General features: G+C 43.5%; 95 protein-coding genes (2 of these 95 cut by a window edge). 36 read left to right on the top strand and 59 right to left on the bottom strand.

Going from position 1 to position 115,343, the window contains the following annotated elements:
• The 10 genes from Q4549_RS07850 to Q4549_RS07895 form a co-directional block, all read right to left on the bottom strand.
• On the bottom strand, nt 1-1,057 hold the 5' portion of the coding sequence (locus Q4549_RS07850; RefSeq protein WP_303550860.1) for a GNAT family N-acetyltransferase. It extends 86 nt beyond the left edge of the window; 1,057 of the gene's 1,143 nt are visible here — the first part of the coding sequence; the start codon lies at nt 1,055-1,057; the stop codon falls past the left edge of the window.
• 118 nt (nt 1,058-1,175) lie between these two features.
• On the bottom strand, nt 1,176-2,948 hold the full coding sequence (locus Q4549_RS07855; protein WP_303550858.1) for a M28 family metallopeptidase: 1,773 nt from the start codon (nt 2,946-2,948) through the stop codon (nt 1,176-1,178).
• Nucleotides 2,949-3,499: 551 nt separating this feature from the next.
• Nucleotides 3,500-5,137, bottom strand: coding sequence for a bifunctional diguanylate cyclase/phosphodiesterase (locus Q4549_RS07860; RefSeq protein WP_303550855.1), 1,638 nt, complete (start codon nt 5,135-5,137; stop codon nt 3,500-3,502).
• A 226-nt stretch (nt 5,138-5,363) separates the two neighbouring features.
• Nucleotides 5,364-5,837 (bottom strand): AAA family ATPase, encoded by a 474-nt coding sequence (locus tag Q4549_RS07865; protein ID WP_303550852.1) that lies wholly within the window; start codon nt 5,835-5,837, stop codon nt 5,364-5,366.
• Nucleotides 5,838-5,850: 13 nt separating this feature from the next.
• Entirely contained in the window at nt 5,851-9,057 is a 3,207-nt protein-coding gene (locus Q4549_RS07870; protein ID WP_303550849.1) for an Ig-like domain-containing protein, read from the bottom strand.
• Nucleotides 9,058-9,198: 141 nt separating this feature from the next.
• Nucleotides 9,199-9,969 carry an N-acetyltransferase gene (locus Q4549_RS07875; protein ID WP_303550846.1) on the bottom strand — a complete coding sequence of 257 codons (771 nt, stop codon included), beginning with the start codon at nt 9,967-9,969 and terminating at the stop codon, nt 9,199-9,201.
• 123 nt (nt 9,970-10,092) lie between these two features.
• The gene (locus tag Q4549_RS07880) at nt 10,093-10,707 is read right to left on the bottom strand and encodes a bifunctional 4-hydroxy-2-oxoglutarate aldolase/2-dehydro-3-deoxy-phosphogluconate aldolase (protein WP_303550844.1); all 615 of its coding nucleotides are present in this window, start codon (nt 10,705-10,707) and stop codon (nt 10,093-10,095) included.
• A 16-nt stretch (nt 10,708-10,723) separates the two neighbouring features.
• Complete coding sequence (locus Q4549_RS07885; protein WP_303512831.1) at nt 10,724-11,668, bottom strand: sugar kinase; 945 nt, start codon at nt 11,666-11,668, stop codon at nt 10,724-10,726.
• A 12-nt stretch (nt 11,669-11,680) separates the two neighbouring features.
• Nucleotides 11,681-12,016 (bottom strand): cupin domain-containing protein, encoded by a 336-nt coding sequence (locus tag Q4549_RS07890; protein ID WP_303512829.1) that lies wholly within the window; start codon nt 12,014-12,016, stop codon nt 11,681-11,683.
• 102 nt (nt 12,017-12,118) lie between these two features.
• Nucleotides 12,119-13,885, bottom strand: a complete 1,767-nt coding sequence (locus Q4549_RS07895) for a transporter (RefSeq protein ID WP_303550842.1) — start codon at nt 13,883-13,885, stop codon at nt 12,119-12,121.
• 319 nt (nt 13,886-14,204) lie between these two features.
• Here Q4549_RS07895 and Q4549_RS07900 point away from each other — a divergent pair, with 319 nt between their 5' ends.
• From Q4549_RS07900 to Q4549_RS07920, 5 genes are all read left to right on the top strand, one after another.
• The gene (locus Q4549_RS07900; RefSeq protein ID WP_303550839.1) at nt 14,205-16,343 is read left to right on the top strand and encodes a heparinase II/III family protein; all 2,139 of its coding nucleotides are present in this window, start codon (nt 14,205-14,207) and stop codon (nt 16,341-16,343) included.
• A gap of 2 nt (nt 16,344-16,345) precedes the next feature.
• On the top strand, nt 16,346-18,493 hold the full coding sequence (locus Q4549_RS07905; RefSeq protein ID WP_303550836.1) for a heparinase II/III family protein: 2,148 nt from the start codon (nt 16,346-16,348) through the stop codon (nt 18,491-18,493).
• A gap of 440 nt (nt 18,494-18,933) precedes the next feature.
• Complete coding sequence (locus tag Q4549_RS07910; protein WP_137674673.1) at nt 18,934-19,272, top strand: hypothetical protein; 339 nt, start codon at nt 18,934-18,936, stop codon at nt 19,270-19,272.
• A 220-nt stretch (nt 19,273-19,492) separates the two neighbouring features.
• Nucleotides 19,493-21,118, top strand: a complete 1,626-nt coding sequence (locus Q4549_RS07915) for a phospholipase A (RefSeq protein ID WP_303550831.1) — start codon at nt 19,493-19,495, stop codon at nt 21,116-21,118.
• A 318-nt stretch (nt 21,119-21,436) separates the two neighbouring features.
• A complete protein-coding gene (locus tag Q4549_RS07920) occupies nt 21,437-22,603 on the top strand; it encodes a sterol desaturase family protein (RefSeq protein ID WP_303550828.1) in 1,167 nt (388 codons plus the stop codon).
• A 12-nt stretch (nt 22,604-22,615) separates the two neighbouring features.
• On the opposite strand, the gene Q4549_RS07925 is transcribed toward Q4549_RS07920, so the two are convergent.
• The 6 genes from Q4549_RS07925 to Q4549_RS07950 all read right to left on the bottom strand — a co-directional run bounded on the left by Q4549_RS07925 (nt 22,616) and on the right by Q4549_RS07950 (nt 29,008).
• Entirely contained in the window at nt 22,616-23,317 is a 702-nt protein-coding gene (locus Q4549_RS07925) for a DUF4336 domain-containing protein (protein WP_303550826.1), read from the bottom strand.
• An 87-nt stretch (nt 23,318-23,404) separates the two neighbouring features.
• Nucleotides 23,405-23,611, bottom strand: coding sequence for a hypothetical protein (locus Q4549_RS07930; protein WP_303550823.1), 207 nt, complete (start codon nt 23,609-23,611; stop codon nt 23,405-23,407).
• Nucleotides 23,612-23,844: 233 nt separating this feature from the next.
• Nucleotides 23,845-24,567: a FadR/GntR family transcriptional regulator gene (locus Q4549_RS07935; protein WP_137674678.1), complete on the bottom strand. Its 723-nt coding sequence runs from the start codon at nt 24,565-24,567 to the stop codon at nt 23,845-23,847.
• 580 nt (nt 24,568-25,147) lie between these two features.
• Nucleotides 25,148-25,903 (bottom strand): SDR family NAD(P)-dependent oxidoreductase, encoded by a 756-nt coding sequence (locus tag Q4549_RS07940; protein WP_303550821.1) that lies wholly within the window; start codon nt 25,901-25,903, stop codon nt 25,148-25,150.
• 103 nt (nt 25,904-26,006) lie between these two features.
• Nucleotides 26,007-26,687 (bottom strand): oligogalacturonate-specific porin KdgM family protein, encoded by a 681-nt coding sequence (locus tag Q4549_RS07945; protein ID WP_303512800.1) that lies wholly within the window; start codon nt 26,685-26,687, stop codon nt 26,007-26,009.
• 467 nt (nt 26,688-27,154) lie between these two features.
• Entirely contained in the window at nt 27,155-29,008 is a 1,854-nt protein-coding gene (locus Q4549_RS07950; RefSeq protein ID WP_303550818.1) for a LamG-like jellyroll fold domain-containing protein, read from the bottom strand.
• 1,431 nt (nt 29,009-30,439) lie between these two features.
• Here Q4549_RS07950 and Q4549_RS07955 point away from each other — a divergent pair.
• Complete coding sequence (locus Q4549_RS07955) at nt 30,440-31,381, top strand: LysR family transcriptional regulator (protein ID WP_303550816.1); 942 nt, start codon at nt 30,440-30,442, stop codon at nt 31,379-31,381.
• Between the two features lie 64 nt (nt 31,382-31,445).
• Here Q4549_RS07955 and Q4549_RS07960 read toward each other — a convergent pair whose 3' ends face one another.
• Nucleotides 31,446-32,426 carry an MDR family oxidoreductase gene (locus tag Q4549_RS07960; RefSeq protein WP_303550813.1) on the bottom strand — a complete coding sequence of 327 codons (981 nt, stop codon included), beginning with the start codon at nt 32,424-32,426 and terminating at the stop codon, nt 31,446-31,448.
• A gap of 125 nt (nt 32,427-32,551) precedes the next feature.
• On the bottom strand, nt 32,552-32,746 hold the full coding sequence (locus tag Q4549_RS07965; protein WP_303512789.1) for a (2Fe-2S)-binding protein: 195 nt from the start codon (nt 32,744-32,746) through the stop codon (nt 32,552-32,554).
• A gap of 249 nt (nt 32,747-32,995) precedes the next feature.
• On the opposite strand from Q4549_RS07965, the gene Q4549_RS07970 reads away from it, so the two are divergent.
• The 4 genes from Q4549_RS07970 to Q4549_RS07985 all read left to right on the top strand — a co-directional run bounded on the left by Q4549_RS07970 (nt 32,996) and on the right by Q4549_RS07985 (nt 36,254).
• Complete coding sequence (locus tag Q4549_RS07970; RefSeq protein ID WP_303550810.1) at nt 32,996-34,228, top strand: carbohydrate porin; 1,233 nt, start codon at nt 32,996-32,998, stop codon at nt 34,226-34,228.
• Between the two features lie 146 nt (nt 34,229-34,374).
• The gene (locus tag Q4549_RS07975) at nt 34,375-35,172 is read left to right on the top strand and encodes an SDR family oxidoreductase (RefSeq protein ID WP_303550807.1); all 798 of its coding nucleotides are present in this window, start codon (nt 34,375-34,377) and stop codon (nt 35,170-35,172) included.
• Nucleotides 35,173-35,243: 71 nt separating this feature from the next.
• On the top strand, nt 35,244-35,375 hold the full coding sequence (locus Q4549_RS07980) for a hypothetical protein (RefSeq protein ID WP_303550804.1): 132 nt from the start codon (nt 35,244-35,246) through the stop codon (nt 35,373-35,375).
• On the top strand, nt 35,376-36,254 hold the full coding sequence (locus Q4549_RS07985) for an AraC family transcriptional regulator (protein ID WP_303551285.1): 879 nt from the start codon (nt 35,376-35,378) through the stop codon (nt 36,252-36,254). It begins immediately after the preceding gene.
• A gap of 20 nt (nt 36,255-36,274) precedes the next feature.
• Here Q4549_RS07985 and Q4549_RS07990 read toward each other — a convergent pair whose 3' ends face one another.
• The 3 genes from Q4549_RS07990 to pdsO all read right to left on the bottom strand — a co-directional run bounded on the left by Q4549_RS07990 (nt 36,275) and on the right by pdsO (nt 39,945).
• Nucleotides 36,275-36,895 carry a class GN sortase gene (locus Q4549_RS07990; protein WP_303550801.1) on the bottom strand — a complete coding sequence of 207 codons (621 nt, stop codon included), beginning with the start codon at nt 36,893-36,895 and terminating at the stop codon, nt 36,275-36,277.
• Between the two features lie 85 nt (nt 36,896-36,980).
• The gene (locus Q4549_RS07995) at nt 36,981-39,176 is read right to left on the bottom strand and encodes a marine proteobacterial sortase target protein (protein WP_303550798.1); all 2,196 of its coding nucleotides are present in this window, start codon (nt 39,174-39,176) and stop codon (nt 36,981-36,983) included.
• Between the two features lie 25 nt (nt 39,177-39,201).
• Nucleotides 39,202-39,945 carry a sortase-associated OmpA-like protein PdsO gene (gene pdsO / locus Q4549_RS08000; protein WP_303550797.1) on the bottom strand — a complete coding sequence of 248 codons (744 nt, stop codon included), beginning with the start codon at nt 39,943-39,945 and terminating at the stop codon, nt 39,202-39,204.
• Between the two features lie 229 nt (nt 39,946-40,174).
• Between pdsO and pdsR the strand changes: the two genes are divergently transcribed.
• From pdsR to Q4549_RS08015, 3 genes are all read left to right on the top strand, one after another.
• Nucleotides 40,175-40,867, top strand: coding sequence for a proteobacterial dedicated sortase system response regulator (gene pdsR / locus Q4549_RS08005; protein WP_137675424.1), 693 nt, complete (start codon nt 40,175-40,177; stop codon nt 40,865-40,867).
• The gene (gene pdsS / locus Q4549_RS08010) at nt 40,867-43,032 is read left to right on the top strand and encodes a proteobacterial dedicated sortase system histidine kinase (protein ID WP_303550794.1); all 2,166 of its coding nucleotides are present in this window, start codon (nt 40,867-40,869) and stop codon (nt 43,030-43,032) included. The genes pdsR and pdsS overlap by 1 nt, the downstream gene beginning before the upstream one ends.
• Nucleotides 43,033-43,128: 96 nt before the next feature.
• Entirely contained in the window at nt 43,129-43,881 is a 753-nt protein-coding gene (locus Q4549_RS08015; protein ID WP_303550791.1) for an ABC transporter substrate-binding protein, read from the top strand.
• A 1-nt stretch (nt 43,882) separates the two neighbouring features.
• On the opposite strand, the gene Q4549_RS08020 is transcribed toward Q4549_RS08015, so the two are convergent.
• Nucleotides 43,883-44,830, bottom strand: coding sequence for a DUF808 domain-containing protein (locus tag Q4549_RS08020; protein ID WP_303550788.1), 948 nt, complete (start codon nt 44,828-44,830; stop codon nt 43,883-43,885).
• 303 nt (nt 44,831-45,133) lie between these two features.
• Here Q4549_RS08020 and Q4549_RS08025 point away from each other — a divergent pair, with 303 nt between their 5' ends.
• Complete coding sequence (locus Q4549_RS08025; protein WP_303550785.1) at nt 45,134-47,911, top strand: EAL domain-containing protein; 2,778 nt, start codon at nt 45,134-45,136, stop codon at nt 47,909-47,911.
• 61 nt (nt 47,912-47,972) lie between these two features.
• On the opposite strand, the gene Q4549_RS08030 is transcribed toward Q4549_RS08025, so the two are convergent.
• From Q4549_RS08030 to pspA, 7 genes are all read right to left on the bottom strand, one after another.
• Nucleotides 47,973-49,052, bottom strand: a complete 1,080-nt coding sequence (locus tag Q4549_RS08030; RefSeq protein WP_303550782.1) for a DM13 domain-containing protein — start codon at nt 49,050-49,052, stop codon at nt 47,973-47,975.
• Between the two features lie 159 nt (nt 49,053-49,211).
• A complete protein-coding gene (locus Q4549_RS08035) occupies nt 49,212-50,390 on the bottom strand; it encodes a cystathionine beta-lyase (RefSeq protein ID WP_303551282.1) in 1,179 nt (392 codons plus the stop codon).
• A 67-nt stretch (nt 50,391-50,457) separates the two neighbouring features.
• Nucleotides 50,458-51,564, bottom strand: coding sequence for a 3-isopropylmalate dehydrogenase (gene leuB / locus Q4549_RS08040; protein WP_303512756.1), 1,107 nt, complete (start codon nt 51,562-51,564; stop codon nt 50,458-50,460).
• A gap of 110 nt (nt 51,565-51,674) precedes the next feature.
• Nucleotides 51,675-53,147 carry a TyrR/PhhR family helix-turn-helix DNA-binding protein gene (locus Q4549_RS08045; protein ID WP_137675231.1) on the bottom strand — a complete coding sequence of 491 codons (1,473 nt, stop codon included), beginning with the start codon at nt 53,145-53,147 and terminating at the stop codon, nt 51,675-51,677.
• Between the two features lie 250 nt (nt 53,148-53,397).
• Nucleotides 53,398-53,772: an envelope stress response membrane protein PspC gene (gene pspC / locus Q4549_RS08050; protein WP_303550779.1), complete on the bottom strand. Its 375-nt coding sequence runs from the start codon at nt 53,770-53,772 to the stop codon at nt 53,398-53,400.
• Nucleotides 53,772-53,996: an envelope stress response membrane protein PspB gene (gene pspB, locus Q4549_RS08055; RefSeq protein WP_303512750.1), complete on the bottom strand. Its 225-nt coding sequence runs from the start codon at nt 53,994-53,996 to the stop codon at nt 53,772-53,774. The genes pspC and pspB overlap by 1 nt, the downstream gene beginning before the upstream one ends.
• Before the next feature lie 8 nt (nt 53,997-54,004).
• Nucleotides 54,005-54,670, bottom strand: a complete 666-nt coding sequence (gene pspA, locus Q4549_RS08060; RefSeq protein WP_303512747.1) for a phage shock protein PspA — start codon at nt 54,668-54,670, stop codon at nt 54,005-54,007.
• A gap of 190 nt (nt 54,671-54,860) precedes the next feature.
• On the opposite strand from pspA, the gene pspF reads away from it, so the two are divergent.
• The 6 genes from pspF (at nt 54,861) to Q4549_RS08090 (ending at nt 61,134) form a co-directional block, all read left to right on the top strand.
• Nucleotides 54,861-55,841, top strand: a complete 981-nt coding sequence (pspF, locus tag Q4549_RS08065) for a phage shock protein operon transcriptional activator (protein WP_303550776.1) — start codon at nt 54,861-54,863, stop codon at nt 55,839-55,841.
• A gap of 72 nt (nt 55,842-55,913) precedes the next feature.
• Nucleotides 55,914-57,512, top strand: coding sequence for an ABC transporter substrate-binding protein (locus Q4549_RS08070; RefSeq protein ID WP_303550774.1), 1,599 nt, complete (start codon nt 55,914-55,916; stop codon nt 57,510-57,512).
• Between the two features lie 3 nt (nt 57,513-57,515).
• Nucleotides 57,516-58,481 (top strand): ABC transporter permease subunit, encoded by a 966-nt coding sequence (locus Q4549_RS08075; protein WP_137675225.1) that lies wholly within the window; start codon nt 57,516-57,518, stop codon nt 58,479-58,481.
• On the top strand, nt 58,468-59,355 hold the full coding sequence (locus Q4549_RS08080; RefSeq protein WP_303512739.1) for an ABC transporter permease subunit: 888 nt from the start codon (nt 58,468-58,470) through the stop codon (nt 59,353-59,355). Before Q4549_RS08075 ends, Q4549_RS08080 begins: the two co-directional genes overlap by 14 nt.
• Nucleotides 59,355-60,362 (top strand): oligopeptide/dipeptide ABC transporter ATP-binding protein, encoded by a 1,008-nt coding sequence (locus Q4549_RS08085; RefSeq protein ID WP_137675223.1) that lies wholly within the window; start codon nt 59,355-59,357, stop codon nt 60,360-60,362. Before Q4549_RS08080 ends, Q4549_RS08085 begins: the two co-directional genes overlap by 1 nt.
• Nucleotides 60,355-61,134, top strand: a complete 780-nt coding sequence (locus tag Q4549_RS08090; RefSeq protein ID WP_137675222.1) for an ATP-binding cassette domain-containing protein — start codon at nt 60,355-60,357, stop codon at nt 61,132-61,134. Before Q4549_RS08085 ends, Q4549_RS08090 begins: the two co-directional genes overlap by 8 nt.
• 13 nt (nt 61,135-61,147) lie before the next feature.
• On the opposite strand, the gene Q4549_RS08095 is transcribed toward Q4549_RS08090, so the two are convergent.
• Nucleotides 61,148-62,011: a PEP-CTERM/exosortase system-associated acyltransferase gene (locus Q4549_RS08095; RefSeq protein WP_303550771.1), complete on the bottom strand. Its 864-nt coding sequence runs from the start codon at nt 62,009-62,011 to the stop codon at nt 61,148-61,150.
• 358 nt (nt 62,012-62,369) lie between these two features.
• On the opposite strand from Q4549_RS08095, the gene fabV reads away from it, so the two are divergent.
• Complete coding sequence (gene fabV, locus Q4549_RS08100) at nt 62,370-63,572, top strand: enoyl-ACP reductase FabV (RefSeq protein ID WP_303550768.1); 1,203 nt, start codon at nt 62,370-62,372, stop codon at nt 63,570-63,572.
• A gap of 47 nt (nt 63,573-63,619) precedes the next feature.
• On the opposite strand, the gene Q4549_RS08105 is transcribed toward fabV, so the two are convergent.
• The 6 genes from Q4549_RS08105 to Q4549_RS08130 form a co-directional block, all read right to left on the bottom strand.
• A complete protein-coding gene (locus Q4549_RS08105) occupies nt 63,620-64,009 on the bottom strand; it encodes a DUF2850 domain-containing protein (protein ID WP_161985216.1) in 390 nt (129 codons plus the stop codon).
• Between the two features lie 68 nt (nt 64,010-64,077).
• Entirely contained in the window at nt 64,078-65,967 is a 1,890-nt protein-coding gene (locus Q4549_RS08110; protein ID WP_303550762.1) for a SurA N-terminal domain-containing protein, read from the bottom strand.
• Nucleotides 65,968-66,051: 84 nt separating this feature from the next.
• A complete protein-coding gene (gene hupB, locus Q4549_RS08115) occupies nt 66,052-66,324 on the bottom strand; it encodes a nucleoid-associated protein HU-beta (RefSeq protein ID WP_137675218.1) in 273 nt (90 codons plus the stop codon).
• A 213-nt stretch (nt 66,325-66,537) separates the two neighbouring features.
• Nucleotides 66,538-68,886 carry an endopeptidase La gene (gene lon / locus Q4549_RS08120; RefSeq protein ID WP_137675217.1) on the bottom strand — a complete coding sequence of 783 codons (2,349 nt, stop codon included), beginning with the start codon at nt 68,884-68,886 and terminating at the stop codon, nt 66,538-66,540.
• A 125-nt stretch (nt 68,887-69,011) separates the two neighbouring features.
• On the bottom strand, nt 69,012-69,533 hold the full coding sequence (gene ruvC, locus Q4549_RS08125) for a crossover junction endodeoxyribonuclease RuvC (RefSeq protein ID WP_303512719.1): 522 nt from the start codon (nt 69,531-69,533) through the stop codon (nt 69,012-69,014).
• A 6-nt stretch (nt 69,534-69,539) separates the two neighbouring features.
• The gene (locus Q4549_RS08130) at nt 69,540-70,283 is read right to left on the bottom strand and encodes a YebC/PmpR family DNA-binding transcriptional regulator (protein WP_303550757.1); all 744 of its coding nucleotides are present in this window, start codon (nt 70,281-70,283) and stop codon (nt 69,540-69,542) included.
• Between the two features lie 523 nt (nt 70,284-70,806).
• On the opposite strand from Q4549_RS08130, the gene Q4549_RS08135 reads away from it, so the two are divergent.
• The 3 genes from Q4549_RS08135 (at nt 70,807) to Q4549_RS08145 (ending at nt 74,869) form a co-directional block, all read left to right on the top strand.
• Nucleotides 70,807-71,169, top strand: a complete 363-nt coding sequence (locus tag Q4549_RS08135; RefSeq protein ID WP_303550755.1) for a substrate-binding domain-containing protein — start codon at nt 70,807-70,809, stop codon at nt 71,167-71,169.
• Nucleotides 71,138-72,319, top strand: coding sequence for a hypothetical protein (locus Q4549_RS08140; RefSeq protein ID WP_303550752.1), 1,182 nt, complete (start codon nt 71,138-71,140; stop codon nt 72,317-72,319). The genes Q4549_RS08135 and Q4549_RS08140 overlap by 32 nt, the downstream gene beginning before the upstream one ends.
• A gap of 75 nt (nt 72,320-72,394) precedes the next feature.
• Complete coding sequence (locus tag Q4549_RS08145; protein ID WP_303512710.1) at nt 72,395-74,869, top strand: bifunctional diguanylate cyclase/phosphodiesterase; 2,475 nt, start codon at nt 72,395-72,397, stop codon at nt 74,867-74,869.
• Between the two features lie 69 nt (nt 74,870-74,938).
• Here Q4549_RS08145 and aspS read toward each other — a convergent pair whose 3' ends face one another.
• Nucleotides 74,939-76,699: an aspartate--tRNA ligase gene (gene aspS / locus Q4549_RS08150; protein ID WP_303550749.1), complete on the bottom strand. Its 1,761-nt coding sequence runs from the start codon at nt 76,697-76,699 to the stop codon at nt 74,939-74,941.
• A 249-nt stretch (nt 76,700-76,948) separates the two neighbouring features.
• On the opposite strand from aspS, the gene cmoA reads away from it, so the two are divergent.
• On the top strand, nt 76,949-77,677 hold the full coding sequence (gene cmoA, locus Q4549_RS08155) for a carboxy-S-adenosyl-L-methionine synthase CmoA (RefSeq protein ID WP_303550748.1): 729 nt from the start codon (nt 76,949-76,951) through the stop codon (nt 77,675-77,677).
• Nucleotides 77,678-77,744: 67 nt separating this feature from the next.
• Here cmoA and Q4549_RS08160 read toward each other — a convergent pair whose 3' ends face one another.
• Together Q4549_RS08160 and Q4549_RS08165 are read right to left on the bottom strand one after the other, a co-directional pair.
• The gene (locus Q4549_RS08160) at nt 77,745-78,164 is read right to left on the bottom strand and encodes an HIT family protein (RefSeq protein WP_303550745.1); all 420 of its coding nucleotides are present in this window, start codon (nt 78,162-78,164) and stop codon (nt 77,745-77,747) included.
• A gap of 52 nt (nt 78,165-78,216) precedes the next feature.
• Nucleotides 78,217-79,683: a hypothetical protein gene (locus Q4549_RS08165; RefSeq protein WP_303550742.1), complete on the bottom strand. Its 1,467-nt coding sequence runs from the start codon at nt 79,681-79,683 to the stop codon at nt 78,217-78,219.
• 122 nt (nt 79,684-79,805) lie between these two features.
• Here Q4549_RS08165 and chrA point away from each other — a divergent pair, with 122 nt between their 5' ends.
• Nucleotides 79,806-80,975, top strand: coding sequence for a chromate efflux transporter (gene chrA / locus Q4549_RS08170; RefSeq protein ID WP_303550740.1), 1,170 nt, complete (start codon nt 79,806-79,808; stop codon nt 80,973-80,975).
• Between the two features lie 48 nt (nt 80,976-81,023).
• On the opposite strand, the gene Q4549_RS08175 is transcribed toward chrA, so the two are convergent.
• Nucleotides 81,024-82,880, bottom strand: coding sequence for a methyl-accepting chemotaxis protein (locus tag Q4549_RS08175; protein WP_303550737.1), 1,857 nt, complete (start codon nt 82,878-82,880; stop codon nt 81,024-81,026).
• Between the two features lie 117 nt (nt 82,881-82,997).
• Here Q4549_RS08175 and Q4549_RS08180 point away from each other — a divergent pair, with 117 nt between their 5' ends.
• From Q4549_RS08180 to Q4549_RS08200, 5 genes are all read left to right on the top strand, one after another.
• Nucleotides 82,998-83,720 carry a hypothetical protein gene (locus Q4549_RS08180; protein WP_303550734.1) on the top strand — a complete coding sequence of 241 codons (723 nt, stop codon included), beginning with the start codon at nt 82,998-83,000 and terminating at the stop codon, nt 83,718-83,720.
• A 121-nt stretch (nt 83,721-83,841) separates the two neighbouring features.
• The gene (gene cmoB, locus Q4549_RS08185; RefSeq protein ID WP_303512697.1) at nt 83,842-84,816 is read left to right on the top strand and encodes a tRNA 5-methoxyuridine(34)/uridine 5-oxyacetic acid(34) synthase CmoB; all 975 of its coding nucleotides are present in this window, start codon (nt 83,842-83,844) and stop codon (nt 84,814-84,816) included.
• A 72-nt stretch (nt 84,817-84,888) separates the two neighbouring features.
• Nucleotides 84,889-85,602, top strand: coding sequence for an ATP-dependent zinc protease (locus Q4549_RS08190; protein ID WP_303550731.1), 714 nt, complete (start codon nt 84,889-84,891; stop codon nt 85,600-85,602).
• A gap of 65 nt (nt 85,603-85,667) precedes the next feature.
• The gene (locus Q4549_RS08195) at nt 85,668-87,131 is read left to right on the top strand and encodes an inactive transglutaminase family protein (protein ID WP_137675203.1); all 1,464 of its coding nucleotides are present in this window, start codon (nt 85,668-85,670) and stop codon (nt 87,129-87,131) included.
• Complete coding sequence (locus tag Q4549_RS08200; protein WP_303512693.1) at nt 87,131-88,087, top strand: alpha-L-glutamate ligase-like protein; 957 nt, start codon at nt 87,131-87,133, stop codon at nt 88,085-88,087. Before Q4549_RS08195 ends, Q4549_RS08200 begins: the two co-directional genes overlap by 1 nt.
• Nucleotides 88,088-88,163: 76 nt before the next feature.
• Here Q4549_RS08200 and purF read toward each other — a convergent pair whose 3' ends face one another.
• The 10 genes from purF to fabB form a co-directional block, all read right to left on the bottom strand.
• Entirely contained in the window at nt 88,164-89,687 is a 1,524-nt protein-coding gene (gene purF / locus Q4549_RS08205) for an amidophosphoribosyltransferase (RefSeq protein ID WP_137675201.1), read from the bottom strand.
• Nucleotides 89,688-89,701: 14 nt separating this feature from the next.
• Nucleotides 89,702-90,193: a CvpA family protein gene (locus tag Q4549_RS08210; RefSeq protein WP_137675200.1), complete on the bottom strand. Its 492-nt coding sequence runs from the start codon at nt 90,191-90,193 to the stop codon at nt 89,702-89,704.
• Nucleotides 90,194-90,270: 77 nt separating this feature from the next.
• Nucleotides 90,271-90,807 carry an SPOR domain-containing protein gene (locus tag Q4549_RS08215; RefSeq protein WP_303550728.1) on the bottom strand — a complete coding sequence of 179 codons (537 nt, stop codon included), beginning with the start codon at nt 90,805-90,807 and terminating at the stop codon, nt 90,271-90,273.
• A gap of 13 nt (nt 90,808-90,820) precedes the next feature.
• Nucleotides 90,821-92,083, bottom strand: a complete 1,263-nt coding sequence (gene folC, locus Q4549_RS08220; RefSeq protein WP_303550726.1) for a bifunctional tetrahydrofolate synthase/dihydrofolate synthase — start codon at nt 92,081-92,083, stop codon at nt 90,821-90,823.
• A gap of 1 nt (nt 92,084) precedes the next feature.
• Nucleotides 92,085-93,017, bottom strand: coding sequence for an acetyl-CoA carboxylase, carboxyltransferase subunit beta (gene accD / locus Q4549_RS08225; protein WP_137675197.1), 933 nt, complete (start codon nt 93,015-93,017; stop codon nt 92,085-92,087).
• 134 nt (nt 93,018-93,151) lie between these two features.
• Nucleotides 93,152-93,940, bottom strand: a complete 789-nt coding sequence (truA, locus tag Q4549_RS08230; protein WP_303550723.1) for a tRNA pseudouridine(38-40) synthase TruA — start codon at nt 93,938-93,940, stop codon at nt 93,152-93,154.
• Nucleotides 93,941-94,092: 152 nt separating this feature from the next.
• Nucleotides 94,093-96,399, bottom strand: coding sequence for a FimV/HubP family polar landmark protein (locus Q4549_RS08235; protein ID WP_303550721.1), 2,307 nt, complete (start codon nt 96,397-96,399; stop codon nt 94,093-94,095).
• Between the two features lie 186 nt (nt 96,400-96,585).
• A complete protein-coding gene (locus tag Q4549_RS08240) occupies nt 96,586-97,611 on the bottom strand; it encodes an Asd/ArgC dimerization domain-containing protein (protein WP_303550719.1) in 1,026 nt (341 codons plus the stop codon).
• 11 nt (nt 97,612-97,622) lie between these two features.
• Nucleotides 97,623-98,735 (bottom strand): 4-phosphoerythronate dehydrogenase, encoded by a 1,113-nt coding sequence (locus tag Q4549_RS08245; RefSeq protein ID WP_303550717.1) that lies wholly within the window; start codon nt 98,733-98,735, stop codon nt 97,623-97,625.
• 112 nt (nt 98,736-98,847) lie between these two features.
• The gene (fabB, locus tag Q4549_RS08250) at nt 98,848-100,065 is read right to left on the bottom strand and encodes a beta-ketoacyl-ACP synthase I (RefSeq protein WP_303512674.1); all 1,218 of its coding nucleotides are present in this window, start codon (nt 100,063-100,065) and stop codon (nt 98,848-98,850) included.
• 132 nt (nt 100,066-100,197) lie between these two features.
• On the opposite strand from fabB, the gene mnmC reads away from it, so the two are divergent.
• Nucleotides 100,198-102,207 (top strand): bifunctional tRNA (5-methylaminomethyl-2-thiouridine)(34)-methyltransferase MnmD/FAD-dependent 5-carboxymethylaminomethyl-2-thiouridine(34) oxidoreductase MnmC, encoded by a 2,010-nt coding sequence (gene mnmC / locus Q4549_RS08255; RefSeq protein ID WP_303550714.1) that lies wholly within the window; start codon nt 100,198-100,200, stop codon nt 102,205-102,207.
• Here the strand turns inward: mnmC and Q4549_RS08260 are convergent.
• Nucleotides 102,193-102,765 (bottom strand): DUF922 domain-containing protein, encoded by a 573-nt coding sequence (locus tag Q4549_RS08260; RefSeq protein WP_137675190.1) that lies wholly within the window; start codon nt 102,763-102,765, stop codon nt 102,193-102,195. The two genes, mnmC and Q4549_RS08260, sit on opposite strands and share 15 nt — an antisense overlap.
• A 288-nt stretch (nt 102,766-103,053) precedes the next feature.
• On the opposite strand from Q4549_RS08260, the gene Q4549_RS08265 reads away from it, so the two are divergent.
• Together Q4549_RS08265 and Q4549_RS08270 are read left to right on the top strand one after the other, a co-directional pair.
• Entirely contained in the window at nt 103,054-104,115 is a 1,062-nt protein-coding gene (locus Q4549_RS08265) for a response regulator (protein WP_303550711.1), read from the top strand.
• Nucleotides 104,096-105,064, top strand: coding sequence for a GGDEF domain-containing protein (locus tag Q4549_RS08270; RefSeq protein WP_303550708.1), 969 nt, complete (start codon nt 104,096-104,098; stop codon nt 105,062-105,064). Before Q4549_RS08265 ends, Q4549_RS08270 begins: the two co-directional genes overlap by 20 nt.
• 61 nt (nt 105,065-105,125) lie before the next feature.
• On the opposite strand, the gene Q4549_RS08275 is transcribed toward Q4549_RS08270, so the two are convergent.
• The 5 genes from Q4549_RS08275 to prmB form a co-directional block, all read right to left on the bottom strand.
• Nucleotides 105,126-105,347 carry a hypothetical protein gene (locus Q4549_RS08275; protein ID WP_137675009.1) on the bottom strand — a complete coding sequence of 74 codons (222 nt, stop codon included), beginning with the start codon at nt 105,345-105,347 and terminating at the stop codon, nt 105,126-105,128.
• Nucleotides 105,348-105,369: 22 nt separating this feature from the next.
• A complete protein-coding gene (locus tag Q4549_RS08280; RefSeq protein WP_303550705.1) occupies nt 105,370-106,545 on the bottom strand; it encodes an ATP-NAD kinase family protein in 1,176 nt (391 codons plus the stop codon).
• Nucleotides 106,542-107,054 carry an elongation factor P hydroxylase gene (locus Q4549_RS08285; protein WP_303550702.1) on the bottom strand — a complete coding sequence of 171 codons (513 nt, stop codon included), beginning with the start codon at nt 107,052-107,054 and terminating at the stop codon, nt 106,542-106,544. Before Q4549_RS08285 ends, Q4549_RS08280 begins: the two co-directional genes overlap by 4 nt.
• 79 nt (nt 107,055-107,133) lie before the next feature.
• Nucleotides 107,134-108,222 carry a chorismate synthase gene (gene aroC, locus Q4549_RS08290; RefSeq protein ID WP_303550699.1) on the bottom strand — a complete coding sequence of 363 codons (1,089 nt, stop codon included), beginning with the start codon at nt 108,220-108,222 and terminating at the stop codon, nt 107,134-107,136.
• An 11-nt stretch (nt 108,223-108,233) separates the two neighbouring features.
• Nucleotides 108,234-109,157 (bottom strand): 50S ribosomal protein L3 N(5)-glutamine methyltransferase, encoded by a 924-nt coding sequence (gene prmB / locus Q4549_RS08295; RefSeq protein WP_137675013.1) that lies wholly within the window; start codon nt 109,155-109,157, stop codon nt 108,234-108,236.
• Between the two features lie 62 nt (nt 109,158-109,219).
• Between prmB and smrB the strand changes: the two genes are divergently transcribed.
• Nucleotides 109,220-109,744: an endonuclease SmrB gene (gene smrB / locus Q4549_RS08300; RefSeq protein ID WP_303512659.1), complete on the top strand. Its 525-nt coding sequence runs from the start codon at nt 109,220-109,222 to the stop codon at nt 109,742-109,744.
• A gap of 46 nt (nt 109,745-109,790) precedes the next feature.
• Here smrB and Q4549_RS08305 read toward each other — a convergent pair whose 3' ends face one another.
• A complete protein-coding gene (locus Q4549_RS08305) occupies nt 109,791-110,000 on the bottom strand; it encodes a DUF1107 domain-containing protein (protein ID WP_137675015.1) in 210 nt (69 codons plus the stop codon).
• Between the two features lie 181 nt (nt 110,001-110,181).
• On the bottom strand, nt 110,182-110,649 hold the full coding sequence (gene sixA, locus Q4549_RS08310) for a phosphohistidine phosphatase SixA (RefSeq protein WP_303550697.1): 468 nt from the start codon (nt 110,647-110,649) through the stop codon (nt 110,182-110,184).
• Nucleotides 110,650-110,806: 157 nt separating this feature from the next.
• Here sixA and Q4549_RS08315 point away from each other — a divergent pair, with 157 nt between their 5' ends.
• On the top strand, nt 110,807-113,596 hold the full coding sequence (locus Q4549_RS08315; RefSeq protein WP_303550694.1) for an insulinase family protein: 2,790 nt from the start codon (nt 110,807-110,809) through the stop codon (nt 113,594-113,596).
• A gap of 304 nt (nt 113,597-113,900) precedes the next feature.
• Here the strand turns inward: Q4549_RS08315 and fadJ are convergent, their stop codons facing one another.
• Nucleotides 113,901-115,343, bottom strand: the 3' portion of a protein-coding gene (fadJ, locus tag Q4549_RS08320; protein ID WP_303550692.1) for a fatty acid oxidation complex subunit alpha FadJ. 681 nt of this gene lie beyond the right edge of the window; the window shows 1,443 of its 2,124 coding nt (coding positions 682-2,124); its start codon lies off the right edge, out of view — the gene reads right to left on this strand; its stop codon occupies nt 113,901-113,903.

Below are 115,343 nucleotides of genomic sequence, written 5' to 3' on the forward strand. Positions count from 1 at the left end.
CGGCGATAGCGGCGGAAAAGTCACTTCTTTTTACATAATGCGATGAATAGGTAGTGATGGGTTCAAAACCTCTTAACAGTTTGTGCTCTCCCTGTGTTCCAGGGTTAAAGCGTTTAATACCTCTTGATATCGCAAACTCAATCCCTTGGTAAAAGCACAGCTCAAAATGCAACATATCGGTTTGTTGTACGCTCCCCCAATAACGGCCATAAAGGTTAGTTTCATCAAAAAAGAATAAGGCTGAAGCGATAATTTGCTGATCTTTTTCGGCCACCACCAACAACATAGATTCACCCATGTTTTCGCAAAGCTGTTTAAAGAAAGCGAGAGACAAATATGCCTGTTGGCCACGCTTTAAATAAGTGGTTTGGTAACACAGGTAAAAAGCGTCTAATGCGGCTGAGTCTATATCAGCGCCAATCTTCCAATGAATAGCATCTACATTTTGCTGAGCGCTTCGGCGCTCCTTATTGGTGTTTTTGCGTTTACGAGAAGTAAAGCTAGCCAAAAAATCGTTGAAATCTTGATAGCCTTTATTAAGCCATTCAAACTGCACTCCATGGCGGGTCATTAAACCAAGTTCTGCAAATTCATCGGCTAAGTCCTTACCAATAAAGTTGCAGTGCCAAGAGCTTAATTGCTGTTGCTCGCAAACGGTATAAACACTGTCGACCCACTGCTTTATGAGCGATACGTTAAGGCTTCCACCAAGGTGCTTATTGCTAGTTATAGGAGTAAAGGGCTGCATAGTGACCAGCTTAGGATAATACTCTACACCGTAACGCTGATAAGCGTCGGCCCACGCCCAATCAAATACATACTCACCATAACTGTGTTGCTTTATATAACTAGGAATCACTATTTGATGATCGGGCAACTCAATGTGATGAGGCTGCCAACCGGTGTTGCCACCTACGCAAAGTTGCTCTTCAAGTGCGACCAGAAAAATGGGATTACAAAAAGGCGAGCTAGCATCCAGCGACGATTTACAATCACTCAGTTTGCTTTGAATACGAACCTGATGGATTTCACCTGCTTCTTTTAAACTTATGGTCACAAACTCACACTTGGCTACATATAAACAACCAAACTATAACAAAGCAGACCAGAACAACACCCGTTACAAGAAATAAAATTGGGGGCGTAAAGCCCCCAATAACTAATTGAACAGCGCTTTACTCTCTATCTTGGTCTAAATCACCATGGAAATGTCCATGATCACTATGACTAGGGGCAGCTTTTAACTTAGTGCCAATAGGTAGGTAAGTTGCTGATGAGCTAAACCGCGCCTGCTGAACCACTGGCTCAACAGGAAACAACTCTTTTTTCATCGCATAATAGGTGGTCACATACGCCAATGCTTGAGTATTGATATATGCAGCTTTCGCACTAACATTGTTTAAGTCATCACACGCTTGGTGATAACAAGGATCGTAAGCTTGCTCAGCTTCACCACCAAATGCTTCGGCTTCAGCTACGCTTTTTACGCGTTCAGCTCCGGTGAACAAGCCACCAAATGCCACCCCCCAATCTGCAAAGCCTGCGTAGTCTGAACGTTTAGACAGCGCTTGCGGTACTGTTTGTTCAGCCTGTTCACTAAAAAAGCGGTTGAAAACAGACTCTATGTTTGAGGTGCCAACAGGCGGAGTAAAGTCGCCAGTATAAGCATTATCTGGGCTGTCTTTGGTGTCAGATAAATCCCCGTCCATTACACCGAATATGTAGTTTGGCGAGCCAATCATATCGAAGTTCAAATAGAGTTTAATGTGATTAAGCTGGTTGTAACGTTGATCAACCAGTGCACTTTGCTCTGGGCTTAATTCACTCACATCATCTAAGCCTAGCTCAAACAATATTTGCTGTTGAGCGGTATTATATAGAGGGCCAAACAAGTCATTAGTATAATACTCAGACCCAACTAAACCAGCTTCTTCCGCGGCCCACCAGGCAAATCGAACTTTGTTCTTTAGCAAATGCTCATATTTAGCTAAGCGCGTTGCGTATTCTAATAAACCCACACTACCCGAACCATTATCGTTTATACCCGGACCTACGGCAACGGAGTCTAAGTGAGCGCCTAACATCACCACTTGCTCGGCATCGCCTCTTTTAGTTTCAGCGATAATGTTTTCTGTTACGATCATGTTGTCATCCGTGGATATGGTCAGCTCCCCTGTCACCGTCCCCACTAAACTCGCTTGATACCATTGCTCACCAAGGTCAAACCTTACCCCAAAAGCTGGAATAACCGCCTCACTATCACTCCCCAAGGTGCCATTTACAACGGCTGTACGCCCTTCATCATTGCCTTGATTAAATATAAGTGCAGCGGCTGCGCCTGCTTGCTGGGCGTTCACTACTTTTTGGTTAAAACTACAGCCACCTCGTTGAATAACCGCGATTTTTCCTGTTAACTCTAAGCCATCAAAGTCACTCACTTCGCAACCATCGGTACTGTCATAATCATCGGCGCCAAAGCGAAAGTCTGGGCTAACAAATGCGATATCAGCCATCACTTTTCCAGTTGAACTCGCAGAGTAAGACATCGCTGCGTAATCAGCCGTTTCACCTTCGGCAATGTCAGAAATCCCTAATAAGTTTACTCCATCAACTTGCACCGCTGAGCCCGGTAGCTCTTCCCAACTCCTAAAGTCGAAGCTTTGCAATTCCACTTGGTAACCTAGTGCTTCCATCTTGCCCACAATAAACTCTACAGAAGAACTATAGCCCTCACTGCCAGCCACTCGAGTAATTGAGTTTCCATCGGTAGTAGCTGAAGATAAGCCCTCTAAGCTGGCTAAATGATCTAAAATTGACGCTTGAGAAATTGACTTACTAAGCAGTTCTGCACCTAACGTCGCTTTCTGCTCTTCTGAACAAGCACTTATCAAACCTGCTGAAAGTGCAAATAATAAGGTGACTTTTAATGTTCGCTTGTAACTATGCATTACGATTCCCTTTTAGTGTCTATTAGATAACTCAGACAAGCTTCCCGCCTACCCTAATAGCAAAATAAACCAACAACTTGTTAAAATTAAGCATTTGCAATTGCAAACCCTTAACAAGATCCTAACAAATAATTGACTAGAGAAAATTTTGTAGTTTTTTGTATAAGAGACAGTTATTGACATTATTATCTAAAAGAATAATAAAATTAGCATCATGGTCTAGGTTAAGCCAAACCCAACAATCTGAGATTCGACGATTCACACAAAAATCAACATAACACGCTACGGTCTATTTAAAATACAGAGTAAAGGGCAGGTAAAAGCAGATTAATAGCATTTAAAATAAATAGGATAGGGTTTACGTTTCGAGGGATACATTCTGCCTACGAAACACAAAATGCTTTAAAAGAGGGTTAATTCCACCATCTGTAAACTCATCTAAATAAGGCTAAGGTTGCAAAAATAGTAAGAAATCTGTTCACCGCAATACTTGTTAACATGGCTAATTTCATGCGTTATCTTTAGGCAAAAACAGCCACTAAACAAGAGACTTACAAGGCTAACTTAGGAATACTTGAATACTCCCCCCTAGAAGAAGAACTTTGGCTATTTTCCTGAGTTTGCCATTCCGTTAGCCATAATAAAAACTCATCAGCTGGTAAGGCTTTGGCATACAAGTAGCCTTGAGCAAGCTCGCAACCTAAACCAAGTAACTTATTTTGCTGCGCTTCAGACTCCACACCTTCTGCGATAACCGGTAAAGAGAAAACTTTGGCTAAGCTAATAATGCCTTGAATCATGCGTAAGTCTTTAGGGTCATTTAACTCATCTCGAACGAAACTGCGGTCAATTTTAATCAACTCTGCGGGCAAACTTTGTAAATAGGTGAGTGATGAAAAGCCGGTACCAAAATCATCTAAGGCAAAACTCACGCCCATCTTCTGACATTGCGTAATGGTGCCCGCTACCTTCTGCAGATCATCTAAAATGCCAGTTTCGGTAATTTCTAACTGTAAACAGTTTGGGTTAACACTGGGATATTTAGCGAGTTGCTGTTGCAAACGTTCAGCAAAGTTAGATTGTTGAATATGTAATGCACCAATATTAATGCTCAACTTGAAACGACAGTTTGATAGCTGCCAGCGCTGTAATTGCGCCAAGGCAGTATCGATAACCCATTCACCCAAATCAATGCTTAAACTGTGCTCTTCAATAGCATCTAAGAAACTCATTGGAGAGAGCAAGCCTTTACTAGGATGCTGCCAACGTAACAACGCTTCGGCACCTATCACCTGGCCAGTCTGAATATTCACTTGAGGCTGATAAAATAGCTGTAGTTGCTGATTATTCAGTGCGTAAGCAAACGCTTTACGTTTAGCGTGGGAGCACTTAATCGCTTTGGCACTCTCGCTGTTATAAATAGAGTAGCAATTTTTACCTGCTAATTTAGCTTGGTACAGCGCTTGATCAGCTTGGCGAATTAATTGGTCCGGTGCGAGCTCTTCATGATGGTTATCGGGATAAAAGGTGAGGCCTACACTGGCAGAAGTTATTAGCTCTATACCATTGAGGGTAATCGGCTTTACGCAGTTTTCCAGAATACGGTCAACGAGTGTCAAACAGGCTTGCTGCTCGCTAGCACTGCAAAGTACTATTACGAATTCATCACCACCAAAACGCGCAATGGTGTCTTCAGCTCGAACGCAAGCTTTTAGCTGGGCGGCTAACTGTTCCAGTAAGCGGTCTCCAACATCGTGGCCAAGTTCGTCATTCACTCGCTTAAAATCATCGAGATCTAACATCATAACTGCAATTTGAGTATGGTTGCGCTGTGCGCGAGCTACGGCAAGGCTAAGTCGGTCTTCAAGTAACAATCGATTGGGTAATTTTGTAAGGGGGTCGTGAGTAGCTTGATACGCTAATTGCCGTTCGCGCTTGTCTCTAAGTTTTGCTTCTTGTAAGGCTTCTATCCATCTACGTGCCAACACCCATACCAAAAATACCGGTGATAACAGCAGCATAATGATTAGTTCGTCTAACTCCCAGCTTTCATGAGCGCGCGAGAAGTTATATATAGATTCAAACGCTTCGAAACGCGCTAACAAAAAGCCTAAGGTTAAAATAGCCACTAAAGCGAAGATTAGTTCGGCTAATACCTTTAAATTTAACTTACTAGTTTGTCTATCCAAACTCAGTCCCTTGAGCTTTCATCCTAAATCGCGAAATGCGTTTTGGATCTATCATCAAAGTATGATGTAGAAGCAGTAGCAAAAATGACTTTGTGATTAATGTCATATAATTGTAAAGTTAAAGTCTATTGCTTTAGGCTGAAGCTTACAAGCCTTAATAAGTAATCACACAAAATAAAAATCTATAATAATGATTAACTTAAGTTCGCCTCACTACTTTATCAGATTAATCCCCTACCCACTTTACAAGCTCATCCTCAGTCGGCACCTCAAATTTTTGCCAAAATTGAGTCATCATTTCAGGCGTCATTTTGTAGGCGTGTTGGCCACAATCACCATTGCGCAAGTAAGCTCGTTCGCAACACCTTGCAAAGCTTACATTCAAATAGTGTATCTCACAATCAATAGCCAGCGATTCAGCCCACTGCACCATTTGTTCACGGTCAATACGTCGCCATAAGCCGCTATCTAGAACAACTGAATTACCTAGCTTGATAAGATCAACGGCCGATTGCTGAAAAAGACGAGTAAGCGTGGCGACACGATGATCAAAGACTTCTCTCGCCATATGTTCACCAAATAATGGGATCATCCATTCGTCCATCGTGAAACGAAAAGCGGGCACTTGCTCAGCCAGTTTTTTTGCATAGGTGGTTTTACCCGAACCAATAAAACCACAAAGAAGAATAAGTTTAGGCACAACGAGTTACATGCTATTCCGACACACAACTTGCAGGTCGAGGCACCCAGTCAACTTGCGTATAGTTACTGCCATCTAGCATGGCTACAAACCAATACAAATCGCTGTCATATGTTCCACTGTATCCATAGTAATTTGAAGACCAATAACCGGATCGAACAGGCCAGCCTTGGTTTACAAACATATTTCCATAGTCGGCAAACAGATCACTTAGCTCGAAACGTGTTGCTCGCCTCCAATTAGTTTTTCCATCAAAGACAATAGTATTCAAATCTAAACAAAAGCGGTCGTACTGCCCATTACCTGCACCATCATTGCGAAACCTTGCGTAAGTGCCTTCTGGACCATAAGTACCGTCTTCTGCAATGGCTTCCGCATAGGTTAAACCAGTATTGGCGCCTTGATTCATAACGGTATACCCCATGGCGCTAACCACTGGTAAACTAGGCCCTGCGGTGAATAATTTGCCGGCAGCATTACCTGATAAACCTGTTGAATACATGATGCAATCACCCGATGCAGGGTTCGCTCCACAAACGGGCACTGTATCAACAACCAATAAGTTAGTCCCCGGGCTGTTTATTCCGTTGTAACTCACGGTAAACACTGCAGCACCCGTTGCAACAGCGACTGCATTACCATCGGTAACCGTCGCTATTGCGGCATTATCACTACTCCAATCAGCCAGTGAGGTAAGATCAGCCGTTGTATTGTCACTATAAACGCCGGTGGCGCTATAAGTACTCGCTCTACCGGTAACTAACAATTCGCTCGGCACACTAACCTCAATACTCGCCAACACCGCAGCGGTTACCGTTAAGCTAGCATTATTAATGGTAAAGCCCGCTAAGCTAGCAGTAATAGTGCTGTTACCTTCAATCACCCCTGTGGCCAACCCATCAACCACCGTTGCGACTCCAGTATCGCTACTATTCCAAGACACAGAACTACTGATATCTTGGATACTATTATCTGTGTACGTACCTGTTGCAACAAAACCTTGAGTATTACCCTTCGCAATACTGCTAACGGTAGGGGTAAGTTGAACACTAACCAGTTCTACCGCTGTCACCGTTTGTGTAGCATTATTACTATGAATGCTTCCTAAGCTGGCACTGACTACGCTAACTCCTTGTGCAGTCGCCGTTGCTAAACCATCAACAATGGTTGCTATACTGGTATTGCTACTATTCCAAGCCACCAGATTACTGATATCTTGAGTGCTACTGTCTGTGTAAGTTCCTGTCGCAACATAAGGTTGGGTAATCCCTTTAGCAATACTGCTCGTAGCCGGTGTAATTTGAATACTGACTAATTCTTCAGCTGTAATCATTAACGCCCCACTGTTACTGGTAATATCACCTAAGGTGGCACTGATAACACTATTACCCTCTATTACAGCTGTCGCTAAGCCATCTATAATAGTTGCTACACGTGTATCACTACTATTCCAAGCCACCAAGTTACTGATATTCTGAGTACTGTTGTCCGAGTAGATTCCAGTTGCGATGTAAACTTGGGTCCCGCCTTCTGGGAGAGAGCTTAAAGCCGGCGTCACTTGAATGCTCACTAACTCTTCTTCTATCACCGTTAACGTTGCACTGCTACTTACGCCATATAAACTCGCACTGATTACAGTTGTGCCTTCGTCAACCGCTATTGCCAAACCATCAACAATCGTAGCTATATCTGTAGCGCTGCTGTTCCAAGCAACTAGGTGACTAATATCAAGGGTGCTGTCATCTGTATAGGTGCCGGTGGCGATGTAAACTTGAGTTCCGCCTTCTGGGAGAGAACTTAAAGCCGGCGTCACTTGAATGCTCACTAGCTCTTCTTCTATCACCGTTAACGTTGCACTGCTACTTACGCCATATAAACTCGCACTTATTACAGTTGAGCCTTCGTCAACCGCTATTGCCAAACCATCAACAATCGTAGCAATATCTGTAGCGCTGCTGTTCCAAGCAACTAGGTGACTAATATCTAGGGTGCTGTCATCTGTATAGGTGCCGGTGGCGATGTAAACTTGGGTTCCGCCTTCTGGGAGAGAACTTAAAGCCGGCGTCACTTGAATGCTCACTAACTCTTCTTCTATCACCGTTAACGTTGCACTGCTACTTACACCATGTAAACTCGCACTGATTACACTTGTGCCCTCGTCAACAGCGGTAACTAAATCTTCAACTATTGTCGCAATATCTGTAGCACTGCTATTCCAGGCGACGATATGACTAATATCTTGAGTGCTATTATCTGTATAGGTGCCGGTAGCCACGTAAACTTGAGTTCCGCCCTCAGGAAGGGAACTCAAAGCAGGAGTAACTTGAATACTAACCAGTTCTTCTGCTGTTACAGTTAACTCCACGCTATTACTGCTTACACCGTTTAAGCTCGCATTAATGTTTGTAGAACCTTGGCTTACCGCGGTGGCCAAGCCATCTGCGATGGTGGCTACATTTGTATCGCTGCTATGCCACCCAACTAAGTTGCTTAAATCTTGCGTGCTACTATCCGTATAAGTGCCGATTGCTAAATACTCTGCATTAGTACCAAAAGCGATAGTATGAGCGCTAGGGGTAACCTGAATAGAGACTAATTCGGTATCAGTGACGTGCAATTCAACCAAATTACTTTGAACGTTTAACAACGTCGCAGTTAAACCTATAGAACCTGGTAATAAAGTGGTTAAGCGGCCAGCATCCATGGTCGCTATGCCGCTATCGCCCAATGTCCAAATAACTTGATCGGTGACATTCATAACACTGGAATCACTAAAGCTCGCTAAAGCTTGATAGTTATGGACTATTCCAACGGGGAGAGAGACTAAAGGGGGCGTAATTTGAACCTGGACTAATACCGCGTCAGTAACGTTAATACTCAACTGATTACTTTCTACTCCGCGCAACATCGCTGAAATATCGGCGCTACCAGCTGCCACTGCTGATGCTTTCTGATCCGCAACTTTAACGACAGTTTGGTTGCTGCTACGCCAACGCACTAGGTGAGTAACATCTCGGGTTGAGCCGTCAAATAAGGTCGCCTTAGCCACTAACGACTGGCTAAAACCTTTTGGAAGGGAGCCTGGTGAACTATCACCATCAGCACTCCGAACGGAGACTTGCAGTTTTTCAACAGCGAGATCTCCAGTAGAGTCAAAGTAACAGGCATTTAGCGATAAAGAGAGAATTACCGCTAGACAACAAAACAGCATGTTATTCATAGGTATAAGCCTTATCCATATTGACCTAAACCATACTAGGCCAAACAAATATAAGCATCAACAAATAATCCACACAACTGCAACAAAAAAATAAAAATAAAAATAAAAATAAAAATACGATTACCGACTGCTTAGTAGGCCTTAAACTTTAACAAATTTGTCAAAGCGACTATCCATGCACGCGCTGATATCTGTAGTAATAAATTGACCATCGTAATACAAGCTAAAAATAGTCGCGGGTGTTGGGCTAGCTTGCGCCTGCTCCGAGCTAGTAAATTTAACTAAGTGCAAGGTAATGTTTCGCTTTTTACAGCTTTCTTGTAGTGATTGGGTAACGTGGTATTCAGCAAAGGGACAACGATTAGAATAGTAAGCCACACATGCCTTTTCCTGCTGGCTCAAAGAAGGAAATTTAACATTTTGTCTAAAACAAGGTGATTTATGGCTTTGTTTTGAAGTGATATTTAGCGCAAGCAATACAAAGCCGTTTGGCGCTTCGTCTACCACTTTAAAGCCCTGCCGAAGTAACCACTTAGTATCACTCAAAAAATGATACTTTTTACGCCCTACTACAGTGACTAAACCGGCTTTATCTTGTTGCTTAGCAGCACTAAGAGCAGACGCCAATAAGCGTTTACCATGGCCTTGTTTCTTATATTTTCCAGACACCCAAAAGCAAGCTAAAGCCAAATAATCATCTGCTTCAATGGGCAGCCAAGCGTTTTCAGCCGGTTGATATTCAATGAATACCTTAGCCCGTTCGTCGAGTCGCTCAAATACCAAACCATGATCGAACTGCTCCCTTAGCCATGCTTTTTTTGCTTGGTAACTTTCAGCACACTTTTTGTCCGAAAAGCCGCAGCAAATATGCTGTTCTTCGATATTAAGCGCGTTGAGTTTTAGGTAGTCCATAAGCTTGACCCCATCTCTGTACGAGTATGGTTATTCTAACAGCCTACATATTAAGCACGTTGATATGACACAAAAAAACCTCGGTAGCTTGCGCTGCCGAGGCCATCTTTTAACTCAGTAAAGCTAGTTAAGGTCGATAGCTTTTACTAACTCTGCAATCGCATCCCAGTTTTGCTCTTTGATCAAATTAGCTGGCACCATCCACGTACCGCCACAGGCCAGTACTGCATTAATGCTCAAGTAATCGTTAATGTTCTTAACCGATACACCACCAGTAGGCATAAATTTAACGGGGTAAACAGCGGTTAAGGCTTTTAACATACCTACTCCGCCAGAAGGTTCTGCAGGGAAGAATTTCAGGGTATCTAAGCCCATTTCCATTGCTTGCTCAACCAACGATGGGTTGTTAACACCAGGAATAATTGGCATGTTGCGTTGCTGACAGTAGCGAACAGTGGTTGGGTTAAAACCAGGGCTTACTACAAAATCAACGCCAGCATCAATAGCTTGGTCTACTTGTGCACTGGTCAGTACCGTACCTGCGCCAATTAGCATGTCTGGGTAAGCTTCACGCATGTTAGCAATAGCTTGCGCTGCAGCAGGCGTTCTAAAGGTAATTTCGGCACATGGCAAACCATTTTCTACCAATACTTTTGCCAATGGCACTGCATCATCAGCGTTATCAATAGCGATAACAGGAATTACTTTAAGCGCTTGAAGTTGTTCATTTAAGTTCATGTTTTGTTCCTAGTTCTTATACCGCATCTGCGGTAAATAATAGCTGAATCTTTGGCATATGCGCAGCGTCAATTACCGCACCTTTATGCTGAATAACGGTACCTGCCACTTTGTGGCCGGTTAATGCGGCTTGCTCGGTGTTTGCACCGTGTAAACGTGCAACAAGGTAGCCTGCAGCAAATGAGTCACCCGCAGCATTCGTATCAACCACGTTAGTTACTTTGGTTGCAGGGACACTAATTGCGCCGTCTTCAGTCACAATCAAGCAGTCTTTGCTACCGCGTTTAATGACCAGCTCACTAACACCTAAAGCTAGAGTGCGCTCTATGCACTGCTCTATATTCTCATCACCGTAAATTTCTTGCTCATCATCAAAGGTAAGCATGGCGGTATGAGTACAAGCTAATACTTTTGCGTAAGCTTCAATTGCTTGTTGCTTGCTCTGCCATAATGCTGGGCGGAAGTTATTATCAAAAACAACTTTAGCCCCATTGGTTTTGCACTGAGCTAATACTTGGAAGAGTTTTTCACGAGATGCTTCAGGTAACACTGCGATGCTAATGCCAGATAAGTACACTACATCGTAGCTGCTTAGCTCAGCCAATAGCTCTTCGCTAGCTCTGTCTAACCAAAATTTTGCCGCTGAATCGTTACGCCAATACAAAAAGCTACGCTCGCCGGTTTCGTCTACCTGCACCATGTACATGCCCGGTATCTTATCGTCTAGTCGCTGCACTAAGTGGGTATCAATATTTTCAGCATGCCAAGTAGCGATCATTTGCTCGCTCAAGTTATCGCTGCCTAATGCGGTAACGTAACTTGCTTTGGCTTTTTCACTAATCCGTGAAAAGTAAACAGCAGTATTTAGTGTGTCGCCACCAAAGCTCTGACGAAGGCCTTGTTCTTGCTGCTGTAGTTCTACCATGCATTCGCCAATAAAGGCGACTTTTAACTCAGTCATGAATGTTTCCTCTTAAGACAAGAAGTCCTCACGCGGTGGTGAGAAACAATCTACTAATACGCTGCCTTCTTCAAGCGCCACAGCGCCATGCATAAAGGTTTTTGGGGCAATATAGGCATCGCCTTTCTTAACGATTTTCTTCTCGCCGTTAATTTCAGCTTCAAAACTACCTTCGGCTACGTAACCAATTTGGTCATGCAACTCGTGGGCATGCGGTGCGCCAATTGCGCCCTTCTCAAAACGTACGTGAACAACCATTAGTTGGTCTGTGTGCCCCACGATTTTACGTGTGATACCGTCGCCAAGGTCGTCCCAAGGTGTTGCTGCTGAATCAAAAAATGCTGTCATAATGTTTCTCGTTATGGTTAGTTTTCGGTTGTGCTTAAGGCAAATCCGTTTTTTATAAACCAAGGCGGGCATTGTGCTCGCCTTGGCTTAAGCATCTAGCGCTTATTCCATCGTCGCTTCTGCCGGTATATTTTTATTTGGTTTTCTTGCAGCTTGAACTAACAAGATACCCGCTACTAGTACAATAGTTCCACACAGTACAAACAAAGCTCTGCCAGAAATATCGTTTGGAATCATCGCCATAGAGATGATACCGAAGCCAGCTACGCTAATGAGGTTGCCCAACATTGAGCGCTGTTTAGTATCTAGGTTTTGCTGCTCTTCACTATTGGCGTGTACTGGGGTATTCCAATCACGGAACAACTCGGCTACTTCCGCTTCACGCTCTGGCGTACGGCCTTTGAAGAACATGGTTGAGGCTACAAAGAAGCCACCAGTGAACACTACGTGTGCCGCTAAGCTCAGGCCAACTTTAAGATCTGCCCACTCACGACCAGTTAACGCTTGGTCCAAACCAAACCAGTTTTGAATGTCGTCTGCAGTTAATGCGATACCAAATACGTAAGACACTACACCACCCACAACCAAGGTTCCCCAACCTGCCCAATCAGGCGTATTGCGGATCCACATGCCTAGTAGCACAGGAATGAGCATTGGGAAGCCAATTAAGGCACCGATATTCAATACAATGTCGAACAAACTTAAGTGACGAAGTGAGTTAATGAATAGGCCGATAGAGATAATCACAATGCCCATGCAAATAGTGGCTGCTTTACTCGCTACAATCAGTTCTTTTTCGCTGGCTGCTTCTTTACGCACAATGGGTGAATAGAAGTTGCGAATAAAGATACCGGCGTTACGGTTAAGACCCGAGTCCATAGAGCTCATGGTTGCCGCAAACATTGCCGACATTAACAGGCCTACCATGCCCGCTGGCATAACGTTTTGCACAAAGGCCAAGTAAGCTGCATCAGCACCACCTACCGAGCTATATGCTTCGGCAAAGTCAGGCATAAAGGCATTAACGTACCAAGGCGGTAAGAACCAAATAAGAGGGCCAACAATCATTAAGATACACGCTAGGCCTGCCGCCTTTCGCGCGTTATCGCTGTCTTTAGCACAAAGGTAGCGATAAGCATTAATGCTGTTGTTCATTACACCGAACTGTTTTACAAAGATGAAAACAATCCATAGTAAGAAGATACTCACGTAATTAAGGTTACTGCCCATCACGAAGTCGCCATGGAAGTTACCAATAATGTTAGTTAAGCCACCACCGTGGAAGTAAGCCGCTATGGCACAGGTAATTGTTACCGCCATAATCACTAACATTTGCATAAAGTCAGACGCAACAACAGCCCACGAACCACCGGTTACCGCCATAATCACTAGCACTACACCAGTAAAGATAATGGTTGTTTCCATTGGAATGTTGAACACTGCGGCAACAAAAATAGCCAAACCATTTAACCACACACCCGCCGAAATAAGGCTGTCTGGCATACCTAACCAAGTGAAAAACTGTTCGGAGGTACGCCCGAAACGTTTCTTGATGGCTTCTATGGCTGTTACCACGCGAAGCTGTCTAAACTTCGGTGCAAAATAAATGTAATTCATAAAGTAGCCAAACGCGTTGGCTAAGAACAAGATAACGATGGCAAACCCATCGGTAAATGCTTTCCCTGCTGCTCCAGTAAAGGTCCATGCTGAAAATTGAGTCATAAATGCTGTCGCACCTACCATCCACCACAGCATTTTACCGCCGCCTCTAAAGTAGTCACTGGTAGAAGTTGTAAAGGTACGAAACATCCAACCTATCGCAATTAAGAATACGAAGTAGGCAAGTACAACAACGATATCAATACTCATAGCCGCCTCTGAAGGTTAAAGTTTAATGAGAAAATGTAAGAACACGCTTAGTCTAAAACAATTAAATTATATTGTAATACAAAAACACTTTATTCGTGATGAAGATCCAATTATTTTTTCTATACATTCAGTTGATGCCTTAAAGAGCACACAAAGCCAGCAATAACAACGAATACATAGACAAGCAACAACGCCACAAACACAAAATATAAAGAAAGATATATTGTGAGTAATCTCACTATTTTTCGTCCTGAAGGATGATACTACCCTTCATTTGTATTACTTTATATTAATAAATTAATGTACTCAGAGGTTTTAGATGCTTGCGACAACAAATGCAGTGCTACTCGACCAGCAAGAAATTACCGAGATTAGCGCCCAGCTTGGTACCAACAGCTTAATGGGTTTAAGCCTAGCTAAAATGATTAGCGATACTCAAACTTACATTACAGCCCCCATCGAAGTACCGGGGCATGGAGAAGCTGGAGGCTACGAGCACAACCGTCACAAGCAAAACTACCAATACATTAATCAAGCGGGTCGTTTATTTTTAATCACTGGCGACGAACAATACGCCAAATTTACCGCTGAGATACTGATTGAATACGCCGACAAATACTTAGGCTTTGGCTTTCACATTCAACGCAATACCAACCCACCAGGTCGTTTGTTCCATCAAATTCTAAATGAACATGTGTGGTTACTTTACTCAAGCTTAGGCTATAGCTGCATTAAACACTGGTTAAACGATGAACAACGTCAGCACATCGAAAGCAAACTATTTCAGCCTATGCTGGATATGTTCACGGTAAAATACGGTCACGATTTTGATCGCATTCATAACCATGGTTTATGGGCAGTAGCTGCGGTAGCGATTTGTGGTTTAGCCATTGATAAACCTGAATACGTTGAAATGTCTGTGCATGGCCTTAAAGGCGATGATGTAAGTGGTGGCTTCTTAGCGCAAATTAGTCAATTGTTTGCACCTTCTGGTTACTACATGGAGGGGCCTTATTATCACCGTTATGCCATTCGCCCTCTGTGTTTATTTGCTGAAGTATTGCACCGCCATCGCCCTGCCCTAAATATTTTTGAATACAAAGACCAAGTGATTGGTAAAACCATTAAAGCCTTATTAGCCACCGCCTACCCTAATGGCGTATTCCCTGCTTTAAACGATGCGTCTTTATCTATGGATATTAAAGACCAAGGCGTGGTGGTAGCAGTAAGTTTGGCTTACAAACATTATGGCCACGATGACAAACTACTCGGCATGGCTAACATTCAGCAGCAAGTATGGATACACGGTTGTGGCTCAGCGCTTTCGCAAGGCTTTGAAAAATCAACCAATACCAGCCTGCCTCATTGGCCAAGTGTTGAATTAAACGAAGGACCAAACGGAGACCGTGGTGCTCAGGGCTTTGTTCGCCTTCAAAGCCAAGACGGTGACGTAAGCCAATTAGTGATGAACTATGGCCAACACGGCATGGGGCATGGTCACTTTGACACCTTAGGCATTAGCTTCTTTAACCGTGGTCAAGAAGTGCTTAAAGAGTACGGTTTTGGCCGCTGGGTTAACGTAGAGCCAAAATTTGGCGGACGCTACTTAGATGAAAACAAGTCATACGCGCGCCAAACTATTGCCCATAACGCGGTGGCAGTAGACCAAGGTTGTCAAAATGACTTTGATGTAGAAACCGCCGACGCTAAACATGGTGTCCCACATTTCTTTGAAAACCAAGCCAAAGACCTGCAGGCGGTAAGTGCATTTGCCGATAACTTTTATCCCGGTGTGGACCAGCAGCGCAGCTTACTGCTGATAAACGATGACGCCTTAGACGCACCTTTACTGTTAGATGTTTTCCGCATAAATAGTGAAGAAGAGCATAGTTACGACTACGCATTGCAATATCAAGGGCAAATAATTCGCTGTAACAGCGACTACCAAATGCATGGCGAACTCTCGCCAATGGGTAGCGACTTTGGTTACCAGCACTTATGGAATGTTGCCCAAGGCAAAGCCGCAAACAACAGCCTTGTTAGCTGGTTACAAGGCAATAGCTACTATTCGTGGATTAGCGCCAGTGAAGCCAACGACGAGCTATTCTTTACCCGCGTTGGCGCCAATGACCCACAATATAACTTGCGTAGCGAAACCAGTCTTATTCTGCGCCGCCAAGCCAAATCGACAGTATTTGCCAATGTGTTGGAAACACATGGTTACTTTAATGAAGCCGTAGAAGCGAGTACCAATGCTCGGGGTAAAGTAACAGAAGTAAAGGTGCTAGCCAGTAACGAAATAGGCACTGTGATTCAAATACTGGGCGAAAATATTAATTTCACTGTAATGCTAAGTAATCAGCGAAACGTAAGCGCCGATACTCAGCATTCTATAGAAACTCATCAACAAACTTATTGCTGGCAGGGATCTCTGGCGTTAGAAAAGAACCGAGGTTAATCATGACTTACCAACCACTATTGATAAGCTTTGAAGAAGCAAAAGAGCTCGCTAAGCACTTAAATACCGATTCACTTATTGGTCAATCTATCGCTAGCGAAATTGCCGCGTTAGAGGCATACATGCCATTAGGCATCGAGATCCCTGGTCACGGTGAAGCCGGTGGTTACGAACATAACCGCCATAAGCAAAACTACATCCATTTAGATTTAGCCGGCCGTTTGTACCTGATTACTGAAGATCAACGCTACCTAGATTATGCACGAAACATGCTGGTTGAATACGCCAAGGTGTACCCTACTTTAGAGCTAAACACTAGCCGAGACACCAACCCACCAGGGCGCTTGTTTCACCAAACCTTGAACGAAAACATGTGGATGCTTTACGCCTCATGTGCTTACTCGTGTATTCGCCACACACTCGCAGATGATGAACAAACATTGATCGAAAATGATTTGTTCAAATTGATGATTGAATTGTTTGTTGACGTTTATGCCCATGATTTTGACATAGTACATAACCATGGTTTGTGGGCAGTAGCCGGGGTAGGTATTTGTGGCTATGCCATTCAAGACCAAGCCAGTGTAGATAAAGCTTTATACGGTTTAAAAGGCGATAGCGTAAGTGGCGGCTTTATTGCCCAACTTACTCAATTATTTTCGCCAGACGGTTACTACATGGAAGGCCCTTACTATCACCGTTTTTCACTGCGCCCAATCTTTTTGTTTGCCGAAGCCATTGAACGTCGCCAACCAGAAATTGGTATTTATCAGTTAAAAGACCAAGTGATTAAAACCACCACTTACGCGGTAATGTCTACCGCCTTTCCAAATGGTGTACTGCCAGCGCTTAATGATTCCTCTAAATCTATGGACATTAATGACGAAGGCATTTTGATTGCGACCAGCATGTGTTTTAGCCGCTACCAACGTGACGCAAACTTGGTTGCTATGGCTAAACACCAAAACAAAGTGTGGGTACACGCCTCGGGAGCGAGCTTGTCTGATGCCAGCAATAACGCCGCAAACTTAGGCGGTTTTAACTGGGGCAGTTTACTGTTAACAGACGGCGCTGAAGGCGACCGCGGCGGCGTGGCGATTTTACGCCACCGTGACACTAAGCAAGACGACAGCATGGCGCTTCTATGGTTTGGCCAACACGGCAGTGATCATAAACTTCACTCGGCGCTAGACCACGGCCACTTTGATGGCCTGCACTTCAACCTATTTAATCGTGGCCAAGAAGTGCTACACGATTACGGTTATGGCCGTTGGGTAAACATTGAGCCTAAATTCGGTGGTCGCTACATTCCAGAAAACAAAAGCTACGCTAAGCAAACGATTGCCCATAATACCGTGGTGGTTGATTTCCAAAGCCAAAACCAAGGTGACACAGCAACCGCAGAACAAAAGTGGGGAGAGAAACATTTTTTCATCAGCGGCAACAGCAAATTACAAGCGATGAGTGCCTTTGTACGTAACTACTACCCGGGTGTAGACCAACAACGCAGCGTTATAATGTTTGAAGCGGAAGGCTTTACTAAGCCATTAGTGCTAGATTTATTCCGCTTGGTGAGTGAGCATGAACATAACTACGACTACACCTTGCACTACTCTGGTCACTTTATTCGCAGCGATTTTAACTACGAATGTAACGCAAGCTTAAAACCTCTAGGTAAAGCACACGGTTACCAGCACTTGTGGCATCAAGCCACTGCAGAGGTAAACAACTCAAGCCTAATGACATGGCTACAAGGCAACAGTTATTACTCAGTAATAAGCTCAGCAACAGCGAACAGCCAAGTGATAATGGCGCGCACTGGCGCCAATGATGCTGACTTTAATTTACGCAGCGAGCCAGTACTGATACTTCGCCAGAAAGCTAAAGATCATTTATTTGCTAACGTATTTGAAACTCACGGCTACTTTAATGAAGCCATTGAAGCCAGCACGGATGCTCGCGGCCAAGTTAGTGCCGTAGAGGTTCTCACTCATAATAAAGTGGCGTCAGCGGTTGCGATTCATTTGGTGTCGGGTAAACACATTACGGTATGTGTGTCTAACCAAGCTAATGTGAAAAAAGATACTCAACATCAGCTCGAGGTTGACGGTAAAACTCTGCGCTGGAGTGGTCCTGTGTTCATTGCATAACAATTGTTATGTAAGCGCTTCTACAGCCTCGCTATCGCGAGGCTTTCTCTTATTAAACATTTATATTCAGATTCTAACTAGACAATAGCTTACTGATATAACGACACTTTCTGCTGGTTGCTCGTAACCACCCCATTCGCCAATAACTCCTCATACGACGAAAAACTGAAGCGGGTCAATGGACGACATTCTGGAACATCGCTTCACTCCGCGCTCAGAAAACCTAACAAACCTTCTCGTCATAAAAAATTCACACTGTGAAATAGCATAATCAAAGACTTAGCAGAATGTTCACTATTTAAACGACAAATTTAACCCAAATGGGGAATGGCTCATTTTCTAAACGAAAGATATTCTGCAGCTATACCTAATTAGGTATGACAATAATCAGTACATTGTCACTAGCACGGATGCTTAATATCAAGGAATGAGGTAATGATATGACTGTAGTAATCACTCTCGCACTGCTCACTTTAATCATGTTGGCGCCAATTAAAATTGGCACTCAAGTATTAAAAATAGAACGCTCAGGCATGGATGTATGCTTTGTTGCGGTCATCTTGGCTATTGCAGCAGGCATGCTAACCGATATTGTCATTGGCCAAGGGTTCTTCCCCACTTTGGTAGCAATAGTGGTAACCAGTATTTTATTTTCACTACTGTTTAAAACCACTGCAGTTGCAGGATTTGTTTTAGCCTTATTATCCACCGGGATCCAGCTACTATTCACCGTAGCAATTGTGGCATTTGGTGTGGCTATTGCGTACACCCTCTCTTAACTAGTACTTGTCTCCTAAGAAAAGGAAGCGGCTCGCTTCCTTTTTTATTTCCAAATTTTCTCTCAGTTACAACGAGTTGCTAATCCTATCGCCGCACACTTTGGTTTACAAAACCTCGCATCTTAAACGTATCACCGCTAACATTAAGGTAACAACATTGTTAAATTGATATAGAAATTGCAATCAGGTTTAAAACCATTGGTTGAATATCAGGGATGAGATGAAAAAGTTAACCTTTAGCGCCTTGTTATTTTCGCTGGCGAGCACCAGCAGTTTTGCAGAACAACAAACCGGTCCAAGGCTCGTGGCCTATCGCGACACCTATATTCTACTCGGAAAATATAACCCTAACCCGCCTGATCTTGGTGACTATTCTTCGGCCTTAGCCACAAAAGAAGCTGACAGTGATCGCGGTATCGATAACTTAGAAACCGAGTTTCAAATCAGTGGTAAGTTGATTGTTGGCGAAAACCTGTTTAGCCAGCGGGACTACTTTAGTATTGCCTATACTCAACGAAGCTTTTGGCAAGTTTACAACAAACCATTCTCTTCCCCTTTTCGCGATACCAACTACGAACCCGAGCTAATTTATACTTGGCGACCTGATGAGTTTGCTATTGACGCGAATAAATGGCACCTGCGCTCAGCCAGTTTTGGTTTTAGCCATCAAGCCAATGGCTCTTATGGCGAGTTTGATCGCTCTTGGGAGCGGATTTATGCTCAGTTTGACGCATCCTACAACGACTGGTTGTTCTCCGCTAAACCTTGGATCCCGATAGGCCCCGAAGTTAATAATGGCGGAGACTTTACCGATTATTACGGATACGGCGAAGTTTCTGTCGCTTACTTATTTGGTGACAACCAATGTAACCATCGCGTCAGCGCTATGGGAAGAAACAACCTAAAGTCTGATAACAAAGGCGCAATAGATTTACGCTTTGCCTATTGTATAACGCCAGCGTTTTCGCTTTATGCCAAGTACTTTAATGGCTATGGTGAATCGATGCTTGATTATAACATTCACAATCAATCCTTCGGCTTGGGAGTAGCATTAAACCGAATTGGTGATAGACGCGAAATGATGTCTGATAGCAGCCAATGGACATTTGCTGGCATGAGCATATTTAGAGATAGTTATATTCTGCCTTTCAAGTACAACCCTTCGCCGTCGGTTCCCGACTTGGCAGGAGGCGTTCCAGGCCAGCAGCCCGACAAAGTAGAAGTGGAGTTTCAGTTTAGTTTTCGCTTAACCATGCCCTTCAACTTGTTTACCGACACCGACAACCTCAGCTTTGCGTATACCCAACAAACCTTTTGGCAACCTTATGAACGTTCTGGCGATTCAGTGAGGGAAACCAACTACGAGCCCGAGTTTTTCTATCAGTGGAACAGCAAAAAAGAGGCGCGCAGCTCGGCTTGGTCGCCAGAATGGATACGTTTAGGTTTAGTGCATGAATCTAACGGTCAGACCCAAATACGCTCTCGTTCGTGGAATCGCATATATACCGAGTTTAGCTTCGACGCTAAGCCAGTCACTATTGCTGTAAAACCTTGGTATCGGTTTGAGGAAACAGCGGAAGAAGATGACAACCCCAATATGGAAGATTATTACGGTTACGGAGAGCTCACAGCCAAATGGCAAATCAATGACCGACATCGCTTAAGCTTTTTAGGCCGGAATAACCTAAAAAGCGACAACAAGGGCGCGGTAGACCTACGTTGGTCTTACGGAATCACCCAAGAGCTAGCGCTGTATCTTAAGTATTTTAATGGGTACGGCGAATCACTCATTGACTACAACAAGCATAACAAAAGTCTGGGTATAGGCTTCGCTATTAACCAATAACACTGCTGCTAGCAACAAACAGGTGGGTGTTAAAGTACCTTCTCACCTATTCACTTTCCAAACGCCAACTATATTGGCGTTTGGACTGTTGGAATGACAAAACCTAGCAGATTACGCCGAAGCCCTCGCTCATACGCTTAACAATAAAACCCTTGTTGTATTAAATATGTTAATAACTTTATTCTCAACAGCAAACACTTTACTATGCCTGCCACAAAATGCGGTTTAGCTCTAATCAGCAGTTGCCATTTCATAGCAGTGTTATTTGAGCACCAAGACTTAAGCGTAAACTGAGCTCCCATACAAGCAGAGAATCACATGGACAGTGAGTACAACTACAAACCACGTACCGTTTCAAAAAATGTAGACAAAGAGTTTCGTTTAGGTGAAGGGCGAATCAGCGGATTTTGCTCATTATTTCTAGGAATACTCAGCCTGCTAGCGGTTATTGCCTACCTATATCCTTCCATGCTGACTACCACCGAGTTAAGAAAAATCTATGACGCGGAGCAGTTACAACAGGTGCTTAAATACGGTATGTATACGTCAATCGTATTAGGTATTCTGACATTTTTGCTCAATAAAGGTGCTTACAAATATTTAGGTATTTCGGGAATACTATTTACAGCGATCGCTTTTTTGTTAGGTGGATACAGAATTCCTGTAGGCCCCGTTGAACCCGCCGAGCTATCACTGGGGATTGATTGGTTAATCTTGGCATTTTTAGGCTCCATCTTCATATTTTTAAGCTTAGAGAAGTTATTCCCCAAGTACCGAAATCAATTAATCATGAGGCCTGAATGGGATGTAGATTTGTTCTACTTTTCTTTTAATCACCTCGCTATTTCGGCCATACTCGTTTTTGCCAACTACCATATCAGTCACTTTGACTGGGCTGTTAGCAACACCTTTCAAGAAAGCATTCGAAGCATACCTACCATTGTACAATTCGTCGTTATCGTGATTAGCGCCGATTTTGTTTTATATTGGGAGCATCGTGCTTATCACGAGTTCAAAGTTTTGTGGCCTATTCATGCGGTTCATCATTCGATTGAAAATATTGATTGGCTAGCAGGTTCGCGAGGACATTTCGTTCAAGTATTCTCAGAACGAGCGATGGTAATGATCCCCCTCTACTTATTGGGCGTTGATCAGGCCGCGCTGAATATATACGTTACCTTCGCTGCGCTGCAAGCAGTACTTATCCATTGTAATTTGGGTATTTCATTTGGACCATTAAAGTACATATTGGTTACGCCGCAATTCCATCACTGGCACCATAGTTCGGAAAAACCAGCGATTGATACCAATTACTCTGCGCATACCGTGTTATTCGACCACTTGTTCAAGACTTATCATTTTCCCAAACAACATTGGCCAGCAAGTTACGGCACAACCCAACGATTGCCTCGGACAGTAATAGGACAAACTCTTTACCCGCTCAAAGTGTGGTTAAAAAGACTAAAGACCAAACACACAGCTTAGGCTACAGACCGCTTATTCCGCTTTGCTTAACCAGCGGAATGAGCGTTTTAGAAAAGCGGTAGCCTCTGTTTCAACAATCTCGCCATGTGCCATTACCAGAACCTTGGGCTGCCAATTGAGAATAGAAGCTAGATGATCGCGAGCTTCTGCTCTACCAAACATAAAGCTCAAACGCCAATCTATCGGCATTCTTCCGTCAGGCGCTAAAATCCCTACCCCTTTGGCAATCAAGCGATGACAGCAAGAAAAATGCTCAATACTAAAATTTTCAACCAAGTCGGTAACAATAAGAACAGCTGATTTTTTATGGAAAAAGACACATTCTTGCATTGCAGGGGAGCCGGTGAACAAGGTTTGTTCTATAAACTCTTGCCACGGCCAATGCATATTCGCACTATTAGTTAACGCTCCGTCAAACACCAAATCTCCGCGTTTGTTTATAACTTGCTCGGTGCCGTATGTGCTGGCATTAGGGTAACGGCCCTGCCATTCACCAATAAAAAGGTGGTGTAAATGATTCGGGGCAATTAGGTATTTAACAACACCTAGAGCGCTTAATTGACTAGCTAACTGTTCACTAAAACGGATTGGGCTATGGAGCCATAGCCCGCCGTCATCAAGACGAACAATGGTCATTCGCGTGGTGTATGGTAAGGTAAAAAAAGGAACGGCTTCGCCTTCCACTATCCAAATATCTTCAGCTAGCTTTCTCATTCCTCCCCCTGTCGGTTAAACAATTTAGAGACAACTCCCAAAAGCGCTCGAATATCCTCATGGCAGTAGACGACTTAGTAAGAAACCTTACTCCACATCTTGTGCATCACCAACAATTTGATGCTCAACGGGTTTATCAAAACATCGAGCAGGATTGCCCACAGCAACAGAATTAGCAGGTACATCTTTAACCACTACCGCTCCTGCACCAATAGTCGTATTCTCGCCTATTTGAACACTGCCAAGGACAATAGCCCCGGCGGAGAGACGAACATGATTACCAATAGTAGGCAAAAACCAAAGTCACTACTTTGGCCTTTTGCTCCAACCGTTACCCCATGATAGATAACTAAATTCTCAATTCGTTGGCTTTTTTATTTAGTACAATATTGCCCAAATGAGGTACAAGTAAGTTTTTGCCAATATAACTGAAACGTCAATTTGTTGATTTTTTGCTTTTATTAATCAAGCAACAAAAAAGCCTAACTCAAGAATGAGTTAGGCTTTTATAAAACGGTAGTTAGATACTAAGCCGCGTTATGCGATGGTAGGCGGTGATTACTATTGTTTAACAAGGCCAAATTGGCATCGCGTGCTTTATCTGCGTTTCCGGCCATAATCGCATCGTAAATGGCTTTATGTTCTTCAATACAGGTGCCGCCATCTTTCGATGAGTGATCGATAAACCCAATAAACATGGTGCGTAATACATTAGCAAATGGAATATAGAAACTATTCCCGGTTGATAAAAATACCAAACGGTGGAACTCCATATCTACGTCAGTCCACGATGTTTCTAAATCTGCTCCAGAGGCAACATCAGCCATCTGTTGAAACACTGCAGAAAGTCCCATACGCTGTTCAGCACTGGCATTACGTGCGGCTAACGCAGCGGCTTCTGGCTCAATAGCTCGGCGTAACGCTAAGAAATCTTGATACGCTAGTTCGGTGTTGTTTAAACCCATCATCCAATCAAGCAACTGGGAGTCTAAGAAATTCCAATACTCACGGTCACGAACGCGAGTACCAATTTTGGGACGAGACTCTAACAAACCTTTTGAGTTAAGCAGCTTGATAGCTTCACGCAAAGCAGTGCGACTCACGCCAAACTGTTCACATAAATCAAGCTCGCCAGGGATAATACTGCCTTGTGGTAGCGCCCCCGATAAAATACCGCGGGCAATTTCGCGGGCCACTTGCAAATGAAGACTGCGTGATGAGCCCTCAATCTGAGTGAATTCGTTAGACATAGAACAACCTTTTCCAAATTTTGTGTTAGCAATGGCAACCCTGAGAATTGCCATTGCTAACACAAATTAATACACATTTAGTATTACTAATACTACAGTAATTATTTTATCTCAGATACATAAAATACTAGCAAATGCAGGCTTGATCGCCTTATTTGTAACACTTAAAGACTAATCAAACAGCCGTTTACTTTTAAACTGACTCGGGAAATTAGTTACCATAATTCTTTTACTCTTTTAAGTAACAACGCTATCCGCCTTCATTTGTTTGCTGCAGTAGATGAGCCTCCTATCCACCAAAATGATCCGGTATTTAGCTTACGCAAGCTTCGCTAAGGTTAATGACGTGGTGAGATAGCGATGCAAAACGCTCGCGTTCCATATAGGTAAGAAAGCCAAACTATGGATTTGGAAGATTCTACTGACCAAACGGGGTGTTTGAATAAGTGTTAGAGCCGAAAAGACTATAGCAATCTACATCTAGACACTTTAAAAGAAAAAGCCACACAGCTAACCATGTGGCTTTTTATTATGCACTCAAGGATTTATCCCACCGCTACCAAATACTTATTAGTAGGGGCTAAATACCCAAGGCTTGACCACCGCCAATTTGCACTGTTTCAGCAGTGATAAACGACGCATCTTTACTAACAAGAAAAGAGATCGTTGAAGCCACTTCTTCTGGTTGACCTAAACGCCCAAGCAAAATGCTGTCCTTCCAAGAAGCAAAGACTTCTGGCTTAGTTTCTTTTATCTGAGCATGGAATGGCGTATCGATAGTACCTGGTGATACTGCATTAACACGAATACCAGCGGGCGCGAGCTCTTTAGCTAAAGCACGAGTTAAAGTATGAACCGCAGCTTTAGACACACCGTATATACCCGCTCCTGGACCGCCAGCATTCCAAGCGGCATTGGACGTAAAGTTGATAATCGAGGCATTTTCCGCTTTCTTTAAAAATGGAATTGCCGCACGCGAAACAAAGAACGCGCTATCTAAGTTAAGTGCCATAACAAAGCGATAGAATTCAGTGGTCATTTCTTCCATTGGACTACGGCCACCTAAACCACCAGCATTGTTCACCACAACATCAATCTGTCCAAACTTTTCGCCGATTAGATTTACGTTTTTGGTAACAGCGGCATCATCAGTGACATCAAATCCATAGTATTCAGCTTCAATACCTGCGTCTTTAAGTTGAGCAACACGCGCTGCGCCTTGTTCGTCTTCGATACCATTAAGTACAACTGTGTAGCCATCTTGACCCAATCGTTTGGCGACTTGGAAACCAATACCACCTGTTGCGCCCGTGATTAAAGCAACTTTATTAGACATATCTACGCTCTCATTGATTAGTTAATCTAAAAGAAATGAATTAATTATTAATACAATAAGATTAAACATGTTTTTATTGTATTACAAATACTCAGTTCACATTTTAGAAGTTATAACGAAGCCCGATACGACTTCTTAGTTCCCTCTGGCTAGACTGATCAGATACAGATACATCACCAAATTCTAACCAAGGAGTCCAATCACCAATGCTGTAATGAATGGTAAAGTTGTTTTCATAGTTAGTTCTGTCGTTGTTGTACAACAGGTAATCTGAATTATCAGCGTAGTAGTAGTTACTCTCTAAGCCAAATGCCCATTGCTGATATTTATAACCAATGTTTGCGGTATAACGATGACGGTATTTTTTAACATCTTCGCCGGGTTTTACATCAAGGCGATAACGGCCACTAACAGACAAGCCCTTAACCTTCTCGGGTGTATAAGTTAAACGTAGCTGTGGTTTATAGGTTGTTCCTGAAGCGCCAAATTCAATTGGCATACCAGGTATCAACGCCCATTGGTCGTTTATTTTGTAACGATAACCGAGATCGATTTCGGATCCGTTTGATTGTAAATCTTCCATAAATTTGCCCTCTTCTCCCTTAAACTTTAACTCTAAAGCCATAGAGAAATTGTTTTCAAAGGTGTGGGCCATCTTCACTCGGCTAGCATGTTGCTTAGTGTCACTTTTATACTCGTGACGAAAGTCTACCGACGTTGCCATTGCATTTACGCTCAACAAACTTACGCCGCCGATCAACATAACTAGACTGCTAGATTTCATTATTTACTCTGTTTAGGATGAACTTATTTGTATTACAATACTATTTGTAGTCAGTTCCAAGTAAGAGGTGAATAAAATGTGATCACAATCAAAACGAATCAGTCAAACTGACGGCAACTTTGAAGTTGAGCAGATTTTTAACCCGCAAATAAAAGATTTTTTGGCACATTTAATTAGCACAACATCAAGAGCATTCTGATGCGAGGCCAGTATAAGGTCTAAAAGAAATCATGCCGTTAAATAGCAAAGATAAATTGGTAAAATACAGGAGAAGCTATTCGAGCCCTGGCGGTCAAAAGCGAGGAGCTTTGCCACTCGAAGCAAATCTATTGGTGAAATAAGCAGTGCCTGCTTAGTGAAATCTAAACAAAAACGTTTTCCACAAAAAAAGCCCCTCACAACTAAGTTGCGAGGGGCCCTGTTTTATCGCTTAAGCTGAATAAGCTAACTTAAGCGTTTACCATTCATTATTGAGCAACAGTGAAACCAAAAGATTCAGCACGCGCAGCAACCTCTTCAGCTGTTAGCGTTGACAACCAGAACGCTGTATTGTCAATTGCACCATCTAGGTTTTTCTGAGAGCTGTTTGAGCCACCACCAACATATACTTTGTCACCTTCTTTGGTGTTAGCAACATAGTCAGTAATTTCTGCTGAGCCCTCAAGCACACCATTTACATAAATGCTTGCTGTTGTACCGTCATAGGTAGCTACAAGATGTTGGTAAGTATCGTCAGTAAGTACCGAAGTAGCTTTAACACTAGTAGAACCGGTACTGTTATAGATACGAATCTCTGGAATTAAAGTCCCTTTGTTTACAAGTAACTTCCAACCCTTGTTGCTATCCGTATTTTCTAACAACTGTAGATCTTGGCCTAGGTCAGCATTAAAACTAGCGCTGGTTGATTTGTACACTATCTCCATTGAGATAACGCCATCAATCGCCGCTAACGGATCCGTAGTTGAGTCCATAACAGTATAGTGATAACCAAATAAACCAGATGCAGAGGTTTGAGTAATAGATACGGCTGCATCAGCATCTACAGCTCCATCAACCACAGCTCTAGCATTATCATCAGCTTTACTCATCTGCAAAACTTTAGCACCTAAAGAAGGAGCAGCGTCTACACTAGCAAAGTTCCACTCAAAGTCTGCGCTTGGGCCAGCAGGTACATCAGGATCGGTATCACCAAACCCAAAGTCTTTCGCTCGTTCAGCAACTTGCTCTGCAGTTAGTGTCTCTAACCAAAATGCTGTGCTATCAATCGCTCCAGCTAAGTTTTTCTGTGAACTGTTTGAGCCGCCACCAACGTATACTTTATCGCCTTCTTTGGTGTTAGCGATGTAATCAGTTACTTCAGCAGTGCCTTCTAACTTACCATTTACGTAGATATTAGCCGTTGTGCCATTATATGTGGCTACAAGGTGCATGTAGGTATCGTCTTCTAACACAGACGTTGCTTTAATACTGGTTGAACCATCACCGTTGTAAATACGTAGTTCTGGAATCAAGGTGCTCTTATTTACAATAACCTTCCAACCCTTATTGCTATCGGTATTTTCTAGTAATTGTAAGTCTTGCGACATATCAGCGTTAAAGCTTGCATCATCGGCCTTAAATGTAATCTCCATTGAAATTACACCATCTTCAGCTGCTAATGGATCTGAAGCGCTATCCATTACCGTGTAATGGTAACCATATGAGCCAGATGTAGTTGATTGTTCAATTGATACAGCTGAACCATTGTCTACTGCGCCAGTTACCACTGCACGAGGGTTATCATCAGCTTTACTCATTTGTAAAACTTTATCACCTTCAGCGGCATCAGCATCTACGGTAGAAAAATCCCACTCATAAGCAGCAGTTGGTACATCTACACCAGGCGTTGGCTCTTTTTCTGCTTCAGCAATAGCCGCTAAGATAGTTTCATCAGTAACTTCTGCGCCAGAGTCGTTGTAATCAACACCTTCCAAGGTATATGTAATTGTTAATGCTCCTGCACTATCAACCACATAAGTACCGTCTACCGTACCGTAAGCAATAGTAGTTTCTGAAACGGTATAAGCTTGAGTTGTATAGGTGTAAAGCTCTTTAGTTTCATCGTAGCTATAAATTTTAAGCACATCATTTTCAAAGTTGTAAATTTGTGCATATTCAGTTGATGACGTAGTGATGTTTGAAGTCTCACTGGAGATATTCCAGTCTGTATCTTCAATAGCGTAAGTAGGCTCAGCTGGTGGAACGTACACCTCTGGTGCATCGAAACAGCCAAACATAAAAGTAGTGCTCATAGGGATTAGCAGCAGCTTAGACGCTTTCATTTAAACCTCCTTGTAGGAATAAATAATATTATTGTAATAGTTAAGGTACTAATGTTTCTGCGTAGCTTTTAAGTACTTAGGTGTTTTATTGAAGAATTAACACCGTTAGCTTAAGTCGCTACTTCGCCTTCTTATAGTTACTCACTTATAAATCGAGTAACCGGATAAAGGTTTCATTTAAACCTCCTTAAATCGGTAAAAATGATCATATTGTATTAGTAATACAAAACTATAATGTGGCAAATAAAAGAGATTGTAAAGTGACCTGCCTCGCACTATTACGCTTAAAAAGCCGTCTATTTCTCAAGTTGAGATCTATGCTGTTTTACTGGTAAGTCTGGTTCGATTTGTCTTTGGCTGATTTGCTTAACATGTTTATTTCCACCCTTCCTCTAGTAGTAAATCCGTCAATAATGGCTGAGCGTCTAGGAAGGAGACATGTTGCTCTATAAGTGGGGACGTGATTCTTTTCACTATGAATAATAAAGACAATATCTATAGGGAGTAGCTTAGTACAAGCTCTTAATACAAAAGTGCTCACCAATACTTAACCAAGTTTCAATTTACAATAGGGTAAGTAAAGGCATCGTTTAGAAAGAGTAATATAATGGCGTGACAACTATAACTAACCCTAAAGCAAAAACTATCTGGTACTACTTACATTTCATTAGCCACATCATGACAACAAACAAAGATCTATATGGCGCCTCACAATACTAGTAATACAAATAACCGTCATTTTCAGATTTTCCTACGCTCACATTCGCACGTTTATTAACGTTAACATTCCCTTACTGATTTTTGCTTAAGCCGCCGATCATTGTCACCAAACAAGGAGATTCTTTGGCTTGAAAAGTCAAAACTCGATCATTCTCACAGACACGCGCTCAATTTTTGAGCTTTAATTGTATTACTATTAAATTTTAGCAAGATTTAATGGTATACATAGCAATAAAAAACCAACAATAAAAACTAAAAAATATCGACATTAAGGCTTTCGTTAAATTGTTGTCGGAAACGAATCTCTTAATAATTAAACGCGATTTAAAAAGGACAACGTCATGATATTTATAGGGATATTCCTAGCATTGGTTGCCTCTTACTTAGTGCTAATAGATATTGCACAAGTTATTAAGAGCCATCACTAAATACATTAAGAAAACATATGATTAAGACTAAGCCTCTAGCCGCTGTAGTTTGGCGGCTAGAACTCTTACTTCATCTCAGTGTTACCCCTTACTAGCTGCTCAACACAATCTGCAACCCCAAGCTTAACGATAAACTCAATATGTTAGATAGTAGCGAAGGTTTCTGGCAAAGCTCTAATAGAAGCAAACGTTAGCTTATGCCAGCCATTTACTTTAGAAAAACCCATCCAAAATTATGGTAATTAATGCATACTAAACATAGACATAATTACCTAAGCTAGCGATGGAATTAGAAGAAATATATCGTCGGGATTTAAACCTCCTCATTGCACTAACAGTGCTCATTGAAGAAGGCAGTGTGAGCCGCGCCGCCAACCGACTAAATCTCAGTCAATCAGCCATGAGCCGAGTATTGACCCGTTTACGAGAGCTGCTAAACGACCCTTTGTTTATTCGCCAAGGCCAAGGCCTTGTTCCTACGCAACGCGCGCTGGACATTACTCTGTCTTTGCAAAATCCACTAGAAGAATTGCGACAAGTACTTAGCCCCAGTGAGTTTGACCCAGCTACTTGTCAGCAGCATTTTCGAATTGCCACCACCGACTATGCCATGCAAACCATATTGCCCTTTGCACTAGCACGTATCTATCAAGAAGCTCCAAACACCTCTTTAGAGTTCGCTCCTTTACAGCACCAAAACCTTGCTAAGCAACTGGCTTCCAAAGGTTGCGATATGGCCATTTGTCGACCAGTACAAGCGGTAGAACCACTACTAAAAGAAAGCTTAGGGCTAGTGAGCGTATTTTGCTTGTTAGCAAAACATCACCCCTTAGCGGAAAAAGAATTAACAATTGAAGACTACCTCGCCTTCCCTCACGCGATGATCGCCATTAGCGATGGCGTTAAAGCTCTGCTAGACGAAGCCTTAATTGAACACCCCAAGCCTGCTACATTGTTACGCGCCTATCACTTAGAAGCGGCGCTAGCGATAACCGATAAAGTCCCGGTTATTATCACTGTACCAGCAGATTTAGCCTACTTGGTGGCAGAAAAAAATCAGCTAGTTGTAAAGCCGCTTCCATTCAAGTTTGAACCCTTTGATTATTCGCTAATATGGCATGCTCGCTGTGATTACTCTGCGCCTCAAATGTGGCTCAGAAACATTATTAAGCAAGAGTGCAGCCGACTCATTAGCAAGCGAGTACAAGACATGGGTCTGCTTTAATACATATTGTAAGCACCAACAAAAAAGCCGACGAGATGTCGGCTTGTTCAGTATTAGTATTTAACTAGAGCTTAATCACTACTCGCCCCGTTACTTGGCCATTAGTAATCGCTTCAGCATATTCAGCCACTTGCTCTAGCTCTACTTCAGTACACGCTTGTTGGTAATAACTTTGTGGCAATAGTTCAGCCAAGCGTTGCCATGCTTTAGTTCGTTTTGCTGTTGGGCAACTCACCGAATCAATGCCAAGCAAACTTACATTACGCAATATAAATGGCATTACCGTGGTGGGTAAATCAAAGCCACCCGCTAAGCCGCATGCAGCAACTGCACCGTTATAGTCCATTTGAGCCAATACTTTAGCCAGTACTTTACTGCCTACAGTATCAACAGCACCCGCCCATAGCTGCTTTTCTAAAGCACGTGCAGGCTCTTCAAACTCAGTTCTGTCAATAATACGCGCTGCACCAAGTTGACTAAGTAGTTCGCCATTCTGTTCAATACGGCCAGTTACAGCCGCTACTTGGTAGCCTAGTTGAGCGAGCAAACAAACCGCTACCGAGCCCACGCCGCCGCTAGCGCCGGTTACCAATATCTCGCCAGATTCAGGCGTAATACCAGCATCAACTAATGCTTGAACACACAACATAGCAGTAAAACCAGCGGTACCAATCATCATAGCTTGTTTACCACTTAAGCCTTCAGGCAGAGGCACTAACCAATCTGCTTTAAGACTCGCTTTTTCCGCCATACCGCCCCAGTGGCCTTCTCCAACTCCCCAACCAGTTAACACAACTTTATCACCCGCCCCATAACGCGGGTCGTGAGATTGCTCAACTGTGCCAGTTAAATCAATACCTGGCACCATCGGAAAGTTACGTACGATCTTGCCTTTACCGGTAATAGCTAAGCCATCTTTATAGTTAAGAGATGAATAGTCTACTTGCACTACCACGTCACTTTCGGGTAAATCTGAAACTTCAAGCTGACGAATATTTGAGTGAGTTTGCTTCTCTACTTGGTCGAGAACGAGAGCCTTAAACATAGTGATACTCCGTATAGTGTGCGAGTTAATTCAATTAGCTAGAGTGTAGTCTTTCTATCACTATGTATTAAGTGAATTTTTGTCATTTAATACATGCACCACATACATAAACTTTAGTTGGCTAATCAATGTGCCAGTATACGGCTAGTAATAAGTGTTTTAGGCTGACTTATTAACCGCTGTTTGGTTAGGCGAACACACTTACCACAAGTTTTGCCCAAGCCAAGAGATTGCTTTAATTGCTTAATAGAATCTTGACCCTCTCGCTGGGCTTTCGCTATAGCATCGTCGTTTATTTGGTGACACAAACATACCCACATTGGCGATTACTCTCTGTTAACAACATTTGAGCTAGTTTACAAAGTAATAAAACAGCCAAGCAGTAACACACTGGAGCAATAACAAAAGGCAGTAAAAATCTCAGGTTTAAGCAAAGTAACTTTAGGTAACAAGTACAACAACAATGCATTGCTAACCTACTGATTAGTCGTGAGTAAACCGTAATTTACTCAACAACCGACAACGCTAAATAGATAATCTCCTCATCAATTAAACTGTTGAGAGCAATTATGCGTACCTTGTCTGTGTTACTACTGTTTAGCGTCTCTTTTTTAGCGGCGGCCAATGGTTCAAAAGGCCAGCAGTTTGAAGATCTGTCCAAATCAGTATCCCCCTATAACCAAAGACCTCTTTACCAAGGTGTAGGTACGCTAGATAACTACCAAGATATGAAAAAATACTTGTCGGTAAATCATGGTTTAGATTATCAAATTCAAATTGCGCCAATAGGCCAAACCCACGGGCACGGCAATAACTATCTTGATAACGAGACAGACTTAATCATTCAAAAGCGCTTTTGGGAAAACCCAAATGGATACGGGAAATTAGTGTTTGCCGGAGTGATGGTAAACATGCTGAATAATACTGATACTCGTAAATTTGCCGATGATGTTGGCCTTGGCCCAAGCCAACCCAACGGCGGCATGACCGGATCAGATCAAAACATTACAGCCATTAATGGGTTGTGGTGGGAGCATAGCCTGTTAAACCGTCAGCTCACATATCGGCTAGGCCATCTTTATACCACCCGACTTTGGGCCACCAACAAATACCTTAGTGACGACCGTAGTACTTTTATGGCCTCCCCTTTCTCCCACCAAGGCTTAAGTTGGACCACTGGACAACGCGCCTTAGGCGCTACATTGTCAGTGCAGAATGATTGGGCCTATGCGCAAGTGGGCTTTAACGATGCCAAGCCCAACGGTAAAGACATTGATTTTCGCAGCTTCAGCGATGGCAAAATGGTGCGTCATATAGAGCTAGGCCTTACGCCGCAGTTCAACTTTGGAGGGGGTGAGTTTAAAGTAAGTGTCGCAGACATTGATGATACTTCTAGCCCTCAAACCTCTGCTAATGACTTAGAGGCGAATCGCGCTGGGCAAACCCTATCCATTAGCGTCAGTCAAGACTTTGGCAATGTGGGAGTATTTGCTCGCTATAATCGCTCTTATCAACGTTACGTTGCTAAAACCAAAGCAGTAGCGGTAGGCGGTATTGTATTTAATGACTTACTGGATAATCAAGACGTACTCGGTATTGGTTACGCCGAAGTAGAACCCATAGACCGTATTCGCAAACAGCACGGCAATGAAAAGTCGATAGAGATTTATTACGATTTTAAAGTCACCAATCGCCTCAGTATCGCGCCGGATATTCAGCACTACTTCACTAAATCGGCTACCAGAGGTATCAACACCGCGGGAGATACCATTATCGGTTTGCGATTAAGGTACATGCTGTAACCCAAGATTGTCTATTTGTTTCTAGACTAAACAAAAAGCAACTTGGCGCGATCCGCTATAAGCGTGTCACCTTTGGAAAAGATTTTGGCTTCATCAGCTAATAATATAGCCACATCAAATCCAAACACGCTTGATAGGAACACAACATGACCATCCAGAACAACCAAAACAATGTCGCTTTAATCACCGGGGCATCTAAGGGAATTGGTAAAGAATTAGCCCATATTCACGCAGCCAAAGGTGGCGATTTAGTACTAGTTGCTCGCAATAAACAAAGCCTAGACCTTCTCAAGGCAGAACTAGAAAACCAATACAAAGTATCTGTTACGGTGATTGCACTAGACTTATCTCTAGCGGATTCAGCTCAGCAGGTGTTTGAGCAGACCGAGCAACTAGGTATTGAAGTTGACGTTCTGATTAACAATGCCGGTTTTGGTGGTCATGGTAAATTCCACGAGCGCGAGTTAAGTGCAGACCAAGCCATGATGCAGTTGAATATGGTGACCTTAAGCAATCTCACTCACTTATACCTGCAAGGCATGGTGGCGCGAAATAGCGGCAAAATCCTAAATGTCTCCTCTACCGCTTCATTTTTGCCGGGGCCATTACAAGCCGTTTACTACGCCACCAAAGCATACGTGACTTCATTTTCTCAAGCCGTTGCCGAAGAAGTGGCAGAGAATAACATTACCATTACTGCCCTTTGTCCTGGCACCGTTGCCACCGGTTTTGTGGAAGCGGGTAACCTTGAAGGCGTAGATGCTTGGAAAAATGCCGCCAGCGCAGAGTCGGTAGCAGAGTGTGGCTATCAAGCGATGGAGAAAGGCGAACTAGTAGCAATTAACCAACGTAGTTTGAGCTTCATGCTAAATTGGATTATTCCGTTTATGCCTCGTAAAACCTTGCTTAAAATATCTCGCCAAGCAATGGAAAAAACTAAGTAATAGAAAACCAAGTAATCAACACTTTGCCTTAGCATACAAAGCGCTAAGGCTTGGCCTTAAAGGGGACATTAATGACAATAAGTTCTAAATACTCTGTTCATGCAGGTTGGCGATTAATGCTAATAGACTTTGGCATTGAGCCCGCTGAGCTGCTGCGCCTTGCCAAGCTAAGGCTTGATTTGTTTGCGACCGACAATATGTAAATTACCGCCGACGAATATTTTCGATTCTGGCAAGCCTTAGATCAAATGGCCGGCGACATAGAGTTACCTTTAAAATTTGCTGAATCATTCAATGTAGAGTGTTTTGACCCACCTATTTTTGCCAGCTTATGTAGCCCAAACTTTAATACTGCACTGGAACGGCTGCAACGTTTTAAACCCTTGATTGCACCGCTTAAACTAGAACTAGCGTTTACCAGTAAAACGACCCGATTAAGCTTAGAGCCATTGCAAGCTAATCAGCAGCTGTCTCGCACTTTTTCAATGACCGAGTTGGTGTTTTTCACCCAACTCTTGCGCACCGCTACGCGCAAACATATTGAACCAATAGCGGTATATTGCCCCATTGCAGTGTCGTCTCCCGAGCGTTACCGCGAGTATTTTGGTGTTGCGGTTAAGCAGTCAGGCTCTCTAGCACTTGAGTTTAGCGCCGAGGATGCAAGTTTGCCTTTTCTTACTGAAAACACCGGCATGTGGAGTATTTTTGAGCCTGAGCTGCAGAAACGCTTATCTAACCTTGAGCGCGATGCCTCTATCCAACAACGCGTGAAAAGTGCACTGTTAGAGCTTATTCCTAGCGCTCAGGTATCAATTGAAAATGTAGCCAGCCAGTTAGCGATGAGTAAACGAACCTTACAACGTAAACTCAGTGCGGAAAACGCCAACTATCAAAACATTCTTAATGATACCCGCCAAGAGTTAGCCGAGTTCTATTTGAGTAAAACCCCTACCTCCACCTCAGAGGTGTCGTTTTTACTGGGCTTTCACGAAACCACATCTTTCTATCGCGCTTTTTCTGGCTGGACAGGCCAATCGCCAGAGCGCTATAGAGAGCAAAACTCTGTGGTAAATACTCACTAATTGTTAGCTCTATACCATGCTTAAATCGCTTTTGGTTGGTTTACAAGCAGCGCCTCTACTATGTAGCGCTGCTCTGCCCCGCCACTAAGTTGATTAAAGGGATAACAAGTTATCAACGTTAAACGATTATCATCACTTGGTGCCATAAATTGAGTATCAGATTGATGAGCAATCTGAGTATTCACCACCTGATACAGTAATACTTCACCATCATTTGCTTCTACTTGTAATAAATCTCCTTTGTTAACTGCAGCCAAGTTGGAAAAATGGGTATCGCGATGACCGGCAATCACGGTGTTTCCCACCTCTCCAATTTTTGCGCCACTAAGCACTAAACCGGGGCCAAAAGCCAAAGTGCGCCCCGACGCTCCTGCCAATACATACACCGAATCGACTTGATGTTTAAAGCCAATGCTTTCTAGTTTGGTCACAAAGCTTAACTTAGCAACAGGATAGGTATCAGCCCAATGCCAAGGTTTATGAGTTTGCTGATCGGCTAGAGTGTTCTGCCAGGCTTGAGCAATTAAAAACTGCGCCAAGTAGGCTTTTGCCTGTATGTACGCGCCGTGTCCAAGCACCAAAATACCGAGGAGGAATAAACTACAAGGCACCGGATGTTTTGCCATAAAGCTAATGCTCATGGTGTTGTCCTTTTTGAATAGTTGGTTTGATTAGCTGAGTAAAAACGAGCATGAATTATCTGTTCATGCTCTTGCTTGAGATGTGTTAGTGAACCACTTGGTTTTCATTACTGAGTGTTGTTTTGCGCCAACCAAGGCCCAACGCAAGGAGTAGCAACAAGTAACCAATGAGAATGTTTAACCGACTTGAAGTCGAGGTTTGCGGCAATATTCCACCAGCTTGCCAGCCTAACGGCATACCGCCATCTATTTGTTTATTAATAGCATCAAGCGACAAAGGCTTAGCGGGTGTTAAATCTACCGCCACTAAACTGGTTTGCGAGCTCACCAAATGATATTTAAGCGCCAGCGCTAAGACTTGTTTCTCTACCCGCTCTTGGTTGAGCGAGCTTTTGCTTAACTCTAAGGCAGATATGTATTGGCGGGCCCACAATAAATCTAAACCGGCTGCTGATTGGTTAGCTTGTAAATTTAAACTACGTTGCCAAAATTGCTCACCTATATTGCCGCTCACCACTAGCTGTTGTTGAGAGTGGCTAGGCATTTTAATGCTCACCATTAACGGTTGACCAAGGTACAAATCTGGAATGTTTGCCGGCCAATATTCAGGCACAGTGCCGTCACTGAAACTCAATTGCACATCGCTCACCACTGGGTGAGAAATTTGCTTAAATAAAGTCGTCACCTTTTGTTTCACTTCATTTTGTTTGCCTATGTAGGTAAAAGTACCTTTACCTAACTCGGCAGCACGCTGCATAAAGTGTGAATTAGGCGCAGAGCCGATACCAATGGTAAACAAGCGATTATTGCCTAGTTTGTTAGTGATTAACTCAAACAAGGCAGACTCGTTACTCACTGCTCCGTCGGTGATAAAAATCACCTGGCGAAGTCGCTTGAGCTCTTCCTGCTCACGGTTAACATCTTTTAACGCCGCTTGTAAGGCCCCGAACATTTCAGTCCCACCATTGGCTTGCAGCTGGTTAACAAAACCACGTGCTTGTTTTATATTTTTGCTGCTGGCAGGTACCGATTGAGGCAAAAAATGCCGATAGTTTGAGTTAAATTCAATAAGGTTAAAATAATCATGCTCGGCTAATCCGCGTAATGCTTCGAGTAAGGCTTCACGAGCTTGAGCCATAGATTCTCCAGACATCGACCCAGAGGTATCAATAACCAGAATAAGCTCCCGCGGTAGGTCAATAATGTCTTCAGCGTTCCCTTGCGGCGGCATTAACATGAGCAAAGCGTAGTCATCTTTAGCTGGCAACGCTGATGTTTGATGGCTCAGTCCAGTTTGCTTGTATACCGCCGCTTCAGGACGAGAGCCAATAACAGGTTTCCACTTCAACAAGAAATCACGATTTGCATCGGTATTCAGCAATCTAATATCGATGCTGCCATCGCTAAGAACTTGCTTAGACACTGGGTGATAAACACTTTGCAAGCTATCTAACTCAAAGCCTGTACTTAAAGAAATGTGTAAACTCGCCTTAAGCGGACTGGTTGATTCACTTTGGCTATATTGGCGAACGCTATGTTGCATTAGCTGCATCATGTGCTCAAAATTGCTGTTGCCATTCACCGTTTGATACGGCTCTTCCATTAAAGCAGCCAACGACAACGCTTGCGAGTTATCATCCGCCAGGGTTCTTCGCGCTTGGTCTTTGAAAATTTGCGGGGTATAGCGAGGATTGACCACCATAGGGAAGCGCAAACTAAACTCGCCATCTTGATAAGCCAACTGTTGCTGATAGCTTATTTTCACCTGCAAGCTTTCATTGGGGCCAAGATTAGCCACTGCCGTGGTAAAAATATTCGGCCTTAGTTGTTCTACTAAGCTGGCTCGCTTACCTTCTTGTTTAGCGGTATCAAAAGTACGTTTGGCTTGTTTTTTCTCTTGAATCTCCCCTTCTATTTCGCGGTCTCCCACAATTAAATGCATTTGGTCTACGGCAGCATCATTAGGTAACGGAAACATGTAGCGGCCATTAATCCAATCTTGAGTATTATTTTCAAATGTTTGAATAAGCGTCACTCTGTTGGTCATACCTGATACTGTCATTTCTACCTTGGTATGTAGCGGTAGTCGCTGTTGACGCTGGCCGTTGCTGTCTATAAACACCAAACTGCCTTGGCTTAGCTCCTGCCCGCTTTCCCTGTTGTCACTGGGCACTGCCGCTTGGCTGGGCGACGCAAAGGCCGCCCACAACACAATAATAGCGCCGCCAAAGGAGACGCTGTGACAAAAACCGCTGGCTAATCGAATGACATCTATTTTCATTAGGCTATCTCCCTTAGCTGTGTTGTTATTGCGCTGCTAACATGCCACGTTCAGACATCAGCTTTAGGGTGACGCGGCGGTCAAAGAAATTGTTCTCTAAATTGGCCTCTGCTTGAAGCGGCGCGGTATCACCAAAGGCTTGAGAATATAATCGCGATTCAGCAATGCCTTGATTAACTAAATAGGCTCTTACTTCAGCTAAGCGCTGTTCCGATAAAGCTTGGTTGTAACTTGAATCCCCTTGGCGATCGGCATAGCCGGTTAAATCTAGCTTTAAATCTGGTGCCAGAGACATGGCATAAACTACGTCGTCGAGTTGCTGTTTAAAGTGAGGCTCGATTAACGAAGAGCCGGTTTTAAACTGCACGTTTAAACCAATCGCAAGCTCCTCAAGTTTTTGCTGTTGCGCCATTTTTAGCTGCTCTAATTGGCTATTCACTCGAGCGTGCTGCTGAGTAAGAGACTCCAGCTGCTCACTGCGCTTAGCTAATACCTCAATTTCATCTTGCTGCTGGTGTAGTTGCTGCGTTTGAGCCGCTAACTCTTGTTCGTCGGCAACCGATTTGCCAATCCAGGTGCCAGTGAAGCCACCAATAAACGCACCTACTGGGCCGCCAACTATGGCGCCAATGGCAGCTCCAGTACCAAACCCAACCATCTCACTTTTGCCGCTACGTGGTGAAGATGACTCAGTGACCTCGTTGGCAACTGATACAGTTGATAGGCTTAGGCTGCTAATAATGGCTAGGGCAACTAGATGCTTTTTCATGGAGTATTTCCTTCTCAATGGATAATTATGGTTTTGTTGTTAGCTTGGTCTGTCCAAGCTGTTTCGATGGCTTAATTAAACACTGTTGAAATGGCATTAGCGGGCGCTAAAAATGGCAGTTCGCTTATCAAATGTGGCAACAAAATGGCAATTGCGCTGAAGCCACCAAAGCGTGATAAAAATAATGTATAGTCTATGCAAGTCAGCAGCTTAGAACGTAAGTAAAACCATGAAACGAATTGCCATCGTAGAAGACGAAGCGGCCATCCGCGAAAACTACAAAGATGTATTACAGCAACAAGGATATAGCGTACAGGCCTACGCTAATCGCCCTAGTGCACTCTCCGCTTTTAATACTCGCCTGCCCGACTTGGCCATCATTGATATAGGTTTAGAAGATGAGATAGATGGCGGTTTTTCGTTGTGCCAATCACTGCGCGCTATGTCGAGTACCCTGCCGATTATTTTTCTGACCGCACGCGACAGCGATTTCGATACCGTTTGTGGCCTTAGATTAGGCGCCGACGATTACTTAACAAAAGATATAAGTTTTCCGCATTTAGTGGCTCGCATTGCCGCATTGTTTCGTCGCTCAGAATTACTCGGCGCAGCCCCTTTAGAAGACAACTTACTAGAGCGAGGCCCTTTGGCTATTGATGGCAACCGCATGCAAGTGCTGTGGAACCAACAAACTATAGAGTTAACCGTGACCGAGTTTTGGATGGTACATGCACTGGCTAAGCGTCCCGGCCATGTTCGAAGCCGACAAGAACTAATGACCGAGGCGAAAATCTTTGTCGACGACAGCACGATTACCTCTCACGTAAAACGTATTCGTAAAAAGTTTCTAGCCATAGATCCAAACTTTGAGTGCATTGATACGGTGTATGGTATGGGTTATCGATGGGATAGCGTGGCCTAATGCTACCAGTACTGCCAATTGGCCTACGCGCCAAAGTCACCATTCTTTCGCTATTTTTATTGTGCTTGCCTTGGTTGGGTTATCAATACGTGTGGGAAATGGAAAAATACCTGCGCTTAGGCCAAGAAAAAACCTTAGAAGGTACTACGCAAGCCTTAGCTACCGCCTTGCACGAACGCCCAACGTTGTTTAATAGCCAGGCCAGCTTTTTAAGCCAAGTACAAAAAGGCCGTGATTTATACGCCTACCCGCTTTCTGGTCCGATTCAACTCGATGGCAAACTAAACGACTGGCACGAATATCAACACCGCATGTTGCGCTATGGCGACGAGCATGTGATTTATCAAGCCGATCCCGATGCCCCCTTGCAAAGCGAATTTACGCATATGGTGGGTAAATTTGGTAGCTATTTATATGCCTACTTTGAAGTGACCGATCAAGATGTGGTTTACCGCGGCAAAAATACCCTACGCGTAGACAACAATGACCACCTTGCCATCGCGACGCTTGCACCCGATGGCGAGTTTAGGCGCTATGTTGTGGCAACAACAGAAGATGGCTGGATAAATGCCTTTGAATTGCCCTTAGACCCCAGCTTAAACACCCCTGTAAAACCCGAGGTAAAAATTCAAGGTCAATGGTTAAAAACCAATAAAGGCTACAACATTGAACTGCGAATTCCACTGAGTATGGTTGGCAGTAAACTGGGCTTTTCGATTTACGATGTAAACCGCACACCGAAGCGAGAGTTAGTGTCTATTGTGGGTACGTCGGCCATTGATACCGTTGACCAATTGGGTACTGTACTTGTTCCCTCACCTGAGATAGAAAGCATCATCAAAGGGATGAGCCATAACAGCTCACGCATTTGGGTAGTAGATAAACACGGCCGAGTATTGGCTAAATCAGGTGATATTCGCAGTACCCAAAGTATTTGGGCTCGCAGCCTGAGCCGCGATAACAACGATGATTGGTGGAGCCGCTTTACCACCGAGTATTTACACCCACTGTATTATAAAATTCTGACTAAACCACCACAGGATTTTGTCGATTCCCTGCAAGACTCCACTGAGCTAGAAGGCAGCCACATTCAGCAAGCGCTTACCGGTAAACCCGGCTCAACGTGGCGTTTAACACCCGACGGGCGTGCCGTGGTGTTAGCTGCTGCCAGCCCGATATGGATTGACGATAAGGTGATGGGCGTAGTGGTAGCGGAAGAGACTACTAACGGTATTCGCACTTTGCGTAACCGCGCGCTAGAGCGCTTATTCAATATCATTCTGCTAGTGATGGGGGTTGGCACGCTGTCACTTTTTTTGTTTGCATCGAGCATTTCTAGCCGAATTAGAAAGCTACGCGACCAAGCTGAAAAAGCCATTGATAGCCAAGGGCGAGTAACCGCCACGCTGCCCGGTTCTAAAGACCGCGATGAAATTGGCGACCTATCACGCAGCTTCGCTAATATTGTTAGCCGTTTAAGCCAATACACACATTACCTAGAAAACATGTCTTCGCGCTTATCTCATGAGCTTCGCACCCCAGTTGCAGTAGTGCGCTCTTCGCTAGAACACCTGAGTTTACAAACACTGGATCAAGATACTCAAAAATACGTAGATAGAGCCCAAGAAGGGGTGAATCGCTTAAACATGATCCTCAATAACATGAGTGAGGCCACTCGTCTTGAGCAAAGTTTATCGCAAGCAGAAACCAGTCATTTTCCGCTATCTAAAGTTGTAGCCGGCTGCATGCAAGGCTATCAATATACTTATCCTGAACAGGCTTTTGATTGCGATATTACGCCCAACACCTTAAACATCGTTGGTGTGCCAGAATACATTGCCCAGCTTATGGATAAGCTCGTCGCCAATGCTATGGAGTTCAGCCTGCCAGACAAACCCATCAAGGTGAGCTTCCAACAGGATAACAAAGATGCGGTACTACTGATTAGCAACCACGGTCCGACTCTGCCGGATAATATGGTAGAGCAAATCTTTGAATCAATGGTGTCAATTCGCAGCCAACAAGCCCAGCAAAAACCCCACTTAGGTTTAGGGTTGTATATTGCACGTTTAATTACTGAGTTTCATGGCGGCCACATTAGTGCCCGCAATTTTACCGACAATAGTGGTGTGGAGTTTTGTGTTCGCTTACCTCTAGAGCAATAAGCCTAAACACAAGGTAGCGCACATTTAGCACAATTGTCGTGAGTAACGCTGCTCACTTTCTATACTTAAGCTAATCCATATTAGTTGAGTTGAGATATGCGGCGTTTTCTTTTAGTGCTTTGTTTGTATTGGGTATGCGGGCAAAGTTACGCAGAGTTACCCAAGCTCAGCTACCTCAGCGAAGATGCCTACCCCATCAATTACCGAGATAACAACGGCCAAGCAAGTGGGTTTTCGGTTGAGCTACTCAAGCTGATTTGGCAACAATTGGGTGAACCTGAGCACAGCGTAAAAATAATGCCTTGGGATAGAGCCTATTACTTACTCGGGCAAAAACCCAATACAGTGTTGTTTGCTACGGTACATACACCAAAACGTGCCCCTTACTTTAAATGGGTATGTGCTATCGATAACGTAAATATAGTTCTGATGGGCGATAACAAGCGTCATCCAAAGCTCTCCTCATTCAAACAACTCAACCACTTGAAAATTGGCGTATTACGCGCAGACGTAGGAGAACAAATTTTGCTAAACAATGGCATTGAAGACGAAAACCTAATGTTTAGCGACAGCTATCGCCATTTAATTAAGTTGTTGTTAGCTAAGCGGGTTGATTTTATCGCTGGCTCAGAGCAAACCATTAGGCACGCGGCCAAACAAAACAATTACTCATTAAAACACTACGAAGTAAGCTGGGTACTTCAAGAGCAAGAACTTTGCTACGCCTTTAATAATGCTGTCGACGACGCAGTTATTGGGCAGTTTCAGCACGCCTTAGAGGAGGTAAAGCAAAGTAGCGCGTTTAAGCAAATACTCACGCGCTACCAGCAACAAAAACTCAACCATTGAGCTAGTTGGCTTTAGTCGACACACTTTTAATAAGAGTAATAACCGACATAACCACACCGCCAGCAACAATGCCTAACAAGGCATTGTAAGCAATGGGAGCGAACGCCCCCATAATTGGAGACATTGCGCCTAAACTGCCAGCCCAGTGTTGAACATGATGAGTCCAATCAGCAAACACAGGGATGCCATGGCTTAAAATACCGCCCCCCACTAAAAACATTGCGGCGGTACCCACTACGACTAAAAACTTCATGAGAATGGGCGCAAAACCTAGCAAACCTTTACCCAATGTTTGTTGCAGTTGGCCGCCGTTATTTTGCTTGGCATGCTCAAGCAAATATAAGCCAGCGTCATCTAGCTTTACAATGCCTGCCACTAAACCATAAACACCAATGGTCATCGCAAAAGCAATACCCGATACCACAAGTATCTGGGTTAGCAGCGCGGCCTCGTTCACTGTCCCTAATGCAATAACGATAATCTCGGCAGATAAAATAAAATCGGTACGAATGGCACCTTTAATTTTGTCCTTTTCAAAAGCCACTAAATCCACAGTGTCATCGGAGTTGGCTTGTAAGCGCTGGTGTTTGTTTTGTTGTTCATTATCAGTATGAGGAAATAACGCATGAAAAACTTTTTCAAAGCCTTCAAAGCATAAAAATAAACCGCCTACAATCAACAATATGCTAATTGCCACTGGCAGAAAAACGCTTAAGGCTAACGCACTTGGCACCAAGATTAATTTATTAGCAAAAGAGCCTTTAGCGACCGCCCACACCACCGGTAATTCGCGGTCAGCTTTAACCCCCGACACCTGCTGAGCGTTAAGCGCTAAATCGTCACCCAACACTCCTGCGGTTTTCTTTGCCGCAACTTTAGTCATTAGCGCAACGTCATCTAACACAGCTGCAATGTCATCAAGCAATGCGATTAAACTTAAACCCGCCATCCTAATCCTTGGAATCGGTGAAAAAGAACTATCCTAACCAAAGCTTTGCAGAGCGACCAGTGCTAATTAAAGATAATTTAATCAATTAGATTAATTGCTTGGGTCGTACCAGCTAAGCTTTTGTTGAGTGTTGTATCAAGGTCACGCTTTAAGGATTGAGAGAGCTTTGTGTGGCTAAATATCGTTATCGGAGTTCGATTTTTGTGCTCATAGTGCTAGCATCAATACAACAAGGAAAGCAGTAATCACCTGGTTTTTTGAGAGTACAAGTTCTCAAAAATCATTGTTAGGCAGGGAGCCATTTTGCGAGCGATTTCTCTATATTGGAAGTGTCTATTCTTTGGCTTGCTAAGCCTCAATATGTTTAGTGCGAATGCACAAGCAAACAATAATGTATTAGTGGTTCATTCCTATCACAACGAACACTTTTGGACCGGTTACTTAAAACAGGGCCTAGACAGCTCATTCAAAGATGATGGCAATACTCGCTTGTTTCATGAATACATGGATGCCAAACGTTATCCCAACAGTGATTTCAGGCTAAGCTTTTTAGGCTACCTAGAGACTAAATACGCCAATACTCCTTTAGATGTGATCGTGATTTCTGATGACCCTGCCTTCAATCTTATTAGAAATAATAGAAAGCAATTTTTTAGCACGGTACCAATTGTATATTTGGGTATAAACCGCGTAACAGAACAAGTACTGAACGCACCTAATATGACAGGGGTATTTGAAAATCGAGACATTGCTAACACTATCATTAGTATTAAACAGCAAACTGGCCAAAATGAATTGGTGCTGGTAATAGATCCTAGCTCAACCGGTTTAGCTAATTTAGTCAAAGCAAAAACTGTGATAGGAAAACCAGGTGCACCCAGTAAAATTCACATTATCGAAACCTTAGCCGAGGATGAAATTGTTGATGTGTTCGCCAATATCAACAGCAACATTCCAGTATTGCTGCTAGGCCAACTAACTAGTCCAGCGCGAAACAATGCATTATTAAGCTGGAACGAAGGCACCCAACAATTAGCAACCTGGACTAACAACCCTATTTATACTCTTGCTATTACAACGCTATCACACGGAGCGGTAGGCGCAGATGAACTAGACGGTAGACAACATGCTATGCGCGCAGCCGAATTAGCTAAGCGCATTTTAGCCGGTGAGTCGGTTGATGACATAGAGCCAATTACCCTTGCCCAAAGCCAATGGATATTTAATTGGGAGAAACTACAAGAATATAATTACTCCGAAAAATCTTTACCTAAAGACGCAAAGATCATCAATAAGGAAGAAACCTTTTACCAAAAATACAAATTAATGGTGAGATTGGTGGTCTCGGCTTTTGTAGTGTCTTTACTGATAATTATTTTATTGATGGAAATCATTCGCAGAGGCAGCATTACTCGACAACTACTAGCAGAAAATGAATCCCGTTATCGTGATTTGGCGAAGGCTGGAGCAAACATTTTTTGGGAAACCGATACAGAACAACGCTTTAGTTACCTGTCTGGTGATACTCGACCACTTTATGCAGCAGATGCAACACAGCTAATTGGTAAAACCTTATCTGAAATTTGCCGTTCCAAGCCCGAATTAAGCTTCCCTTGGCTTGAATATGAAAACGCGGTCGCCTATACCCAACCTTTAAATAACCTAACCTTTAAAGTTAAGTTACCCAGTAAAGATATAAAGATATTTCTGCTCAATGGTAAGCCTATCTTCGATGGCAGCAATAACTATATTGGTTATCGCGGGATCAGCAAAGAAATTACCGCTGAGCACCTATTGAGTCAAAAGCTCGCCTATCAAGCAACTTATGATTCCCTCACCGGTTTAATTAACCGCGCCAGCTTTAATGAGCAACTCAAGGCTTATGCCCAGCGGCATCAAGAAGAAAGCAAAAATTGTTACTTATGTTTCCTAGATTTAGACCGCTTTAAATTGGTAAACGATACTGCAGGGCATTTAATTGGTGATGCTATGTTGGCCGAAGTAGCCACGGTAATTAGCCAATGCATAAACAAACAAGATCTTATAGGGCGCTTGGGTGGCGACGAATTTGGCATTATTTTAGTCAGTAAAAGCCAAGCAGAAGCGCAAGCCTTATGTGAGCGCATTATTGCTCAAGTAAACGCGTATCGCTTCCATTGGAATAAACGCTTATTCAACGTGGGGGTTAGCATTGGCATGGTGCCGATTACTGGCGCGTTAAATGAAACCGAATTGCTCAGCAAAGCTGATTTATCTTGTTACAGAGCCAAAGAAGAAGGCCGTGGCCGGGTATATATTGCAGATTTGGATAATGATGATTTGTTCGATGAAGCTAAACAAATGGGCTACATCGCAAACGTAGCTCAGGCTATAGAGCAAAACCAGTTTTATTTAGTGAAGCAAGTGATTGCCCCACTTGATAAAAACTCCGATTCAAAACACTACGAAATGCTAATTCGTTACCGTGATGAACACGGCAACATCATTCCACCTAACTTGTTTATACCTGCGGCAGAAAAACACAGTGTAATCACCATTATCGACCAATGGGTGCTTGAAACAGTGTTTAAGCGCTACCACCAATATTTCCCTGATGGCAATACAGTAGTGTCGATCAATTTATCTGGAATTAGTTTAAGCAACGATGAGTTTGTAAATAAAGTCGTTGAATTGGTTAAACACTCTTCCATAAACCCCAAAAACATTTGCTTTGAAATTACCGAAACTGCCGCCATTTCTCAACTCACTAGAGCCTTGGAATTTATGCGGGAAATGAAGGCCTTAGGGATCCGCTTTGCCTTAGATGACTTTGGCAGTGGTGCTTCGTCCTTTGGTTATTTAAAAAGCTTACCGGTAGATTATTTGAAAATTGACGGTAGCTTGATCATTAACATTGTTAGCGAAGCCACCGACCGAGCCATTGTAGAATCAATTAACGCTATTGCTCACATGATGAATATGAAAACCGTGGCTGAGTTTGTTGAAAACCAAGAAATTCAAAATGTATTAGCAGGGATTGGGGTGGATTATGTGCAAGGTTATGGCATAGGAAAACCGCAACCTTGCGATCCAATAAACTAAATAAGCGAGCCATTAGCTCGCTTTAGTTTCTGCTCTAGGTTCAATCATGTTCAATAAACGGCTAATTAAACAGCCCATCACCAAAACTCACACTAAAGTCTCGGCACCACACACTAATCCCGCCGAGAGCATCCAGTTGACTGGCGCTGGCCAGATTTAAGCTCAAACTATCGTTATTATAAATTGGCCCATTAATAGTACTGCCAATGTTAAAACCGCCTACATTGTAATTGCTGGTTGGTGCGCCATAAAACAGTACGTCAGGGCCACCACCATCATAATTAAACGCAGTAACCTCTAGTGTACAATTATCAACAATTTCTACTCGGCCACTGACGCCATGCGCTTTAGTATCTAAAATTGCTACTTGGCCAACTTTTGGGTGGTCGGCAGCATTACAATTGTAGGTTTGGCTAAGATTAATGCTTTCAACATAACTCGCGATATCGGCTAAATCAGCGTTGCCCAGCCTCTGCTCACTCCAAAATGGCATATTCCCTTCGACCAAATTTGTAAAGTAGGCGCTATTCGATGGCCCCGAAGTACGTACTTTAGTCGCCACTTGCGCCGCGCTTAAACCAGAGCCATGTAAACTATTGGCTAAGTGACTACCGCTTGCATTATCGCCATGACAAGTAGCACAGGTTTGATTAAACAGTTGTTCGCCATTGTTTGAATCAGCCCCGCTAAAATCACTAATAGCCGCCACTTGATTAAAACTGACTTCATCAGCAACCGAAGCATCACTAAAGCTTTGCAAGTATTGCTGTAATGCGCTCCACTGCTCGCTAGTATCGCTATAGGCATTGGCATCCATCCAATCTACCCTACAGTTGTTTACAGCATCAATTAACTCACTAAAGCTGCCGTTATAGAAGGCATTGCGATTTACTACATTACGTAATGAGTGAGCCGGACGATGCAATTGCTGGTCATCCAAGCCTTGGCTATCTTCGTCAATGGCATGACAAGTACTACAAGTAAACTGATTGCCTCCAGCGTCAGTTTGAGTAAACAACTGCTGACCAGTTAAAGACTGAGCTGGAGCATCACTTCCCCCCCCGCCACCGCAGGCGACCAGTATTAGGCTTATAGATATCACCGTTAGCGAATGAATTTTAGGTAAAAATGGATTAAACATCGGCAGTCCTTTGCTCAGCTTTTTGTTTTAACGTTGTTATTAAACGCTAACAAAGGCTTCTGCAAGCAACAAGCTCAGAACGCAAATGTTATCAAATTGTGATAACTACAAATAAAAAAGCCACCCTAGGAGGGCGGCTTTTTATCAAAATCATTCGATTTACAGCTGAGCATTAAATCTCGCTAAGCCAGCCTCTAAATCGGCGATAAGATCTGCGGTGTCTTCTAGGCCAATATGAACACGGATTAAGGTGCCGCTCGCTTGCCACTGAGTGGCAGTGCGAAGCTTATCAACGCCATTAACTCCCATTATTAGGCTTTCATATCCACCCCAAGAATAGCCCATCTTAAAGTGTTCCATTCCATCAAGTAATGCCGTTAAGGCTGCTTGATTGCCTCCTTTCATAACAAAAGAAAACAAACCACAAGCACCCTGAAAATCACGCTTGAAAAACTCGTTCCCTGGGCAACTTGCTAATGCCGGATGGCGAACGTGATCAACATCGTCACGGGTAGCCAGCCAATTGGCTACTTCTGAGGCATTTTTCTCATGCTGGGCTAAACGAACACCTAAGGTGCGCATGCCGCGCATGGCTAAGTAAACATCATCAGGCGAAGTGCACTGCCCTAATAAATAAGAATTCTCTCTAAGTTGGTCCCAACAGCGCTTATTAGCAACAGCTGTACCTAGCATTACGTCAGAATGACCCACTATGTATTTGGTAGCCGCTTGAATAGAGATATCAATATCAAAATCAAAAGGACTAAAGTTAAGTGGTGATGCCCACGTATTATCGAGCATCACCACAATATCTTGCTCTGCGGCGCGCGCTGCTGCCACTATTGCAGGTGAATCTTGCACCTCCATAGTGAGAGAACCAGGAGATTCTAAAAAGATGACTTTGGTATTGGTTTGAATAAGCGCACTAATACCAGCACCAATCAAGGGATCGTAATAGGTGGTTTCAATACCGTAGCGAGTTAGCAACTTCTCGCATAAATCTCGTGTGGGTTCATAAGCAGTATCCACCATCAGCAGGTGGTCACCATGTTGTAAAAACGACAACAATGCACCACTTATCGCAGCCGTTCCACAAGGGTAAAGCGCACAGCCTTCTCCACCTTCAATCTCTACCATTGCTTCTTGAAAAGCAAAATGAGTTTGAGTGCCTCTACGCCCATAAAAAAGGGTTTTATCGTGACGTTTAGCGGTTGCTTGTTTCATCTCTTTAACGCTGTTGAACACAACCGTAGAACCGCGAGAAACCGGCGGATTTACAAGGCCTTGAGTCCATTTGTTATCGCGTCCAGCACTGACAATTTTGGTTGATTTTTTCATCATAAACACATCCGAGTAGCAGCAACAAAAAACCAGCCCGTAGGCTGGTTATTAAGGGTATTGGCAATTAAACGCGAGGGGCTTTGTTTAACTCATCAACCACCATATCGCCAAAGGCGTCAGTGTCGATAAGTTTAGCATCTTCGCCTTTTGCCAAGTCTGGCGTGCCGTAACCATTGGCAAATACCGACTTCATTGCATGCCAAAGATTTTTAGCTTCTTGCTCCATCCCAAAGCTCATTTCTAGCATTAATGCTACTGAACCAATCATTGAGTAAGGGTTAGCAATGTTTTTGCCCGCAATGTCTGGAGCACTGCCATGAGATGGCTCGTAGTAAGACTTTTCAGGGCCCATACACGCTGAAGGCATAAGGCCTAACGAACCTAAAATACCGCCGCCTTGGTCACTTAAAATGTCACCAAACATGTTTTCCATCACCATGGTGTCAAACATACCAGGGTTTAAACATAGGTAGGTGGCTGCTGCATCTACCAAGATGTGCTTAACTTCTACATCTGGATAATCAACGGCAACTTCTTCTAAAATTTCATTCCATAGTACGCTTGATTTCAATACGTTACTTTTATGGATATTGTGCATTACTTTTTTACGGCGTTGCGCAGTTTCAAAACCAACTTTTAGAATGTCGCGAATTTGGCCTTCGTCATACTCAAGCACTTCACGCACGTAACGCTGACCATTTTCGTCTTTGCCCACTTCTTTCTCGCCAAAGTACAAACCACCCACTAACTCACGAATGATCATGATATCGATACCTTCACCAATCACTTCTTGTTTAAGAGGTGAAAAGTGAGCGAGCTCTTTTGGAAGGTAAACAGGGCGGAAGTTTGCGTAGGTATTGTAACGACGACGAAGCGGTAGCAAAGCGCCACGCTCTGGCTGTTCGTCTACTGGGATTTTCTTTGAGTCTTCGTGATTTAAGCCAATGGTGCCTTTAAGAATGGCATCAGCTTCATCACAAATTTTGATGGTTTCAGCAGGGAAAGATTTACCCGTTTCAAAGTAGGCAACCGCACCAAACAAGGCTTCGTTAAGTTCAAATGCTACTTCTGGGTTACGCGCTTCAACCGCTTTAAGTACTTTGACCGCTTGCTTCATTACTTCAGGACCGATGCCGTCGCCGGCCAATAAGGCGATCTTATAGTTCTTCATTGTGTTTGCGTCTCCATTGCATTAGTTTATTTTTTTGATTGCCGCATCATAGCAAAACCAGCGCAAGGGTAAACCACAGATCGAGCTTTTCAACTGCGAATCTGGCGAAACTAGTTATCTAAATCAGTTTTGTTACGAATATTATGTTCACGAAGTTTATTGGCAATTGCGGTATGCGAAAGACCCAGTTTTTTGGCCAGCAGTCGTGAGCTTGGGTGCTGTGGATAATGATAACTCAGTAAAAGGTGCTCAAACTCGCCCATTGCTGAGTGGTAGTCTTGCTGTAACAAGCTCTCTATACTGACGTTATCCACGACTTTTTCATGATGATACTTAATATCACTCACTTGCCAGCGCTTTAAGCTGCCTACTTCTAAAGAGTCTTGTAATACTTGATATAACTGCGGAATATTGCCCGGCCAACTCAAGGAACTCAAGTAACGCTTTACCTCGCGCCCTAATGGAGGAGACACTTCTTGATGCTTAGCTGATTGGAAATCTAGCCAAGACTGCGCCAAGGGCACAATGTCTTCTTTACGTTGTCGTAATGGAGGCACACTAATACTGTTTTTGATGATCGAATAATAATAATCGCCCCCCCACAACGCGGCTAATTGCTCTGGGCTATAGCGGCTTGAAAACAACAAGTGTTTTATACCGAGCTGCGGCGCAGTGAGTGAACTGACTGCGTCTTCTATCTCATTACTTTTCAAACGTTCAATATTAGTGAGCAGAACTGTATTAGGTTGCTCGGCGGCAATTTCAGCCAACTGTTCAGAGAGACTGTATTCTTGGCTATGGCAACTAACAGAATAAAAACGTTCGTCGCTGCCCATGGAAAGCTCATTAAGTAAGCGCGCTAAAAAGCGTTTACCAACGCCTGCTTCACCAAACAATAAGGTGGGCATAGGGTGGTCAACTAAACGTTTTAAACTATTGAGAACATTATTGGTTTCGTCACTGCTGGCCACTAAGCGGCCTTCGCTAATGCCTAATTCAATTTGGGATAAATCAAAGCTAGCTTCTAACCAGTGCGCTGACTTAAACAGCATAATAGCGCCAGGAAGATGTGAGAATAATGCGGTTTCTGAGAGAGGGATAATGTCGGCCATATAAACCCGACCGCTAAGCTGAATCTCTACTAATTCGCGTTTCCCTGAGCCACTGCCAAACCAGCGCTGCACACTAAAGCCTCGCAAAAACTTACTAATATCGCTATTAGATAAAGGCTGTTGGGTATCTCCACAAGATTGTTCAAAGGCTTGATTGAATTGACGAATTTGACCAAGTTTGTCGATAAGCACTACCGGATACGGCACGTTATCGAGCAGAATTTGTACTTCTTTATGCTCTACTTCTGAAGGTAAGGCCGATACAATTCGAGCATCAGACACACCATTTAAGTAGCGAAACTCACTAAGTAATTGTTGAGTAAGGGGAAGTTCAAGTTCAGTAAGGTGAAGGAATAAATGCCCACTGTCTACACTTTGCATCGCTTGCAGGGCCAAGCCATGTTTAACCAGTACTGCCAATACTGCGCTAAAAACTTGGGTGTTTTGCTCACAGTTTAGCTCTATGCGCATAACGCGCCTGCTTTTAGTTTTAGCGACCGAGACAGTAACTGGAGTGCCTGTAAAAACTCACAGCTGCACCACATACCGCCCTCTCCTACAATCCATACTAAACGCAAAAAACTCTCCTATTGAGCAACTTATTACAGCTCGAATTCTATCGAAGCTTCTTTAGTCTAACCAAAAAAGCCAACATAACCCAAGCGTCATTTAACATTCACTTGAGTTATTTTGAACTGAACAAATTTATTTCACGTTTAACTTATAAGTTTTTGAACTGACTATGAAGTTCAAAATCACGCGCGGTAACCACCTTCTCAACTTTGCGTAAACGTTGCTCAAAACCATCAAATTGATGCTCAAGTTCATTTATAGCTTGGCTTGGCGTTTCCCCTCGTTGCCACACTTTTGATTTAATTGTCACTGATTCGTCACTTTCTTGGTTACTAGGTCGCTTGTCCATAAACAGCCAAGCGGCACCATAGATAATCAGAAACAAACCTAAGTTAGTAATGGCGACAGTAACCGCAATAATGCGAATTAACCAGGTTTCTGCGCCAAGACTATCCGCTAATCCGGCACATACTCCTGCTATCTTTCCTTTACGAGGATCGCGATATAAAGGTTTATCAAACATTAGCGCTCCCTCCAATGCGGTACACTTTCATCCAAAATGCTCTCTAAAGCACGAATCCGAGCAGACATATCTTTGGCGCGTGTAGCGATGGCGTTTAATTGCTCTCGCTCTTGCTCACTAATGCCGTGTTCAACTTGTCGCTTGCTTTTATAGTGCAGAATCAGCCACAAAGGAGCCACAATCGCCATAAATAATATTAACGGTGTTACCAATACAGTAAGCATATGCTCTCCTATTGTTGCTCTAACTTAGCTTTTAACTTACTCAGTTCTTCTGCGATTTCAGCATCAGCGCTCAGCTCAGCAAACTGTTTATTTAAGTCTGGGTTATTACCATCGTTACCCAATACTTCTGCTTTTGCTTCTAGTTGATCAATCTTAGCTTGAAATTGCTCAAATTTTTCACGGGTTTTTAAAGCGCGTTCGTTATCAAGTTGCTGTCTTACTGCATGACGGTTTTTAGCCGTGGTTTGTCTTGCGAGTAAACCAGCTTGACGGTTTCGAGATTCGGTAAGTTTTAACTCAAGCTGTTCTATCTCTTGTTGTAACTGTAGCAAGCTATCGTCTACTAAGCTGAGCTCGTGTTGCTGGATCTTAATAGACTCCTGAATGTGCTTTTTCTCTACCAAAGCTAAACGTGCTAAATCTTCACGCTCACGACTAAGCGCTAACTCAGCTTTCCCCTGCCAATCATCAGCTTGTTGCTCTAAGATTTGGATTTTGCGAATCAGCTGCTTTTTATCGGCAAGTACCTTGGCCGTGCTGGCGCGCACCTCAACTAAAGTATCTTCCATTTCTTGAATGATTAAGCGCAACATTTTTTGTGGGTCTTCCGCCTTGTCTAACATGGCACTGATGTTGGCGTTAATGATGTCAGCTAAACGAGTGAACATTCCCATGGTATTTCCCCTTACGACTAAAAGTTAAACCGTTAATCATTACGGCTAAGTGTTATGGATTGACTAACTAGCTATAACAACTCTTGTGCCAATTATGTAAGCTCATGATATTTATAAATTTAGATGAAAAGTGACAAATTACCCGGCCAAAGTTATAGTTAAATTAACCAAAAGTTAGTCTATATAGCCAATGAATAGCCCAAGTTTACTAGGTAATGCTCCCAGCTTTTTAGAAGTACTTGATAAAGTGTCTTTGCTTGCCCCACTTAACCGCCCAGTGTTAGTCATTGGCGAACGAGGGACCGGTAAGGAGCTAATTGCAGCGCGTTTACACTATTTGTCTGAGCGCTGGGACAAGCACTACCTAAGCCTAAACTGCGCTAGTTTAAATCCCAATTTGATTGAGTCTGAACTATTTGGTCATCAAGCTGGCGCATTTACCGGTGCGGCTCAGCAACGTATCGGGCGTTTTGAGCAAGCAGATAAAGGGAGCTTGTTTTTAGATGAGCTCGCCAACATGCCTTCTGAGGTGCAAGAAAAATTATTACGCACCATTGAATACAATCAAATCGAACGTCTTGGAAGTAATAAAACCATAGATGTTGATGTACGCTTAATTTGTGCAACTAACCAAGACCTTCCCAGTTTGGTCACCCAAGGTAAGTTTAGAGCCGACCTGTTAGACCGTTTATCTTTTGCGGTGATTACCCTGCCGCCACTACGTCATAGAGCCGAAGACATTTGTTTGTTAGCCGAACACTTCGCTCAAAAAATTGCCCACGAACTTAACTTAAACAATCGAGTTAGTTTCACTACACCGGTTAAACAACAACTCGAAGCCTACTCCTGGCCAGGTAATATTCGCGAGTTAAAAAATGTAATAGAGCGCGCTGTAGTTGAAAATAGCAATGCTAAGGGGCAAGTAGAGGCGATTAACGTTGACCCTTTTGCTTCACCTTGGCGCCCAGTTGCAGAGCCAAACAATGAAAGCCAAGTTGTCCATTCGCACTTAGGTTTTACGCAGCAAGTCGCTGAGTTTGAAAAAAAACTTATTATCGATACCTTAGAAAAACACCTTTATAAACAAACCCTTTGCGCTCAAGCCTTAGAGATCAGCTACCATCAACTAAGGGGTTTGATCAAGAAACATCAAATTAATACCCAAGGCTAAGTCCATCATTGGTTGAGATAAACAGATGGTTAATGTTAAATTATCAAGCAGTTATCAGGATATCAGCCTCACATGAATGCATTCTCATTCGGCACAATGATGTGTCTAAGTTTTTTGCTGCTTGGTTGTGAACAGCAACAAGATGTAAAAAAACTCGGCTTGGTGTATTGCACCGAGACCGCTCCGCACACATTTAACCCTCAGTTAGAAAGTTCTATGAATGCTATTGCGGTGACTTCTCGGCATTTATACGACCGCCTAATTGAAGTCGACCCTATCACTCAGCAACTGGTAGGTGGTGTGGCGAACAATTGGCACATTAGTGAAGACCGCTTACATTATCGCTTCGACTTACGCCAAGGTATTCATTTTCATAAAACCGATTACTTCTCTCCAAGCCGTAATTTAAATGCTGACGATGTAATGCTTAGCTTTGAGCGAATTTTAAACCCTGAGCACCCGCTTTATATTTTAGCCAATGGCGATTATCCATTTTTCAATAACATTGGCTTTGGCAACAATATCCAATCCTTAAACAAGCTATCTAATAGCAGCATCGAATTTGTACTAAAAAAACCTGACGCTGCTTTTTTGGCAAATCTGGCCAGCGATTACGCGGTTATTTTGTCCGCAGAGTATGCTCAACAGCTGAATGACAAAAATCAGCTAGGTTTACTCGATCAGCAACCGATAGGTAGCGGCCCATTTTATTACGCCAGCCAACGTAAAGATCACTTTATTCGTTACTACCGCCATTGGCTGCATTGGCGTGGCGCTCCACCTATGCAGCAGTTGGTGTTTGATATTACTCCTACGTCTTCTATTCGTTTGGCCAAATTACTGACAGGCCAATGCGATATAATGGCTCAACCAGCAGCCAATCAATTAGAAGTGCTTAAAGAACGAGATGACTTATTGGTGTCGATTCAGGCAGGATTAAATGTCTCTTATTTGGCCTTTAATACTCAAAAACCACCGTTTGCCGATGTGCGCGTTCGGCGCAATGTAGCAGGCTTAATCAACAAACAACGAATTGTAGATTCCGTTTACTTGAATACCGCTGAAATTGCCGATGGAATGTTATCCGCTTCCTCTTGGGCCTATCGCCACCAAGCTCGCTCACCAGAGCAAGATTTTTTGGTATATCCCTATATCGAGAAAGCCAAACAACAACCGATTGAATTGTGGGTACTCAATGAAGCGAAAAGTTATAATCCACAGCCCCACAAAACCGCTGAACTAATACGTAATGATTTGGTGAAAGATGGTTACCAAGTAAACGTTAGATTATTTGATTGGGAAGTGCTTCGCCGTTACTTACTGGCTCCAAGTGTTAACTACGATATGCTGCTCGTGGGTTGGTCTACCGATAATAGCGACCCCGATGATTTTTTCCGTCAACAATTTGCTTGTGAAGCGGTAGAACAAGGTTACAACTATAGCCGTTGGTGTAATGGGCACTTCGAACAGCTGCTCGATGCTGCCACCACCTCACCGCGATTAGCCGACCGCGTGAGAAGTTACTATAAAATTCAAGAAATTATTGAGCAAGATGTGCCCGTACTTCCCTTAACCCATGCGCTTAAAATGTACTCGTATAATAACAGTGTCAGTGGCATTACATGGAATCCATACGGAGGCGTTTCTTTTAGCAGCGCCTATAGGAAGTAAGCCATGTTACGTTACTTTATTCGTCGAATTAACCTACTGGTGATTACCTTTTTAATCATCAACTTAATTGCTTTTTTCTTTCAGAAGAATCAAACCATCTTTATTGAAACAGACGGTAATTGGTTAAGCCAGTACCTAGTCTTTGTTTGGAATAACCTCAACGGCGACTTGGGTGTATCTAGCATTACCGGCAAACCAGTATTTGATGAACTGATTAGCTTTTTACCCGCCACTTTAGAGCTGTGCTTTTCTGCTTTTTTGCTGTCTTTTATTGTGGGTATACCACTGGGTACGTTAGCCGGTATTTATCACCAACACTGGATTAGAAACCTAATCCTTAGCGTTACAATGGTGGGCTACAGCATTCCGGTATTTTGGTTAGCCTTACTATTGGTGATGAACTCGTCACTGTTATTGGGTTGGTTCCCGGTATCTGGTCGTTACGATTTACTGTTAGAGATCCCTCAAATTACCGGTTTTGGCATCATCGATGTCATGTGGTTAGAACCTCAAGCGCGTTGGCCAGCCTTAATGAGCATTGTTAGCCATTTAGCCTTACCTACTCTTGTATTAGCGGTAGTGCCGACAACAGAAGTAATACGCCAGTTATCCAACTCAATGGCGAAGGTGATGAGCGAAAACTATATTAAAGCTGCAGCGACCAAAGGCCTATCAAAATGGCAAATAGTGACACGCCACGCTTTACATAATGCCTTGCCGCCCATTTTACCCAGCTTAGGCCTTCAATTTGGTAACGTGCTTACCATGGCAATGGTTCTTGAAGTGGTGTTTGCCTGGCCTGGCATTGGACGTTGGTTAATATCCAGTATTTACCAACAAGATTATGTGGCCATTCAAGGTGGAATGTTGGCTGTAGCCACTTTGGTAATTATTACCTTTGTACTCACCGATTTGTTTACCGCGCTAATACATCCATTACGCCGAAGAGAAGTTTATGCTCAACACTAATGTATTTGCAGAAACGACCATCTCTAGCGCTCTCCAGCGTGTATTAGAGCGTTTTAAAGATAACTCCATTGCAATGATTGGCTTTTGGGTACTGCTGGGTTTTGTTGGCTTAGCGCTGTTTGGCCCGCTGATTGCGCCTTATACCCTAGATTTTCAAAGCGACAATTTATTACAGCCACCTTCTTGGAATCAAAGCGGTCACGTTGATAATTTTTTTGGCACCGATGATTTAGGTCGTGATGTGTTAAGCCGACTCATCTACGGCTGCCAGCTCACCTTTGGTGGCGGCTTAATTGTTGTTACCTTTGCTGCGCTGATTGGAATTCCTTTAGGCATCTTTTCAGGCATGAGCCGTGGCGTAAAATCTAGCGTTTTACACCATGTGATGGACACGGCCTTATCCATACCTTCGCTGCTTATTGCCATTATGGTGGTATCGTTTTTGGGTACGGGTCTAGAGAACACCTTAATCGCTATCGCTTTAGCACAAATTCCTCAATTTATTCGATTCACTTACATTGCGGTTTCTACCGAAATTCAAAAAGAATACATTACCGCAATTAGGCTTGATGGTGCGACCAACTATCGAATTTTGAAACACGGCGTACTACCCAATATTGCTGACTCAATCGTGTTTCAAATAAGCCGTAGTTTCTCTTCATCGTTAATTGATATTACCGCCCTAGGTTTTATTGGCATTGGCGCACAGGCTCCACTGCCCGAGTGGGGTGCAATGTTAGGGGGGAGTAAAGATTTACTATTCTCAGCCCCCTGGACCGTTACCCTACCCGGCTTTGTTATTATGACCAGTATCTTAAGTGTGAACATGGTGGGCGAAGGTTTACGCCAAGCGATGTTAGAAGGAGTCGACTAATGGCCTTACTAGACATTCGTAACCTGACTATCGAAATTGATACTCCCACCGGCAAAGTTAAGGCGGTAGACCGCGTTAGCTTAACCATGGCTGAAGGCGAAATTAAAGCTTTAGTGGGTGAGTCAGGTTCTGGTAAAAGTTTAATTGCTAAAGCCTTACTAGGAGTCACCAAGCCCAGCTGGACTATAAAAGCTGACAGAATGCGCCTAGGTGATGTAGACCTTCTTCAGCTCACAACTAAGCAACGGCGCAAGGTACTCGGTCACGAAATAGCGATGATCTTTCAGGAACCGAGTTCTTGTTTAGATCCCTCAGAAGAAGTAGGTAAACAAATTGAAGAAGCGATCCCTTGCCACAATATCAAAGGAGGATTTTGGCGCCGTTTTCAATGGCGGAAAAAACAGGCGCAAGCCTTGTTGCATAAGGTAGGCGTTAAAGACCACCATAAAGTAATGCGCAGTTATCCTTATGAACTGTCTGATGGTTTATGCCAGAAAGTAATGATTGCCATGGCCATTGCTGGGCAACCCAAGCTGTTAGTCGCTGATGAACCAACTACCGCGATGGAAGTCACTACTGCCAGCCAAATTCTTCGCTTGCTGCACAAACTCAATAAGCTTAACAATACGGCTATTTTGTTAATTAGCCATGACTTGAATACTCTCTCCGATTTAGCCGATACAATTAGCGTGATTTATTGTGGCCAAATGGTGGAGGTTGGGCGTTCAGAACAAGTGGTAGGCAATAGTCACCACCCATATACCAATGCTTTGCTTAGTTCCGCACCTAAGTTCAGCCAACCTTTCGATAGAAAAGCTCTACTCCCAGGGTTGCCAGGCTCTATTCCAGCACTGCAGCATTTGCCTATTGGTTGTCGGCTAGGTCCCCGCTGCCCTAAAGCCCAACGTAAGTGCGTAACTCAACCTAAATTAAAGAAAGTAAAAGGCCATCAATATGCTTGCCACTACCCGCTCAATATTGAAAAAAAGGTCACTGTAAATGGCTAACCTTTTACACGTTAAAAATTTATCGCAGCACGTGTATGTGCATAAAGGTTGGTTAAGTCGCCAACGTTTTGCTGCAATAGATGATATTAGCTTTGACCTCAATATGGGTGAAAGCTTGGCAATTATAGGTGAATCAGGCTCTGGGAAATCTAGCCTCGCCAAAGTACTCGCCGGCATTAATAAACCCAGTAGCGGTGATATTTTTGTAAATGGCGAGGCCTTAAAGTATGGAGATTATACTCGCCGCTGCCGCTTAATAAGGATGATTTTCCAGGACCCTACCAGCTCTTTAAACCCCCGTTCTAACATTGGCCGAATCCTCTCTGCACCACTGATGTTAAATACCGGCCTAAGCACCGAGGAGCAACAACAAAAGGTAGTGGCCACCTTAAAACTGGTAGGTTTACTTGAAGAACATGCTGAGTTTTATCCCAACATGCTATCGAGTGGTCAAAAACAGCGTATAGCGGTAGCTCGAGCGCTAATTTTAAGTCCGAAGATTATTGTTATTGACGAAAGTATTGCCGCACTTGATGTATCGGTAAGAGCGCAAATCATTAACTTGCTAATTGAATTACAACAACGCTTTGCCATCAGCTATGTTTTCGTCTCTAACGATTTGGGGTTGGTGCGTCACTTTTCCGATAAAGTATTGGTAATGCAGCAAGGAAAAGCCGTTGAATTCAGGCCAACGGAGCTATTTTTTACTCAGCCCGAACACGAGCTGAGTCAACGTTTATTAAATGCCTACCAAGATGCTTTCCGTAAATAACATCGCGATAATTTTATGAGTTACCACGATACAGAATTGACTCTTGCGCCCCTACAACGGAGCTCATTGAAAGTGATAAATTAACTTCTCTTTCAATCATATCCATCAAAGGTTTAAGCGTAATCGGTAAATCGCTACGGATTTTCTCTGCAGTAATATAATAAGGCGCACGTTGACCGTGATACTCAACCACAGGACCAATTTGCTGAAATTTAATCCCTAATAAGGCAGTACTGCGCGCTAACCTAGGCTCCATCATCACATAAGCATGCTTAATATTATGCCTCTCAACCAACACCGTAGCGGCTAAATACATGCTTGCAGTAATAAACGGGAAACAACGCAACTCTTCTTCATAAAGCTCGGCTACGTTAATGCCACCGGTAGCTGAATCAACAAACTTATCAGTTTTACGTCGTCTAAAAGTAGCGCGTAATGCTAAACGTGATATTTCACATACGTCTTCTCTAGCAAAATTTTGCGGGTGTAGATCGTCGTCAGTAATCGCTCCCTCACAATACTTTTCTAATGGGAGCAATTGGTCGCCCGTTGGCGACACCACTCGTACGGTACTAGCATAAATTCCTGACGATAAATGGCGAACCAAGCAATAATCAGAATAATCGTCAAATTCATCGCGTTCTACCTGCTCGGGGTTTACTGGTTCAAACCCTAACTCTTCACAATAAACATCGTGGCGCAAACGGTAAACACTGCCCACATCCTCATCACTGAGTGCAACCAATGGTTGAAAATAAGTCTCGTAGTGTTTGGCAATTTCAGCCGCTTTTTTCTGGGCGGCATGTTGGGTTGTTTTGCTAGTAGGTAACCCAACTACTTTTCCTTTAATACTGGTCGGAAGTATTTTGTTTTTCAAAAGCTTAACCCTTATTCCCTTAAGTGTTTTTATAGTTGCTTAATAAGCATCGCGTTTAGTATAGCCACTATCTCTATAGGATAATGTTTTGCTAATTTGATATTAAGTTTATATCAGAAAAGTGCCAAGGCTAGCCAGTAAAATTCTAGCGACACCAATTGATAGCGGCGCTAGAAGCAAATCTGATTGTGCTATCACTTAAGAATAACGGGTTTTAAATAGAGTGCTCAATAAACTGCTCTGATCAGCTAGGCTAAATGCCACTTTAATAGCAAACATGCTAGAATCATTGCGTTTTTTAGCGTTGAAACAACAATATACTTAGCGCTAACTATTTGGCCAAGTTTAAGGAATTAGCATGATCATCAAACCAAAGATCCGTGGTTTTATTTGCACAACCACTCATCCGGTAGGCTGCGCAGCCAACGTGCAAGAGCAAATTAATTACACTAAGCAAAAAGGCAAAGTTACAGACGGCCCTAAGCGTGTATTGGTAGTAGGATCTTCAAGCGGTTACGGTTTGTCTTCACGCATTGCCGCTGCATTTGGCAGTGACGCTGCAACTATTGGTGTCTTTTTCGAGAAACCAGCAACCGAGCGTAAAACCGGTACTGCAGGCTGGTATAATGCAGCAGCGTTTGACCAAAAAGCGCATGAAGCTGGCCTTTATGCCAAAAGCATTAATGGTGATGCATTTTCTCATCAGGCAAAAGAAGCCGCTATTGAGTTAATTAAACAAGACTTAGGCGAAATTGACTTGGTGGTTTACTCACTCGCGTCTCCAGTACGCAAATTACCCGATAGCGGTGAGTTAATCCGATCGAGCTTAAAGCCTATTGGTAATACCTACACAGCAACCGCTGTAGACACCAACAAAGATACGATTATCGAAGCCAGCATTGAACCCGCAACCGAGCAAGAGATTGCTGATACTGTAACGGTAATGGGCGGCGAAGATTGGGAGCTTTGGATTAAGGCATTAGACGAAGCAGGTGTACTTGCTAAAGGCTGTAAAACGGTTGCATACAGCTACATTGGCACCGCACTTACCTGGCCTATTTATTGGGATGGCGCATTAGGCAAAGCCAAAATGGATTTAGACCGAGCAGCCAGCGCTCTAAACGAAAAGCTAAGCACCAAACAAGGTAGCGCGAATGTAGCGGTACTTAAGAGTGTGGTCACTCAAGCGAGTTCAGCTATTCCAGTGATGCCTTTGTACATATCAATGGTATTCAAAATCATGAAAGAACATGGTTTGCATGAAGGCTGTATGGAACAAATCTATCGTTTATTCGATGAGCGTTTGTACCGCAATGATGGTTCTACGCCAGCGGTAGATGAAAGCAATCGTTTACGCTTGGATGACTGGGAGCTACGTGACGACATCCAACAAGCCTGTGTTGATCTGTGGCCACAAATTACCACTGAAAACCTTAAACAGCATTCTGACTATGAGTACTACAAAGCTGAATTCTTAAAACTGTTTGGTTTTGGGCTGGAAGGTGTTGATTACGATGCAGACGTAGATACTTTAGTTCCATTCGACGTTAAAGCCATCTAATTAACTCAGAACAACTGTTTTTAAAAGGCCTCTATTTTAGAGGCCTTTTATTGGCTTTGATTTGAATTTTGTTGGCTGGAATTTACTTTGGTATAACGAACTCTGCCAACCCTTGGCAAATATGCATCTAAACGCTGACCATCTTTAGAGACCCGATATTCAACCACTCTATCGGTTGAGGTAACAATGACTTTATTACCATTTATCTTGTACTTAGTGGCTACCCTGCTGCCAGATTTAAGTTGACCATCATCAGTGAATACTAATCGCTCTTTCTTGCCATAGAAAGCATGTTCTGATTCCCAAGCACCAACAATCGGATTTACTTTAACTTCTCGTTGCACGCCTATAAGCTCAGGATAAGTAAAGTAAACGAAAGACAACACGCCTAAGCAGATCCCAAATAAGGCAATAATTAATACCAAGGACTTTTTCAAGACAATCTCCCAAAACTAAAAAAGGACGTAAAACGTCCTTTTTTCAGTATCTTACGTAAGAGATAAGCTTACAACAAGTTTTGGATTTCTGCTTTGCTTTTTAAGACATCAATCAATACTTGATAACTAGCTTCAGTTTTTACGCTGCTAAGCTGTTCTAACCAACGATCGGCTTCACTGCTATCCACTGAACTAGATTCATTCACCTCAGTGACTTGAATCACCAACTGATCGCCATTCATAGTGGCGATACGACTCGCTACTTTTTGCTCAGTAGGCTTAGCCATCATGAATAAATGACGAACCACTTGTGGTTCAAAGTCTTGGCTATCTCGAGCAACTTTTACTTTAGAATCTACAGTTAGATTCTGCTCGTAAAGCAAGCCGTCTAAGCCTTCTCCAGACTCTAGGGCAGCGATAAGGCTATCAGCATAATCTTGGGCTGCTTGATTAGAACGAGAAAGTGTTAAGTCACTAGCAATTTGCGATTCAACAGTTTCGAATGGTTTAACTTCGGCAGCTTTATGAGCCATTACGCGCACCACTACCGAGCTATCATCCGCAAGTTGAATGGCTTCACTGTTTAAGCCTTCAGCAATAAAGTCTAGGTTGAACAGTTGGCTAAGCACTTGAGGTTGGCTCAATATCGCGTTAGCGCTTGAACGAGTTAAGCCTTTAACGGTTTCAACAGTTAGCCCTGTTTCACTGGCTACATCAACGAGAGAGTCAGGAATTTCAAAAGACACTTCAGCTAAACGTTGAGCTTGCTCATAAAATGCATTTTGAGCTTGTTCTTGTTGTAAACGCTGACTAATTTGCTCTTTCACCTCTTCAAGCGGTTTCACTTGCGCTGTTTGCACATCAATCAGTTTAATTAAGTGAAAGCCAAACTCAGTTTTAACTAACTCACTTACATCACCCTTATCGGCCAAGGCAAAAGCAGCAGCATCAAACTCAGGCGCCATTACGCCACTCTCAAACCAATCTAACTCACCACCTTCTTGACCACTAAAGGTGTCATCTGATGATTCAGCCGCTAAAGTAGCGAAGTCTTCACCTTGCTGAACTTTCGCTAGTAAGGCTTCAGCTTTCGCTTTATCGGCAGCTTCATCGTCACTAAATCCAATCAGAATATGCGCAACTTTACGTTTTTCCGGCTGAGTATAGCTTCGGCTGTTAGCTTCGTAGAATTGCTGAATATCTTGCTCATCAACAACAATACTGTCTGCAATTTTGGCCGCGTCTACCACGATAAATTCTACATCTACTGACTCTTCAGTTTTGAAGGTGTTTTTACGTTCTTCGTAGTAGGCTTTTAATTCTTCGTCTGTTGGCGCTTCTTGAGCAGCAAAATTAGCCACCGGAACCGTTACATAACGTACGTCTCGGGTTTGCTGATTTAGTTTAACCAACAACTCAGCTTCGTTTGGAAGCGCAAACTCGCTACCTAACAAGGCTTGCTGTAACTGGCGACGGGTTAAGTCGTTGCGAATCATATCGCGGAATTGACTCGGCTGAAGATTCGCGCGGTAAAGCACTGCAAGGTAACGTTCGTTGTCAAACTTACCGTCTACTTGGAATTCTTGCATACCTAAGATTTGCGATTTAACTCGCTCATCGCTCACGCGTAAACCGTATTTTTCGGCAGCTTGGTCAAGCAAGCGCTCTCCGATCATACGCTCTAGAACGTTATTTCTGAACTGTGCCATATAGCTTGGATCAGCCGCTAGTTGGCTAAATGCAGCGCCAAACTGGCTTTCTAATCGTCCGCGTTCGTTTTGATAGGCTTGATCAAATTCAGCACGGCTAATGGACTCACCATTAACTTCAGCAGCGAGTTGCTCACTAGGTGTAGCTATGTAGCTACCTACACCAGCTAGAGCAAAAGATAAAATGACCAGACCGAGGATGATTTTGGCTACCGGACCTTGGCTTCCTTCACGGAGCTTTTCCAACATGCTTAATTACTCTTTACCACATTAAATAATGAAAAAGCGCATCAGAGGATGCGCCTTTGACAGATCGCAATTGCGTCTGACTGTTTAGTTTACTGCGTCTTTTAACGCTTTACCGGCTTTGAACGATGGTACGTTAGCAGCGGCAATTTGAATTTCAGCACCAGTCTGAGGGTTACGACCAGTACGGGCAGAACGTTCTTTCACTTGGAAAGTACCGAAACCTACCAAGGCAACATTATCACCGTCTTTCAAAGTATCAGAAATGGCATCGATGAAAGAATCAAGTGCACGACCGGCAGCGGCCTTAGAAATATCTGCACCTTCAGCAATTTTGTCTACGAGTTGAGCTTTATTCACAATTGGTTCCCCTTGTTGTTATTCCTTTTTCTTTTTACCGCAGGAAAGCTTCCCTATTATTACGGTTCAGAATGAGGTTCGTCAGTCTACATTTAGTTAATTTTTCACCATCAATATAATTATCAACGGCTTCCTTGCCAGCCTTAGGCTATAGCCCTTGAACAAGGCTGGCAAGTACTATTTTACGATTGAATATCGTTTATTTGCATTGACTCAAGCTTTTACTTCAAAGCCTTCAGGATTTTGCTCTAAAGCCGCTTCTAGAACCTGTTCAATCCAGCGAACTGGAATGATTTTTAGGTCACCAATAACATTTTCTGGTATCTCTTCTAAGTCTCGCTCATTCTCTTGCGGAATAAGAACCGTTTTGATACCACCGCGATGCGCCGCCAAGAGCTTCTCTTTCAAGCCACCAATAGGCAGAACTTCACCACGCAAGGTAATTTCACCGGTCATCGCTACTTCAGCCTTAACCGGGTTACCCGTTAAGCTCGACACCAAAGCGGTACACATGGCAATGCCTGCACTTGGACCATCTTTAGGTGTTGCACCTTCAGGTACGTGAACATGAATATCGCGCTTCTCGTAAAAGTCGTTATTGATACGCCACTTATCGGCACGTGCTCTTACCACGGTCATCGCAGCTTGAATAGACTCTTGCATAACGTCGCCTAAAGAACCGGTATAGCTAAGCTTCCCCTTACCCGGTACCGAGGCTGTTTCAATGGTGAGTAAATCACCACCAACTTCGGTCCATGCTAGACCAGTCACCATACCAACGCGGTTATTTTCATCCGCCTTACCATAATCACAACGTTGCACACCTAAATAATGGCTGAGGTTGTCTTGGCTAATCTCAACTTTCTTCGTGTCTTTGTTCAGCAAAATTTCTTTTACTGCTTTGCGACATAACTTAGAGATCTCTCGCTCTAAGCTTCGCACGCCCGCTTCGCGAGTGTAGTAACGAATAATGCCGATGATGGCACTGTCTTCAATAGCAATCTCATGCTCTTTTAAACCATTGCGTTTAATTTGCTTACTAATTAAGTGTTGCTTAGCAATGTTTAGTTTTTCGTCTTCGGTGTAACCTGATAAACGAATCACTTCCATACGGTCTAATAAAGGACCAGGGATATTCATTGAGTTTGAGGTAGCTACAAACATCACATCAGAGAGGTCGTAATCAACTTCTAAGTAATGGTCGTTAAAGCTGTTGTTTTGCTCTGGGTCTAATACTTCGAGCAAAGCGGAAGCCGGATCGCCACGCATGTCTGAAGCCATTTTGTCGATTTCATCAAGCAAAAATAGAGGGTTTTTAACCGCTACTTTAGACATTTTTTGAATCAACTTACCCGGCATTGAACCAATGTAAGTACGACGGTGACCTCGAATTTCAGCTTCATCTCTTACGCCACCTAAAGCCATACGCACGTATTTGCGCCCAGTAGACTTAGCGATTGATTGACCCAGCGAAGTTTTACCGACACCTGGAGGACCAACTAAACATAGTATTGGCCCTTTTAATTTGTTTACTCGGCTTTGTACTGCCAAGTACTCTAAAATGCGCTCTTTAACCTTTTCTAAACCGTAATGGTCTTGATTAAGCACCTGCTCCGCTTTTGCTAAGTCGCGCTTCACTTTTGAGCGTTTAACCCACGGCACACTCAACATCCAATCTACGTAACCACGAACAACGGTCGCTTCAGCAGACATTGGTGACATCATTTTGAGTTTATTTAACTCAGCTAAGGTCTTTTCCTTAGCTTCTTCTGGCATCTTGGCTTCGTCGATACGTTGAGACAGTTGCTCAAACTCGTCTTGACCATCTTCAGATTCACCTAGCTCTTTCTGAATCGCCTTCATTTGCTCGTTGAGATAGTACTCGCGCTGACTCTTCTCCATTTGCTTTTTAACGCGACCGCGGATTTTTTTCTCCACATGCAGCAAATCGATTTCAGATTCCATCATCGCCATTAAGTATTCCAAACGTTCAGGAATACTGGCTAACTCTAGCACCGACTGCTTGTCTTCAAGCTTAAGCGGCATGTGTGCAGCCATGGTATCAGCTAAGCGCGCTGCATCGTCTATACCAGACACCGAGGTAAGCACCTCCGGCGGGATCTTTTTATTCAGCTTTATATAGCCTTCGAACTGGCTTATTGCTGAACGAACCATGACTTCTTGTTCTTTTTCATCCGGCTGAGCAGACACCACATACTCTGCAGCAGCAATGTAATACTCATCCTCTTGAATAATTTCTTCAAGATTAGCCCGCTGGCTGCCCTCGACCAGCACTTTCACTGTACCGTCAGGCAGTTTCAAGAGTTGCAGAATATTAGCCACAGTACCCACAGTGTATAAGTCTTCCACTTGAGGATTGTCGTTACTGGCATCTTTTTGCGCGACTAATAATACTTGCTTGTCTTGGCTCATCGCGCTTTCTAAGCAACGAATCGATTTTTCACGACCAACAAACAAAGGAATGACCATGTGCGGATAAACCACAACATCGCGCAAGGGTAATACGGGAATTTCAAAACGTTCTGAACGCTCTAAGGTCATGTCGTCCTCTTTACCTTAGCTAATAAACTCTATCAGCAATATATTGGGTCAAACTTTCTGGTTTCAATTCGTGTTAAGCAATTAATAAAAAAAAATCACTTAGCTGCTGTTTATTTAGGCAACAGCTAGCGTAAACGTCGTCTTACTGTGCCTCTCACTTTCCCCGCCATGCCGATAAGGCTTTGACGAGTATGGCAATGACAAAGTGCCACCGCTAAAGCATCGGCAGCATCGGCTTGTGGGCTCGCTGACAAGCTCAACAGCTGAGTCACCATATGCTGAACCTGGCTTTTATCGGCCGCGCCAGTGCCTACCACCGCTTGTTTTATTTGCCTTGCTGAATATTCAGCAACGGGTAAATCTTGGCTTACTGCTGCTACAATTGCTGCCCCTCGAGCTTGCCCTAACTTGAGTGCCGAATCTGCGTTTTTAGCCATAAACACTTGTTCAATGGCAAATTCATCGGGAGAAAACTGGGCAATAATTTCGCTAACACCCGCGTGAATTTGCTTCAAACGTAACGGCAGTTCTTTTTCGCTAGTGCGAATACAGCCACTGCCTAAATACTCGATTCGTCCATTGGCTTGCTTTATCAAACCGTAACCGGTGATCCGTGAGCCCGGATCAATGCCTAGAATAATACTCACGAAAGTTTACAGCTGCTCAGCAATGTCATCTGATATTTCACCATTGTGATACACCTCTTGCACGTCATCATCGTCTTCCAGCATATCAATAAGTCGTAACAACTTTGGAGCAGTGCTTAAATCTAACTCGGCTTGCGTAGAGGCAATCATGGTAACTCCTGAATTAACCGCCTCTAAACCCGCATTATCTAAGGCGTCTTTCACTACACCAAAATCGTTAGGCAAAGTATAAACGTCAACACTTCCATCTTCATGGGAGATAACATCATCAGCGCCAGCCTCTAGGGCTGCATCCATTACTTGTTCTTCGTCGCTACCCGCTGCGTAAGAAATAATACCTTTCTTTTCGAATAGATAAGCAACACTGCCATCAGTACCTAAGTTGCCACCGCTTTTGGAAAAGGCATGTCTTACAGTAGATACGGTACGATTTCGATTATCGGTCATCGTTTCAACAAGAACCGCTGTGCCACCGGGTCCGTATCCCTCGTAAATCACCGTTTCTAGCTGTTGCCCATCCAACTCTCCAGCTCCGCGCTGTACCGCACGATTTACCGTGTCGCGCGTCATATTATTAGATAAGGCTTTATCAATAGCAGCTCTCAATCTAGGATTAGCATCTGGATCTGAGCCACCTTCTCTGGCTGCGACCGTAAGCTCGCGAATAAACTTAGTAAAAATCTTGCCTCTTTTAGCATCTTGAGCCGCTTTACGATGCTTAATATTGGCCCATTTACTATGACCTGCCATGGCGTTCTCCAATAAATGCTTATTGATTGATGATAAACGCTAAGAAGCGACCAAGCCTAGCACTATCTGTTTGATAAATGATCTCGATCTTTTAACATAAGTTCACTTATATCAATTTGTTACATATTTGTTTAGAAAAAACTCTACGTTCTCCCCACATAAAAATAACAAAAACATCAGCAATTAGTCACAACATAGAGCTGGATTCAATAATATTACATAAATATATAATACCCAGAGGGCACCAATCTCTTACCGCTATTGATAATTACATTAAATATCAACCATTAAGGATAATTTCCTGTCGAATATTTAGGCAATATTAATCAAAAGATGATTTCACTTAACTTATTGAAAAAATTGGCCTATATTTAAGAGAATTAACATTTTATCAATAGTTATAAGCTAACCACGGAAGGCTATGATTGTAATTTATTGGCACAGTTTACTTAGCTTGTTGCGGCTTAACTCAAGCCTCAAAAAAGTCACTGTGCTTCTTTTCTTACTCATTTTTAGCATACCCATGCACGCACAGGTGTGGGTGATAAGTCATGCAGAAAAACAAGCTGAATTGAGCAGTAAGCAAATTCGTTCGATCTTTTCACTAAGGGAAAAAAATTGGCCCGACGGACAAATTATTGAACTGGTCGTGATGAAAGATAATAGTGAATTGCATAAACAGTTCTGCTTAGACGCGCTTAAACTTTTCCCCTACCAGCTCAGCCGAATTTGGGAACGCCAAATATACACGGGTACCGCTATTGCGCCCACCATCGTAGATTCCGAACAAGAAATGCTCGATACCATTATTAAAAACCCCAACGCAATTGGATATGTCAGCCAAGAGGTGAGCAATGAAGACCTTCATTCTATTATTGTTGACTAGTTTATCCTCCATCGCAGTTCCTGCATACGGCCAAGGCAAAGTCTCTTGGGGCGGATTTGTTTCTGCCAGTTATATTGGGGTAAACGCCAATAATTATTACGGATACAACTCAGGCGACAGCGGCCCATTATTAGAGGCAGGGTTACGTGGCTATTGGCTAATCAATAGAAACTGGTCGGTATCAGGCTTGGTCATAGCTCAAGAAACCGGAGATTGGTTTGAGTCGGGCATTGAAGTTGACTACCTCAGCTTAAATTACAAAATCCCTAGCCATGAAGATTGGGATATTGGGTTTAAGCTCGGGCGCTTCAAAATTAGCAATGGCATCTATGGAGAAACACGTGACGTGCCGTTTACGCGACCAAGCATTGTATTACCTTTGTCGGTATACCCACATATATTGAAAGAGCAAAGCTTGCGAGCCGACGGATTGCGTATGGACATCGACTACTTTTCGTTGGGCGGTCAAGAATATAAGTTTGCAGCGTCGATAGGTAAGGAAAGCTTTGATGAAAGCTTTAGTCGCCGTTTTTTTGGTCAAGACCAAGAAGGGACATTTGAAAGCGAATGGAATACATCGCTGCATTTCTCTATGCGCCCTACAGCAAACTGGTATGTAGGTTTAGAATATCGCCGCTTAAAAATGCACCTAGAGGATTCACTAAACCCAAGTCCGTTTGACCTCCCCTTAGATTTTACTATTGATACTGATCAATACATTGGTTCTCTACAGTATTCTCAACAGAAATTTGAAATAACTAGTGAAATTACTCTGCGCCGTGGTGGCACCTATGCAGAAGGGAAAAACCAACCAGCTCAAGGTCTCGAGCCATTGTTTGACGGAAGCATCGATATGAATGCCTACTATGTTCAAGGGATTTACATTATCAACCAACAATGGAACCTACTAGCTCGTTACGATAACAGCCACTTTATCGACGACGATATAGAAAAGAACTTACGAGACCTAGAAGATTTCGCCATTGGCGCAACTTGGAATTTCCACCAGAATTTCCAACTCAAATTTGAGCATCACTGGTTTGTTGGTACCTCAATGCTCCCCCCTGTAAACGACTTAAATCCACAGCGTAACAATAACCCTGAGCGATACTGGCGCTTGTTCGCCTTACAACTTAGCTACCGCTTTTAATAAATCGCTCTATGCTTAACTAATAATGAATCTATTAATGTTTCGTTGCTGTAAGTACTAACCTTGGGATAGCCAATGAAGCTAAGTAAGTTCCCCTTAATCAATTTAAAACAACGTTATATTAGCGTACGTTTGAAAATGACCGTTGCACTTGTGCTAGCTGCGGGCTTTGTTGTTTCCATCTTCGGTTTCACCGCAATGGAGCATTACCAGAATCAGCAAGCACAACTTAAGCTCAGCTACCTAGACAACTACGCACTAGAATTTAATGACCAAATAGAACGATTAAGTGACAGCATTACCTACTTGTTTGAAGCCCAAACCTTGTTTAGTAAAGCGGAGAATATGAGTGAATTAGAGAAGTACCTCACTCGCCAACTCCCAGAGCTGCAATGGTTATTGCCTATTGTGAATGGCTGTACGGTTTTTGAGGTAGACAATTACACCTGCAGCGCCTCTGACTCTCCGCCCCCTAAAGAGTTGTTAGAGCAGGTAACGCTACGTTCTAAACCTATGCAATTATTACAATGCAGCGAGATGTGCTATTTGTGGATCTCTTTGCCTATTCGTACCCGTAGTTCAGAACAAGGCATTCTAGCGTTTCAACTTGAGTTAGCAGACGCTTTAATCAAAGTAACCCAGCGAGATGACATTGAACTGGCCATCGTCGATTTAGATCGCCCCTTATACAAAAGCATTTTACTGGCTACCAATACTCAAGCCCTTAGCCAACAATGGTTTGATAGCGCTATTGAATACCGCCACCATGCCAATATGGAGTTTCAGGTTGAACACAAAACCATTGTTGGCAAACTTTATCCCATTAAGAACAGTGCTAGCAGCACCTTAAAACTGGTTATTCTTAAAGACTGGAGCGACCAAATACAGCTGCAAACCCGCTTCGAAAACCAGCTTTCTATTTTGTTATTGCTCACCATGGCTTTAAGCATTGCTATTGGCTTAATGCTAATGCGCCGTCCCTTAAATAAACTTCGTTATCACGCTGCCAGCTTGCCAACGATATTAGAAGATGAGAGCTACAAACCGCAAAACAACCTGCACCTATTTAATGACGAATTTGACTCACTTGATCATATTTCTATCGAGCTAGCCGATAGTTTCTCTGAAATGCGATCGAGCATTGCCGCCAATACCAAAGTATTGGAGAAAATGGCGATGGAAGATCCACTTACCGAACTGCCAAATCGAACCGCTTTTCTCGAACAACTCAGTAAAGCGCTAAAAGAAGCAGAGCGCCAAGGCGACGAGTTAAGCCTTATCTACATTGACTTAGATAATTTTAAGACCATTAACGATACCTTAGGTCATGACTTTGGCGATTTACTGTTGGTACAAGTCGCTAAACGCATTATGCGCTTAAGCGAGTTTGCCTCTAGCACCTTCCGCTTAGGCGGCGATGAGTTCACGCTGCTGATTAACAAAAAAGACAAAGACAGCGTGCTCGGTTTTGCCTATAGCCTTGCACAAGAAATTTCTCGAGACATTACCATCTCTGGAGTTTCAATGAAGGTGACGCTTAGTATTGGTATCGCCACCGCAAAACAGGCAGAGTACGAACCGCAGTTATTAGTTAAATATGCTGATTTAGCAATGTACTCTTCTAAACGTAAAGGGCGTAATTGCTGTACCCACTTCGATATCGAGTTAGCCCGTCAGAATGACATGGTATTCACCATTGAAAACCAGTTCCAAAATGCCATGAGCAACAACGAACTGGAACTATACTTACAACCGCAAGTGTCAATGAAACAACAAGCAGTCACTGGCTTTGAATTACTACTACGTTGGAATCACCCTACTCAAGGTTTAATGAACCCTGGTCAGTTTCTCGATACCGTTGAATCAGGCCGCCATATCCTTCCTCTAGGTTATTGGGTCATAGATAAGTCATTAGCTTTATTAGAAGAGTTAAATACTAAAGGTTACAGCGGCTTAACCATCGCATTTAATATTAGTGGCCGTCAGTTTGAAGACAAGAATTTCGCTCAAAAACTGATCAGCAAATATAAAACCATTAGTATCGGTAGTAATCTGTTAGAGCTTGAAATCACCGAAAGTGTCGCCGTACAAAACTATCAGCAAGTTAAAAACCAGTTAAACGAAATTCGAGGTGCAGGCATTAGAGTTGCCTTTGATGACTTTGGTAAAGGCTTTACCTCTTTGAGTTACCTTAGCAACCTTGCCTGCGATAAGATTAAATTTGATCGAGAATTTGGTCACAATGCCATTACCTCAGTAGCCACTCAAAACATTGTATTGAGCATGCGCAAGCTAATGTACACCCTAGATTACGAAATTTTAGTAGAAGGCGTAGAAACACTTGAACACGCTAATTGGTTGAAGCAAAACGGCTTTGATAAAGTACAAGGCTACTTTTTTGGTCACCCAGTCACTAAGGAAGCGGCATTAGAGTTTTATTTGCGTTGCAATGAAAAAGGCGCGCTATTGGATAAAAGTGGCAACATTATTCACTTGCACCCGCTGTTTCATATTCCACAAACAAGCGCTCACTCCAATGGCAATCACTAGCTGAATAAGTAAATCTATAACATTAAAAAAGGCGAGCTTATGCTCGCCTTTTTGCAATTTAAAGAACGCTTACTTTGGTAAGTTAACGCTTAAGGCTAATTCAGTTAAAGACACTGGGTTAGCAGCACTTGGCGCACTGGTTAACGGACAGGCAGCAGTGGCTGTTTTCGGGAACGCCATTACGTCACGAATAGAGCTTGCACCGGTCATCAACATTACTAAGCGATCTAGACCAAACGCTAAACCCGCATGTGGTGGAGCACCATACTGAAGCGCTTCCAGTAAGAAGCCAAATTTCTCTTGAGCTTCTTCATCGCTAATACCGAGTACTTTAAACGCAGCAGCTTGCATATCTTGTTTATGGATACGTACGCTACCACCACCTAACTCACAGCCGTTTAGCACCATGTCGTATGCGTTTGATAACACACCTTCTGGTGAAGCGGTTAAGTCCTCAGCACTCACGCCTTCAACTGGCGCAGTGAATGGATGGTGAATGGCATGGAAATGACCATCTACTTCTTCAAACATTGGGAAATCAACAACCCAAAGCGGTCGCCACTCATCTGATACTAGGCCAAGATCTTCGCCTACTTTCAAACGTAAAGCACCCATCGCTTCGCAAACAATATTCGCTTTATCTGCGCCGAAAAGAATCAAGTCGCCGTCTTGCGCAGCTGTGCGCTCAACAATGCCTTGTGCAACTTCTTCATTTAGGAACTTAAGAATAGGTGATTGAAGACCTTCAACGCCTGCAGCGACTTCATTCACTTTCATCCATGCTAAGCCCTTAGCACCATAAATACCTACATACTTACCGTAGTCATCAATTTGCTTGCGAGAAAGCTTTGCACCACCCGGTACACGTAACACTGCTACGCGGCCTTTCTCATCGTTAGCTGGGCCAGAAAATACTTTAAACTCTACGTCTTTAAGCAAGTCAGCAACATCAACTAATTGCATTGGGTTACGTAAATCTGGCTTATCAGAGCCATACAAACGCATTGCTTCAGCGTAAGTCATTTGTGGGAACTCACCCAAATCAACGTCTAACATTGAGACAAACAATTCACGAACCATTTGTTCAGTCACGGCCATTACTTGGTCAGAGCTCATGAATGATGTTTCAATATCAATTTGAGTAAACTCTGGTTGGCGATCGGCACGTAAGTCTTCATCACGGAAGCACTTAACGATTTGGTAGTAACGATCCATGCCAGACATCATCAGTAATTGTTTAAAAATCTGTGGTGATTGCGGCAAAGCAAAAAACTGACCTTTATGAGTACGGCTCGGCACTAAATAATCGCGCGCACCTTCTGGCGTAGCTTTGGTAAGAATTGGCGTTTCAATGTCTAAGAAGCCATTGTCTTCCATAAAACGGCGAACGAAACCCGTTACCTTGGCGCGAAACACCATACGCTGGCTCATTTCTGGGCGACGTAAATCTAAATAGCGGTATTTTAAACGCTGCTCTTCAGAGTTATCTTGATTGTTATCCAACGGTAGTGGTGCAGAGCGATTTAAGATTTCTAGCTCTAAGCCAAGTAGCTCAACTTCACCCGTGGTCATGTCAGCATTAACCTGACTCTCTGGACGCGCACGAACGCGGCCTTTAAGGCGGACACAAAACTCATTACGCAAGCTGTTGGCGGTAGCGAATACATCTTTACGATCTGGGTCAAAAACCACTTGCACAATGCCTTCGCGGTCACGTAAGTCAATAAAGATAACGCCACCTAAATCACGGCGGCGATTTACCCAACCAACTAAATTTATTTCTTGATCAACTAACTCTTTGGTTACTTGTCCACAGTAAACAGTGCGCATTTGGCCTTTCCCGTTTTACGTTTTAAAATTCAATGAATGTTCAGCCTAAATAATAATCAGCTATGCAGTATTATTTAGTGAAAGGGCGATAGTATAAAGGAAAGCAGCTACAAATAAGAATAGCGATAGAGCAATAAATCTATAGAAGCGTCTAAAATAGCCAAAGACAAGCTCGCTTTAGCTGGTTACAATAACCCACTGAGCAATTACTGGCTCATTATCATAGAATTTTCCGCACGAGAACTAGCCATGCAAGGCAAAGATAAACTATTTTCCCAACCTATTACCCAACTGGGTGAGTTTCGCTTCGATGACCAAGTGGCCGAAGTTTTTCCCGATATGATTCAACGCTCAGTGCCAGGTTACAGCAACATTGTTTCCACCATTGGCCACTTAACTGAACAATTTCATCAAGCCGATACTAAGTTATACGACTTAGGTTGCTCTTTGGGCGCAGCAACTTTAGCCATGCGCCGCGGAGTTAAACACAACAATGTAGAAATTGTTGCTGTAGATAACTCCCCCGCCATGTTAGAACGTTGTCAAAAACATCTGGATGCTTTTCGTGGCTCTGTGCCAGTAACGCTTATCTGTGATGATATTTGCGACGTAGATATCAGCAATGCTTCAGTGGTCGTGCTCAATTTCACCCTGCAGTTTATTGCGCAAGAACAGCGTTTAGCCTTGATTAAAAAGATCTACAACGGAATGGTTAAAGGCAGTTTATTGATAGTGAGTGAAAAATTTCATTTCGCTGAATCAACTACTCAGAGTCTAATTAGCGAATTACACTTAGATTTTAAACGCGCTAACGGATACAGCGAGTTGGAAATTAGCCAAAAGCGAAGCTCTTTAGATAACGTACTTGTGCCCGATACTATTGAGCAACACAAGCAACGATTTAAAGAAGCCGGCTTTAGCGCTAGCGAACTGTGGTTTCAGTGTTTTAACTTCGGCTCATTGGTTGCTATAAAGTAGTCACTAGATACACAGAATCATAAAAGGCGAGCGCTATATAGTGCTCGCCTTTTTTACGAAACAATACCTACTTAGCTAACAACGCTGCAATTTTGTCTGCAAAAGGTTGTAGAGTTTCACTATCAACCATATCGCGAGCGTGGCTGCGCGCTTCGGCTAAAGAGCCAGGAATAATATGAAAGTGTAAATGAGGCACCGTTTGACCTGCTGCAGCGCCATTAAATTGCACTAGGCTAATCCCTTCAGCGTTCATCGCCTGTTTCACCGCCGCCGCAACTTTTTTAACGGTTTTAATAACAGCTGCTGCGCCTTCTTCCGACAATTCAAACAGCGTTTCTGCAGACTCTTTTGGTAATACTAAAGTGTGGCCATCGGCCTGTGGCATGATATCCATAAAGGCTAAGGTATAGTCGTCTTCATACACTTTCAGGCAGCCCATTTCGCCACGGATAATTTTAGCAAAAATATTGTTGTTGTCGTAACTCATTGCATTGATTCCCAATAGGTTTAATGTCGGTACGTAACTAAAGATAACAACATTATTGCACACCCAGATCTTCTAACAAATGGACTTGATCGAAATATCGCTCGCCAACAAAACTAATCGCGTGGTCACCAAAACGACGCAAGCTTCCTGGCTGTTTCACCCCCATAGGCCAAAAGAACCAGCGTTCAAAACGTTCAGAGCCCCACACATAACCATTAGAGTCGTAGATTGATTTATATCCTTGGCCTTTTTCTAAGGTAAGTAACGACTGCCAAGGTTGTAAGGTATAGGTGGTTTTTGCCACCACTTCAGCAATGTCGGCGGTGGGCTGCAAATCAATTATTTGGTGGGTATCGGCACTAATACTTATTCGCATTTTATCCGCAACATTAACGCGATGCATCAGTACACTTTCTATTTTATTGTCCTGAATAGCGTGATAGCTACGCTGCTGTGGCAACATCAAGGTATACCAACAACCACATAAATGGATGCTGTCGTAAGCAATGACTTCTAGCTTATTAGTCAAGTGAATTCGAAAAATGAGAGCATCGTGCTCTCCTGCTACCCAATCTACTGAGCTAAGTTTTGGCCGTTGCTTAAACCATAAAATGTAATTGAGCTGGATAGTAGTTTGGTTGTTATGCCTAGCGTAAGTAATATGCGAAAAACTAAAAGGTTTACTGTGTTCAAAAGCCAGTTGCTGCTTTTGCCAAACCGGCACGCCAGGTACATTGTCTGCAGTATTGTTCTCAATCAACCACTGCGGTGCATACCATTTAAGTAAGGTTGCTTGTTGCTGTTTACTGGCGAGTTGCCCAAAAGCATCAAGTTGTAAATCTGTGGCATTCACGTTAGCTAACGCTGGCTCCGGCAGATATAAGGCCGCTTGTTTAGCGGTAAATCCAGATAACGACGAGCGATTAGCAGCTAACCAATCTTCAGCTAAATGTTGTTGTTCTTTCTCAATGGCGCTCGCAAATACCTTCGAACTTAGTGGATATAAGCCAAACACCTTAGCAGTCGCAGAGTAGTCATTATCCTTAGGAATAGTGGCCAGCAACTCAGCGGTTTGCCGAGAATGACCTTTTAACTGCTGATTCAATTCATTTATGCACTGTTCGATTGTCTGTTCTGGCTGAGTTACTTGATATTCCGCTTTCCATTTATTGGCCATATCTACATCAAGCGTTTTCCATTCAGCTTTTAGACCTTGCTCTGCTAGTTCGCCCATATAATCAATCAGCTGAGATTGAGTAGGCGCTGATGGCTCAGCAAGATCTTGATTGCCTATAAAAAAATGTATGAAGCGATTATGTCGTAAAGAAGCTTGGTTATGCACCCTCTCCCCTTTTAAGCTTCCAACATGCTCAAGCAGCAGCGTGTCTACACTGCTTAAAATAGCCTCACAGGAGGGCTCGACCTTTTGAGGTGAAATGCTGCATGCTTGCAAAACAATGGCTGTTAACAACGCGCTTAAGTTTGCTACTAGGCAATTAACTTTATACCGTTTAGGCATTGTCCCTCCCTGGGTTCAATTCTTCGTCATTATTGTACACCGAAAAAACATGGGATTGGCTCGCAATACAACTGTAACAAAACCGTCATAAAATGCCCTTTTGCTTTTACCTACACAAGACTATGACAGCAATATTCGAAGTATTCAGCGCCTTTTTCCGCCTAGGATTAGTGAGCTTTGGTGGCCCAGCCGCCCATATAGGTTTTTTTAAACAAGAGTTTGTTGATAACAAGCAATGGCTATCCCAGCAAGAATATGCAAATTTAGTTGCGCTTAGCCAATTTTTGCCGGGCCCAGGCTCTTCTCAAGTGGGTTTTGCTATTGGATTGCACCGGGCGGGAAAGCTAGGTGCAATTGCCGCATTTATTGGCTTTACCTTACCCTCGGCAGCCTTGATGCTGGTACTAGCGTTGGCCGCCAACTTCAGTAACAACAATCCCATTGTTATGGGATTAATCGCGGGCCTTAAAATTGCTGCATTGGTAGTAGTGGTTGATGCTGTAAGACAAATGTATGGGCAGTTTTGCAGTAATCAGTATTTAAGCGGAGCATGTTTTGTTACCGCTGCCAGCTTGCTACTGTTCCCACAACTTAGTACCCAACTGGTTTGTTTGGCTCTTGCCGCACTGATAGGTTTAGCACTTAATGAAAAGCTATTGATACCGAAGCCCCCAACAAATCCCAATACCATCACAAACAAAACCGGTAGCATTAAGTTTGGATATTTAGCTGTATTTATTGCACTACTGTTTTTGCCTTTTCTAAACTTAAATCCTCTCATTCACAGTTTTAGTCAGTTTTATCAAGCGGGTAGCTGGGTATTTGGTGGTGGTCATGTCGTGCTGCCTTTGTTGCAACAAACACTTTCTGGGGATGTAAACCAAGAACAGTTTTTAACCGCCTATGCTGCTGCACAAGCAGTACCTGGCCCAATGTTTACTATTGCTAGTTATTTAGGCGCAGTGGTCGGCCAACAAAATCCTCTTGTTTACGCCAGCTTAGCAACCATTGCCATTTTCCTACCAGGTTTTTTACTGGTACTGGCTTTTGTTGATGCTTGGCAAGCGCTGGCTCAAAAAGCGAGGTTTTCTGCAGCAATGCAAATGATTAATGCTGCAGTGGTTGGCTTACTGATAGCGGCGCTTTACAACCCAATATTCACTAGCGCGATTCATTCGAACCTAGAGTTTGTACTAGCGTTACTAGGGTTCTTTTTACTAAGAGTCGTAAAGTTACCTCTTTACATCATGTTACTAAGCTTAGGGGGAGCGGGAGTATTGTTACTGGCATAAATAAAAAAAGCCTGCACTAAGCAGGCTCTTTAATTAAACGTTATTCCATTACAACTTAAATGCGCCAACCTCTTTATGCAGTTTGTCGGCAATAGCATCTAACTCAGTGGCTCGCTGCGAACTCCCAGCAGCCTGCTCCGCCAGCTCTAACGAGGCATCTTGAATACCTTGAGTATTCCTCCCTACCTCTTCAGTTACCGCACGTTGTTCTTCAGCGGCGCTAGAAATTTGCGTCGCCATATCACTGATATGAGTAATCGAGTTAGTGATGTTCTCTAACATCTCAGCCGCTTTCGTGGCTTCTTCAACGCTAATTTGCACTAACTGTTGGCTTTCATCCATGGTTTTAACGGTACTTTGGGTATTCCCCTGCAGCCGTTCTAACATTGCTTTAATTTCTTCGGTTGAGCTTTGGGTGCGTTGCGACAAATTACGTACTTCATCAGCCACCACCGCAAAACCTCGGCCTTGTTCACCAGCGCGAGCTGCTTCAATGGCTGCATTCAAGGCCAATAGGTTTGTTTGCTCAGCAATGCCTTGAATGGTTGAAAGAATGTCGCTAATTTCTTGGGTATTACGCTCAAGCTCTTGTACCGTTTCAGCGGCGCCATCTAATTGCCCAGCCAAGCTATTTACCTGTTGTTGGTTGCGACCTATTAGCACCTTGCCTTGCTCACAAGAATCTGCTGATTCACGCGCAGCCTCAGCGGTTTGCTCGGCGTTGTTAGCCACTTCATTTGCAGTTGCAGCCATTTCATTCACTGCGGTCGCTACCTGAGTAACTTCGCCCTGCTGACGTTCAATTTGAACATTCGAAGCAGAGGTAGAGCTATTGGTTAAAGCAGCAGCACGCTGCAAGCTGTCGGCATCTTCAGCGATCTCTTTCATCAGCTCATGTAGCTGATCGATAAACTTGTCGATACCCGCGGCGAGAGAGCCTATTTCATCATTACGTTCTAAATTGATTCGCTTGGTTAAATCTCCATCTCCCGATGACAGTTTGTCAATCGCCCCACCTAAAATCTCAATCGGTTTTAGCATTGCACTGATCACTTTGAGCATCACCACCGCAATAATAACAAATAACACCACCGCAAAAATCATAGAGCTTTTCATCATGGCGCTTACCGGAGCCATCGCGATTTGTTTGTCATAGACAAACAACAAATACCAGTCGGTACCTTCAATTGGAGTAACGTTTACAAAGCTTTCTTTACCGCTAACCACCAAATCACTCATTTCCGATGAGCTTGCTTGAGCGGAAAAGAAACTCGCTGTAAATTGTTCCGACAGTTCACTGGCTTTTTTCAACACCAAATCTTTATCACTGTGGATAACCACTAAGCCCTCTTTATCAACGATAACCGGGTATACCTGCTCGCTGGCAAGGTTAAGTACCCGCTCTGTAACCACATCGAGGCCTAAATCTCCTGCGTAAACTCCGCCACTCACCCTTTGCGCTACCGAAATAACCATTTGGCCAGAAGTAGCGTCTACGTATGGGTCGGACACAAATGAACCATTAGTTTGCGCGCCTTTGTACCATGGGCGAGTGCGTGGGTCGTAACCATCGGGCAGCGTTTCATTAGGATCATGCATGGTCATTTTTCCTTCGCTACTACCGAAGTAAAAATAGATGAAATCCCCACTTTGCTTAGCTTGCACTAAATCAGCCACAAACCCTGCAGCTTTGGGATCTGACGTCATGCCTTTGGCAATCGCCAACTTTGAATCAAACCACAAACTTACTTGGTCAGTAGCCGCTTGTGCGAGTTGCTTGGCATCCCCAGCAATATCAACGCGGGTTTCTTGAGACAAAGTGCGAGCTTGAAACCAAGCCTGTACGCCACTTAATACTGCAAGTAAAATCAAAATAGTTAAGATTAAACGCTGTTTAATCGACATGTTTCCCATAAAAATCCCTCTTTTAGCTTCCCGCTTTTAATTACTTGCCATTGAAGATTGTTAGTTTAAATATGTGCTAGCATCTTGTTTGTATCTACTAACCCTATGTTACTAATTATGATTTATCTAAAAATTATCAGCACATTTTTGGTTTATTTGAGCTTAAGCTTTACCGTAAAAGCCACAGTTCAGGTAGAACAATTAGATTTTAACTCACTGTTACTCAACGATTGCCCGCAATCTGTGGCCACTATAAGCGTTAGTAACTCAGCCAGCATTGCCCAGCAAAGTGGCTGGAGCGCTGAATTTTCGCAAATAGTCCAAGACAGTATTTTAGTGGCTAACCTTCCCTCTTTAGTTATCGACGCTTCAAAGCAAAACTATAGCCATTCTGCGTTTCCCAATAAAAGCATCACGTTTAGCTCAAGCAGGTCTAAAACAAAGCGTTATAGCTACGCTTGGCATGAGAAAAGTTTTGAATGGCTTAGTGCTTACAGTTCAAACCAGAGTGAGCTAGAACCGCCACCGTTTTTTGCTTTAGCACGTTACCAACAACAAACCTTTGCTATAGCGAGCGTTAGCGTAAATGAACCTCATGATTTGCTTAAGGTTTTAAACGATGATTTTGTGGTTAATCGCAGCCCTTTACTGTTGTTTTTGAATAGCAATAAACCTGTCAACAATCAGCATATTTCGCAACTAAACAACATGGGTTTTCGCCTGCATCAACAACAAACACTATTAATTGCGAGCAAAGATCTTAATGTCTGTGATAGCGGCTTTCTCAATGAAAATGGTCAGCATCAGCTTGCTTGGTTGAAAGTTGACCTTAACCAGTGAGCCAGAAGAATAATAAACAACTGAGATAGCGATTCTGTTTAGCGCTTACTCGCCAGAACCAGCTAAAACTTGCTACAATCAAGCTTATATATACTCAAGCAATATCAAGCTCTTGTAACCAATGATAGATTTCTCTGATTTTTACCAATTAATTGCCAAAAACCGCTTAAAACACTGGCTCTATACACTCCCCGCTCAGCTTGGCGATTGGCAAAAAGAGCATGCGCATGGCGACTTTCCTCGCTGGCAGCGAGTGCTCAATAAACTCCCTCAGCAAACCACTAAACATATCGAGCTCAAAGATAACGTGAGCATTGGTAAAGCTGAAGACATGCCCGAAGGTGAACGTAAAAAAGTAGAAAGTTTGCTACGTCATCTTCATCCTTGGCGCAAAGGCCCCTTTGATATTTACGGCATTCAGATAGATACCGAATGGCGTTCGGATTGGAAATGGGAACGTTTGCGTAAACACATCTCCCCTTTAAAGCACCGCTATGTATTAGATGTGGGCTGCGGCAGCGGTTACCACATGTGGCGCATGCTAGGTGATGATGCAGAGTTTGTTGTCGGTATCGATCCATCAACCTTGTTCTTAATGCAATTTGAAGCCATTCGTAACTTTGCCAATAACGATCAACGCGTGCACTTATTGCCCTTAGGTATTCAAGAACTACCTAAATTACGCGCCTTTGATACGGTGTTTTCTATGGGAGTGCTCTATCATCGCCGCTCACCTATGGATCACCTCATTCAACTAAAAGAGCAACTGCATAAAGGCGGTGAACTGGTACTAGAAACACTGGTGGTAGATGGCGACGAAAACCAAGTACTGGTTCCAGCTGGGCGCTATGGAAAAATGCCAAACGTTTGGTTTTTGCCTAGCACCGCAGCCTTAAAACTTTGGCTCGAAAAAGTAGGCTTTATCGACGTACGCGTTGTCGACGTTGATTTAACCTCTACCGAAGAGCAACGCAGTACTTCGTGGATGACCCATGAGTCCTTAAACGACTACTTAGACCCAAACGACAAAAGCCAAACTGTAGAAGGTCTACCTGCCCCCAAACGTGCTGTTTTAATTGCAATTAATCCAGACTAAACAGTTTTCATACGCTATGCTAAAACAATTACTAAAACCGCAGTTATTACTTTTGCCTAATGGATTTGAACTATGAAAAAGCTTTCAATAATTTCATTGTCTCTAGCACTAAGTGCTTGTGCTAGCCAACAAGCCTCTCAGCCCAACACCGAAACCCTAGAACAGCTGTCTGCACTCTCTGCTCAGCAAACATCTGTATTGAGCCAATGTGAGTCAATCTCAGAACAATTAGCGGCTCAGCAACAACGCTTTGACCAATTAGAAGAAAAAGTAGTGGCCATTGTACCAGCCCCGGCTTCTGCGAATAAAGCTACCGCGCCTAGTTGTAGCAAGCAGGCATCATACAAGTTAGGCAATAAAACTGTACTTGGTGAATCTGAATGGGTAAGCCTGCAAGGTCAAAAACATGCTTTTCAAGCTCGTATAGATACTGGTGCAGCAACCTCATCATTAAATGCCACAGACATAGTAAAATTTGAGCGTGACGGTAAAAACTGGGTACGCTTTAATTTACGCCACAAAACCATTGATACCGACATTATTGTAGAGCGCCCAGTGATTAGAACCGCTGAAGTAACTCAAGCCTCTACCAACACTGTAGATAAACGCCCTGTGGTATCTATGTTAGTTAAACTTGGGCCTATTTCAGAAAAAGCCCAATTTACCCTTACTGACCGCAACCACCTAAGCTATCCGGTGTTACTAGGACGTAGCTTCCTGAAAGACATTAGCGTGGTTGATATAAGCCAAAAGTTCACACAAGCGAAGCCGACATTTAAGGATTAATGCCCATGAGTTCTCGCAGTATATTTTATTTCATCGTAACACTTTGCATGCTGATAGGAATAAGCATGACAATGTATCGCCACGTTCAATTTGAGGTGCCTTGGTTCCCTGGCGAAAAGCGCCAGATATGGTCCATTGAAGCCAAAGTTGAATTTGATGCTAACGGCGAAAGTGTAGAAACCGTACTTGCTTTGCCAATGACTCAACAGGGTTACACCCGTATTCATGAGTCGACCGCCTCGCTAGCCTATGGCTTATCTTTCGTTAACGATCAAGATAACCCACGTGCAATATGGACCAAGCGAGAAGCCGAAGGCCATCAGGAGATGTACTATAAAGTAGATTTTTTGGTAGATCCTAAAGCAGCTGATATTTATCAGCCTCAAATGCCTGACACACCGTTTGTTGAATACCCAGAACCTTATTTCACTGCAGCGAATCACTTAGCAAAACAAGCTGAAGGCTTATCTGCCGATGCATATAGCTTCACTCGTGAACTAATTAAAGCCTTAACGGGTGATACTGCAACAACCAACCAGAACACCGGGTTAATTTTAGATTACAAACCTAAAAACCGATTGGTGGTAGATCTACTCAACAACGCAGATGTACCGGCTCGAATTGTTAAAGGTTTGCAGCTAGAAGATGGTCGACGTCGCCAAAACATTACTGAATATATTCAAGTATTTAAAGACGAGAACGATTGGCAAATTTTCGACTTGAAAACGGGTATCCAAGGCCGACCTGAGAATACGCTTCTTTGGGAATACAATGGCAACAGCATGTTGGAAGTTGTTGGTGGTAAAGACTCTAAAGTGAGCTTCTCTATGCTACTGGTTGAGCAGAGTGCCCAATCGGCAGTCGCCCCCAAAATTAGCGAAGCTGACTTTCTAAACTTCTCCATTGATAGCCTGCCCCTTGAAGAGCAAGCCTTGTTTAAAGGCATTTTACTGATCCCTATCGGGGTGCTGATTGTGGTGTTGCTTCGCGTATTGGTGGGATTAAAAACCTCCGGTACCTTTATGCCAGTGCTTATTGCTATGGCGTTTATGCAAACCTCATTAATGACCGGCTTAATTGGTTTCATTATTGTAGTGGGTACTGGTTTAGTGATTCGAGGCTATCTATCCCACCTCAATTTGCTGCTGGTCTCGCGAATATCGGCGGTAATTATCACCGTGATTGGCATCATCTCAATCTTTAGTGTCATGAGCTTTAAAGTGGGACTCACCGAAGGTTTAAAAATCACCTTCTTCCCTATGATTATTCTTTCTTGGACCATTGAACGTATGTCAGTGTTATGGGAGGAAGAAGGCCCTAAAGAAGTGGTATTACAAGGTGGCGGTAGCTTACTGGTTGCTGTATTGGCCTTCTTAGCGATGAACAACGAATACGTTCGTCACTTAACCTTCAACTTTATGGGCGTTCAGTTCATTGTGTTGGGCATTATTTTGATTTTGGGTAACTACACGGGTTACCGCTTACTAGAACTTCGTCGCTTTCAACCATTAGCGAATAAGGAGGACTGATGTTTAATCAATTCACCAGTCCTTTTAAGCTGGCCCGCAAGGGCATCATGGGGATGAACCAGCGCAATACCGGCTACATTAGCCGGTACAACCCGCGTAAACTCTACCCTTTGGTGGATAACAAACTTAAAACCAAAATTATTGCCCAGCGCGATAATGTCACCATTCCAGCCTTAATTGGTGTGGTGCGCACTCAGCACGATATTCAATCTATTATTCCGTTACTACAAAAGCACTCCGGTTTTGTTATCAAACCGGCTAAAGGCTCTGGTGGTAAAGGCATTTTAGTTATTACTAAACAAGAGTCTGGGGTGTTTTTTAAACCTAGCGGCGCCCCCACTCATGAAGAAGACGTAAAACGCCATTGCTCTAATATATTGGCAGGTTTGTTTTCTTTAGGTGGTAGCCCAGATGTAGCAGTTATTGAAGCCTTAATTGAATTTGATGCCTGCTTTGAAGGTTTTAGTTTTGAAGGCGTACCTGATGTACGAGTAATCGTATTCCAAGGCTATCCAGTAATGGCGATGATGCGCCTGTCTACTGCCGCTTCAGACGGTAAAGCCAATCTCCACCAAGGCGCCGTGGGAGTTGGCATAGACATTGGAACCGGGCAAGCTTTACACGCTGTACAATTTGACCGACCGATAGAAAAACATCCTGATACAGATCGCCCGCTTAAAGAGTTAGTTGTGCCTCATTGGCAGCGTTTATTAGAGTTGGCGTCGAGTTGCTACGAGATGTCTGGAATGGGCTATTTGGGCACAGACATGGTGTTAGATAAATCTAACGGCCCTATGCTGCTAGAGCTAAATGCTCGACCGGGATTAGCTATTCAAATTGCTAATGGTGAAGGTATATTGCCACGCCTAAAGCTGGTAGAACAACAAATCAGCGAAGGTATAAACCGTACTGCAGATGAGCGAGTTGAATTTAGTAAGAAAGAATTTTCTCGCTAAACACTAATCTGCTCTCGTCATCAAAAAAGCACCCCAAGGGGTGCTTTTTTATCATCTAAACAGCAACTCGTTCGAGTTAACTGTCTTCGTTATGCAACTCTAAACTCGCCACTTCTTCTTGAGCCTGTATCGCTTGAGCATCATTATTGCGCAGCTGGTCCAAGTAATCTAAGTAATCTTGGTCAATGTCGTTTGTTACGTATTTGCCATTGAATACCGAGGTTTCGAAGGTTTGGATTTCAGGGTTACTTTGACGGCAAGCTTCAATCAAATCATCCAAATCTTGGAAGATCAAACCATCAGCGCCAATTAGCTGACAAATCTCATCTACTTCACGACCATGAGCCACTAACTCGTTTGCCGATGGCATATCAATACCATAAACATTAGGGAAACGAATCTCTGGTGAAGCAGAAGCAAAATAGACTTTGTTTGCGCCAGAATCACGGGCCATTTCAATAATCTGCTCAGAAGTAGTACCACGTACGATGGAGTCATCAACCAGCAATACATTTTTGCCTCTAAACTCTACATCAATAGCATTAAGCTTGCGGCGCACTGACTTACGGCGCTGGGTCTGCCCTGGCATAATAAACGTACGGCCAATATAACGGTTTTTAACAAAACCTTGGCGATAGGGTAAATCTAAGTGCATAGCAATTTGCAACGCTGTGTCACATGAAGTTTCTGGAATTGGAATCACTACATCAATATCTAGATCGTCCCATTCGCGCGAAATTTTCTCACCAAGCTTGGTACCCATATTAACTCGCGCACCATATACCGAGATTTTATCGATAATAGAATCTGGACGAGCAAAATACACATATTCAAAAATACATGGGTTATGAGCAGGGTTTTCAGCACATTGCTGAGTGAATAGCTGGCCATCTTCAGTAATGTAAACAGCTTCGCCTGGAGCAACGCTGCGTACAAACTCAAAACCAACTGCATCTAAAGCAACACTCTCAGAAGCAACCATGTACTCCATTTTAGAGGCATCGTCGTCGCTCACTTTCTTGCCTAATACCAAGGGACGAATACCGTTAGGGTCTCGAAATGCCACTAAACCTTGGCCAATGATCAAGGCTGCCACAGCATAAGCACCGCGAACTTTCTTGTGCACCTCAGAGATAGCAGTGAATACTTGTTTCTCGCAAAGCTCATCTTGTACGATAAGGTCTAACTCGTGCGCTAATACATTAAGCAACACTTCAGAATCCGAAGTGGTGTTAATGTGGCGACGAGCGCGTTTAGCCATTTGCTCACGCAACTCTTTTGCATTGGTTAAGTTACCGTTATGCGCGAGAGCTAAACCAAATGGAGAGTTTACGTAGAAAGGCTGTGCCTCGGCAGCGCTAGAGCTACCGGCAGTTGGATAACGCACATGGCCAATACCTAAGTTGCCACGTAAACGCTGCATGTGTTTTACTTCAAACACATCTCTTACCAATCCGTTGGCTTTGCGTTGTTTAAACATGCCTTCGGTAATAGTAACGATACCCGCGGCGTCTTGACCACGATGCTGTATAACAGTTAGCGCATCATAAATCGCCTGGTTAACGGGACTAGCACCGACAATGCCGACAATACCACACATGAAGCTTTTCCTTATTAAGATTGGTAGTTATCTAAAAAACTAGAAGAATCTTTTAAAAACTCAAAAAACCACTGAACAATCACGGTGAACTCGGGGATCAATAATGAGCCCTTCCACCACGAAGATTCCGGAAATCCAGTAAACGACAATACAAATAGCATAGCGCTTACCACTAAAGCCCCTCGAATTGCACCAAAGCAAATACCCAATACCCTGTCGGTACCAGTAAGGCCGGTGGAATTAACCAGGTGACTAAACAAATAGTTGACTAAAGCGCCGAGCACTAAGGTGGCGACAAACAGCAGAACAATGGCTACGCCACTGCGATAATAGGGGTTTTCGATAAGAGTAAAATAACTAGATAGGTCGTGATAAAACTGACTGGCGATGAAAAAAGCCGCTACCCAAGAGACCAGCGACAGGGCCTCTTTAACGAAGCCGCGAACCAAGCTAATTAATGCCGACAATACTATTACGCCAATAATGACGTAGTCTACCCAAGCCATAAATTTTTCTACTTGTTGAAAAACGCTGCGAATTCTACCAGAAACAAATATAAATTGCGTCTATGTATTTTTTCATACTACTTAAATAAAGGGTCGAACTGGCGAATCGCGCCGCTCAAACCGGTTAACTCTTTGAGTTTTTCTTGCTGCTGCTCTAGTGTTTTTTTAGACACATTAGGCCCCACAAACACCCTATTTAACTCTCCTTCTACCGCTGGCTCTGGGAAAGAGTGGGCTTGAAAACCTGCATCTCGCAGTTTGGCTACAAGGCGGGTAACATTGTTGGCGTTTTTAAAAGTGCCTAACTGCACTACATAAGCGGGTTTATCAAATTCCACAGCTTGCTTCACTGGTGCGGGCTCTAAAGGAGTAGTAACTTCTTTGGGAATCTCATCATCACCAGCATCAAGGTCAGCTACATCTGCTGCTTCTTGATCGGTAGGCAGCTCAAGAAGTAAGGGGGGCAAAGAATCTACTTTAGGCGCAAACGGAATAGAGTTGAACTCTTCTTCTACTCGCGTTTTTTTACCATCGAGAATGTCGGGAATGATAATCACACCTAAGGCGACCAAAATAATGGTGCCCACTAGGCGGTTTTTAAACTGTGCAGTCAATGTTGAGTCTCTGCTACTGATGAGATGCTGACAATTCTAATGTCTCTGCAACTGTAAAAAAAGAACCAAAGACAATTAACATCGAGTCATCGTCTAAACTGTTATGTGCGCGTGTATATGCCTCTGCTAACGTTGGGTATTTATACACCCTCTTTGCAACTGATAGGCTCTTAGCCAAGGCGCTGCCATCATTGCCTCGAGGACCGCTCAAACCGCTAATATGCCAAGTATCCACCAAGGCTAAAAGAGGTTGTACCGTTGATGCCATATCTTTATCCCCTAACATGGCACATAGAGCGACAACTTTTCGTCCTTGAGCTAACTCGGGAAGCTGAGATGCTAAATATTCAGCAGATTGTGGATTGTGGGCAACATCGGCAATGACTAGCGGTTGCTGCGACAGTGTTTGCAAACGCCCAGCCAGCTGCCAGTTGCTAATAGCATCAGCCAATAAGCTAGGCTCAGGGCTAAGCTCAAGCTGCTCTAGCACTGCAATTACAGTTGCGGCATTAGATAAAGGTAAACGGGGATACGGCAGTGCGGAATACACCAAACGTTGACTTTCAAAACTCCAGGTGTTTTGTGAACGTAATATAGAGTATTCATGCCCCGCGGCAAGTTGTTGGCAATTAAGCTGCTTAGAGCATTCCAACACGCTACTTACGATAGCGGGGTCCCCAATGACTGCTTTACCATTGTTGCGAAAAATACCCGCTTTTTCACGGCCTATTTGCTGAATATCACTGCCTAACCAATCGACATGATCAACAGCAACGGTTGTAACAACGCTAACATCAGGCTCTACGATATTGGTGGCGTCTAGCCTTCCACCCAAGCCCACTTCTAGAATGACATAATCTAAAGAGCGTTGAGCAAACAACCAAATGGCTGCTAAAGTGCCAAATTCAAAATAACTTAAACTGGTTTCAGCACGCAGTTCTTCGATAGCTGCAAAAGAATCACAAAAATCACTAGCTGGGGGGAGTTCGCCATTAATTCTTACACGTTCGCGATAATCTAGAATATGTGGTGAACTATACACGCCCACCTTATAGCCCAGAGCTAACAAAATTTGCTCAAGCAAGGCACAAGTAGAGCCTTTACCATTCGTACCGGCCACGGTAATAACGTTCGCATTTAGCTGGGTAAGCTGACCGGTTTGCGCCACTTTAGCGACTCGCTCTAGTCCTAGATCTATCGCGCTATGGTGCTGGTTTTCTAAATAACAAAGCCAGTCTGCAAGAGACCGGCTTTGAGAAGGTTTGACAGTTGCCATGCTAGTCTTTGTCGTTAGCCGAAATGGCAGCCCCTAAGTCTTCATCCGAATCCACAGGTTCAACCACAACTTCTACTTCCGTTGTAACAATGCCCATCATCTTAGACGCCATGCCAGCAATACGGTCACGCATGTTGCGGCGGTCAATAATAATGTCGATAGCACCTTTTTCGAGCAGGAATTCGCTACGTTGAAAACCTTCAGGCAACTTTTCACGTACCGTTTGCTCAATAACGCGCGGACCAGCAAAACCAATCAAGGCTTTAGGCTCAGCAATGTTCACATCACCAAGCATAGCGAAACTGGCCGATACACCGCCCATGGTAGGGTCAGTTAATACAGAAAAATAAGGCAAGCCCTGCTCACGCATTTTAGCAAGTGCTGCAGAAGTCTTAGCCATTTGCATTAGCGAGAATAAGGCTTCTTGCATACGCGCACCGCCACTGGCAGAGAAACAAATCAAGGCACGCTTTTCCGCTAAACATTTTTCAACGGCAGCAACAAAACGAGCACCAACAACCGAGCCCATAGAACCGCCCATAAAAGCAAATTCAAAGGCACAAGCTACCACAGGTAAACCCTTTAGCTCGCCTTTCATTACAATTAACGCATCTTTTTCACCAGTGTTACGCTGCGCACTGGCAATGCGGTCTTTATATTTTTTGCTGTCTCTAAACTTGAGTTTGTCGCGCGGTTCTAAATCTGCCGCTAGCTCTTCGCGACCATCTTGGTCTAAGAAGGCTTCTAAGCGGTCACGAGCGGCAATACGCATGTGATGATCACACTTAGGGCAAACATTATGGTTACGTTCTACCTCTGCGCGGTACAAGGTTTGCTCACATGAAGCACACTTAGTCCACACACCTTCTGGAATATTACGTCGCTTACCAGAAGCACTTTTACTTTTCGGAAGAATTTTCTCTAACCAACTCATCGGGAACCTTACTTCTCAATAGGCGGTAAATCCGCCTTGATAACAGAATGCATTGAATGGCCGCAATTAAACCACAATTAGCCTCAATGTTTTAGATAAAACTGGTCTAACCCTTCATTATCGTACAGTTTTTTTTAACTTGCCGGCAAAAATAAAGGGCCAATTGGCGACTGCGGTATTTCAAATTCACTAGGGTAGTCTACTTGCACCATATACAAACCACCCGCTTTCGCTGTTGCTGCCGCTTTCGCGCGATCTTTTACCGCCAATAATTCGGCAATCCATTCAACTGGACGCTCTTTTTGTCCAACTTTAAGCAAACTGCCCACGATATTACGTACCATATGGTGAAGAAAAGCATTAGCCTTTACGTCAACCACAACATAGTCATTATATCGAGTCACGGTTAAGTGCTCGATTTTGCGTACCGGGCTTTTACTTTGGCAATGTAGCGCGCGAAAAGAAGTAAAGTCCTGTTCGCCAACGAACGATTGCCCTGCTTGCTCCATCAACGATATATCTAATTCTTGATGATAAAAACTTAAGCCTTGCGCCAGAATAGCCGGCCTAAATCCGCCATTATAAATAATGTAACGATAACGACGGGCGGTAGCGCTAAACCTAGCGTGAAACTCATCACTCACTGGTTTGGCCCAACGAACTGCAATGTTATTAGGCATATTGGCATTTACGCCCAGTGTCCAAGCGGCCATTTTACGCTCAACCGGCGAATCAAAGTGCACCACTTGCCCCGTAGCATGAACACCGGCATCGGTTCGGCCAGCGCATTGCACTTGAATAGGGCTATTTGCCACAATAGACAAGCTAGCTTCTAGCTCTTGTTGAATAGACTGAACTTCTCGTTGGCGTTGCCAACCAAAATAACCGGCACCATCATATTCGATGCCTAAGGCGATGCGCATAAACTACCATAGATAATTACAATAACGGCGTATGATAAAAAAAGCTGACCTGCTTGTCACCGCCTAATCAAAGCCAGTCTCATTTTATTCAAGCAAACAAAAAGGCAGTGACTCTCGTCACTGCCTTTTAAGCTTAAAACACACTGCGTGGGTTAGCTAAAACGCGCTAACAACTCCTCAGCCTCTTGTTTCAAGCTTTGGTCATCACTCACCATCACTTCTTGGAGAATTTTTTTAGCGCCGTCTTGGTCGTCTATCTCCAAGTAAGCACGGGCTAAATCAAGTTTTGATGCAAGTTCAGCGTTGATGTCTACATCTACCGGCTTATCTTGCGGCAATACATCAGGGAACGAATCCAACTCTACATCTAAGCTTGGGCTGTCATAAGGGTCGGCTTCATCGTTAGCGTCTTCATCGGCATCGTTGAGTAGCATATCAATGTCAACAAACTCACGTTCTTCAATATCGCTGCGCGAAGGTAAATCTTCAGCATCACTTGGTTCAGCATTTTCGTTAAAGGCTTCAGAACCAAAGCTTGCAAACATATTATCGATGTCATCATCTGAGACTTCATCTTCCTGCTCATCTGAATCAGTACTTTCTGCGGGTTCATTAACTTCAGCAATCGGTTCCAATTCAAGTTCAGGCAGCTCAGCATCAAGCTTATCAGCTTCAGCACTTAGCGCAGCAAGCTCGTCTATTTCTGGTTCTGCATCATCCACTAAAGTGGGGTCTTCGAGATCTAAATCGCCTAGGTCAACTAAGTCATCATCGAGATTAAAACCATCTAACTCAGAGTCTGTTTCAGACTCTTCAGCGGCTAATTCAGGCTCTTCTAACTCACTTAACGCTTCTAGTTCAGCGGTTGCTTCATCTATATCCGCGACACTTTCATCTAAAGCAGTAAGCTCCTCTTCAACCACAACATCGGGTTCTTCGCTTAAATCGGCAATTGGGTCTTCATCTAAATCGCCCGACAAATCAATATTGTCTAAATCTAGTTTTTCCTTCTCGCTAACTTCAGAAAGCTCAGCTTCCATTTCTTGCTGTTGTTTTAATGCATCCTCAAAAGATAACTCAGCGGCCTCGTCAAGCTGCTCGGCGTCGTTAACGTCAAACAAATCTTGATCATCTTCCATACTAAGCGCAGCAGCTAAATCGTCTGCACTAATGATGGCGTCAGGATCTTCTTGAGCAGGCTCGTCTTCTTCAATAGAGGGCACTAAATCATCAGATTCAAAAGCGTCTAGGGCAGCCATTTCACTATCATCTAGCGAGATTTCACTTGCTTGTTCTTCTTGGGCTGCAGCAAAGTCTTCGAAGCTAGCTTCTTCAATCTCTGGTTCTAAGTCATCAATATCATCTTCAAATACTTCAGGCTCAGCAGCAATGTCATCAACACTTAAATCAGGTTCGTCTTCAAAGTCGCTATTTAAGTCTGGCGCTTGCTCATCTTCTGGATCTAAATTGTCACTAAAGAGCTGCGAAAACTCATCGTTTTCATCATCCATCAAGCTGACGGTTGATTCAGCCATTTCCTTATCTTGTTCTTCCAGCTCACGTTTAGCTTTGCGTCTGAATAACAAGGTAATCACTAAAGCAATTAACAAAATAGGAATGAAAATCGCTAAGCCAATGTTAAGCGGTGAAGAGAAAAAGTCTGACGCTCCGTCTTTTTCCATCTCACTAGCTTCTACTTTAGGTTTCTCAAGCAGTTGTAAAATCTGAGTTTGGTTACGGCGGTTTTCATTTAGTTCTTCGCGAATACTGGCGAGTTCATCACTAAGTTCTTGAATACGCATTTTCATGCGGTGATTAACTTCAGCCAAGCCAACCATTTGCTGGCTAGATTCATCCATTTGCTCTTTTAGAACATCAAACTCTTGGCGCTTAAGCTGCTCAAGTTCGTCAATCCGCGTTTCTAAACGATCGCGTAGAGAGTCTAGATCTTGCTGAGTTTTCTCTAAGGCTTCTGAATTTAGCGCAGCTCGTGCTGGCGTAGCTGGCTTTGGAGTAAGTACTTTTGTGGTGGTAGTTGTTGTGGTTGCAGCAGTAGGTTGAGCAACCGTTGCGGTAACTGTCTTTTTAGGCGCTAAGGCTCTAACCGCTGTTTGGTGATTTATGGCTTGAGCTTCTTGAGTGGTAGGTAAGGTCAAGAAACTGCCATTAATAATCGAGTTGATATTCCCGTTATTAAAAGCTTGAGGATTCTTCTCTAAGATAGCGAACATCATTTGATAGACGCTAATAGAGCGGGATGGTCGATTTAAACTAGCAATGGCCCACAGCGTATCGTTACTGCGAACGGGTCCATAAACTTGTTGCTCTGGTTCACCAACTACTTCATCTGGCCCTACGAGCTCAACATAAAATGTTCCGCTATCTTGAGCCACGGCCGGATTGAAAGTTGTGAACGATAAAACAGCCGACAATGCAACGAGGGAAATCTTCCGCCCCATAGTTTTTCCTTGTGTTCTTCCTTTAGACTGAATAGCTTCAATCCATTGTTATTGTTTTAATATAACCAGCTAACAATCAGCGATCTAGCTAAACAGGCAACAGTTTACACATAGATCGCATTTTACTGCGCTTTTCCTCAACTAGAGTTATCGGCGCTTAGGTAATAATCTAAACCGCTAATTGGCTTAAATGTATTGTTTTATTAACGTTTCTGCGATTTGAGCCGCGTTTGCTACCACTCCAGATAGAGGATTGTTAGCCATTAAGCTTAGGTTTACACCGCTTTCCGTATTCGGGTTTTGGCGTAAACGGCTCAATACAACAGTATCGTTATTGGCGATATTGCTCACGGGTGTCACGATTTCGTCTTCAACGAGTTCGAAGGCGTCATGCTGACCCAACCATTCTTTTATACTCAGTAGATCTAATGAGTAAGTTCCATAAAGATGCAGCGCTAAGCTGTCGCCATAAAAAACAGGCACATGCTGAGCACTCACATTTAAGTTAAGTTCTGGCGTTTGTAACAACGCTTTGCATTGCTCGTTTAAATCAGCTTCAAACTTACTGACACCATTTAATCCTTCGCCTGCTTCTTCTGGCAAAACATTAAAGGCCAGTTGCTGACTAAATAGCTTTGGTTCTACCGGCAAACCATTTAGCAAACGTGCCGTTTGACCTGCCAGCTCATCCACACCAGGTTTGCCTTTATTGGCTGCACTAAGCATGGCGGTAACTTCGACCCGTTCTAATTCTACATCTTGTTGAATAATATGCAGTAATAAAGATAACTGACCTGCCAAGCTGATTGGACAATTTAGCCAACGTTCAGTTAAACCTTCGGCAATTTGCTCTGGGTTGATGGCAGCGTGTACCCAGCTTAAGGCATCAACATTCGCGTTTACCATGTCAATAATCACACAACCTAACTGGCGAGCCTGCTCTGCAATGTCTAATGCACTTTCATCAGTAGACAGTAACCAAGCGACACTAATCTCAGACCAGTTGAGCATGTCTACTTCCGCAGCATCAAGGGTTTCGCCCTGCCACTTTAAGCTTCCCTCTTGCTCTTCTTCGCTGTCCTCATCAGCTTGGGTAATATTCACTGGGAATATTTGTGCGGCAGGAAACTCGCGTTGCTCAAGCAAGGTTAACAATTGTTGGCTTTGCTCGCTCTCTGCGCCAATGATTGCCACATTATGAAACTGTTGCATTGTGTATTCTCTTAAAGGTTAAAACCAAGCTGGCTAAGCACTGCTTGATTATGTTGATTGAGTACCTGCAATACCTTAAATTCACGGCGTTGCGGGTAAAATTTTCTAAGTTGGTCAAAGCCCTGTGGGGTTGAACCATGTAATCGAAATCGGCGGTCATCAGCAAAAATATCGTAAACCACCTGAGTAAGCTTGGTGAGCTGAGATTGACTTACTTCTCCATTAAGGCTGATTTGTGAAAACTCAGCCTCGGGTAGTAAGTGCTCGCTTAAATCATTCTCTTTTAGCGCTAAGGCTTGGCACATTGCATGATAAACCATGCTGGTACCACGCATTTTCCCTTCTAGGCTATAACCTGCAATATGCGGGGTGGCGATAAAAGCATATTTTACCAAAGGCCTTAAAATAGTTGGCTCACCTTCCCATACATCTAGAATCAGCAGTGGGGCTTTGCCCTGCTCTGCTTGCTTTAGCAATGCTTGGTTATCTATTACCTCACCACGGCAGGCATTGAGTAATACTTGCTCTGGCTTTAGCTTGGCTAATACCGATGAATTGAACATATGATAACTAGGGTGTTTACCGATTTTAGTCGAAGGCACATGTAAGCTAATCACATCGGCTTGCAGTACTTGCTCAAAGCTTACCGATTCCTCACATAAACCCTGCTCGGCTAACGGCGGATCATAAAGCATTACCTGCATGCCTATAGCTGCCGCTCGCTTTGCTACTTGGCTACCGGTGTTTCCCGCACCAACAATAGCAATAGTTTTACCTGCTAGTTGTTGTTGCTGATGTTCAGCTGCGGCTAACAGGGCTGTGACTACGTATTCACCAACCGCAATAGCATTACAGCCTGGCGCACTAGCAAAGGCAATCTTCTGCTGGCGCAAATAATCTTGGTCGATATGTTCGGTGCCGATAGTAGCAGTACCCACAAATTTGAGCTGATTCGCTTTTGTTAACAGTTGAGGGCTTACCTTGGTGACAGACCGCACTAACAGGGCATCTACGTTAACCAGTTGCTCGGCTTGCATGGTTCGGCCATCTACCGCTATCACATCCCCATGCTGGCTTAAGATCTCTTGAGCAAAGGGAATATTTTCGTCTACCACTATTTTCATTGACTGTGCTATCGGTAATCTGCTGACTTTTAAGGTCGGCAATCTTAACACGCGTAATAAATTCCATAAAAAAAAAGCTGCCCAAAGGCAGCTTTTTTCAAACAAAATTGACTTAGTCTTGGAAACGCTCGATTACAAGCGTGGCATTTGTGCCACCAAAACCAAAGCTATTAGACATTACACGGTTCAACTTAGCGCTTTTCGCTTCATTGGCAACAATGTTCAAGCCTTCTGCTTTTTCATCTAAGTTATTGATGTTAATGCTTGGGGCTACAAAGTCGTTCTCCATCATTAATAATGAGTAGATCGCCTCATGTACACCCGCCGCGCCTAGTGCATGGCCAGTCATCGCCTTGGTCGCACTAATTAGCGGGCTGTTGCCACCAAATACTTCTTGAATAGCGCCTAGCTCTTTTACGTCGCCTACTGGCGTAGAAGTACCGTGAGTATTCACGTAATCAATGTCACCGTTAAGGCCTTGCATAGCTTGGCGCATACAACGTACAGCGCCCTCGCCTGACGGAGCAACCATATCGTAGCCATCAGACGTTGCGCCATAACCTACGATTTCACCGTAGATTTTTGCACCGCGAGCCAAAGCGTGTTCGAGTTCTTCAACCACTACCATGCCGCCGCCGCCAGAAATAACAAAACCATCTCGGTCTGCATCGTAGGTACGCGAAGCGAGTTCAGGGTTGTCGTTGTATTTAGTCGACAAAGCACCCATAGCGTCAAATTCCATTGCCAATGTCCAGTGAAGCTCTTCACCGCCACCTGCAAATACTACATCTTGCTTGCCTAGTTGGATTAGCTCTAAAGCATGACCAATACAATGAGCACTGGTTGCACAAGCACTGCTAATAGAATAGTTAACACCCTTAATTTTAAACGGTGTGGCTAAACATGCTGAGGTAGTGCTCGACATTGTTCTTGGCACCATATACGGTCCCACGCGACGAACGCCTTTAGCGCGTAAAATATCTGCGGCTTCAACTTGGTTCTTTGAAGAAGCACCACCTGAACCTACCACCAAACCGGTACGTTCGTTTGATACTAGCTCTTCTGCAAGTTTTGCATCTTCAATAGCTTGTTGCATCGAAAGGTAAGAAAATGCCGCAGCATCGCCCATGAAGCGCATTGTTTTGCGATCAACATGTTCAGCGGGGGTCATTTTTAAATCACCCCATACTTGGCTGCGTAAATTTAGCTCGGCAAATTCAGGCGAATGGGTAATTCCCGATTTACCTGCTTGTAAGGATGCTAATACTTCTTCTTTATTGTTACCGATACTAGATATAATGCCTAGCCCGGTGATAACTGCTCTTTTCATCAGATGGTCTCACGGGTTGTATTTGCTGCTATGTTACCGATTTTGCAGCCTAATCTGGTCGGATGAGAGTACACGTGTACGCTTAAATTTTCTAGTAAAACTCGAGGTTAAATTTTGTCTTCATCGGATAATGTGAATAACACCACAACCGCCACCGTTCATTGGAATCCCGAAGGTACGCCCGTAGCGACCAATTATGATGACGTTTATTTCTCCGTAGATAACGGTTTAGCTGAAACACGTTATGTATTTATTGAACAAAATCAACTCTCTGAGCGCTGGAAAAACCACAGTCAAGCCAGCTACGTTATTGCCGAAACGGGCTTTGGTACTGGCTTAAACTTTTTAGCTACTTGGCAACACTACCAACAATTTTTAGTCGAACACGCTAATACCGAACTAAAACGACTACATTTTATTAGCTTTGAAAAGCACCCTTTAGCACTAAAGGATCTAAGCCAAGCCCTCTCTCAGTGGACTGAGCTTATGCCTTTTTGCCAGCAACTGCTGTTACGCTATCCAAAGATTATGACGCCAGGATGTCATCGTATTGAGTTTAGCACTCCAGTGCCCATCACCTTAGATATTTGGATTGGTGATGTACACGCTAACTTGCCAGAAGTCCCGAACGTAAAAGGTGGTTTAGTACATAGCTGGTTTTTAGATGGCTTCGCACCAAGTAAAAATCCCGATATGTGGTCTCAGCAGTTGTTTAATGGCATGGCCAGAATTTCGGCCGACAATGCCAGCTTGGCTACTTTTACCGCGGCAGGCTTTGTTCGCAGGGGCTTAATTGACGCCGGTTTTAACACCATAAAAGCCAAAGGCTTCGGCCGAAAGCGCGATATGTTAGTGGGGAGCTATCAAGCTACTGCCCCAGAGTATGAGCAGCTAAGTCATTTATATTCACGACAAAGTATCAGCCGTGGCGAAGATGTGGCCATTATTGGCGCGGGTATTGCCGGCGCAAGCCTAGCATATGCCTTGGTTAAGCGCGGTGTAAAAGTCAGCCTCTACGAAAAAAATGGTGCAGCTGCATTAGAGGCGTCAGGCAACCGACAAGGTGCGGTGTATCCCTTATTAAGCCCAAACCAGCCAAACGTGAGTGACTTTTTTCAGCATGCTTTTAACTACCATAGTCAGATAATGGGGCAATTAGACCAGCAAGGTTTAACCGTAGAGCATGAATACTGTGGGTTAATTCAACTGGGCTACGATGAAAAATCACTAAAGAAAAACCACAATATTATCCAAGCAAATTACCCTAAAGAGCTGGTTTACCCGGTGTCAGCTGAGCAAGCCTCAACCATAGCAGGGGTAAACCTCGAGAGCGAAGCCTTGTATTACCCTTTAGCGGGCTGGATAAATGCCAAGCAGTGCGTGCAAACCTTGCTAGAGTCTGCCGAGCAGTCGGGTTTATTAACTATTCATGATGACCATGAACTAACTGCATTTAAGCAAGATGATAAATGCTGTGTATTAAGTTTTGGCGAACTAGATAAAGTTCACGACAACATCGCTTTTTGCCACTCTCACCGCCTACTTAATTTGCCGCAAACCGAGCAACTTCCACTAACGCCAGTGCGTGGCCAAGTAAGTCATATCAACACCAATTCGCAATTAAGTAAACTCGCTACAGTATTGTGCTATGAAGGTTATCTCACCCCGGCCAGCAACCATCAACACTGTATTGGAGCGAGTTACGTGCGTAACAATCTAAATGTTGAAATGGATGCGAAGGAAGCCGAAGACAACTTAGCCGCGCTGCGTAAATGTCAGCCTCAGGCTTGGAATAACGAGATGCAACTGGCTGAGTTGCCAGGTCGAGCCGCGACTCGCTGTGCCGTTAGAGATCATTTTCCAATTCTAGGACAAGTGCCCAAAATAGAGGAAATATACAGTGAGGGTTATCAACAAAACTGGCAGCAACAAACGCCACCTTATTACCAACGTTGTTTTATGGCAGTAGGTTTCGGCTCAAGAGGTATCACCAGCGCACCTTTTGCCAGCGAAATATTGGCAGCTCAGCTTTGCGGTGAACCTCTGCCACTTAAGCAATCCACTTTAAGTAGTTTACATCCACATCGCTTTTGGAATAGGCGCTTAGTGAAAAAGCGCCCATTAGAATTAAGGTATCGTTAGCCCTAAAGATTCACCATAACGAGTTTGGCGCTGGTAGGTTCGCACTTTTTGCTGAGCACTCGCCAGTGCCGCCCTGCCCTTGGCATTAATTAGCGCTTCTAGCTTATCGCACTCGGCCGCGTTTAAACCTCGTGTCTGTTGTACAAAGCGATCAACGCTTTGCTCAATTAATAAGGTGATTTTTTGATGGTATTGCTGGGCAGCAGCAATATAGCTGATCCAAGATTGTTGTACCGCAAAGTCAGCTTTACTTTGACTAATCCAACGAGGCATCACTAAATCGGCACTCAACTGTAAATCTGGCTGCAACGCTTCACAGCGATCATTACGAATTTGTACTTTTGGCGTCCAACTAAGGTGATATTCCGCAGCAATGCTGTATCGGTTCCCCCGTTTTTTAGGGCCTTGTGCTTGTATTTGACTGCGCAGCTGATTTAAGTCGTGAGCGCTAACATCATAATATTCTATTCTACTCTGCACCGAGGCAGACTGAGCGCATACCGAAAACAGTACGCAGGCAGCCACTACTCCTTGCCTGATCCATCTAGCTAGTTCCACTTTAGATCCTCTAAATCGTCCATTTCCGTTTTTTTAGCAACTAAGCAAATTTTTATTCGCTTTCTAGTTTGACATTACAGCTTATCAGACTACGCGTACTATTTTGAAACTTTAACGAATAATCAATTACTTCTCGACTAAACTTATCTTTACAGCTGATAGCGAAGTGGTTTTTGTGAAACACCTCAAAGTGCCGCAAGCTTAATTGTAATTTTTATCATTTCCTGCTTAGCAAGCCAGCCATTTGGCTTCATACTGTCAGCGAACAAGGAGAGTTAATAGTAAATTATGTCGTTACCAATTCTTATTTGCGATGACTCTAACCTCGCAAGAAAACAAATGGCTCGCAGCCTCCCTCCCGGATGGGACGTAGAAATCAGCTTTGCTAAAAATGGCCAAGAGGGCGTGGACTTAATCCGCGCAGGCAAAGGAGATGTAGTATTTCTCGATCTCAATATGCCAGTGATGGATGGTTATGAAGTACTGGAAGAAGTTCAGAAGAATGACCTACCCGCGTTAATCATTGTTGTATCTGGAGACGTTCAGCCCGAAGCTTACAACCGTGTAAAACAACTTGGCGCTCTAGATTTCATTAAAAAACCCACCAATAAAGCCAAAATTGGCGAGATATTAGTGGCCTATGGCATTGTTGAGTCTCAACAACTGCTCGAACTAGAAAATGATTTAGCCGCGCTAGATAAATTGCCAGCGCCTGCTAACGATACTTTATCGCCTAAAATTGTCGATTTTCGCGACCATTATCAAGAGATTGCCAATGTGGCAATGGGTCGTGCTGCAGATTTACTGGCACGCTTACTTGATACCTTCATCGTACTCCCGATCCCCAATGTTAATATTCTGGAAACCAGTGAATTGCATATGGCCTTAAGCTCGGTAGAAGAGAACGAGGAAATGTCTGCCGTCTGCCAAGGTTTTATAGGCTCAGGCATTGCCGGCGAAGCGCTATTGTTATTTCACGATTCCAGCTTTGCCGATATGTCTAAGTTGATGAAATACAAAGGTGAGATGGATGACAACGGCCAGTTAGAAGTATTAATGGACATTGCCAATATCTTAATCGGGGCATGCTTAAAAGGCGTGTCTGATCAGCTAGATGTAGGCTTTTCTCAAGGCCATCCGGTAGTGTTAGGTCAGCACTGTAATATTGGCGATTTAATTAGTAACAATACCCATCGTTGGCAAAAAACCTTAGCAATAGAAATCAACTACACTATTGAAAAGCATAACATTCAATGTGATCTGCTATTACTGATTACCGAAGATTCGTTGCCAACCCTTAATAACAAAATTTCATATTTATTTGAGCATCATGAGCCAACACCAAAATGAGATGAACGAGTTCCACTGGATGCTCGACATGATACAAACTATCGATGTCGGCTTGGTGGTGCTTGATAAAGATTACAATGTGCAGGTTTGGAACAACTTTATGGAAACCCATAGTGGTTTGCGCCCCGACCAAGCTCAGGGGAAAGAGTTGTTTACCCTATTCCCCAACCTGCCTGAAGATTGGTTACGCCATAAAATGGACTCGGTGTTTTTTCTAAAAAACAGAGCCTTTACCACTTGGGAGCAACGCCCCCACGTATTTCCATTTAAAAACTATCGGCCAATCACTGGTACTGTTGATTTCATGTACCAGAACATCACCATTATTCCGCTAACCTCGTTAACCGGCATTGTGACTCACATTAGTTTGATTATTTACGATGTGACCGATAACGCGGTGAACAAACTTGAGGCACATAAAGTAAACGAAGAGCTGAAAGTGCTCAGTCGCACCGACAAACTCACACAGCTATATAATAGAGGCTATTGGCAAGATAGATTGGACCAAGAGTTTAATCGCTTTGTTCGCAGCACAGCACCAAGTTCGTTAGTCATGTTTGATATCGACCACTTTAAAAAGGTTAACGATACCTATGGCCACCCTGCTGGCGACAAAATTATTACCTTAGTGGGTGATACCTTACGAAAAGTGATGCGTAAAACCGATATAGCTGGCCGCTACGGCGGAGAGGAATTTGGGGTAATATTAACTGACACCGACGCTGAACACGCCAAGATATTTTGCGAGCGAATACGTTCCGCAATTGAGGATCTAAAACCGGTTGTTGGTGGCACTGAGATTCCCTTTACCGTTAGCCTTGGTATCGCAGAACTTGACGACCAAACTGCCAGTGCTAAAGATTGGTTAGCAAATACCGACCAAGCCTTGTATCAAAGCAAGCACAACGGGCGTAACCAAACTAGCTTGTTTCAACATAAAGCAGATTAAAATCAAATCGCAGGCATAAAAAAAGCAAAGCTTAAGCTTTGCTTTTTTTCGCTATGGCAACTTACGCTACAGCAGCAATTTGGCGTTGGCTATCTGCAAAAGCAATTGCATTGCGCCATAACGCTTCTACTTGAGACTGCATTGTATCGTCGGTTTCACCGTCGAAATGCGCATCTAATAAAGCAATGTGCATTTGAGATTTTAAGCAGTGCACCATTGGACGATGGCTTAACTCAGTTTGAGTTGCAACAACACCTAAATGATCATTTAAGTATTGAACCACGTTTTTCGGTGGAGCATTTAGATTAGTGTCGTGACTGTTCAGATAAGTCTGCAGCAGAGTGACATAATTTTTGAGCATCGGTAACCTCATTTTCAGGGTTCGATACTCGATACATAATATAATCGCGGTAACCAGTAATTACCTTGATGCTTCCAGATAAAATTTTATCCAGTTCTGTATCGCCAGTATCAACTATCAACGGGCGTCCATGCAAAGATTTAAGTTTAGTTTTAGTCGCTACGACTACAATGTTATCGCGACCTAGTTTGCGAATAAGCGCAGGGCTAAGTTGCTGATTACCTCGACCAAATAAATGACCTTGGCCACCAATAGGTGTAATCAATAGCTTTGTTTTTACGTGGCTTATTCTATTTATCAGCTCAGCTGCGGTCAAATCCTCTTGGACGATTTGGTGATCTTTAACCAAATCTACTCCTAGAAGAGTATTAGGCAGTGATAACTCCTGCATAATAGCCGCAACAGTGGACCCAGAACCGGCTATAAATTGCTCATCGGCCAACATTTCAATCACTTCAGCGGCAATGTCTTGCAATACCAAGTCTTCTGATTCAATTCCGCCTTGCTTAACCGCTTGTACATACCTCAGCTCATCGGGCACCATCATTTCGCCAAAACACTTCGCACGCACCCGCCCCTGGCGAAATGCTTGCTCATCAATATCCATCACATCAGCATTTTTTAAACTGAGCATTTCACCTTTAATCAGTTTTTCAATGACTAGGCCACTAGCTTTAGGTGTAACGCCATACACACCGGAATGAATCTTACAGCCCGCAGGAATGCCTAAACAGTTTACTTGCTCACCTACCGCTAACAATACGTCTCGTGCCGTACCATCGCCACCAGCAAACACCAACAAATCAACCTGTATCTTGGCAATAGCCATAGCCGCTTGCTGGGTATCTGCGGCGCTGGTAGGCTCTGCTGCGTTATAAACCACTTGATAAGCTAAACCCAGCTGCTCACAGAGATGCTGGCCCATTTCTCCCGAAGCGGTATACACTTCAAAAGGTTCAGTTAAACGAGTAAGTTGTTGTAATGCTTGCTCTGCACGAAGATTTGCTTTTTTCTCAGCCCCTCTCGCGAGGGCTTGCTCAACCACACCATCTGAGCCTTTTAAAGCAACACTGCCGCCTACCCCAGCAATCGGATTTATAATTAAACCAAGCTTAATCACAGCACTTCCTCATAATCATGAACCAAGGTATGTTGACTTAAAGCGGCAATGAACTGCTCAGCTCTAGGAGGGAAACCTATTTTAAGATAGTGGTGATATTGCAACTCAACGGCTTGGGCAAAGCTATGCCTGTCACTTTGAAAGCCTGACAAATTATCCACACTCACTTGAAATGGCCTGTTTGCTGCCAGCGCAAAAGCATACTCAATAGCCTGTGGTTTAACTTCAACTTTCTCAAACTCTAATTGCTGGCTCTGGTTTCTCCCGTCACCATTATACCAATAACCATAATCTTCAAGCTGTCTACGACCTTCGCCAGCGATACACCAATGAGCAATTTCGTGTAATGCACTAGCGAAAAAGCCATGGGCAAATATTACTTGGTGCTGCGCTAAATGCTGGCTTGCAGGCAAATAAATAGGCTCGTCCTCACCTGCTACCAACACCGTATTAAAATCAGTGAAAGTGCGATTAAACAAAAGTATTAGTTGCTCTACATCATCAAACATAAACAGTATATTCCATTAAAAAAGCTAAAAAAAAGCCCCTAAACACAAACATTTAAGGGCTTTAATCTAGCATGGTGTTTTAACGTAGAACGGGCGTTTCAGTGCTAACTGCGCCATTTTGACCGCGCTGACGCACGCAATGGTCCATCAACACTATAGCTAACATTGCTTCTGCGATAGGCACTGCACGAATGCCAACACAAGGATCGTGACGCCCTTTGGTCACCACCTCAACAGGTTTTCCATATTTATCAATGGTTTGTCCTGGCACTGTAATACTTGACGTTGGCTTTAATGCAATGTGGGCAACCACATCTTGACCAGAAGAAATACCACCAAGTACGCCACCGGCGTGATTGGAGCTAAAGCCTTCAGGTGTCATTTCATCTCGGTGCTCACTGCCACGTTGATTCACCACCGCAAAACCATCACCAATCTCAACCGCTTTCACCGCATTAATGCCCATTAAAGCATGGGCGATATCGGCGTCTAAACGGTCAAATACCGGTTCACCTAAACCCACTGGCACTTGCTTAGCCACAATGCTTAAACGCGCACCAATTGAATCACCTTCTTTCTTAAGCGCTCGCATAAACTCATCAAGCTCTTCTAACTTACCTGCATCAGGGAAGAAGAAAGGGTTTTGCTCTATCTGGTCAAAATCGACAGTTTCAGCTTTAACCGGACCTAATTCACTAAGGTATCCGTGGATCTCTACACCGTGATGCTGCTTTAAGTACTCTTTAGCAATAACACCAGCTGCTACCCGCATGGCCGTTTCACGCGCCGAAGAACGGCCGCCGCCACGATAATCACGCGTGCCGTACTTTTGATGATAGGTATAGTCAGCATGACCAGGGCGGAACATGTCTTTAATGTTGGAGTAGTCTTTAGAGCGCTGGTCGGTATTCTCAATCATTAATCCAATTGAAGTACCGGTAGTTTTACCCTCGAATACACCCGCTAAAATTTTCACTTGGTCTGGTTCACGACGCTGAGTGGTATAACGCGAGGTGCCCGGTCTACGACGATCCAAATCTTTTTGAATCATCTCTTCGGTGATTTCTAATCCCGGAGGACAACCATCAATGATACAACCCAGTGCCACACCATGGCTTTCACCAAAGGTGGTCACTCGAAAAAGTTGGCCTATGCTGTTTCCTGCCATCAACTCTATCCTTACTGTTTAAATAGCGAGCCACAAGCTAATAACTGCTCACGGCTAATAATAAATACCCCATGTCCACCGTTAGTAAACTCTATCCATGTAAATGGCACATCAGGGAACTGCTGTTGCATATGCACTTGGCTATTACCAATTTCTACAATTAATAAGCCCTGCGGATTTAAGTGCTCGGCTGCATCAGCCAAAATCTTTTTAGTTAACTCTAAACCGTCTGAACCAGAAGCTAAGCCTAACTCGGGTTCGTGCATAAACTCATCGGGTAAATTGCCCATATCTTCGGCATCAACATAGGGCGGATTACTTACAATTAAATCATAAGTTTGGCCTTTAAGTGCTGTTAAACCATCAGACAATATAGGTGTAACCTGCTGCTCTAAACCGTGCCCTTGAATGTTAATTTCGGCAACGGCTAGTGCATCTTCAGAAATATCTACCGCGTCAACTTCTGCATCTGGGAAGGCATAAGCACAACCAATAGCTATACAGCCACTGCCAGTGCATAAATCCAAAATTCGCGTAGGTTCTTGAGTTAACCACGGTGAAAACTGCGTTTCGATAAGCTCGGCAAATGGAGAACGCGGCACTAACACGCGCTCGTCTACATAAAACTCTAAGCCAGCAAACCATGCTTTATTGGTTAAATAGGCAACCGGCAAACGTTCTTGCACGCGTTTAACCACCAGCTCCACCAACAAACTACGTTCTTGACGAGTTAAACGTGCATGCCTAACTTCTGGATCAACATCTAAGGGCAAATGTAAGCTGGGCAAAACAAGTTGTACAGCTTCATCCCACGCATTGTCTGTTCCATGACCATAGAAAACGCCTGAAGCATTAAATCGACTCACCGCCCAGCGGATCATATCTTGTATCGTATGTAACTCATCGATTGCTTCTTCGATAAATATCTTTTCCAATTTGGCCTCCAGATTAAGTACAATCACCCAATAAATGGCTTCAGGCACAACTGATAATAAAGATGAAAAAACCAACTGACGAAGATTTCGCTGCTTTCAAAGAAGCACTCAAAGGCGTTCGCCAGATAAAACAAGATAAAATAAGTCTTGAGCCCCCTCGAATCAAGCAAAAAAGCCAACAAAGGGAAAAACAACAACAAGCGGCGCTAAATAATAGTCAATTCTTCTTTTCAGATGAGTATCACCCCTTATTACCCAGCGAAGGGCCAATGCGTTGGCAAAGTGATAGCTGCGATCCCTACGAGCTAAAAAAGCTTCGCCGCGGTGATTACGACCCAGAGATTTTACTCGATTTGCATGGACTCACTCAAAAACAAGCTAAGCAAGAAATAGCAGCTTTAATTATAGAGTGTAAACAACAGCACTATCATGTTGCATCTATTATGCACGGTCATGGCCAACAAATACTAAAAACCAAAGTGCCACAATGGTTAGCTCAGCATCCACAGGTTCTTGCTTTTCACCAAGCTCCCAAAGGGCATGGAGGTTCAAGTGCCTTGCTGGTTTTAATAAACTCTCCAAACTAAAAAACCACTCCTGAGAGTGGTTTTTATTGCTTAAAAGCCGTTTTAGCTACGCTGCTTTATTCTTGAACTGATCAATTTGTTGATTCACTTCAGCCACTGTTTGCCGGTGTTTAGTGGTCTTGTATTTTGGTAGGGTTTCGAGTTTACCATTTTTGAATTCGTATGCTCCACGTCCTTCGATGTACAAACGTCCTTTAAAGAACGCCTTAACGTAACGAGCAATTTTTACCGGAGAATAGCGCGAAAATATTTTCATTCGATGTGTCCACTACAGTAATGACACAGCGATACTACAAGGACAGTTGCGCCATTTCTAAGAAAATCGGCGTAAATTAATGGAACCGCGAAGGAGATCTCAAAAGAACAAAAAACTGGGAACCTATGCAACAAAGCGCAATACACCAGTTTATGCCAAATACTTAGTACAACTCACCAATTTAAGCTAAGGTTACTGGATGTTGCAAAGAGATAAAACTGTTTTCTTCGGCCACATTTACTTCGGCTACTGCTGCGGTGCTAAAGAGCGGAGCACCTGCGTCAGCAACTAAACCTTCAACAATAAACCCAACCAAGGGTAAATGAGAGACCACCAGCAAGCTCCCGTTGGGAGACTCAAGCGCGAGCTCATTAATTAGAGCCACAACCGCCATTTCATCACCAGAAGGAGTGAGCTCTTTCAACTCGATAACTTGTGCGGCTTCGGGCAAGTTTTTCGCTAATCGCTGCCAGGTTTGCTGAGCACGTAAGTAAGGGCTCACCAGTACATAATCCAATTGCTTTAGTTTGCTGGCTAAGTATCCGCCCATTTTGCCTACTTCATTTAAGCCAGACTGATTTAATGCTCGCTCACTATCGCTGGCGGCAAACATTTCGGCTTCACCATGGCGCATGATAAATACTTGCATAAAGGGGCTCTTTTAATAATTAAGGTGTACAAAGCACTTAAGCTTACTAATTTTGGCAGCTAATTTAATTGATATGCCACAAAACATCCATCAGAGTTTGCAAGACCATCGCAAGCGACTGATAATCATAGTATCGCCCTAATCAAGGATATTTGCCTTGCATACCAGCCCCAATGATCCAAAACATTACCGAAACATTACATTAGACAATGGTCTCAAAGTATTGTTAGTCCAAGATGAAACCGCACAAAAGTCAGCGGCATCGTTGGCGGTAAATATTGGACATTTTCATGACCCAGAAGGCCGTGAAGGGCTGGCTCACTTTTTAGAGCACATGCTGTTTTTAGGTACTGATTCTTACCCTTCTGCCGGCGAATACCAAAGTTTTATTACGCGTCATGGCGGCAGCAATAACGCGTGGACAGGTACTGAGCATACTAATTACTATTTTGATATCGAAAACGATTGGTTTGATGAAGCCCTAGATCGCTTTAGTCAGTTTTTTATCTGCCCTTGTTTTAACCCCGAGCTAGTAGAAAGAGAACGTCAAGCGGTTGATTCCGAATATAAGCTAAAACTTAAAGACGATGTGCGTCGAATTTATCAGGTACATAAAGAAACCGTTAACCCTGCCCACCCTTTTAGCCAGTTTTCGGTGGGTAGTTTAGATACGCTAAGTGACAACAAAGACCAAACCATTCGCGAGGACTTAATTGCCTTTTACCAACAGCACTATTCTGCTGATTTAATGACGCTAGCCGTATTAAGCCCACAATCGCTAGATGACATAGAGAGCCATGTTATTGCGCTGTTTAAAGCGGTACCCAAAGTGGCAGTGTCTCACCCCCAATTAGCACCTTTATATTTGCCAGAACATTTAGCCATAGAAACCCATATTCAACCGGTTAAAGAACTCAAAAAACTCACCTTATCTTTCGGCTTTGGTGACATGGATGCTCTGTATAAACAAAAGCCCTTAACTTATATCGCCCACATTCTTGGCTATGAAGGTCCCGGTAGTTTAGTGGCTTTATTACGGCATGCGGGCTTGGTTAATTCAATGGCTGCTGGCGGAGGGGTAAACGGCAGTAACTTTAAAGATTTTTGCATCAGCTATTTATTAACCGATGAAGGTTTACACTGTATAGACCCGATAATTGATGCCACTTTTAGCTATATAAAGCTTATCCGCGAGCAAGGGCTACAAGCTTGGCGCTACAGTGAAAAACAGCAAGTATTTGAACGGGCTTTTTTATACCAAGAAAAGTCACGTGCCATTGACCTAGTCTCGCACTTAGCCATAAACCTACAGCATTATCCTGCAGAAGATGTTATCTATGGCGATTACGCCATGGAGCAATATGATCAAGTACTTATCGCCCAGTGTTTAAAGCAGCTATTACCTGAAAAAATGCGGATTAATTTAGTCTCCCCGCAGGTAAAAGGTGACAAAATTGCAAAGTGGTATAACACCCCATACTCGGTCAAATCCATCGAAGCAGAGCGCCTAGCCCGTTGGCAACAACCAGCAGAAATAGAAAGCCTACACCTGCCTGCTAGCAACCCCTTTTTATCGTTTAATGCTTCTCCTTTGGTAGATACAGTAGACCAGGAAGTGGTGCCTAAAATGTTGTTTGATAAGCCCGGCTTTCGTTTATGGTTTACCAACGAGCCCGAGTTTAAAGTGCCAAAAGGCCATTTATATGTATCGGTTGATTCCGCCTATGCGGTTGCCTCGGTGCGTAATATTGTCTGCACTCGCCTAATGGTAGAGCTGATGTTAGACCATTTAAGCGAGATGACTTACCAAGCAGAAATTGCTGGAATGTCTTATCAACTTTATGCTCACCAAGGCGGCTACACTCTGCATTTATCGGGCTTTAGTGATAAACAAATTTTGCTGCTCAAAATGATAATGAATAACCGCTTGTTTGGCCATTTTGAGCGGAAACGCTTTGGCATCATCAAGCAGCAACTGGCTAAACATTGGCAAAATCAGATGCAGGTTAAACCCATTTCACAACTGTTCAGCGAGTTAACGTCTTTGCTGCAGCCTAATAATCCTCCACCATCAGAGTTGTTAGCCGCTTTAGACGATGTGCAACTGGAAGATCTGCCCGACTTTGTGAGTAAGCTTTATCAGAATATCCATGTTGAGATGCTGGCCTATGGCAACTGGCCTGAACAAAAAATAGTAGAATTAGGCGAGTTTATTCAACAAGAAATATCGCCTAATACCAGTCCGTCGAAAGAAACCCCGCGCAAGCTTATTAGTATTCGAGAACAAGGCACTCTGCTCTATGAAGTGGAATGCCAGCAAAGTGACTCAGCGCTAATGATTTATTATCAAAGCAGGGATTTAAGCCCCGAGAGCATTGCCTTGTTTACGCTTAGTAATCACATTATGACCTCGAATTTTTTCAATGAGTTACGTACCAAGCAACAGCTGGGCTACATTGTCGGCACCGGTAACTTACCCTTGAATCGCCATCCTGGGATTATTTTTTATGTACAGTCGCCTCACGGGCAACCGCAAACCCTATTAGATGCTATTAACGACTTTTTGAATGAGTTCCCAGTACTGATGTTTGAGCTAAGTGATGCGCAGTGGCAACAGAGCAAACAAGGTTTAATTGCCCAAATACTAGAACGCGAGAGTAATATGCGCACCCGAGCTCAGCGCTTTTGGGTGAGTATTGGTAATAAAGATGCAGACTTTAATCAACGCCAACGCGCTGCCGCGTGCATAGATAAACTAGAGCGTCATGACTTAGTGCGATTTATGATGAGTTTGAAGAGCAAGCAGCGAGACCGTGTAGTGGTGTATAACCATGGTGGTGAAGACTTAGACCAAGCGCCGCTGAATACCCATCATTTGGAAACGGGTCGCAATGTAACAAGCAGAGCAGAGTTTCAGCAACAATCAAAGTTATACAGTTACAACTAAGCCTTCAAGCGTGACTCATTGAAACCTTGGCTTCGCTTTACGTTAAGTTTTTGGTGAGTCCAAAGAAGTGGCATACACAGTGGGCCAAACAAAAAGCCAGCGATAGTCCAGCGCCATCGTGGTAACGAGAATTTAATGGCTTCGATATAGAAGAACAAGCCAAAACAAACCGACAACAATAAAACGAAAAACATACAACTCGCTCTACAACAGAAATGGCTGGTGATTTTAGCAGAACACTGTCAAAGAATCTTAACCCAAGACAAACAAAATTGTCTTGGGTTTGTCATCGAAGATTTACAAATTAGCTGTAGTAGCTTTCGCCTGTATCCGCCATTGCCACTAAAGCTTCACAAGGTTTAAAACGCTCTCCATGGCTACTTTCTAAGGCTTGCAACTCTTTCACTAAGTTGGCAATCCCAATACTGTCCATTGCTCGGAATGGCCCCCCTAAGAATGGCGGAAAACCGATACCAAAAATAGCGCCTAAATCGCCATCACGGGCACTGCGAATAACGCCCTCATCCAAGCATCGAGCAGCTTCATTAAGCATCATATACACACAGCGTTTTGAAATTTTAGCGCCATCAATAGCACTCTTTGGCTTAATACCGAGTACTGAGTAGACTTTTTCATCCACTTGTTTGGCTTTGGCTTTTTTACCTTTACCGTAGAGGTAAAAGCCGCGACCATTTTTCTTGCCTAAACGTTTATCGGCAATTAACTTGTCAAAGGCTTCCGGTGCTTTAAAACGCTCACCTAATTCAGCTTCCAAAATAGGCGCAATTTTAGACCCAACATCAATCCCCACTTCATCAAGCAAGGTCATTGGCCCAACTGGGAAACCGTAATCAAGTAAGGTTTTATCCAAGTGTTCTATGCTCTGCCCTTCTAACAACAACATAGCCGCTTCATTCATGTATGGCGCCAGAATACGGTTCACATAAAAACCCGCCCCGTCTTTAACCACAATCGCCGTTTTACCCTGTTTGCGGGCAAACTGCACTGTATCAGCGATGGTTTGTTCGTTAGTACCAGCGTGCGGAATAATCTCAGCCAAAGGCATTTTTTCTACCGGACTAAAGTAATGTAAACCAATCACCTGCTCAGGGCGCTCTGCCTTCGCAGCAATTTGCGCAATAGGTAACGAGGAAGTATTACTAGCAAAAATAGTCTGCGGATTACAATTGCTTTCAATATCAGAAACCATTTGCTGCTTCAGCGATAGATCTTCAAACACCGCTTCTATAGCAATTTGAGTATTCTGCATACCCACAAAATCGGTACCACCAGTAATATTGTTAATTTTCTGTTGCAGTTGAGCGTTGGTAATAAAACGGCGCTTACGCTTTTTATCTAACAATTTATAAGCATAATTAAGCCCACCTAGCACACCCTTTTCGCTAATGTCTTTAATACGCACTTGCGCTTTAGCTTTAGTGGCAGATACAAAGGCAATACCCGCCCCCATCAAGCCACCACCTAATACTGCAACTTGGCTAATTTTTTGTGGCTTAACGCCTTCAAACAAGCTTTCTTTTTTAAGCTCATTTGAAGCAAAAAACAAACCGCGTAAGGCTGCTGACTCTGAGCTTTTAACCAAGCCAGCAAAGCGCTTGGCTTCCTCTTCATAAGCTGCTGCCGAGCTCTTCTCAATACCCGCTTTAACACATGCAATAATTTCTATCGGCGCAGGATAGTTACCACGCGTTTTGCCCAAGGTTTGTTTAGTCACCTGCGAAAACAG

Origin of the sequence: Agarivorans sp. 2_MG-2023, from assembly GCF_030548085.1 — a bacterium.
In the GTDB taxonomy this organism is placed as follows: domain Bacteria; phylum Pseudomonadota; class Gammaproteobacteria; order Enterobacterales; family Celerinatantimonadaceae; genus Agarivorans.

Excerpts from the sequence above, each read along its gene's own strand:
- Q4549_RS08165 (WP_303550742.1), bottom strand. The coding sequence starts at position 79,683 with ATGCCTAAACGGTATAAAGTTAATTGCCTAGTAGCAAACTTAAGCGCG.
- Q4549_RS08035 (WP_303551282.1), bottom strand. The coding sequence starts at position 50,390 with ATGAAAAAATCAACCAAAATTGTCAGTGCTGGACGCGATAACAAATGG.
- fabB (WP_303512674.1), bottom strand. The coding sequence starts at position 100,065 with ATGAAAAGAGCAGTTATCACCGGGCTAGGCATTATATCTAGTATCGGT.
- pspC (WP_303550779.1), bottom strand. The coding sequence starts at position 53,772 with ATGTTTGATAAACCTTTATATCGCGATCCTCGTAAAGGAAAGATAGCA.
- chrA (WP_303550740.1), top strand. The coding sequence starts at position 79,806 with ATGACAGCAATATTCGAAGTATTCAGCGCCTTTTTCCGCCTAGGATTA.
- pspB (WP_303512750.1), bottom strand. The coding sequence starts at position 53,996 with ATGCTTACTGTATTGGTAACACCGTTAATATTATTTATGGCGATTGTG.
- Q4549_RS07975 (WP_303550807.1), top strand. The coding sequence starts at position 34,375 with ATGACCATCCAGAACAACCAAAACAATGTCGCTTTAATCACCGGGGCA.
- Q4549_RS08140 (WP_303550752.1), top strand. The coding sequence starts at position 71,138 with ATGAAGACCTTCATTCTATTATTGTTGACTAGTTTATCCTCCATCGCA.
- Q4549_RS07920 (WP_303550828.1), top strand. The coding sequence starts at position 21,437 with ATGGACAGTGAGTACAACTACAAACCACGTACCGTTTCAAAAAATGTA.
- Q4549_RS07990 (WP_303550801.1), bottom strand. The coding sequence starts at position 36,895 with ATGAGCATTAGCTTTATGGCAAAACATCCGGTGCCTTGTAGTTTATTC.
- Q4549_RS08265 (WP_303550711.1), top strand. The coding sequence starts at position 103,054 with ATGTCGTTACCAATTCTTATTTGCGATGACTCTAACCTCGCAAGAAAA.
- truA (WP_303550723.1), bottom strand. The coding sequence starts at position 93,940 with ATGCGCATCGCCTTAGGCATCGAATATGATGGTGCCGGTTATTTTGGT.
- Q4549_RS08200 (WP_303512693.1), top strand. The coding sequence starts at position 87,131 with ATGTTTAATCAATTCACCAGTCCTTTTAAGCTGGCCCGCAAGGGCATC.
- folC (WP_303550726.1), bottom strand. The coding sequence starts at position 92,083 with ATGGCAACTGTCAAACCTTCTCAAAGCCGGTCTCTTGCAGACTGGCTT.
- Q4549_RS08070 (WP_303550774.1), top strand. The coding sequence starts at position 55,914 with ATGAATGCATTCTCATTCGGCACAATGATGTGTCTAAGTTTTTTGCTG.
- cmoA (WP_303550748.1), top strand. The coding sequence starts at position 76,949 with ATGCAAGGCAAAGATAAACTATTTTCCCAACCTATTACCCAACTGGGT.
- Q4549_RS08270 (WP_303550708.1), top strand. The coding sequence starts at position 104,096 with ATGAGCCAACACCAAAATGAGATGAACGAGTTCCACTGGATGCTCGAC.
- Q4549_RS08195 (WP_137675203.1), top strand. The coding sequence starts at position 85,668 with ATGACAATGTATCGCCACGTTCAATTTGAGGTGCCTTGGTTCCCTGGC.
- Q4549_RS08045 (WP_137675231.1), bottom strand. The coding sequence starts at position 53,147 with ATGCGCATAGAGCTAAACTGTGAGCAAAACACCCAAGTTTTTAGCGCA.
- Q4549_RS08175 (WP_303550737.1), bottom strand. The coding sequence starts at position 82,880 with ATGTCGATTAAACAGCGTTTAATCTTAACTATTTTGATTTTACTTGCA.
- Q4549_RS07905 (WP_303550836.1), top strand. The coding sequence starts at position 16,346 with ATGACTTACCAACCACTATTGATAAGCTTTGAAGAAGCAAAAGAGCTC.
- Q4549_RS08210 (WP_137675200.1), bottom strand. The coding sequence starts at position 90,193 with ATGGCTTGGGTAGACTACGTCATTATTGGCGTAATAGTATTGTCGGCA.
- Q4549_RS08130 (WP_303550757.1), bottom strand. The coding sequence starts at position 70,283 with ATGGCAGGTCATAGTAAATGGGCCAATATTAAGCATCGTAAAGCGGCT.
- Q4549_RS07945 (WP_303512800.1), bottom strand. The coding sequence starts at position 26,687 with ATGAAATCTAGCAGTCTAGTTATGTTGATCGGCGGCGTAAGTTTGTTG.
- Q4549_RS07855 (WP_303550858.1), bottom strand. The coding sequence starts at position 2,948 with ATGCATAGTTACAAGCGAACATTAAAAGTCACCTTATTATTTGCACTT.
- cmoB (WP_303512697.1), top strand. The coding sequence starts at position 83,842 with ATGATAGATTTCTCTGATTTTTACCAATTAATTGCCAAAAACCGCTTA.
- Q4549_RS07915 (WP_303550831.1), top strand. The coding sequence starts at position 19,493 with ATGAAAAAGTTAACCTTTAGCGCCTTGTTATTTTCGCTGGCGAGCACC.
- Q4549_RS08240 (WP_303550719.1), bottom strand. The coding sequence starts at position 97,611 with ATGCAACAGTTTCATAATGTGGCAATCATTGGCGCAGAGAGCGAGCAA.
- leuB (WP_303512756.1), bottom strand. The coding sequence starts at position 51,564 with ATGAAGAACTATAAGATCGCCTTATTGGCCGGCGACGGCATCGGTCCT.
- pdsO (WP_303550797.1), bottom strand. The coding sequence starts at position 39,945 with ATGAAAAAGCATCTAGTTGCCCTAGCCATTATTAGCAGCCTAAGCCTA.
- Q4549_RS07875 (WP_303550846.1), bottom strand. The coding sequence starts at position 9,969 with ATGGACTACCTAAAACTCAACGCGCTTAATATCGAAGAACAGCATATT.
- Q4549_RS07870 (WP_303550849.1), bottom strand. The coding sequence starts at position 9,057 with ATGAATAACATGCTGTTTTGTTGTCTAGCGGTAATTCTCTCTTTATCG.
- aroC (WP_303550699.1), bottom strand. The coding sequence starts at position 108,222 with ATGGCAGGAAACAGCATAGGCCAACTTTTTCGAGTGACCACCTTTGGT.
- Q4549_RS08110 (WP_303550762.1), bottom strand. The coding sequence starts at position 65,967 with ATGTTGGAAAAGCTCCGTGAAGGAAGCCAAGGTCCGGTAGCCAAAATC.
- Q4549_RS08075 (WP_137675225.1), top strand. The coding sequence starts at position 57,516 with ATGTTACGTTACTTTATTCGTCGAATTAACCTACTGGTGATTACCTTT.
- Q4549_RS08015 (WP_303550791.1), top strand. The coding sequence starts at position 43,129 with ATGCGGCGTTTTCTTTTAGTGCTTTGTTTGTATTGGGTATGCGGGCAA.
- pspF (WP_303550776.1), top strand. The coding sequence starts at position 54,861 with ATGAATAGCCCAAGTTTACTAGGTAATGCTCCCAGCTTTTTAGAAGTA.
- lon (WP_137675217.1), bottom strand. The coding sequence starts at position 68,886 with ATGACCTTAGAGCGTTCAGAACGTTTTGAAATTCCCGTATTACCCTTG.
- Q4549_RS08305 (WP_137675015.1), bottom strand. The coding sequence starts at position 110,000 with ATGAAAATATTTTCGCGCTATTCTCCGGTAAAAATTGCTCGTTACGTT.
- Q4549_RS08145 (WP_303512710.1), top strand. The coding sequence starts at position 72,395 with ATGAAGCTAAGTAAGTTCCCCTTAATCAATTTAAAACAACGTTATATT.
- Q4549_RS07935 (WP_137674678.1), bottom strand. The coding sequence starts at position 24,567 with ATGTCTAACGAATTCACTCAGATTGAGGGCTCATCACGCAGTCTTCAT.
- Q4549_RS08020 (WP_303550788.1), bottom strand. The coding sequence starts at position 44,830 with ATGGCGGGTTTAAGTTTAATCGCATTGCTTGATGACATTGCAGCTGTG.
- pspA (WP_303512747.1), bottom strand. The coding sequence starts at position 54,670 with ATGGGAATGTTCACTCGTTTAGCTGACATCATTAACGCCAACATCAGT.
- accD (WP_137675197.1), bottom strand. The coding sequence starts at position 93,017 with ATGAGTTGGTTAGAGAAAATTCTTCCGAAAAGTAAAAGTGCTTCTGGT.
- Q4549_RS07900 (WP_303550839.1), top strand. The coding sequence starts at position 14,205 with ATGCTTGCGACAACAAATGCAGTGCTACTCGACCAGCAAGAAATTACC.
- Q4549_RS07925 (WP_303550826.1), bottom strand. The coding sequence starts at position 23,317 with ATGAGAAAGCTAGCTGAAGATATTTGGATAGTGGAAGGCGAAGCCGTT.
- Q4549_RS07980 (WP_303550804.1), top strand. The coding sequence starts at position 35,244 with ATGACAATAAGTTCTAAATACTCTGTTCATGCAGGTTGGCGATTAATG.
- fabV (WP_303550768.1), top strand. The coding sequence starts at position 62,370 with ATGATCATCAAACCAAAGATCCGTGGTTTTATTTGCACAACCACTCAT.
- Q4549_RS07950 (WP_303550818.1), bottom strand. The coding sequence starts at position 29,008 with ATGAAAGCGTCTAAGCTGCTGCTAATCCCTATGAGCACTACTTTTATG.
- Q4549_RS07955 (WP_303550816.1), top strand. The coding sequence starts at position 30,440 with ATGGAATTAGAAGAAATATATCGTCGGGATTTAAACCTCCTCATTGCA.
- Q4549_RS08245 (WP_303550717.1), bottom strand. The coding sequence starts at position 98,735 with ATGAAAATAGTGGTAGACGAAAATATTCCCTTTGCTCAAGAGATCTTA.
- aspS (WP_303550749.1), bottom strand. The coding sequence starts at position 76,699 with ATGCGCACTGTTTACTGTGGACAAGTAACCAAAGAGTTAGTTGATCAA.
- Q4549_RS08235 (WP_303550721.1), bottom strand. The coding sequence starts at position 96,399 with ATGGGGCGGAAGATTTCCCTCGTTGCATTGTCGGCTGTTTTATCGTTC.
- Q4549_RS07940 (WP_303550821.1), bottom strand. The coding sequence starts at position 25,903 with ATGTCTAATAAAGTTGCTTTAATCACGGGCGCAACAGGTGGTATTGGT.
- sixA (WP_303550697.1), bottom strand. The coding sequence starts at position 110,649 with ATGCAAGTATTTATCATGCGCCATGGTGAAGCCGAAATGTTTGCCGCC.
- pdsR (WP_137675424.1), top strand. The coding sequence starts at position 40,175 with ATGAAACGAATTGCCATCGTAGAAGACGAAGCGGCCATCCGCGAAAAC.
- pdsS (WP_303550794.1), top strand. The coding sequence starts at position 40,867 with ATGCTACCAGTACTGCCAATTGGCCTACGCGCCAAAGTCACCATTCTT.
- Q4549_RS08285 (WP_303550702.1), bottom strand. The coding sequence starts at position 107,054 with ATGTTTGATGATGTAGAGCAACTAATACTTTTGTTTAATCGCACTTTC.
- Q4549_RS07880 (WP_303550844.1), bottom strand. The coding sequence starts at position 10,707 with ATGAACTTAAATGAACAACTTCAAGCGCTTAAAGTAATTCCTGTTATC.
- Q4549_RS07895 (WP_303550842.1), bottom strand. The coding sequence starts at position 13,885 with ATGAGTATTGATATCGTTGTTGTACTTGCCTACTTCGTATTCTTAATT.
- Q4549_RS08085 (WP_137675223.1), top strand. The coding sequence starts at position 59,355 with ATGGCCTTACTAGACATTCGTAACCTGACTATCGAAATTGATACTCCC.
- Q4549_RS08160 (WP_303550745.1), bottom strand. The coding sequence starts at position 78,164 with ATGAGTTACGACAACAACAATATTTTTGCTAAAATTATCCGTGGCGAA.
- Q4549_RS07885 (WP_303512831.1), bottom strand. The coding sequence starts at position 11,668 with ATGACTGAGTTAAAAGTCGCCTTTATTGGCGAATGCATGGTAGAACTA.
- Q4549_RS08180 (WP_303550734.1), top strand. The coding sequence starts at position 82,998 with ATGATTTATCTAAAAATTATCAGCACATTTTTGGTTTATTTGAGCTTA.
- Q4549_RS07910 (WP_137674673.1), top strand. The coding sequence starts at position 18,934 with ATGACTGTAGTAATCACTCTCGCACTGCTCACTTTAATCATGTTGGCG.
- Q4549_RS07995 (WP_303550798.1), bottom strand. The coding sequence starts at position 39,176 with ATGAAAATAGATGTCATTCGATTAGCCAGCGGTTTTTGTCACAGCGTC.
- smrB (WP_303512659.1), top strand. The coding sequence starts at position 109,220 with ATGAAAAAACCAACTGACGAAGATTTCGCTGCTTTCAAAGAAGCACTC.
- Q4549_RS08030 (WP_303550782.1), bottom strand. The coding sequence starts at position 49,052 with ATGTTTAATCCATTTTTACCTAAAATTCATTCGCTAACGGTGATATCT.
- Q4549_RS08090 (WP_137675222.1), top strand. The coding sequence starts at position 60,355 with ATGGCTAACCTTTTACACGTTAAAAATTTATCGCAGCACGTGTATGTG.
- Q4549_RS07890 (WP_303512829.1), bottom strand. The coding sequence starts at position 12,016 with ATGACAGCATTTTTTGATTCAGCAGCAACACCTTGGGACGACCTTGGC.
- Q4549_RS07970 (WP_303550810.1), top strand. The coding sequence starts at position 32,996 with ATGCGTACCTTGTCTGTGTTACTACTGTTTAGCGTCTCTTTTTTAGCG.
- Q4549_RS08190 (WP_303550731.1), top strand. The coding sequence starts at position 84,889 with ATGAAAAAGCTTTCAATAATTTCATTGTCTCTAGCACTAAGTGCTTGT.
- Q4549_RS07960 (WP_303550813.1), bottom strand. The coding sequence starts at position 32,426 with ATGTTTAAGGCTCTCGTTCTCGACCAAGTAGAGAAGCAAACTCACTCA.
- Q4549_RS08080 (WP_303512739.1), top strand. The coding sequence starts at position 58,468 with ATGCTCAACACTAATGTATTTGCAGAAACGACCATCTCTAGCGCTCTC.
- purF (WP_137675201.1), bottom strand. The coding sequence starts at position 89,687 with ATGTGTGGTATTGTCGGCATTGTCGGTGCTAGTCCCGTTAACCAGGCG.
- Q4549_RS07965 (WP_303512789.1), bottom strand. The coding sequence starts at position 32,746 with ATGTGGGTATGTTTGTGTCACCAAATAAACGACGATGCTATAGCGAAA.
- Q4549_RS08135 (WP_303550755.1), top strand. The coding sequence starts at position 70,807 with ATGCACGCACAGGTGTGGGTGATAAGTCATGCAGAAAAACAAGCTGAA.